Below are 110,663 nucleotides of genomic sequence, written 5' to 3' on the forward strand. Positions count from 1 at the left end.
CGACGTCGTCGACGAAACCCGCAGAAGGCAGGCGCGGGGCGAGATCCGGGCCGATCTGGATATCGGTGCGTTGACGCTGGCGTTCTTCACCGCGGCGATGGCGCCGGAGATCCTGCCGCAGCTCGCCGCGACCGTCACCGGCGCGGATCCGGCCTCCCCGGAGTTCATCGACCGCTACGCCGAACAGCTGGCACGCCTGGTCCACACACTCGCCGAGGCTCCCCAGGACGGACCGGGGAGCCGGACGGTCCCCCCGCAGGGCGCCGGCGAGACGACGGACGAGGATCACCCCGGCAACTGACGGCGCCCCAACTGCATATGGACCAGCTGCCACCCGGCCTCGTTGAGCACCCACACCCGCGTGGTGGCGTCCTGGACGGCGAACGGCGAACGGCGCGCGGTCGGGGAAGTAGGCGACGTGCATCTCCTGCAGACAGCTCACGATCGCCACCCCGTCGAACCGTCGCACAGTGACGTCGTATGTCTTGATCTCTTTGACCCGGCCCATGTCGGCCGTGTGCTGGAGGAAGGTCTCCGCGGCGTCGATATGCCCTGCTGCGGCGTGCACGACGACGCACTCGGGGTGCATCAGACGGCGCATCGCATGCGGCACAGCGGCGGTCACGGCCTCGAGCCACAAGGCTTCAGCCCGTTCGACGGTGGCGACATCCCCGTCCGGAGCGGTCGGCGGGATGGGTGATTCGGTCATAGGTCCAGTTCCAGGATGGGCGAGAGCGCCCGGGACGAGCAGGTCGCGAACATGCCTTCCGCATGCTCGCCGGCGGTGAGCACCTCGTCGCGATGGTCGGGGTCGCCCGCCAGTACCCGCACGACGCAGTCCCCGCAGATGCCCTGCTGGCATGAGTACGGCGCGTCCACGCCCTTCTCCAGCAGCACATCGAGCACGCTGCGCCCCTCGGGGACGAGGTACTCGGCCCCCGTGGAGGCCAGGCGTACGGTGAAGCCGCCCGAGCCGGCCGTACCGGGTTCCGCGACGGGCCGGGCGCTGCTGAACCGTTCCTTGTGCAGAACATGCGGTGGCCAGCCCAGCGCTTCGGCCTTGCCCAGCACGTAGTCCATGAACCCCGCGGGGCCACAGACGTAGGCCGCCGTGTCCAGGTACGGACCGCCGAGGTCGCGCTCCATGTCCAGCATCTGCTCCGGGTGCTCGTCATCGAAGTGAAAGGCGACGCGGGGGTTGCCTGTCAGCTCCGACACGAAGGCCGCGCGAGCGCGGCTGCGCGCACAGTAGTGCAGCGCGTAGTCGCCGCCCGCCTGCTCGAGGTGACGCACCATCGCCAGCAGCGGGGTGATACCGATGCCGCCTGCGATCAGCAGATGCCGCTGGGCCGTGACGAGGGGGAAGCGGTTGCGGGGCGCCGAGATCCGCAGCCGGTCGCCCACCCTGAGCGCGTGCATTGCCCGCGAACCGCCGCGGGACCGGGGCTCCTTCAGCACGGCCAGGCGGTACCGTCCGCTCCCGGGCGGCCCGCACAGCGAGTACTGGCGGACCAGTCCCGAGTCGGTCAGCACATCGATGTGCGCGCCGGCGGTGTAGGCCGGGAACTCGGCCCCCTCGCCCGGGGCGAGGTCGATCACCGCGACATCCGGGGTCGCGAGGAGGTGGGAGACCACCACCGCTTCCGTCCACGTCACAGCCGGTCTCTCCTCAGGCTCCGGCCGCGGGAACAGCCGCCGCGGTGTCTTCCACCGTCTCCGTGGACACCGTGTACACCCCGGAGTCGACATGGCGCGGCGGTTCCTCGGCCATGCTCACGTTCAACGGGTCCCGGCCGGCCTCCACGTCGTCGATCATGGACTTCAGCATCCTGCGGAGCATCACCACGCCGCGGTCGGTGGTCGCCAGGGTCTCCTCGGAGTGCATCGGGATCGCTCCCTGAGAGCCCTGTGCCTCACCGTCACCGGGGAAGCGCTGACGGTCCTCTTCTGTCAGTTCCCAGGGGTCCTTGCCGTTCTGCTTGAGGCCGAAGGCGAACCGGGCCAGGCGCTCGGGATCGCTGGCGCGGATGGAGAAGAACACCCGGTGGTGGGTGTCATCCATCGGGACGACCCACATGATGTGGTCGGGCCGCTTGTCGGTGGGCAGGTCCACGTAGTCCGGCAGCCCGAAGACGTTCGGCATGTGAAGTTCCACGCGGAAGGTCCGCACTCGCGGGTCGCCGTTCTCCGCCTTGTCGCGGATGAGCTCGTCGTACTTCGCTCCGAACTCGGTCCTGGTGTACGAGATGCTGTCCTGGAAGCCGTCGGGATCGTAGAAGTTCTCGGGGAGGCCGGTGGTGCCCGTGCCCAAGGCCTGGTAGCCGCTGTGCGTGGAGTGCAGCCAGCTGACGTGCGAGGGGTCGAGCGCGTTCTCGTACATGTTCAGCCAGCCGAAGTCCGAGACCAGGCCGGTCGGGGGCAGCCCGGGAATCGGCCACGCGGCGTAGTACCGGTCGCCCTCTTCCAGGGGTTCCAGGGCGGTGTAGCGGGGGAGGGCGGGCTTGCGCTCGGGCGGTCCCATGTAGACGAACACGAGGCCGTACCGCTCCTCGACCGGGTACCACGGCTGGCGCGCGGCGTCGCGGCGGCGGCCACGGTCGGGTTCGAGGGCCTGCTCCAGGCAGTTCCCCCGAACGTCGAACTTCCATCCGTGGTAGCAGCAGCGGATGCCGTCCTGCTCGACACGGCCGTAGAACAGGCTGCTGCCGCGGTGGGCACACCGCTCGAAGACGACGCCGGGCCGGCCCTGACCGTCACGGAAGACGACCAGGTTCTCGCCCAGGACACGCGTACGGTGCGGAACGTCGCTGGTGAGCGTCGCCGACGTCGCGATCGGGTGCCAGTACCGCCGCAGCAGCTCGCCCATCGGCGTGCCCGGGCCGACTTCGGCCAGCCGTGCGTCGTATGATGGTGTCTTGCGGCCGTAACCGGTACCGGTGTCCGCAGGGGTTGTTTCAGTCATGTCGATCTCCTCGACGTTGAGGGACAGCCAAATGCCGACGGAATGTCGTCACCGTCGCCTTCGAGCGCCACGGTGAGTGGTCCTCCGGCGAGTGGGAGGTTGTTCAGGTGTTCCGCCCGTCGGTGTGCCTGTAGGCGAGCCGGGTTCGGACGGGGATCGGTTGCCACGGTCGTGGGCCCGGTGACCCTGCCGGCACTTGCACGGCCGGCACTTGCACGGCCGGCGCGGCGACGCCGGCCGCCGGCATGATGCCCCCGCTCAGATGCATGCGGTTCGGTGAATGTCAGCCATACAAGTGCTCTTTGCGCTGGTGCCGGTCGAAGAACAGACCGGGAGTGAGGGCAACACCCCGTCTCCTGGTGCCCGTTGCGGCACGCGACGACCAAAGGTTCGCGGTGTCGACATGGCTCGGTCCGGTGCCGTCGGCACCGAGCACGACCTTCATGACACCACCGCGATGGACCACGACGCCGGCGACTCGTTCGCCCTCGGTGGCACTGGGCGCGATGTCGTAACTGAGCGGTTCCCTCATGGCGTTACCTCTCCTCGGCGGAGTCGCGGACTCCCGGCCGGGTCGCACTCGGGTGCTGCTGATCAGGTTCACTCGGGGTTTCGGACCTCGCGCGGCTCCACGCTGTGGAGCTCGCGACACCTGTGACGGTCAGGGGGGTGGACAGCCGACGACGCGGCGCTGTCGGGCGGGCCTTCGTCGACCGCCCTACCTCTGCTCGAACGGCAACGTAGCACCGCGAAGCCCCTTCGCTTAACACTTCTGACAAAAGTTTGTCAGAAAATTCGCGCGGGCCGACGGCTCTCCGGTGGCCGCCCGGTTCAGGACGCCCGTGCGGCCCTGCGCAGCGCCGCGCGCGGGATCACCTGTCGACCAGCGGTCTCTTCAGAGGTCATGTGCCTGCTCGGCTCCCCTGCCAGGACCAGGTGCCGGCGGCTTCGGCGAGCGGTTCTGATCCATGTCTCGAAGAGTGGTGACTAAACGTCCGGCACTCGTCCGCAGAGTGATGGGACGCCGCTGACGGCATCTCACGTGGAGGGTGGCTCATGCAGATTCGTCGTCGAAGGCATGGGGAGCGGACCGGGCCCGAACTCCCGCTTCAGCCGCTCCCAGGGGTCGGCCGCCTTCAGACGCGGGCGCTCCCGTGTCTCCTGCTCCTTGGACATCAGTCCGTCCCCGTGTGCAGACGGCTCGACGACGTCGTACCGCACGGATCAGGAACCGTCATTGCCTGACAGACTCCACGAGTTCAACTTCAGCGCGGACTCATGACGAAGCTCGTACCGGTCAGTTCCTCGGACAGTGCCCAGAGGCGCTTCGCCGCCGCCGGATCGTTCGCGGCCGCGGTCGGGCTGACCAGTTCCGGGCCGCCGCGCATCCCCGAGATGCCGCCCGGCCCGACGTAACTCGCACCGGGAAGATCCTCGGTCGCGGCGAAGAGCGTCGGCAGGGCACCGGCCTCGGCATCCTGCGCGACCACCCGGATGAACATGCGCAGCATCGGTTTCGGGGTGCGCAGCAGATCTGTCGCCGCGAGGCCGGGATGCGCGGCGAGCGCACGCACAGGTGATCCGATCTCGCTGAGCCGTCGCTGCAATTCCAGTGTGAAGAGCAGGTTTGCCAGTTTGGACTGGCCGTAGGCCTTCCGGGGGTTGTAGGCGCCTGTGAGGTGCGGGTTGTCGAAGTTGATTTCGTTCACCCAACGGTGCGCAGCGGCGGAAACCGTCACGACGCGGCCGGTGATGTGCGGCAGCAGAAGATTGGTGAGCGCGAAGTGGCCGAGGTGGTTGGTGCCGAAATGCGTCTCGAAGCCGTCCTGCGTGCGGCCTTCCGGCGCCATCATCACGCCCGCGTTGTTGATCAGCAGGTCCAGGTCGCCGTTCCAGGACGCGGCGAACTGACGCACTGAAGCAAGGTCGGCGAGGTCGAGGTGGCGGACCTCGTGGCTGCCTGGGACCGCGGCTGCGGCCTTCCTGCCCTTGTCGAGGTCGCGCACGGCGAGCACTACGTGCGCGCCGGCTTTGCCCAGTGCCTGGGCCGTGGGTAGGCCCAGGCCGCTGTTCGCGCCGGTGACGACCGCGGTGCGGCCGGTCAGGTCGGGCATGTGGCTGGTCTTCCAAGTGGCCGACATGGACTGCTTCTTTCGCTTCAGTGGTGGGGCTCGCGTTACTGACGCGAGCGAGCCTTTCGCTCATTGGAATCAGACTCGAGGAGAGCGTCAGGTGCTGGTGGGAAGGCGCCGTGAGATGGCGTCCGCGGCTCGGCGTACCGCGGGTGCCAGCCGGTTCATCTGCTCCGCTTCCGGTGCGAGAACGCCGAGTGCCGCGATGAACCGGCCCTCGGCGTCGAAGACCGGCGCGGCGACCGATGCTGTTCCGGCTGTGAGTTCACCTTGTGAGTATCCGATCCGTGCGTCCCGCACCTTGATCAGCTCGGCTTCCAGTCTGCCGTGGCCGGCGATCGTCCGCGGCGTGTACCGGCGCAGCGATGCGGACTGCAGGACGGCGCGGACGCCGGGGTCGTCGGAGTAGGCCAGGATCACCTTTCCCACGCCGGTCGCGTGCAGGGGGAGGCCGCCGGCCACCTCCGCCACGTTGGCGACCGCCCGGGGCCCGGTGACCTTGTCGACGCACACGGCCTGGTGGTGGCCGGCGACGGCGAGGTGAACGACGGCATGGGTACGGGCTGCGAGTGACTGCATGACTGGGTGTGCCGCGCGGCGCAGGCCACGCTGTCGTGGTGCGGCGGAGCCGAGTTCCCACAGTGCTGTTCCGATCTGGAGAGTGCCGTCGTCGTTCCGCTCCAGGGCGCCCTCGGCCATCAGTTCGCGTGTCAGCCGGTAGGCGGTCGCCACCGGGATCTGTGACCGGCGTGCGAGTTCCGTGAGAGTCACCGGGGCGGTGCCGTGCTGGCAGGCATGCAGAATCGCGAAGACACGGCTGGTGCTGCTACGGCCCGGCTCATTGGAGGTGGGCATTTCGTCGTTGGTGACGGCTCAGGCCGCCGGCAGGCGGAGCAGTCGGTGATCGGCCTTGCAGGACGCGGGCGCGACGGTGGCGCGGACACGCTTCTCAGCATCGCCGGCGTGCCAACCGGAGACCGCGATCCGCGCACCCATCCCGCGCATCCCGAACTCGGCGTCGGTGTCGAGGATCGCGGCGTGGACCTCGCCCGCGATCGTTCGGGGCCCTTGGATCTCACAGCAGGTTTCGCCCGGCATGTTCTGCCGCAGCGTCGTTTCAGTCATGTCCATCTCCTCGTCGTTGAGGGAGAGTGAATGCAGGCGGATGTCGCAGCCTTCGGAGTTCTTCGAAGAATCCCGTCAGCGGAGTCCGTCAGGAGCGCGGTCGGGGCGCTGCGGTGAACCTCAGAGCACGACGTCGAGTCGAGCCGGGCGGCGGGTCAGCAGGAGGCCCTCAGGCGGCTCGCGGTGGTAACCGGGGGCGAGCCGCAGTTCTGGGAAGCGTTCCAGCAGGTGTTCCAGGACGACGCGGGCCTGCAGCCGGGCCAGTGGCGCGCCGAGGCAGGTGTGGATGCCGTAGCCGAAGGCCATGGTGGTGGCCTGTCCCGGCTGGCGGTCGAGCGAGTAGTCCGCCGCGTCGGCGCCCCAGGCCCGTTCGTCCCAGTTGGCCGACTGGAGGCTGACGGCCAGGCGGTCGCCGGGTTTGACGGGGCAGCCGGAGATCTCCCGCTCCTGTGTCACGGTGCGCAGCACGTACTGCAGGGGCGCGTCGCGGCGCAGCGACTCCTCGACCGCCGCCGGGACGAGGGAGCGGTCGGCGAGCAGCCGTTCCCAGAGGCTGCGGTCGGCGAGCAGTTCGTGGAGAAGGTTGGTGATCAGACTGGCGGTGGTGTCGGTGCCGGCCACGATCAGCTGGAAGGCGTGGATGACGGCCTCGACCGGAGTGAGCGGCGGCTCGCCGTCGGCCGGGTGCGCGAGACCGTCCAGAACACCGTCTCCGGTGGCCGGGGCGGCGGCCCGGGCGGCGAACTGCTCTCCGAGGTAGCGGGTGAGTGCCACGAACTCCGGCATGTCGATCGGCATCCGCGGGAGGACGTCATCGATCGCGTCGGCCCACTGGTGCAGGCGCTCCCAGTCCTCCTCCGGCAGACCGAGGAAGGCATACACGACCCGGGTCGGTACCTGACGGGACAGGTCGTGGTGGAGCTCGGCCTTCTGGCCGGGCTGCCACGTGCCGAGGACGTCGGTCACGATGTCGCGGACGCGCGGTTCCTGCTTGCGGATCACGGCCGGAGCGAACCAACGCCTCAGACGGGCGCGCAGTGCCGTGTGGTCGGGCGGGTCCAACTGGGTGATCGTGGCCGCCGGCAGGTCGGCCGTCTTGGCGCCGCCTTCCAGGGAGAAGTTGTCGACGGACGAGTAGGTCTCGGGGTCGGTCAGGACATCGCGTACGTCGTCGTGGCGGGCGAGGAAGTGCACGCCGGGGCGTGGCTGGGACACCGGGCAGCGGTCGCGGGCTTCGGCGAGCCGGGCCGCGGGATCGGCGTGGTGGGCTGGGTCGAGCGGATCGTAGGGGGCGAGGTGCGGGAGAGTCATGGTCACGCCCTTACGTGTGGGCCTACTTACGGGCAGGTACTGGTGCTGGTACTCCGGCGCCGAGGCGCTTGAGTTTGATGACAGGGAGTCGGTGGTTCACGGCCACGGCGGTTGCCGTACCCCCGTCATGGCGCCATCTCAGCAGCGCACTGCGGTCGTCCACCGATCCGGCGACGACTTCGGGGGTTCCGGTGAGCGGCAGTTCGCCGCTGATCTTGATGTCGAGTCCGGACTGCTCGGTCCAGAAGTAGGGGTCCGGCCGGTACGGGCGCGCCGCCTCGCCGTGCAGCAGGCTTGCCGCGGCCATACGGCCTTGTTCGACGGCGTTGGTCCAGTGGGGAGTTCGGCGTCCCCCGCGCGATACGACGTCTCCGGCGGCGACGACGCCGGGGGCGACGCGGCAGCGCGCGTCGGCGACCAGGCCGCCGGCGGCGTCCAGATGGAGGCCGGAGTCCTTCAACCAGTCGGTGTTGGGTACGTCGCCCGCCGCGCAGACGATCACGTCGGCCTCCAGGACCGACTTCCCGCAGCGCACACGGTGCTCATCGAGTACGTCGACGCCGTCCGGTGCGACCCGGACCTGTATGCCGTGGTCACGGGCGGCCACGACGGCGAGATCGGCCAGCCACGGCCCGAGCAGCCTGAGCAGCGGCGGGAGGAGGTCGACGACGGTGACCTCCAGGCCGAGTGCGCGGCAGGTGCCGGCGACCTCCATGCCGAGGAAGCCGCCTCCCAGCACGATCGCGCTGCGGGCCGGGGCCAGCCGGGCGGCGAGGGTCGAGGCGTCGTCCAGCGTGCGCACCACCAGGTCGCGGTCGCCGGTGAGACGGCGTGCCCGGGCGCCAGTGGCGATCACCAGCCCGTCGTACGGTAGGTCGGTGCCGTCGGCCGTTGTCACCAGACGGCGGTGCGTGTCGAGCCGCGCTGCCCGTGATCCGGTGCGGAACTCGATGTCCTCGCTCGGGAGCGGCAGCAGGGCCGACTCCCCGGACTCCCGGCCTGCCAGCACGCCTTTCGAGAGTGGAACGCGCGAGTAGGGTGGATGAGGCTCCTCGGAGACAACGGTCACCTGGCCGTCGTATCCCTCGGTCCGCAGGCTCTGCGCCGCCGTGACCGCGGCGATGGACCCACCGACCACGACGATCCGCCTCACGGCTGGACCTTCAACGCCGCGACGGGACATACCCGAACGGCGGCCGCGACGACACTCTCGTGTTCCGCGACCACCTCGTCACTGGTCAGATGCAACTCGCCCTCATCGTCGAGCCGGAACACCTCGGGCGCGGTCTGCTCGCACAGCCCGTGGCCCTCGCAGCGGTCGAAGTCGACCACGATCCGGGTCATCTCACTGTCCTTCCATGCGTACGGTGACAGGAAGCGAAGCCGCGGCGGTCGCACCGCCGGGCTGGTCCCAGGCCTGCCGACCTCCGCCGACGAACCGCGGCCGAGGTGACCCCAGGGCTCTCCGCGAGGGTGTCGGTGGAAGATCCGCTCGATCAGACGAGGGTGAGGGCGACGTCTCTTCGGAAACCGTGGTCGGCGCCGTGGACCAGGAAGTGCTTCTCCGTGCTCGGGGTGACCAGCGCGTCGAACAGCCTGCGGCGCTGCGCGCGATGCCGCAACCAAGCGAACCCTTCATGACATTTGCCCTTTCGTGGGGCGGCATCGTGGATTCCCGGCCGGCGGGCACTCGCGTGCCGCTGACGAGGTCCGGCCGGGGATCTGCACACCTCGTGCACCTGCGTGGTGTGGTGTGCCCGATGCCACTCTGTCCGCAGGGGATGACAGCCGACCGTGCGGGTCTGTCGAGCGAGCCGTACCGGTCGCCCCACCTCTGCTTGACCGGCAACGTAGCACCGAGATGGCGCTTTGATTAATACCTTCGACAAAAGTTTGTCAGAGTTGTCCGCTGCGCGGGTCGAGGCTTGAGAGATCGCATCCGTACGGCACCGAACGGAGCCGAACCCCAAGGGCTGTGGCCCGGACCTCGTATTCGACACGTCCGGCGGAGCGGGACCTGCCGCCGCGTACTCGGCCTCGCCCATCGTCGGCCCCGCCCTGGTCGGTGGGTCGCTTGTGGGCCCGCCGGTGCGGCCGTCGAAATGGGCGGCCGTTCAGGACATACGGAACGTCAGGGTCGGCACGTGGAGGCCGGCCCTGACGTCGTGATCGAAACGGTCAGACGAGGTCGAACCGGTCGAGGTTCATGACCTTTTCCCACGCCGAGACGAAGTCCTTCACGAACTTCTCCTTCGCGTCATCGCTCGCGTAGACCTCCGCGAGCGCGCGCAGCTCCGAGTTGGACCCGAAGACCAGGTCGGCACGGGTTCCGGTCCACTTGACGGCATCCGAGGCGTTTCTGCCCTCGAAGCTCGTCCGGTCCTCGGAGGCGGACTTCCACGTCGTGCTCATGTCGAGCAGGTTGACGAAGAAGTCATTGGTCAACTTGCCCGGGGTGTCGGTGAAGACGCCGAGCTTCGAGCCACCGTAGTTGGCGCCGAGCACGCGCAGACCACCGACCAGGACCGTCATCTCGGGCGCGCTCAGGGTGAGCAGATTCGCCCTGTCGAGCAGCAGGTACTCGGCCGGCAGGCGGTTGCCCTTGCCGAGGTGGTTGCGGAACCCGTCGGCGGTCGGCTCGAGCGCGGCGAAGGACTCCGCGTCGGTGTGCTCCTCGGTCGCGTCGACGCGACCCGGGGTGAAGGGCACATCGATGTCGAAGCCCGCCTCCTCGGCGGCCTGCTCCACGGCCGCCGAGCCGCCGAGCACGATCAGGTCGGCCAGGGAGACCTTCTTGGCGCCGGTGTTGAACTCCTGCTGGATGTTCTCCAGGGTGTGCAGGACCGTCGCGAGCTGCTCTGGGTCGTTGACCTCCCAGCCGCGCTGCGGCTCCAGGCGGATACGCGCGCCGTTGGCGCCGCCGCGCTTGTCGCTGCCGCGGAACGTCGAGGCCGACGCCCACGCGGTGGAGACCAACTGTGCGACGGTCAGGCCCGAGTCGAGGAGCTTGGCCTTGAGGGCCGCGATGTCCGCGGCGCCGATGACCTCACCCTCGGGTTCCGGCAGCGGGTCCTGCCAGAGCAGGGTTGCTTCCGGGACCTCCGGGCCGAGGTACAGCGACTTCGGGCCCAGGTCGCGGTGGGTCAGCTTGTACCAGGCTCGGGCGAAGGCGTCCGCGAACTCGGCCGGGTTCTCGTGGAAGCGCTTGGAGATCTCACCGTAGATCGGGTCGAAGCGCAGCGACAGGTCGGTGGTGAGCATGTTGGGGGCGATCTTCTTCGAGGAGTCGTGGCTGTGCGGCACCGTGCCCTCGCCCGCGTCGTCCTTCGGCTTCCACTGCTTGGCGCCGGCCGGACTCTCGGTGAGCTCCCACTCGTAGCCGAAGAGGTTCTCGAAGAAGCTGTTGTCCCACTGCGTGGGCGTGCTGGTCCAGGTGACCTCCGGGCCGCCGGAGATGGTGTGCGCGCCCTTGCCGGTGCCGAAGCTGCTTTTCCAGCCGAGGCCCTGCTCCTCCATGGAGGCGGCCTCTGGGGAGGCGCCGACGTGGTGCGCGGGACCGGCACCGTGGGTCTTGCCGAAGGTGTGGCCGCCCGCGATCAGCGCGACGGTCTCCTCGTCGTTCATCGCCATCCGGCGGAAGGTCTCACGTATGTCGCGGGCCGCGGCCAGCGGGTCCGGGTTGCCGTTGGGGCCCTCCGGGTTGACGTAGATGAGCCCCATCTGGACGGCGCCGAGCGGGCTCTCGAGCCGGCGGTCGCCGGTGTAGCGCTGGTCGTCGAGCCAGGTGGTCTCGGGACCCCAGTACACATCGTCCTCCGGCTCCCAGACATCCGCACGGCCGCCGCCGAAGCCGAACGTCTCGAAGCCCATCTGCTCCAGCGCGACGTTGCCGGCGAGGATCAAGAGGTCGGCCCAGGAGAGGCTCTGCCCGTACTTCTTCTTCACCGGCCACAGCAGACGGCGGGCCTTGTCGAGGTTGGCGTTGTCCGGCCAGCTGTTCAGCGGGGCGAAACGCTGCTGGCCGGCGCCGGCACCGCCGCGGCCGTCGTTGATGCGGTAGGTGCCGGCGCTGTGCCAGGCCATGCGGATCATCAGCGGGCCGTAGTTGCCGAAGTCGGCGGGCCACCAGTCCTGCGAGGTGGTCAGCACCTCGGCGATGTCCTGCTTGGCGGCCGTTAGGTCGAGGGCGTTGAACGCCTCCGCATAGTCGAAGTCATCGTTGAGTGGGTTGGCCACGGCCGGGTTCTTCGCAAGGATCTTCAGGTTGAGCTGCTCCGGCCACCACTGACGGCTTCCGCCGCCCTGGGTCGGGTGCGGGGCGCGCCCGTGCGCCACCGGGCACTCGCCGGTGCCCTCCGTTTTGGCGTCGGTGACGATCGCATCGGGGTTCTCGGGCATGCAGAGTCCTTCCGGATATTCGGATCTCGGTGCTCAGATACTGCTGGCGGGGGAACAGTCGGGGCACAGGCCCCAGTAGATGACCTCGGCTTCGTCGATGGAGAAGCCGCGGTCATCGGACGCGGTCAGGCAGAGGGCATCGCCGACCGCGCAGTCGACGTCGGCGACGGCTCCGCACGAGCGGCACACGAGGTGGTGGTGGTTGTCCCCGACGCGGCCCTCGAACAGGGCCCGACTGCCGGCCGGTTTGACACGGCGTATGAGTCCCGCCGCGGTGAGCGCGTGGAGGGCTTCGTAGACGGCTTGAAGAGAGATGTGTCCCAGGCGATCACGAACCCCGGAGGCGATCGCCTCGACACCGAGGTGGTCACCAACCCGGACGGTCTCGAGCAACGCGACCCGGGCGGCCGTCACCCGCATGCCGGCGCGGCGCAACTCCTTTGCTGTGGCCGGATTCCGCGATGCGGTCATGACGCCGTGTCTACTTCCATAAGGTCAGTGAACGAATGGCCCAAGGTTGGTGCGCCGCGTCAGGCGACGTTCACTTCGGCGTGGCATCACGTGCCGCCTGCAATCGGCGGCTATCGGCCGCTCACTCCAGGGGGCAAGCCGTTTGCGCGACGACCTCATGCCACCCGAGGCCAGCGGTTGATCACTGACTGCGGGCCGCCCGCATGCGTTCACCGACAGGGCCTTGCCGCCCCCATAGGTCACCCGCAGGACGTCGTGGCCGTGTCCCCGGTGGTTGGCGCAGGGGAGGGGTGTCAGGGAGTTGACCGTGCCGACTGACGGGTTCGGGTTGGGGGGCAGCGAAGATCGGGGTGTTCTGGGCCGGCATCGCCTGCGGTCGAGCGGAGTAGGGACAGCAGGTTGGGCGTGTCCTCTACCCGGCCTGCGAAATGGATGGCTGGTGGCCACTCCCAACCGGTTCGACAACTGGCGTGCTCGACGGCTGCCGGAGTGTGAGTGCACGACCGGCAGGTCGGCGGTGCCCATCTTGGCCGGGCCGGCCCCCCGGCCGGCCCGGCGATCACCATCACTCGGCTCACGCGATGCGCCAGGGACTCATGATCGGAACGCAATGCTCCCACTCCTCGTCGCTCGCCGATGGTGCACTGACTCGTGGAGCGTCGGCGGCATGACGTCGAACAGCACACGGGGACGTTTGATGAGCGGCGGTGCCGCTTGTCGACCATCGCTCGCGGACCACCGACAGCAACCATAGCCTCCCTGACAAAAGTTTGTCAGAACTGTTCAGTGAAGCGAGTTGCGGTGCTACGTTGTTCGCGAAGCGGAAGCGGGGCCGTTGCTGATCCCCCGTCCGGCGGCGCCGAGTCCTTGGTACGTCGCCCTCTGAGAGAGCGTGACGATTGCGGAACCACGCCGTGAGCGGGGACACCACTACGCCTTGGCCGGTGCGGTAGCGGAAGGGTTGTGCTGCTACGCGACTTCCGGCCCGTTCCGGCCGTGGTCCTCTCGCCCGATGGGGGCCGGCCGAGCGACGCACCGATGTCCCGGTCGGTTCCGGCAGCCAACGACAACGTCTTCGTCATCGTTGGTGCCGGGAGGCATGCGGTCTTACCACTCTTGAGCCTACGAAACCGGTCGTGAGTCCGGTAACGCGCAGGGAAGGGAACGATATGAGGGAACCGTTGAGCTATGAGATCGCACGCCGGGCCGCGGAGGCGGTCCTCGAAGCGGCACGCGCCGAGGGTGAGCGAGTCTGCGTCTCTGTGACCAACCGGAGCGGTATCACGAAGGTCATACTCGCTGACGACGGCGCTGGACCGATCGCGGTCGAGACGTCTCGCCTCAAGGCCTACACAGCCGCGGTGATGGGCGTATCGACCGCCGAGTTCGCCAAGTTCGCAGCGGAGCCGGTACTGCAGGCGTGTCCGCCTCATCTGGTGGACAGTCAGCTGCACCCGGTGCCGGGGGGATACCCGATCGTCACGGACGACGGCGAAGTCATCGGCGGCATCGGAGTGGGCGGGGCCCATGGAGAGGTCGACGCTCGCGTCGTCGGCAAGGGGCTGAAGAGCGTCGCCGACCTACTGACCTGAGGGATGACCGCAGGTGGAGAAGAGGGCGATCGGGGACGTCCTCGTGGGCAGGGTATGGCACGCGATATGCCCAGAACGTGCCGGCAGAAGGGATGAATCACATTGACCGCCAAGGTGCACCGTCGCCTGCTGCGCCCAGCCGAGCTTCGTGAGCTGTTGCGCCCCGCTCCGGTCCAACTCACCGGCCTGGAACGACGGTTGGCGCGAGCGGCTTCCATCGCCGACCTTCGCGCGCTCGCGCGACGACGGGCGCCCAGGGCGGTCTTCGATTTCGCCGACGGCGGGGCCGGTGTGGGTGAACTCGCGCTGCGTCGAGCTCGTGAGACGTTCCGGCGCATCGAGTTCCATCCTTCGGCGCTGCGGGACGTCTCCCATGTGAGCGCGGAGACGATGATCCTCGGCAAGCCGTCCGCCCAGCCCTTCGCGTTCGCGCCCACCGGCCTGACCCGCATGATGCACACCGGAGGGGAACGAGCCGTCGTCGCCGTCGCGGAGCAGGCCGGGATCCCCTACGCCCTCTCCATGATGGGCAGCACCACGCTCGAGGAAACAGCGAGGGCGGGCCCTCAGGCGCGGAAGTGGTTCCAGCTGTTTCTGTGGCGGGATCGGGGCCGCGTCAAGGACCTGGTCGACCGTGCGGCCGCGGCCGGGTACGACACGTTGATACTCACCGTGGACACCCCGGTCGCCGGGACTCGGCTGCGCGATGTCCACAACGGGCTCACCGTGCCGCAGCAGCTCACGCTGCGCACCTTCGTCAACGGAGCCCTTCACCCTCGCTACTGGTTCGATCTGCTGACCACCGAGCCGCTCACCTTCGCCAACGTGGCTGCCTCCGAGGGCACGGTCGCCGACCAGATCGACCGCGTCTTCGATCCCGCGATCACCATCGCCGACCTCGAGTGGCTCCGCGGCCACTGGCAGGGCAGCCTTGTGGTCAAGGGCATCCAGTCGGTGTCCGATGCCCAGCGGGTGGTGGACGCCGGAGCGGACGGCGTCGTGCTCTCCAGCCACGGTGGGCGGCAGCTGGACCGCGCCCCCGTACCGGTCGAGTTGGTCCCGGCCGTGCGCGAGCGGCTGGACGGGCGAGCCGAAATCCTGGTCGACACGGGAATGACGACCGGTGCTGACATCGTGGCCGCCCTGGCGCTGGGCGCCGACGCCGCGCTGGTGGGTCGTGCCTTCCTGTATGGCCTGATGGCCGGCGGTCAGCGCGGGGTCGCTCGTGCCGTGGAGATCCTGGGCCGTGAGGTCGTCCAGACCATGGCACTGCTCGGGGTCAACAGCGTCACCGAGCTACGCCCGGAGCACGTCTCGATCCGCTTCCCCTGACCACTGGTGCGAGCGCGCGAGGCGCGTAAGGCGAGACGATCGAGCCCGATCCCGCGCCTCTCCCACGGTGCCCGCCACGTAGGGGCTGTGTCTGCCTGCCCCCTCGTCCGGTAGATCCCGGCTACCTGCGCCGGCCAACGCGACCGCCTCGTTCATACGCCCGGTCGGCCCGGAGCGTCACCGCCGGGCCCTGGCGGCCACCACACCGCGTGGCCCTCGGCGGAGGCCAGGTCGCCTGCGCCGTAACAGGGCGGCTGCCTTCGGGCCCCGAGGACGACCCACTTACTGACAACTGTCCATGAAGCTCGGTAGAGAGTAGTGAGAGTATGGCCGACGAGATCAGTACCCCCAGCGCTGCCGGCGTCCCGTTCGCCGGCGAGAACGTCACTGTGGCCGGGCTGAACGCGTACCAGTCCCGCCCCCTGGGAGACTCCACAGGCGGCATGTTGCTGCTGCCCAGTGTCAACGGGATCTCTCCGCAGTTGCGCGAGTTCGCCGACGGCCTGGCCGCCGGCGGAGTCACCGCGCTGTCCTGGGACCTCTGGCGCGGTCGGCCCGGCAGCGATGACCTGTCACAGCTGGAGACCCAGTTGCAGTGGGTGTCGGAGCTGAAAGACGAGTCCAGTCTGACCGAAATGGACCAGCTGCTCGACCATATGTTTGACGAGCTCGGCTGCCGACAGGTCGGAGTGATGGGCTGGTGCGTGGGCGGCCGGTTCGCGCTGCTGCTCGGTGGACGGGACAGCCGGTTGGCGAACGTGGTCGCCTATCACCCCACCGTGCCGGACACCCCGGCACCGAACCACACCCTGGATGCCACGGAGTACACCGCCCGGATCGCCGCGCCTACCATGATCCTCTATCCAGGGGCGGACGAGGTGGTGTCGGTGGAGAGCTTTCGCCGGCTGCAGGCCGCCCTGAACTCGCGGACCACCGGGCCGAGCATCGCGCATGTCTACCCCGGAGCCACGCACGGATTCACGGGCCGGGCACAGCAAGGAGACCCGATCAACAAGGCGGCCACCGACCTGTCCTGGCCCCAGGTCATCGCGTTCATCCGGGCCACCACCCTTGTCTGAACGGACTCGTTCCCGCGCCTCGTCGGTGTCTTGGGCAGGGATCACCCGGTCCTGAAGACGGTCGGTCTACCTGGGTGTTCGGCAACCGCGAACGCGGAACCGACGCAGCCGGGGGCAGGTCGTCCCCATCGCCAATTCGCCTTCGAGCGGGACATCCACGATCGTTCCGATGACCGAGCCCCCTTCCGCGGATCTGCGGAAGGGGGCTCGGTCCTGCGGTCAACGCCCCGTACAACTCGTGGCCGCACGGCGCGCGGGCGGCCTCGATGTCCGCTACCTGGATGCTCCCGGCGTCACGGTGACCGGGAGGCTTTCCAGACCCCGGATGACGTTGTTGAGGTGGCGCCGTGGCGGGCCGGCCAGCTGGATCGCCTCTACGTGATCCAGCAGCGCCGACAGGACCGCGTTGGCCTCCACCCGTGCCAGTCCCTGGCCGGCACAGGCGTGCACGCCGGAGCCGAACCCGACGTGGTCCATCGGCGCTCTGCCGATGTCGAACGTGTCCGGCTCCGGCCACTTGCGCGGATCCCGGTTCGCCGAACCGAACAACATCGCCACCTGAGCCCCGGCCGGGATCGTGACGCCGTCCATCTCGACCGCCCGCGTAGTGCGGCGGAAGAACGTCTGCACCGGTGACTCGAAACGCACGACCTCCTCGAAAGCGGAACGGAGCAGCGTCCGGTCGGCGCGCAGGGCCGTCCAGGCGGCCGGGTGCTCGGCGAACAACCACAGCGCGCTGCTGATCGCGTTGATCGTCGTGTCCATGCTCGCCACCAGGTACGCGCGCAACAGCCGTCCCACCTGGTGCTCCCCGATCACGCCCCGGTCGGCTGCCTGGTACAGCGCCTCGCCCCAGCCACCTGGCGTAAGGGTGTCGCGGTTCATCATCGACATGAGCTTGTCGAGCAGCCGGTCGGAGACCCGCACCGACGCCGTCGTCCGCTCGTTGAGAGGGCCGAAGGTGTTGAAGAACGCGTCGGCGAACGCGAGCACCTCGTCCCGCGCGCGCAGGGGCATCCCGATCAGATCCGCCACCACCGTCAGCGGGAAAACGCGCGCCAGGTCACCCACGACGTCGAACGAACCGCGGGCCACCACGGACTCGACCAGTTCGCTCGCGCGCCGGCCGATGTCGTCCTTCAGGCTCGCCAACGCACGCGGGGCCAGGCTCTCCGACAGCACCGAACGCAGCACGTCGTGTTCCGGCGGGTCCGTCGCCAGCACACCACCCCGGCGGCGTTCGTTCAGCGACGGCTCATAGCCCACGCTGTCCACGGAGGAGAACCGTTCGTAATCGCGCAGCGCCGCCCGCACCTCCTCGTACCGCGGCAGGGCCCAGCAGTCGTAGCGCTCCAGGTACACGGCGGCGCCCGTCTCCCGCAACACCGCGTAGGCGGGGTAGGGATCGGTCAGGACCTCGTCGGCGAAGATGTCCACATCGGACACCGGAGTAGCGGCCGTAGTCATCGTTGACTCCCCATCATTCATCTCGCTGAACCGCATTCGCTCGTGTGTGAAGCCTCATTCGGGCCGCCCACCCGCAAAGGTGACCCGGTCCGCGCCGCGACGTGTTCGGAGGTGACGCCGGGCGCCGTTTCGGCCAGGACGAGGCCGTCGGGAGTGACGTCGAGGACGCCGAGGTCGGTGATGATCCGGTGCACGCAGCGTTCGCCGGTGAGGGGCAGACCGCACTCCTTGACGATCTTGGGGCTGCCGTCCTTGGCGGTGTGCTCCATCAGGACGATGACGCGGCGGGCGCCGTGGACGAGGTCCATCGCGCCGCCCATGCCCTTGACCATCTTGCCGGGGATCATCCAATTGGCGAGGTCGCCGTGTTCGGAGACCTGCATGGCGCCGAGGACAGCGGTGTCGATGTGGCCGCCGCGGATCATGCCGAAGGACAGCGCCGAGTCGAAGTAGGAGGCGCCGGGCAGGGCGGTGACGGTCTCCTTGCCCGCGTTGATCAGGTCGGGGTCGACCTCGTCCTCGGTCGGGTAGCGGCCGGTGCCGAGGATGCCGTTCTCGGAGTGCAGGACGACGTGCACGTCCGGTGGCAGGTGGCCGGGGACCAGGGTGGGCAGGCCTATGCCGAGGTTGACGTAGGAGCCATCGGTGAGTTCGGCGGCGGCGCGGGCGGCCATCTGGTCGCGGGTCCAGGGCATCAGACGGCCACCGTCCCCCGGGTCGGAGACGCGGACGTCACCACGCGTTCGATCTGCTTGTCGGCGGCCTGCGCGGCCGTCAGTTCCACCACGCGCTGGACGAAGATGCCAGGTAGGTGGATGTCGTCCGGACTCAGCTCACCTGGCTCCACGAGTTCCTCCACCTCGGCGACGGTGATCCGGCCGGCCATCGCTGCCAGTGGGTTGAAGTTGGCGGCCGCCTTGCGGAAGACGAGGTTGCCGTGGCGGTCGCCGCGCCAGCCGCGTACGAGAGCGAAGCCGGTGGTGATCGCGTGCTCCAGGACGTACGTGCGGCCGTCGAAGTCCCGGGTCTCCTTGGGCGGGGAGGCCACGGTGACCGTGCCGTCGGCCGCGTACCGCCAGGGCAGTCCGCCCCGGGCGACCTGCGTGCCCACCCCGGCGGGAGTGTAGAAGGCGGGGACGCCCGCGCCGCCCGCGCGCAGGCGTTCCGCCAACGTGCCCTGCGGCACCAGCTCCACCTCCAGTTCGCCCGACAGGTACTGGCGGGCGAACTCCTTGTTCTCGCCGACGTAGGAGCCGGTCACGCGGGCGATGCGGCCGGCGGCCAGCAGCACGCCCAGGCCGTGGCCGTCCGTCCCGCAGTTGTTCGACACGACCTTCAGGCCGGTGGCGCCCCGGGTATGGAGGGCCTTGATGAGCACCGTGGGAACACCGCTGAGGCCGAAGCCGCCGACGGCGAGTGACGCCCCGTCCGGGATGTCGGCGATCGCCTCCGCGGCGCTGGTGCTGACTTTGTCCACGAGGAGTCCTTCTGGAAGCTTCGTTTCCGCCCAGGAGCGCCGGCCACACAATTGACCGGCCGTGTCGGTGACGTGGCAGGCCTGCGCGGTGCTGCTCCTGGTTACCGGGGATTCGACGCGCCTGTCTCAGGCGCCGATCATGTTGAAGCCGCCGTCGGCGTTGAGGTAGACGCCGGTCATGTGGGCGGCGTCGTCGGTGGCGAGGAAGAGCGCGGTGCCCGCGAGTTCGGCCGGCCCGGGGATGCGGCCCATCGGGGTCTTGGCGATCATGTCCTCGCGGCGGCCGGATTTCCAGTCCTCGCGGCCCAGGAGCGTCTCGGTCTCGATGAAGCCGGGCGCGAAGGTGTTGACCCGAACGACGGGGGCGAGCGCCTGGGCGTAGGACTTGGTGATGCCGAGGATGCCGTACTTGGCGGCGGCGTACTGCGGAGCCCGCGCGCTGCCGCGCACGATGACGGTGGAGCCGATGTTGACGATCGCGCCATGGCCCTGGTCCAGCATCCGGGAGCCGAACTCGTGTGTGCAGAGCATGGTTCCCTTGATGTCCACGGCGAGCACGTGGTCGATGGACTCCTCGGTGAGATCGTGCCAGGACATCTGGTCGCCCGCCACGTCACCGACGTTGTTGACCAGTACGTCCAGGCCGCCGAACTGGATGAAAACCTCCTCGGCCATGCGGACCACATCGGCGTGGACGGAGATGTCGGCCTGCACGGTGAACGCCTCGCCGCCGACCTCCTTGATGCGGGCGACGGTCTTGTCGGCTCCGGCGGCGGAACTGCGGTAGTGGACGGCGACGTTGGCGCCCTCCTGGGCGGCGCGGACCGCGATCTCGGCGCCGTAACCGGTGCCGGCGCCGGTGACCAGGACGGTGCGGCCTTCGAAGCGGCGGGGAATCGGCGTGCTGTGGGTGGGGATGCGCTCGGACATGGAGGTCCTTGTCTGCGATGGTCGGACGCGGGTTCCGGGGGCGGGGGGACAGTGAACAGTCGGCGCGCTGTCGCGGCTCTCAGCTCCCGGACGGCTGCCGGGCGGGGCCGGTGAACTGCTGGCAGATCTCGCCGATGCCCTCGATGCGGCTGACGAGTACGTCGCCGTCGGTGAGGTAGCGCGGCGGGTTCATGCGATTGCCGACGCCCGCCGGGGTGCCGGTGAAGACCAGGTCACCGGGGAAGAGCGGCAGCACGGCCGAGAGCCGGGCGATGAGCTCCGGCACCGGGAAGATCATGGACTTGGTGCGGTCCTGCTGGACGATCTCGCCGTTCAGCAGTCCGGTGATCTCCAGATCGTCGGGGTCGTCGAGTTCATCGGGGGTGACCAGGACGGGGCCGATGGGGCCGAAGCCGGGGAAGGACTTGCCCAGGCTGAACTGAGCGGGTTTTCCCTGGAGTTGGGTGACGCGTTCGGAGAGGTCCTGACCCACGGCCAGGGCGGCCACCGCCTCCCAGGCGTGGTCCTCGCCCACCCGGTAGGTCTCGCGGCCGATCACCGCGACCAGTTCGACCTCCCAGTCGACCTTGCCCCGGGGGAGGGCGACACTGGTGTGCGGACCGGTGACGCAGGCCGGGAACTTGGTGAAGACGAGCGGTTCCTCGGGCGGGGTGAAGCCGGCTTCCGCGGCGTGCGGTGGGTAGTTGAGGGCGACGGCGAACACCTGGCGGGGGCGGGGCACCGGCGCGCCGAGCGCGTTGGGGTCGACCGGGATGTCGTAGGCCTCCTCGGGCAGTCCGGCCGCCCAGTCGCGCAGGCGTGGCCAGTCCTCCAGCAGGGCCATCGGGTCGTTGGGCAGTCTGCCCTGCGAGGCCCAGCGGACGTTCGCGGCCCGGTCGCCGCTGACCACGACGGTGTGGCCGTCGAGGACGCCGAGCCTCACCAGTCCACCTTCTCGGGTACGGGGGTGCCGTGCCCCTCCTGCCAGCTGACGATGGGAGTGCGCAGGACGCCGAGCCGCTCGACCTCGGCCTCGATGACGTCGCCGGGCTTGAGGTACATGTCCGGGTCGCCGCTGAAGCCGGCCACGCCCTGGACGGTTCCGGTGGTGATGAGGTCGCCGGCGCTGTAGCCCTGCGGGGAGTGGTAGGCGACCAGGTGCGGAATGGAGACCGACATGCGGCCGGTGTTGGACTTCTGCCGGACCACGCCGTTGACCCGCAGTTCCATGTCGAGGCTCTGCGGGTCGGGGATCTCGTCGGCGGTGACGATGTACGGGCCGACCGGGCAGAAGGTGTCGATGGCCTTGCAGAAGGAGAAGACGCCGGACTCCATCTCGCGGCGCTGGATGTCGCGGGCGGTGATGTCGTTGAAGACGACGTACCCGGCGATGTGGTCGGGCGCGTCGTCGACGCCGAAGAACTTGCCCGGCTTGCCGATGACGACGGCGATCTCCAACTCGTAGTCCAGCTCGCTGGTCAGGTGCTCCGGGTAGATGACCGGCTCGTCGGGGCCGACGATCGCGTCGACGTTCTGGAAGAACACGATGCCCTTGTGCATGGGGTGCGACCAGTCGACGTTCTTCGACTCGGTCTCGTGCTCACGGAAGTTGCCGGAGGTGTGGAAGAACTTCTTCGGCACGATCGGCGCGCGCAGCTTCACGTCGTCCAGCGGCAACCGCTCACCCGTCTCCAGGACCTTGCCGTCGCGCTCGAAGTACCCGCGGGTGCTGTGGACTTCGAGTGGCAGCACGAGCCGTTCCTCGAGTTCCAGCCGGCCGACCCGCCCGTTGTCGAAGGTGATCAGCTTCACGATTCCCTGCTTTCTTTCGAAGAGTGAAAGCTAGATTCATTGTGTGAACTTGAGTTGAGTATTGAAGGGGCCCCGTGGGCTGTCAAGCCGTTGCCCAGGGGCTGAGAGCGGGGGGCACCGGAACCTGATGTGCTTCCCTCGCCCAGAAAAACCCGCAGCTGGAGGGCGAGCATCGAGTAGTAGCCGACCAGCGTCGTCAGCTCGAACACGCCTCGCTCCCCGGTCGCGGTCACGGCGTCGGCGTACTCGTCGTCGCTCAACGTGCCGTGCCGCAGCAGTGCTGTCGTCGCCCGCAGAGCAGCGCGCTCGGCCGGCTCGGTGAGCTCCGGCATCCGTCCGGCGCGCAGTGCCGCCATCTCCGATTCGGCCAGACCGCCGCTGGTGCGGCCGACGGCTTCGTGAGCTTCGCGCTCGAAGGCGCTGTCCCAGTGCGCGGCCACGGCAAGGATCGCCATTTCGCGCACGCGATCGCTCAACGAGGAGTTGTAGCGCACGGCCGCGCCAAGGGCCTGCGCCGCGAGACCCACCGGAGGGCTCAACAACATGGCGTTGAAGGGGCCGCGCAGTCGCCCCTCCTCGTCGGTCAGCGGGAACGCCCGCGGGCCCGAGGCCCGGGCGCCGCCGGTGATGGCCCGGTAGACCTCGGCCTGGTCCTCGTCCAGTTCACCGGGCAGCAGCCCACCCAGTCGCACTCCCATTTCGACCTCCTTGTCGCCCCATGGCGGGTGACTCTGATGCTGACTTCCATACAATGAAAGTGACAGTGCTCCTCGTAGCGCCCACCATGCCCAGCAGACAGAAAGCGAGCCCTTTCGTGCCGCCGCGTGAACAACCGACGAGCTCCCTGCCCGCCGACGGCTCCGCGGCGTCCAAACGCAGCTACCAGGTCGAGGCGCTGGCCAAGGGGCTGCGGTTGCTGGGCCGGTTCTCCGAACAGCGGTCTTCGATGAAGCTGACGGACATGGCCGCCGAGGCCGGTGTGCCGCTGCCGACCGCCTTCCGGATGGCCGCCACCCTGGTGACCGAGGGGTTCCTGGAGCAGCTGCCGGACGGCTCCTACCGCCCGGCTCCCAAAGTCCTCACGCTGGGTTTCGCGGCATTGCGTGGCATGGACGTCGTGGAACTCGCCGACGGTCCGCTGCGCCGGCTCGCGGCGGCGACGGGCCAGACGGTCAACCTGGGCACCCTGTCCGGCGACCAGGTGCTCTACCTGGTCCGGCTGCGCAACAACGACCTGGTGACGGCGAACATCCAGGTGGGGTCGCGACTTCCGGCGGTCAACACCTCCATCGGAAAGGTCCTGCTGAGCGGTCTGGACGACGACGAGCTGGACAAGCGCCTCACCGAGGAGTCCTTCACCGGGGCGACCGGCCCCAACGCGATCCGGTCGTTGGCACAGCTGCGGCCGGTGCTGGCTCATATTCGCGAGCGGGGCTGGGCGGTGCAGGACGAGGAACTCGCCTACGGGCTGCGCTCGGTGGCCGCGCCCCTGCGTGACGCCTCCGGTGCGGTGGTGGCCGCGGCCAACGTGGCCGTACCCGCGATGGGATTTCCTGTCACCCGCCTGCTCGACGAACTTCGCCCGAACTTGCTGAACACCTGTCAGGAGATCACGCGGCTGCTCGGCGGAAGCTGACGGACGTGGCAGCCTGCACCGCCGTCCTGTCCGGTCGGCTCCGGACTCAGACGAGTGTGCGGCCGCCGTCCACATACAGCACCTGCCCCGTGATGAATGACGCCCGCGCCGAGGCGAGGAACAGCACGGCGCCGACCACGTCCTGCGGGGTGCCCAGACGCCCGGCCGGGACCAGGCTGAGCATTTCCTCCCGCATCCCCGGCCTGTCCAGGTACTCGCGGGTCAGTTCGGTCTCCGTGTAGCCAGGGGCGACCGCGTTGACGGTGACACCGTCGGCGGCCCACTCCCGGGCCATCACCTTCACCAGCTGGTCCAGTCCGCCCTTGGTCGCCGCGTAGGGGGCATGGTGCGGATGGGCGAGCCGGGAGGAGACCGAGGAGAAGAACACCATGTTCCCGTGCCCTGCCCGGCACATCAGACGTCCCGCCGCCCGCCCGGCGTAGAAGGCGCTCGACAGGTTCAGCGTGAGGATCCGGTCCCACGTCTCGTCCGGTGTGTCGACCACCGCCCGGCGGTCGTTGGTTCCCACCGCGTGCACCAGCACGTCCAGCCCGCCGAGCGCATCCGCCGCCGCCCGGACGGCTTCCTCGCACGCCGTCGAGGTCGTGACATCGGCCGGAATCACGTGCACATCGACGTCCGCGAGCGCCGGATCGTCCCGCAGAGCCTTGAGCTTCGCCTCGTCCACGTCCACGACGGCCAGCTGTGCCCCGGCGTCCGCGAGCCCTTGGGCGCAGGCGGCACCCAGGCCGCCGGCCCCTATGACAAGCGCACGGCTGCCCTCCATGCCCAACCAGGCCATGGCACACTCCTTCGCTTCACTTTCTACTGACGAAAGTCACTTTCATACGGACGATAAGCCTGCGCTGGTGCGATGTCCATCACGCCTGCCACCCGCAGCCCTTGGCCTCCGCCAGATCGCGACGCTTTTGTTTGCGGCTGGTTGGCGGGCCGGCACGGAGGACCGATGCCGAAGGTGGGCGACAGGTGCGATTGGCGCCGCGGTGCGGCGAGCCGGTCAACGGGCGCCCAAGTCAGATGGTGTCTCGCCCAACAGGAACGACACGAAACGGCGGTCCGGATCCCACCGGTCACGCAGGGGTCCGAGACGGGACAGCGCGCCGGCGGAGAAGTAGGCGTCCGGTCCCAGTCCGCGGGACGCCATCGAGTCCGCGCCGATCTGGCTTCCGACGGACACCGGTTCCAGCCGCCGGGCATGGTCGGTGACCCACGCCTGCAACTGGGCGTCCTGGCTCGGATCGTCCCCCACCGCGACCACCTCGATCAGGGTGTCGCCGAGCAGCGAGAAGGCCATGTCCGGCAGTTCGGGCACCCCCGCGAGGTTCTGCCAGTTGATGTGTGACCGGGGCGTGGGGAGCGAGGTGAGAGCTGCTTCGAGGGCCGGCACCAGGGCGGATGCCGCCGCGCTCGACATGATGTTGTCGTGCGCGTACCGAAGACCGGCCGGGTACAGGTCATCGACGCCCGTGAGGTGCTGCACGCTCCCGACCGTGGTGCCGTCATCGCCCCAGATCGCCTTCTCCCGCAGAGGGCCGCTCGCGAAGAGCGCGAGCGCATCGTCGGCCTCGCGCTCGGAGTCGGCGAAGGCGACCGTGCCCAGCAGCATCGTCGGCCCGTCCGGCGAGTGGGTCACATGCTGGGTGACACAGAGGGCCTGGTCCACGATCGGTGACATCTCGTGACGGATCTCGTGCAGCCAACTGAGGAGTTCACCACGCGCCGCGAACGGGTAGTTGTGCGCGGCGGCCTTGATCACGGCCGGCTTCGGCTGCATCTCCAGGTGGAAAGCGGTCACGATGCCGAAGAAGCCGGGACCTGCGCCTCGGGCGGCCCAGTAGAGATCGCTGTTCTGCGACTCATCAGCCCGGACCACTTCACCGTCCGACGTGACCACGTCGACGGCCCGGACCAGACCACACCCGGGACCGTACGCACGCCAGTTCCATCCCAGGCCTCCGCCCAGTAGGAAGCCTCCTACCGCCACCGTCGAACAGTGGCCGTGGGGGAAGAACAGCCCCAGCGGATCCAGCGTCAGGTCGAGGTCCTGTCCGATGGCCCCGGGGCCGACGACCGCGGTCCTGGCCCGGACATCGACGTCGATGCTCGCAAGGCGGGACACGTCGACGAGGAGCGCGCCCTCACGGACACCCGCGGCGGCGGTGCTGTGCCCGCCGGCGCGGACGGAGACCTGGAGTCCCCGCTCCTGCGCCAGTCGTACGGCAGCCGCGACATCGGCGGCATCCTCGGCCAGCACGATTCCGGCCGGACGTCTTGGAGGCTTACGGCCGTTCCAGACGGCGTCGCGGCGAGCTTGCTCGTAGCCCTGATCCTCCGACCACAGCAGCTTCCGCTCCAGTTTTCCCGCGAGTGTCACATTCTTCCTTTCAATGTGGGGTGCAGGGCGCTCAGGCACCGGTGAAGTGATCGAGGACAGCGGAAACGGTTCAGGTGAACGCCTCATCCGGCGTCACGACAAAGGTGCGACAGCAGGTGCGAGACCGACGTCAGCGGCGCGTGATTCCTCCGTCGACGACGATGATCTGGCCGGTGATGAACGCGGCTTCACCGGAGGCAAGAAATGCCACGGTGTGGACGATGTCCTCCGGCCTCCCTCGCCGCTTCAGGTCCTGCATCCGCACGGGTCTGGTCGAAGAACTCCTCACTTAGGGGTTCTTTCCCTATGCCCGTCCGGGTCGCGCGGCCTGGCACCGCACCTCGCCGCGTTGCCGAAACGCCCACGTGGCTCCTCCCTCACGCTCGAACAACCTCGCGCGGGGGGACCCCCATCGAGGCCGCTCCGGCGCCTTGCGATGCACGGCACCAGACCACGCGACCTGATCGGACGCTCATAGTGAAAGGACCCCTTACTGCCTGGAGAGTCGTGGCTGTCTGGATCGGCTGCGGCCGGCCGGTCCGGGCACGCGCAATGCTGCGTGGCCCCGGCGCAGGGAGGAACCGCACCTTCCGATGATTGGAAACGAGGTGCGGCGCAGCCCGGGCAGCCGCCGCCGGCACCCGCGGGCAACGCACGAGCGGCGTACGACGAGACGGGCGGGGAGCATGCGCCCGACCCCACCGCCCGGGCACCACCCACGCGGCCGCAACGTCCTTCCGATACGGTTCCGGCATGTCCGATCTCGACGCTCAGCAGCCGTCGGCCTCCGGCTCCCCGGAACCCTCCGCCCAGAAGCTCGAAGCCCTGGGCGAGCGGCTCAAGGAACGGATCTACGCGGTGATCACCATGCTCGCCGTGATGGTCGGCCTGGCGCAGAACGCGCATACCCGGCACAGCACGGCGGCGCTGTACGTCACGGGCACCGCGGTGGGCCTGTGGCTGGCGACCTTGGTGGCCGACACGCAGGCCCACCGCGTCGTTCACCAACGGTTGGCCGACCGCCGCGAGGTACGGCACCTGCTGTTCGTCAGCAGCCCGCTGCTCAGCTGCGCCGCGGGCCCGCTCCTGATGATCGCCTTGTCCGCGGGCGGCGCCCTCGGTCTGTCCACCGCGCTGTGGATCGCGGTCGGCGTGGACGTCGCCTCGATGGCGGTCTGGGGTTTCGCGGGCGGGCGGCGGATGGGCGGTGGCGTACTGCTTTCCGGCGTGGCGGGGCTGATGGACGCGGCGATCGGCTCGGGCGTGGTGATGGTGAAAGTGATCACTGGGCACTGAGCGCGGCGGCAGGGATGTCCCTGGTCTGTGCGTCGGTTTCACCCCTCGATGGCGCGCCCCTGGGGGATGAGGCCGGACGCGGCTGTGAGGAGTCGGTGTGCCGGTCGACTGCTGCTCGAACCGTTCGGTATCGGACGGCGTGCGGCTGTCATGTGTGTGGGTGTCATGTGTGCGGCTGCCAGGCCGCCAGGGCGGCGTCGACCGTGTCGGCCACCGTCTCCCTGTCCGGCTGCGCGCCGAGCATGAGCCGCAGGAAGAGCAGAGGGCCGAGGATCCGGGAGGCCAGGTCCCGGGTGTGTTCTTCGACGCCGGAGCGCAGTTCACCGCGTGCGACAGCGGCGGCGAGCGCGTCGGTGAGGTGCTCGCCGACGCGGCCCGACATCTCGTCGCGCAGGCTGCGTACCGCCGGGTCCCGCTCCGCGCGCTCCATGATCGTAGCGATGACGGAGGCGGAAACCGGACGGCTGAGCCAGTCGGCCTGCCGCTGCAGGTACGTGACCAGCTCGTCGCGGACCGGGCCGTGGCCCAGGGTGAGCATGGGGTGGGCGGCGCTGGTCAGGGTGTCCAGGAGGAGGGCCTGCAGGTCGGGCCAGTGCCGGTAGACGGTGGCGCGGCCCACTTCGGCCCGTGCGGCGACGGCGGCGTGGGTGATGCGTCCCGGCCCTCCTTCGACGAGGAGTTCGGTAGCTGCGGCCAGGGCGGTGGCGCGGCTGCGGCGGGCTCGGGGGTCGTCGTTCGTACGAGGCATCGGGGGCACCTTTCTTTCCGAGCGACTTGTGAGACGATTTGACTCACAAGCTAGCTCTGATACATACTGTCTCACAGATGGCTCGGGGGCCGCGGCAGCGGGCCCCGCACGTCACCCACCCCTTGAGGCACCAAGGAGACAGCTCATGCCTGTGACCATGAACGAGAACGCCATCGCCCTCCGTTTCGCCGACCGCGCCACCGCCTACCAGGCACTCAGCGAGCTGAAGCACCTCGACTCCGCCACCACCGAGGTCCGCGGCGCCGTCCTGATCGAGCGCATGGAGGACGGCACCGTCCACTTCCCCGAGGGCATGGACACGGAGTCCGGACGCGGTACAGCGGTCGGCTCGCTCATCGGTTCGCTCGTCGGCATCCTCGGCGGTCCCCTCGGCCTGTTGATGGGCTGGGGCATCGGTGCGCTGATCGGCGGAGGCCACGACTACAAGCGGGCCACCGAAGCGACCGAGGCCGTCGGTGCCTTCACGCCGCACGTCCCGCCGGGCGGCACCGTCATCCTGGCCGGAGTCGAGGAGGCCGACACGGAGGCTATGGACCTGCTGGCCACGCGCTACGGTGCGACCCTCGAACGCCGCCCCGCCGACGAAGTGCGGGCCGAACTGAAGGCGATGGAGAAGGCGGCCGACGAGATCAGGAAGCAGGAGGCCAAGGACAAGCGCGACGGCAAGCGCGCCGAGCGCGAGCGCAAGGCCGGCGAGCGGAAGAGCAAGGACGGCGCCGACACGCCGGGGGCGAACCTTGCCACGGCCGGCACGTCCTCCACAGACGCGGGGTAACACCCCCCTGCCCCGCAAGGTGGGGGGGCGGGCCGGCCAGGTCCGCCCCCCCACCGTCTTCATTCGGCGCAGGCTTGAGGCCGCGTACAAGCCGGCCCGGTCGCTGTGTGAGATCGCTTCGCGGCTGCTCGGTCTTCGCCTTCCGGCCCGGCCACCTCCCACTCGCCCTCGGCGATCTGGGAGATGGGAGGATCCGTCCAGTCGACTGGGCTCCCGCTCCCGGTGCAGACGCCGGTGGTATGGAACCGGCTGCGGTAGCCACCGGGCGAGACTCCGCAGGACCAACCGCGCGCAGTGCAGTGTGCTCAGTGGGTCGTCGCTCGGAGTCCGTTCAGTACCCCGAGGGCAGCCAGCCTGAAGGCCCCGGTGTGGATGAGACCGATCCGCGGCGCCAGCTCGCGGGCCGCCGCCGGCGGCCCCGGGGACCGTGTCCGGGTCAGCTCCTCCGGTATGTCATGTGTGCCGGGGGCGAAGGTGTCGGCCGGTAACTATGCCCGCCGCCGGCGATCTCTCATTCCCAAAGCACGTGGTCAGCCCAAGAGTTGGATTCGCGAGCATGCCACTGGCGTACGACGAGCAGTCCGTTGTTCCACCTACCGGTATGGCGCATCCGCTTGCGGCACGGCCTGCAACGACTGAGCTTGTTCCCCCCCACCCCCACTTTTTACGGTTTTTGGAGATGACTGTTATGAGCAGCGAGTTGCTGGCGCTACGGGCAGGGCACGTCTTCGACGGCGTGGACGTCAGGCCATCCGGCATGGTGCTGATCGAGGACGGCGTGATCCGTGACGTGGACTTCACGGGAGCGGCACCTCCGGAGCATGCGACGGTGACGGACTTCGGGCCGGAGGCGTGGCTGCTTCCCGGGCTGATCGACGCGCACGTGCATCTGTGTTGGGACGGCACCGACGACGCCGTGGCGCATGTGATGTCCGACGCCCCCGAGGCCGTGCTGGAAACCGCACGCGCGGCCGCGGCGGCCACGCTGATGGCGGGTGTCACCACCGTCCGGGACCTCGGCGACCGCGACTACCTCACCCTCGCGCTGCGTGAGCAGGTGCCGCCCACGCAGCGCCCCGACATCGTTGCCGCCGGCCCGCCGATCACCACCCGCGGCGGCCACTGCTGGTTCCTCGGCGGCGAGACCGAGGGGGCCGACGCGCTGCGGGCCGCGGTACGCGAACGCGCCGAGCGCGGCTGCGACGTGGTGAAGGTGATGGCCGGCGGCGGCGCCATGACCCCCGGCTCCAACTCCCTTGACCAGCAGTACGACCGATCGGACCTGCGACTGATCGCCGATGAGGCGCACCGGCTCGGACTCACCGTGGCCGCCCATGCCCACGCCGTCCAGGCGATCGCGGACGTGGTCGACGCCGGGTTCGACACCATCGAGCACTTCTCCTTCTTCACCCCCGAAGGCGTCGGCCTTCGACAGGAAGTGCTGGACGAGGTCGTACGGCGAGGAACGTTCGTCAGCCTCACGGTGGGCATAAGGCCCGGCAAGGTACCGACTCCTCCGGCCGTGGTCGCTCGTTTCGCAGCCCTGATGGACATCGTGGCCAAGGTCATCGCCTCGGGCGCCCGGGTCGTTCCCGGAACCGACTCAGGCATCAGTCCCGGCAAACCGCACGGCGTCTACCCCTACGGGTTGATCCAGCTCGCCGAGCTGGGGATGTCGAACCGTGACGTGCTGCGCAGCGCGACCACCGAGGCGGCCAAAGCGGTGGGCCGGGCCGGACGCAAGGGCGTACTGATCCCCTGCGCGGACGCCGACCTCCTTGTGCTCGGCAGTTCCCCCATCGACGACATCTCGGCCGTCGCTGACATCCGCGCGGTGTACCGGGCAGGCCACCGGGTGCGCTGAGCCCTCAAGAAAACCATCCCCAGGACGGGGACGGTGCGATGAACGACCCGGCCGCGGAGGCCACGCTCCCTTCCCCTCGGGAGACCGCGGCCGGGTCCTTTCCCCTCCGGCATCGAACTCACCCCGCTGGATTGTGGCGTCCAGCAGGCCCTTGAGGGGCAGGGCAGGTCACCGATCTCCGTCGTCGTCCCCGTCGGAGAGGACACCGCGAACGCCCTGCGGGAGCGCATCGTCACGGCCCTCGCCGACCTGAAGGTCGGACCCGGCACCGACGAAGGCATTCAGATGGGCCCGCTGGTCACCAAGGTTCACCGGGACAAGGTGGCCGGATACCTCGACGTGGGCACCGAGGAAGGCGCCGAGCTGGTCGTCGACGGCCGCCGGACACCGCTCCCCGGGCATGAGGGCGGCTTCTTCCTCGGCGGCTCGCTCTTCGACCACGTCACCCCGGACATGCGGATCTACCGGGAGGAGATCTTCGGTCCGGTGTTGTCGGTGGTGGGGGCCGAGTCGTTCACCGAGGCGCTGAAGCTCGTCAACGACCACGAGTTCGGCAACGGTACGGCGATCTGCACCGCCGACGGCAACACCGCGCGCACCTTCCCGGCCAAGGTCAAGGCGGGCATGGTCGGCGTCAACGTGTCCATCCCGGTCCTCATGGCCTTCCACTCCTTCGGCGGCTGGAAGCGTTCCCTGTTCGGTGACCACCACATTCACGGTCCCGAAGGCGTGCGCTTCTACACCCGCTACAAGACCGCCACCACCCGCTGGCCCAACGACAGCCAAGTACGCGCGGACTTCGCGATCGGAGTTACAACGCCCATCAGTGGATGCCGATCGCGAAGGCTCGGCCTTCGTCCGGGCGGGCAAGAGAACGGTGTTGCGGCGGTGTTGCTGCGCCGGTGCGCAGAACGCACAGGGCTGACCGGGGCGTTGGGGCACTCGACGCAACGATCCTGTCCCGTCTCGGCCGAGAGGTTCCCGTTGATGCTGTTGTCAGTGAGGGCGGCAAGCGAACGTCTCTGTCACGGCCTGCGATCGGGGCGACATCACTCCACCGACTCCAGAATGCGGTGCAGTGTCCGGCGCCCCATTCTGCTCATCGTCGGATTGCTCTCGACGTAGTACCAGACAACACCCATCGCCTGTTCGAACGCCCAGGCCTTGCCGCGCTCCCACTCCAGATCGTCACAGGCCAGTGTCCGTCGGAGCACTTCCCGCGGGCCTGGCTGCAGCAGGTGCCAGGCACCGACCAGGTCCAGCGCGGGGTCGGCCGGGCCGAAGCCGCCGGTGTCGAGTACGCCGCTGAGCCGGTCTCCCGCGACCAGTACATTGCCGGGAATCAAGTCACCATGGCTCATCACGTCGGCACCCGTGCGTGGCAACTCCCGAAAGCGGCTCCACACCCGGCGCAGGCGGGGCACGTCGAGCAGCCCTTCACTCTCCTCGAAGCACTTCGCCATCCAATCGTCGTGGTGAGCGAGAATCCCGCCACGATTGTCGCCGCTGAAAAGCCGGCCCCGCGTCTCGGCGTCCCGCAGGGCGGCGATGAAGGCCGCGAGGTCCTCGGCGAAAGCGTCCGACCCACTCGGGTCGGCATCAGAGGCGACCGTTCCCGGCAGCCATGTCTGGACCGACCACGGCATGGGGTAATCCGCTCCGGGCTTTCCCAGGGCGACGGGCGCCGGGGTGGGGAACCGAGACACCTGCGCCAACTCCGCGCTCGCCTGGGCTTCCTGTTCCAGAACCGCCAGCGCCTCGGCGGCATCGGCCAGACGCAGGGGGAAACGCGCAGAGAGGTCGTTCCCGATGCGGAAAATGGCGTTGACCGTCCCGGTCGACGACAGGGGTTGGATGGCCCTGCCGCTCCACTGAGGGAACTGTTCTCGGATCAGGGTCGCAACGATTTCGGTGGTCACGTCCACTTGGTCATCGTGCATGTTCATTCTCGCAGGCCCTTCCGCTGGTCCACTTCGCCGGGGGCGGACCGGATCGACGGAGACGACAGCCAGTATTCCTGCGCCAGGTTCTGGATCAACTGAGATTTCGGGCCACCCAGGTGTGGCCGCCCCAGTCGCCGTGACTGCGAGGACGGCTGCCTCAGCCAGGACGGGGAGTTCACGCAACTGCCGGTCGGCAGCGCGGGCGTGTGGCGGATCGGGTCGCCGTACCTTCCCTCCGAACCCGCGTCCTCGTCCTCGGGGGCGGGCGGCTGCCCGCGCTTCAGCGGGGCGCCGGTCCGCTGCTGCGCCGGACGACCAGGTCGACCGGGACGAGCGACTCGGGCTGCGCGGGCCCGGCCGGGCCGTCGATGCGGTCGAGCAGGAGCCGCAGGGAGCGGGTGCCGATCTCCGCGAAGTCGGTGCGCACGGTGGTCAGCGGCGGCAGCAGATGCGCGGCCTCCGGGATGTCGTCGTAGCCGACGACGCTGACGTCGCCCGGCACGGAGCGGCCGGCCTCGTGAAGGGCGTGCAGGACGCCGAGGGCCATCTGGTCGTTGGAGACGAACACCGCCGTGACGTCCGGGCGCGCCGCGAGGCGCAGGCCCAGGTCGTATCCGGAGTCGGCGCTCCAGTCGCCGACCAGCGGCTCGGGGATCTTGGCGCCGGCCGCCTTCAGGGTCGACCGCCAGCTGTCCAGCCGGTGGTCGGCGGAGGTCCAGCCGGTCGGCCCGGCGAGGTGCCACACCGTCGCGTGGCCGAGCCCGAGCAGGTGCTCGGTGGCCTTGCGGGCGCCGGTCCGCGAGTCGCCGGTGACCAGCTCGGTGGCGTCGTCGAGGCCGTTCTCCAGCACCACCAGCGGTGTGTCGAGGTGGGTGTCGGCCAGGGCGCGGCCCACCCACAGCTGCGGGGCGATGGCGATCACGCCGTCCGCGCCCTCGGCGGACAGCCGGTTCACGGCCTCGACGACCGTGTCGTGGTCGGCCGTGTCGAGGGCGATGGAGCTGACCAGGTATCCGGCCTCCTGGGCCGCGGTGTTGATCGCGGTGAGGATGGAGGCGGGCCCGTAGCGGGCGGCGTCGAAGGAGATGACCCCGAGCATCCGGGTCCGGCCGCTGGCGAGGGACCTGGCGCTGCGGCTTGGCCGGTAGCCGAGTGTGCGCATGGCCACCAGGACGCCCTCGCGCGTCTCCGGGCGGACGGAGGGGTGGTCGTTGAGCACGCGGGAGACGGTCTGCTTGGAGACACCGGCCAGCCGGGCCACGTCGTCCATCACGGGACGCGAGCCCGCGAAGTTCCGTCTGCTGCGCCCCTTCGGGACGGCCCCCTCGGCGGCGCTTGGGGTCATGGTGGCGGTTTCCTCGACGTCGTTGCGGCGGTGTGGTCCCGCCCGGCAGGACCACAGCATAGGCGGGGGGAGTCCCGGGGGCCCGGCGGCGCCGGACCCCCGGCCGGTACGGCCCGGCGGTCAGCCGGCCCGGACGGTCCAGGTGCGGGCGGTGACCCACTCGGCGCGCACCACGGCAGCCGTCTCCCCTGCGCCGCTCGCCTGCTCGGGCACGTACACCGGGGCCTCCGGGTGCAGGGGCAGCAGCCTCAGCCGCAGACCGTCCGCGCGCAGGGCGTCGGCGGGCAGCCGGTCGAGGCCGATGTCCCAGACCCGACCGGAGAAGAACTGGTCGGCGACGAGCACGTCCCCCGCGTACGCCCGCCCCACGTCACCGGTCCAGTGCAGGCGCAGCAGGGTCCCCGGCGGCAGGTCGTCCGGCACGTCGACGCGGTACTCGGCGGCGAGGGTGTCGACGTACTTGTCCGCGGGCGCGCTCGCCCGGCCCTGCACGCCGGTCGTGGTCTCGGGCGCCGGACCGGCGGGCCGGAGCAGGGTGACCTGGGGAGTGGCTTCTCCGCGTTCGCCGGACCGGACCGAGTACCGGGTGAACACCCCGTCCGCCTCCGGGCTCCCTGCCACCCCGTCCACCACCGGGGCCCGCTCCGGCGCGGGCAGCACCGCGAACGAGACGGCCGCCCGTGACCCGTGCAGCCGTACCTCGTCGTGGTCGAAGACGACGCCGTCCCCGCACAGCACCAGGCGCTCGGCACCCCAGGCCTCACCCCGGTAGGCGGTACGAGCCGTCGCCGCGTCCAGGACCAGCAGGCCGACCCGGCCCCCGTCCGCCGTCTCCACCTCGACCAGCGCGTCGGTGCCGGGGCGCAGCCCGGTCACCAGCAGCCGATCGCCGACCGGTGTGATGTCCCCGGTCGGCGAGCCGACCGAGGCCACTGTCGCCGCGTCCAGGGCGAGTTCGGGAGCGATGCCGTCGGCCGCGGCCAGCACCAGGACCGTACGACCGTCCACGTCGACCGTGCACACCGGCTGGGCGGTGGCCCACTCCAGCCTGAGCCCGGCCACGTCGAGCCGCAGCGGCCAGCAGAAGTAGGCGCCGCGCGGGACGGTGACGGGGACGCTCGGCAGCGTCAACTCGTCGGCGCCGTTCGGGAATTCGACCGTGAACGACGTGTCCGGGTGGTCCGGCAGCGGCTCGTGCGGCTGGTGGTTGTTGACGAACAGGAACCCCGAGCCGTCGTCCCCGCGCACGGCCCAGCGCAGGGTGTCCCGGTCGCCCTGCCCGTCCGGCTGCCGCTCGGGCAGCGTGGACCGCATGGGCGCGATCCGGTCGCCGAAGTCCGCCAGCAGCAGGTGCTGCAGGCGCAGTTCGTGGTACGTCCGCCGGTACTGGCCGTACTCGCCGAGCGGGGCCTGGAAGTCGTACGTCAGGACGGGCAGGTCGTTGGGGTAGCCGGTGGCGTGGGACTCCTGCAGGGTGGTCAGCTCACCCGCCGGGTTGGTGCCGCCGTGGAACATGTAGAAGCCCTGCCAGACCGAACCGCAGCCGATCTTGGTGAGGCCGAGCGCGCCGATGTCGTCGGCGTCGACGCGGGGCCGGCGGTGGTACGACACGGCCATGCCGCCGCCCAGCTCGCAGGTGGCCCAGGGGAACCGGTCGGCGAAGGCGTCCGGCTCGCCGCCGCGCACGGTGGTGGGCCTGAGGTCGGCGCCGATGCCCTCGTCGTCGCGGTGGTGGGTGAAGAAGAAGTGCTTGCGGCAGGTGTCGGGCCAGCCGCCGTCCGCCTCGGTCCAGAAGGTCTCGGTGTAGCCGCCGTAGAGCGGAAGCAGCTCGTCGGGCGGGAGCTGGACGCCGCCCCAGGCGGTCGACGTCCACAGCGGAGCGCTCATTCCGGCCTCTTGGGCCATGCGCTTCAGGGTGAGGAGGTGGCCGGGCTGGTCGTAGAGCTCGTTCTCGATCTGGATGGCCACGATCGGGCCGCCGTGCGCCCGGTCGAGGCCGCGCAGTTGCTCGGCGATCGCCGTGAACCAGGCGCGTACCGGCTCCAGGTAGGCGGGGTCGTCGCTGCGCGGGGCGCAGTCGCGGGCCAGCAGCCAGTCGGGCAGGCCTCCGTTACGGACCTCGGCGTGGGACCAGGGGCCGATGCGGGGAATGAAGTCCAGCCCGTGGCGGGCGCACAGTTCGGCGAAACGGCGCAGGTCGCGGTCGCCGTCGAAGCGGACGCGGCCCTCGGTCTCCTCGTGGTGGATCCAGATGAGGTAACTGGCGACGGCGGTCACTCCGCCCGCCTTCATCTTCAGCAGCTCCTCCTCCCACTCCCCGGCGGGGTAGCGCGAGTAGTGGAACTCGCCGGAGACCGGGAACCAGGGGCGGCCGCCGCGGGTGAGCCAACGGCTGGTGACCGCGATCGGGTCGGGCACACCCGGGGCGTCGGCGAAGGGCAGGTGTCCGACCAGCGGTGGGTCTGCGGGGGAGGAGAGGCGCAGGCGGTGCGGGCGGGTCATCAGTCGTTCTCCGGTCCGAGATCGGCGGTGCCGGTGAGCTGGGCGCGCGTGCCGGTGGTGGCGTGCAGCTCAAGCAGGACGAGTTCGTTGGCGCCCGGACGCAGGACCGGGCCGGGGACGTACAGGGTGCGCTGGGGGCCGCGGTTCCAGTAGCGGCCGAGGTGGAAGCCGTTGACCCAGGCCTGGCCCTTGGTCCACCCGGGCAGGGCGAGGAAGGTGTCGGCCGGGGTGCCCACCTCGAACGTCCCCTGGTGGAAGGCCGGTACCGCGTCCGTGGCGGCGTCGGACGGCACGAACGGCACCGCACCCAGGTCGCCCAGCGGCACGGGCCGGCACTCCCAGCCGTGCAGGACCGCGCCCTGGAAGGACACCGGACCGAGCAGGCCCTTCGGGGCACCGATGCGCGGCCCGTAGTTGACCCCGCCCTGGTTCTCCACGAGCACTTCCAGGACGGCGCCGGGCGTCGGCACCCGCACGGGCAGCGTCTCGTCGTGACGCTCGCGTTCCAGCACGCCCACGGGGGCGCCGTCCAGGAAGACCTGGGCGCGGTCGCCCACCCCGCCCGAGAAGTGCAGCAGACCGTCGCCCGAACCGGGAACGGTGGTGCGGTACAGGACGTGACCGGTGTCCACCCCGAGGTCGTTCGCCGTCACCGGGTCCTCGCTGCGCACGACGCCGTCCAGTGTGCGCAGATACGGCAGCAGCGGGGCCCGGCGGTGCAACTCGACGGTCGTCTCCGGGAGTTTGGGGCCCGGCGCCGGGGCGGGCTCGTCCGGGACCGGAGCGTGCCGGGCGATGACCTCGCGGAACGCGTGATATTTGGGGCCGGGGTCGCCGCTCTCGGTGAGCGGGGCGTCGTAGTCGTACGACGTGACGGTGGGCTCGTAGGCGTGCTTGTGGTTGGCGCCGCTGGTGAAGCCGAAGTTGGTACCGCCGTGGAACATGTAGATGTTCACGGAGGCACCGGCGGACAGCAGCCGGTCCAGGTCGGCCGCCGCGTCGGACGCCGACCGCGTGTGGTGGGGCCCGCCCCAGTGGTCGAACCAGCCGATCCAGAACTCCGCGCACATCAGCGGGCCTTCGGGCCGGTGGGCGCGCAGCGCGGCCAGGTGCTCCTCGACCCGGCTGCCGAAGGTCACGGTGGCGAGCGTGCCCGGCAGGGTGCCCGCGCCCAGGTGCTCGGCGTTGGCCTGGTCGCAGGTGAACAGCAGCTCGTCGACGCCCCGGGACCGCAGGGCCTGTTCCACGTGCTTGAGGTAGGCGGTGTCGTCGCCGTACGCGCCGTACTCGTTCTCCACCTGTACGGCGATCACCGGGCCGCCGTTCGCGGCGAGGTGCGGCAGCAGCGGGGGCAGCAGCTGGTCCAGGTAGCGGTCGAAGGCGTCCGTGAAGCGGGGGTCGCTGGTCCGCAGCCGGATGTCGGGGTCCGAGATCAGCCATGCGGGCAGCCCGCCGTCGTCCCACTCGGCGCAGATGTACGGCCCGGGGCGCAGCAGCACGTGCAGACCCTCCGCCTGTGCGAGCCGCAGGAACCGGGGCAGGTCGAGCAGGCCGTCGAGGACGAGGGTGCCGGGTGCGGGCTCGTGGAGGTTCCACGGCAGGTACGTCTCGACGGTGTTGAGGCCCATCAGGCGTGCCTTGCGCAGCCGGTCGGTCCACTGGTCGGGATGGACGCGGAAGTAGTGCAGTGCCCCGGAGATGATCCGGAACGGTTCGCCGTGCAGGAGGAAACCGTCGGACGAGGTCGTCAGAGCAGGCATGCGGGTGCTTCCTTTCGGTTCGCTTCGGTTCAAAACCTCGACAACGCCGGTGCCGGTGCCGGGTTCATCGGGCTCGGGTGCTGCGGACGAGCCAGAGTGTGGCGACCAGGCACAGTGCCGAGACACCGCCCAGCAGGAGCGGTACGGCCCGGACGTCGGATGCCTCGATGGCCTTGCCGAGCGCCGGTCCCGCCGCGACCCCTCCGGCCATGGACGCGGCGATGACCAGGGCGCCGGCCCGCCGGGCGCGGGGGGCCGACCGGTGCAGCCAGGGCAGGCCGGTGGGGAAGATCGGGGCGATGAACAGGCCGACACCGGCGTAGGCGTACGGCGCGAGCGCAGGGACCGACGCCAGCAGCAGACACGCCGTCATGCCCGCGCAGGAGACGGTGATGATGGTCTGGGCGGAGAAGCGCAGCGCGAGGGGAGCGACCAGGAACCGGCCGACGGTCATCATCAGCCAGTACACGGAGGTCGCGGTCGCGGCGATCCCGGCGCTGTATCCCACGGTCTCCAGGTGGGTCGGCTCCCAGCCGCCGACGCCCGCCTCGACACCCACGTGCAGCACGTAGAGCGCGACGAACACGGCGAGCACCGAGCCCAGACTGCGGCCGAGGGCCCGTCCGTCGTCGGCCCCGGCGCCGGCGGCCGGTTCGGGCGCCTGGTCGCGTACGCCCTTCAGACACAGCAGCAACGGCAGGTTGGCGAGCGCGAAGCCGAGGAAGATCGCCGGGTAGTGCGCGGAGCCGATCATGCCGACCAGCGCCGGGCCGAGGATCGCGCCGATGCCGAAGTGCGCGTTGAGGATGTTCAGCATCGCGGTCGAACGGTGACCGAACCCGACCGCGAACAGCTGGTTGAGGCCGTAGTCGATACCGCCGAAGCCGAGCCCCGCCAGCAGCGCCGCGGCCAGTGCGGCCGGCCAGGTCGGTGCCAGTGCGAAGCCCGCCGCGCCGACCGCCATGAGCAGGTACGAGGCGCCGAGGATCTGCCGGTTGCCGAGCCGCCCGTAGAGCCGGTCGAACAGCAGTACACCGGCCACTCCGCCGACGAAGTGGGCGCTCAGCCCCAGCCCCGCGGCGGAGGGGGACAGTCCGAACTCCTCGCGGAACGCCGGAATGGCCGGTCCGTACAGCGCCTGGAGTGCGCCGATGAGGACGAAGCCCACGCACGAGGCGGCCACGGCTGCGGGGCTGAAGACCGGGGTGTCCGGTCGTACGTGAGCGGGTGGCCTCGTGCGGCTGTCGACTGCTTGTTCGTCCCCCGGCACAGCACACCTCTCGTTGGCTCCGACCGCAGTGATGTTACCGGTAACATCACGGCCGTCAAGATTCCGGACGGAGATGGGTGCGAAGGGGGATTGGACTTTCAGTCCAAGCAATGGACGTGTAGTCTAGGATCTCCGGTTGCGGGAAGGGTGTGCGTGTCGGTGGGCGAGGCAAGTGTGGAGGCGGAGCGGGACGCGGTCATCGCCGCGCTGGTTCCGGTGATCGAGGGGATCGCGGCGACGTTCGGTCCGGTGTGCGAGGTGGTCCTGCACGACTACCGGCGGCCGGAGGAGTCGGTGGTCGCCATCGCCGGATCGGTGACGGGGCGCGCGGTGGGCGGCGCGATGAGTGAGATCGGCATGCGGATCGTCGCCCGGGGCGAGGAGGCGGCCGACGAGCTGAACTACGTCACCCGGACCGGCACCGGCCAGACCGTCAAGTCGTCCACGATGGTGCTGCGGGACTCCACGGGCGCGGTGTTCGGCGCGGTGTGCGTGAACCTCGACGTCACCGCGCTCACCGGCGCCCACACCCTGCTCGAAGCGCTGGCCGGCACAGCACGGCCGCCGATCGAACTCCCGGTCACCACCTTCGGCAACGACATCGACTCCGTCGTCGAGGTCATCCTCGACGACCACCACCCGAAACAGGACCGGGCATGGGCGGCCCTCGACCGGGACGCCCGCCTGGAGCTGTTCCGCAGCCTCGACGAGCGCGGGGTGTTCGCGGTGCGCCGCTCGGTCGAGCAGGTGGCCGCCCGGCTCGGCATCTCCCGCGCCTCCGCGTACAGCTACCTCTCCCAGGCCCGGGCCGCGACGGACGCGACGCCCGGCGGCACCGACACCACTGGAGGACACGCGTGACGACCACCACCCCGCCGGTCACCCTCGCCGACGTCCGTGACGCGGCCGCCCGGCTCAAGGGCGTCGTCCACCGCACGCCCGTGCTGCGCTCGCGCACCCTCGACGCTCTCGTCGGCGCCGAGGTCTTCCTCAAGTGCGAGAACTTCCAGCGCGTCGGCGCCTTCAAGTTCCGCGGCGCCTACCACGCGGCCTCGCGGCTGAGCCCGCAGCAGCTCGCCCGGGGCATCGCCACCTACTCCTCCGGGAACCACGCCCAGGCCGTCGCCCTCGCCGCCCGCGAGCTCGGCAGCACCGCGGTGATCGTCATGCCGCACGACGCCCCGGCCTCGAAGCGGGCCGCCACCGCCGGTTACGGCGCCGAGATCGTGACGTACGACCGCTACACCGGCGACCGCGTCGCCCTCGCCGAGGCTCTGGCGGCCGAACGCGGTCTCGCGGTCATCCCGCCCTACGAACACCCGCACGTCATCGCCGGGCAGGGCACGGCCGCCCTCGAACTCCTCGAAGAGGTGGGGGAGTTGGACATGCTGATGACTCCGGTCGGCGGCGGCGGACTGATCGCCGGAAGTGCCACGGCGGCCAAGGGGCAGTACGCGGACCTGCGGGTGATCGGCGTCGAGCCGGAGGCCGGGGACGACACCAAGCGGTCCCTGGAGGCGGGCCGGCGCGTCGAGATCCCCGTGCCGCACACCATCGCCGACGGACAGGCCCTGCACACCCCCGGCGAACTGACCTTCTCCGTCAACCGGTTGCTCGTCGACGCGATCGCCCTGGTCTCCGACGACGAGATCCGGGAGGCGATGCGGTTCGCGTTCGAGCGCCTGAAGATCGTGGTCGAGCCGAGCGGCGCGACCCCGCTGGCCGCCCTGCTCTCCGGCCGGGCGGGCCGCCTGCCGAGCCGGATCGGGGTGATCATCTCCGGGGGGAACGTCGACGCGGAGCGGTTCGCCCGGCTGTGCGGGGGCGCGGCCTGACGCCGGTGCCGTCCTCACTCGAATGGCGTTCCCGGGTGGACGGGCGGACGATGGAGAAGTGGGGCACGGCCCCCGCCGGTGCCGCTCGCGGTGGGCGGGAGGCGGGACCGGCCCCGGCCGAGCACTGCCCGGCCGGAAGGGAGAGCCGTCATGATCGAGGTGAAGACGCTCGACAAGCCGGACGAGCGCCGTGATTTCCCCCGGGGTCATCTGGAAGCCGTCCACATGAGTGGACTCGACTTCGCCGTGGCCACCTTCGAACCGGGCTGGCGCTGGTCCGAGTCCGTGGCCCCGATCGCGGGCACGGAAAGCTGCCAGATCCACCACAACGGCTACGTCGTCCAAGGACGCATGCGCATCCGCATGGACGACGGCGGCGAGGCCGAAGTGGGCCCCCACGACACCTTCGTATGCCCGCCCGGACACGACGCCTGGGTCGTGGGCGACGAACAGGTCGTGGTGTACGACTTCGCCGGAGGCATGGCGCAGTCGTACGCGAAGGCCGACTGACCCCGTCGAGGGCGCGCGCCTCACACGGTGACGACCACCTTGGCGCGCGCGTGCTCGACCTCCAGATACCGCATCGCCTCGGGCACCTCGTTCAGGGGGTACGTGCGGTCGACGACCGGGGCGATCTTCCCGGAGTCGACGAGTTCCCGCAGGGTCGCGAGGTTGGCCCTGCTCGGTCTGGCGGGGAGTTCGAGCAGGCGCTGGCGGACGAAGGGCGACACCAGACGCCGTTTGAGGAAGAGCCCCATCGGGCCGACCAGGCTGCCGCCCTCGAACACGCCCCCGCCGGACAGGACGAGCGTCCCCGTGGGGGTCACGGCGCGCCGGAACGCGCCCAGGGAGTGATTGCCCACCAGGTCCAGGACGACGTCGTACCGACGTCCGGCACGGGTGAAGTCCTGGCGGGTGTAGTCGATGACGTGGTCCGCGCCGAGTGACCGGACGAGATCGACGTTGCGCGTGCTGCACACGCCGGTCACCTCCGCGCCGAACGCCTTCGCGAGCTGCACCGCGAACGTGCCGACCCCGCCCGACGCCCCGTTCACCAACACCGTGCGGCCCGCCCCGACCCCGGCCACGTCACGCAGGCCGATGAGGGCGGTGTTCGCGGCCAGGGGGATCGCCGCCGCCTCCTCGAAACTCAGGCCGGCCGGTTTCGGGCCCACCGCGTCGCCGGCGGCGCACACGAACTCCGCGAACGCGCCGTCGGCCTCGCCGTACACCTCGTCGCCGGGGCGCAGTCCCTCGACCCCGGCGCCCACGGCCTCCACCAGCCCCGCGAAGTCCCGGCCCCGGATCCTCGCCTTCGGCGCGCGCAGCCCCATCACCAGGCGGGCGATCTTCGGATCGCCGCGCAGGAAATGCCAGTCGTAGGCGTTGAGCGCCGCCGCGTGCACCCGCACCAGCACCTCGCCGGCGGCGGGCACGGGCGGGTCGACCTCCCTGACCTCAAGGATGTCCGCCGAGCCGTATCTGTCCTGGATCACTGCCCTCATGGGCTCCCCCTCCGTTGCTGCGGAGCGTAAGGGCGGGAAGGCGGCAGGGACATCGGGGACAAGCCCTACGTCTGCGGGATGAGCCGACCGCTCACCGGGGCCGACCGTGGCCGGCCCGGCGTCAGACCGGCAGCAGACGCCCCACCAGGGCGCTGAGCTGGCGGGCGTTGCGGCACTCATGCATCTCGACGACCTCGGCGTAGTCGGGGGCGGCGGAGTCGCCCGTGCCCCACTGGGGGCGTGCCTCCGGGTTCAGCCAGTAGACCCGGCGGGCCCGTCCGGTGATCCGCCGTACGGCGGGCAGGTTCGGGTCGCTCATGTTCGTCCGGGCGTCACCGAGGACGAACACCGTGGTGCGCGGGCCGACCGCGTCGCCGTACCGCTCCGCGAACTCGCCCAGCGCGACACCGTAGTCGCTGCTGCCGTGCCACCCCGTGAGGACCGCCTCGGCGCGGATGCGGGCGCCGAGGCCCTCCGGGTCGGCGGCGCCGTGCACGAGCAGCCGGGTCACCTCGTCGATCCGGTTGACGAAGGCGAACACCCGCACCTTGCTGAACTGGTCGTGCAGCGCCTGCACGAGCAGCATCGTGAAGTCCGAGAACCCGGACACGGAGCCCGACACATCGCACAGCAGCACCAGTTCGGGCCGGGCGGGACGCCGTCGGCGCAGCACGGGCCGCATGGGCACCCCGCCCGTCGACAGCGATCCGCGCAGGGTGCGCCGCAGGTCGATGCTGCCGCGCGCTGCACGCCGCCGACGCGCGGCGAGCCGGGTGGCGAGCTTGCGGGCCAGCGGCTGCACGGTCCTGCGCAGTTCGGCCAGCCGGTCCTTCCCGGCGAACAGGAAGTCGACCCGGTCGGCTGTCGGGGCCACCGCCCGCCGCGCGAGCTCGTCCCGGCCCCGCCGCTCGGCGACCCGACGCCGCGCCTCCACACCCACCAGGGCGCGGAACGCCTCGATGCGCCGCCGGATCTCGTCCTCCAGCAGCCGGTCCGTGAACCCCGGACCACCGCCGCCCCGCGCCCGCACGTCGTCGCGCACGCGGGCCAGCAGCGTCTGCGGGCGCAGCCGGTCCAGCGCCTGGTACGACGACCAGCCGTCCGACGCGGGCGAGGAACCGTATCCGCCGAAGCCGTCGACCGCCTCGGCCGCCAGCCGGGCCATCAGTGCCCGGTCGTTCGCGGCCAGCGCGGCCGCCAGCCGGTCGCGCAGGCCGTCCCGGTCCGCGGCCTCGGTCTCCGGCGCCCCCACGGCCCGCGGAAAGTACAGGTCGAAGACCGGGTCGAACACGGGCCGTTGAGCCGTGCCGTGCAGCAGCGTCGCGGCCAGCCCCTCCCGCAGCAGCTCCCGGTCCGCGAGCCCCAGGGCCACCACCGCACGCGCCGCGTCCACGGTCTCCCCGGTGCCGACGTGGATGCCGTGCGCGCGCAGCGCCCCGACCAGGGACGTCAGCCGGTCCGCGACCCCGGCCGGCGTGCTCACAGAGCCCCCAGGTCCAGCTTGGCCCCGGCCTTCAGGACGTCGTCCTGGTGCTTCAGCAACACACCCAGGGTGTCGCGTACAAGGGCCTCGTCGAGCGTGTCCGCGCCCAGTGCGAGGAGCGTGCGCGCCCAGTCGATGGTCTCGGCGACGGAGGGCACCTTCCGCAGGTCCATGGCCCTGAGCGCGCCGACCACCCGGACCACCGACTCGGCCAGCACCTCGTCCAGGGCGGGCACCCTCAGCCGGACGATCCGCCGCTCCAGCTCCTCCTCCGGGAACCCGATGTGGAGGAACAGGCAGCGGCGGCGCAGCGCCTCGGACAGCTCACGGCTCGCGTTCGAGGTGAGGACGACGAAGGGGCGGCGGGTGGCGGTGATCGTGCCCAGTTCGGGCACGGTGACCTGGAAGTCGCTGAGCACCTCCAGGAGCAGGCCCTCGACCTCGACGTCCGCCTTGTCGGTCTCGTCGATCAGGAGCACCTTCGGCTCGTCGCCGCGGATCGCGGTCAGCAGGGGACGGGCCAGCAGGAACTCCTCGCTGAAGATGTCCGTACGTGCCTCGTCCCACGTCTCGTCCCGGCCCGCGCTGATGCGCAGCAACTGCTTGGCGTGGTTCCACTCGTACAGCGCCCGGGACTCGTCGACGCCCTCGTAGCACTGCAACCGCACCAGCCTCGCCCCCGCGACCTGCGCGACGGCCTTCGCGAGTTCCGTCTTGCCGACCCCGGCGGGGCCCTCCACGAGGAGCGGCTTGCCGAGGCGGTCGGCGAGGAAGACGGTCGTGGCGACGGCCGGCGAGGCGAGATAGCCGGTTTCGGCAAGACGCGCGGAGACGTCGTCGACGGAAGTGAACAACGGGGGCCTCCAGCACGGCGGCGTTACCTGGACGGTCACTATCTAAGCGCTTGTTCAGCGCCTGTGTCATCAGAAATCCGGTGATCCGACAGCAGCGGGGGCCGTCTCTCGACGGCCCCCGCTGAACGCCCGGCTGAACGGCCCGCTGAACGAACGCCTCACGCGGCCACCGCGACCGCCCTCACGGCCGGAGTGCGCAGCACCCGCCGGGCCGTCGCCAGGCTCGTCCCCAGTGTGGCCGCCGCCGCGACCGCGACGACCGCGAGCCAGATGCCGAGTCCCTGGTCGGGCAGCACCGAGTCGGTGCGCACGACGGTGAACGGAATGATCCCGGCGAGCGCGGCCACCGTGCCGAAGCACAGCCCCGTGACCGTCAGGATCAGCCCCTCCGTGCCCACCGTGCCCAGCACCTGCCCCGCAGTCGCTCCCGCCAGGCGCTGTTGCCCGAACTCCCGGCCGCGGTAAGTGGTCGCCGCGTACAGCGAGTTGACCAGCATCACGCAGACGAACACCGCGATGATGCCGACGACCGTGAGGTTCAGTGTCTCCAGGTTCTCGGCGTCGACCGACTTGGCCAGGCCCGAGGCCTCGACGGCGTCGCTCTCCACCGCCTGCATGTACAGCGTGGCCGTGGCGACCGCCGTGAACAGGATCAGCGACATCAGGATTCCGGAGAGGTGGTCCGCCCGGCGGCGCAGGTTGCGCACCGCCAGCCAGCCGCTCGCAGCCGTCAGCGGCAGCCGGTCCAGCACGCCCTTCAGCAGTCGCGGCGACAGCAGCGCGAAGCCCACCGACAGCAGGATCGCCCCGTACGCGGGCGCCGCCATCAGCGCCGCGTCCGTCGCCGACACGGCGAAGGTGGTGCACACCGCCGCGGCACCGGCGACCAGCGCGGCGTACGCGAAGAACGTCCGCCCCCGGCCCCGCCGTTCCCGCCTGCGCGTCGCCCGCCGTACGGCGAGGAACGCGGCGCCCGCCGCCGCGAGCAGCGTGATGTCGACGCCCGACAGGAGCGCGACCGGACCGAAGGAGTGGTCGACGGAACGCGCGACCTGCCCGCTGTCCTGGAACACGCCCAGCAGCGCCTGCCCGCCGAGCATCGCCGGACCGATCGCCAGCGCCGCGCCCACCAGGGCCACGGCCACCGCCTCACCGACCACCATCCGCTTGATCTGCGCCGGAGTCGCGCCCGAGCAGCGCAGCAACTCCAACTCGGCGGCCCGCTGACGGACGTTGACCGTGAGGGTCGAGGCGACGGCGAAGAACACCAGGAGGGTGCCGTAGCCGCCGACCACGCTCGCGGCGGTGGTCAGGGTCTCCGAACTCACCGGGTCGACGCCGCTCTGCGCCGCCGTGTCGTGCATCGAGTTGAACGTCATGATGATCGCCGCGCCCAGGAAGGCGGACAGCAGCGTCGCGAGGAACCGCCCGGGCCGCTGCCTGATCGACCGCATCGCCAGCGGGAACATCGCTCACACCCCCGCCATCAGGTCGTCGCCCAGGTGCGCCAGCCGCTCGGCGACGGCGTCCGCCGTCGGAGCGTCCATCCGCCCCGCCAGCCGGCCGTCGGCGAGGAACAGCACGGAGTCGGCGTAGGAGGCGGCGACCGGGTCGTGCGTCACCATCACCACGGTCCGCCCGTGCACCCGTACCGCCTGCTGGAGGAGCCGCAGCACGTCCCGCGCGCTGCGCGTGTCCAGGGCGCCCGTCGGCTCGTCCGCGAAGATCACCCGGGGTTCGGTGACCAGCGCGCGGGCGATCGCCACACGCTGCCGCTGCCCGCCGGACAACTGGTCCGGGCGGTGGCCCAGGCGGTCGCCGAGACCGACGGACGTCAGCACCTCGCGGGCCCGGTCACGGTCCACCCGCCGCCCGGCGAGCCTGAGCGGCAGCACCGTGTTCTGGGCGACGGTCAGCGTGTCCAGCAGGTTGTACTGCTGGAACACGAACCCGATCCGGCCGCGCCGGAACCTCGTCAGCTCGGCCTCGCCGCCCCCGGTCAGCTCCGTGCCGTCCACCCGCACGATGCCGCTGTCCGGCACGTCGAGCCCGGCCGCGCACTGCAGCAGAGTCGACTTGCCGGAACCCGACGGCCCCATCACCGCGGTGAAGGTGCCGCGGCCGAGAGTGAGGGTGACCCCGTCCAGCGCGGTCACGGCGCTGTCGTCCGTCCCGTAGGTCTTGCTGACCTTGACCAGCCGCAGTGCTTCGGCGGCGGGTCCCGTGTCGTGCGTACGTCGCGAACCTGCGCGAAACATCGTCATCACTCTCCGTCCGGCACGCCGTGTGCCTCCCTGACGAAGCTACGGAGCGGCCGGGCGGAGCACATGGGGCGCAGAACCCGTATCCGAGGGTGTACTCAGTGACCCCCGACGGCCCGGTGCGCCAAGGTGATCTCCATGACTGACGGAATAGCCTGGCTCGCCGAGCCCCGGTCCATCGCGTGGGGCGGCTACGGCATCGTGATCGCCCGCGACCTCGCCTCGGAGACCCTCGCCTCGCGCGTCGCCGACACCGTGCACCGGCCCCGGGAGATGCGGTCCATCGGGGAACTCACCGGCCGACAGGTGCAGGACGTGCTGGAAGGCCTCTTCGGCGACGCCTGCAACGGCATCGCCCTGCGCCACGGAGAGATCGGCGAGTGGGCGTACGTGGTCAAGTACGGTGGCTGGTGGGCCGAGTTCGGGGGCACGCCCCCGGTCTCGCGCGGTGGTGCGGAGGTCTTCCTGCTGGAGTTCGAGGAGGAGAACGGCAAGCCGGTGCCGCCGACCTTCGCGTACCTCCACGACGAGCGTCTGATGTGCGAGTTCAACCTGCACCTGGACGGGTCCTGGGGATACGACGGCGTTCAGGGGGACCCCGAGGTGGCGTCCGCCGTGCAGGATCGCCTGACCGCCGCCGGACTGCCCGACCACGAGCTGGAGCGGCGCGTCGTCCACCGGACCTCGCTGGAGGTCGTCGAGCGGCACTTCGGCCTCACCCTGCCCCGGCGGAGCATCCTGGACGAGACGCTCCCCACGATGCTCCTGCGGTAGACGTGCGGAGCGGTAGCCGCGACGACGACGCCCATGACGCCGCTCAGGCCGTCACCAGCACCACCTCCAGCGTGCGCGGTCCGTGCACCCCCTCCACGCGGTCGAGTTCGATGTCACTGGTGGCGGACGGCCCGGAGATCCACGTCAGCGGGCGGGTCGGATCGAGCCGGTCGAGGGCCTGCGGCACCGACGACACGACCTGATCGGGGACCCGTACGACACAGACGTGGTGGTCGGGGACGAGCGTGATACGGCGGCGGCCCTGGTCCGGGCTCCCGTCCAGCACGATCGTGCCGGTCTCGGCGACGGCCACCGCGCACGCGGTCACCACGCCGTCGACCCGGTCGAGTTCGTGCGGGGTGCTCTCCGCCCGGTCCGGGACCTGCTCGGCCTCGGCCGCGGACAACCACTGCGCGTCCAGGCCCGCCGGTACCAGCACGGTCTTCGAGCCCCGCGCGGCCAGCATCCCGGCCAGGGTCGCCGGCAGGTCGGCGGCGGTGCAGCGGTGCACGACCGCCCGGTAGTCCGCCAGGTTCTCGGCCAGCAGCTCCACCGTCTGCTCGACGCTCCGGGCGCCGTGCTCGCGCACATAGTCCCGGGAGAACGCCTGCTCGTACGGCGTGTCGTCCTCGGGGACGTCCGTCAGCGCGCGCCGCACCCGGCCCAGGATCCGCTCCCTGCTGCTCACTTCGCGGCCCCCTTGTCGCCGTTCCCGCCCTGCGTCCGCTGCCACCAGTCGCGGAACGGCTCCGCCGGTACCGGTGGCAGATCCCGTGTCCCGCTCCACGCGCTGCCGGGGCCCGGCAGGGTCCGCGGATGGAAGCGACGGGTCCGGGAGGCGAGCCGCTGGCCGGCGCGCAGTGCCCCCGGACGTCCGAAGGCCCAGCGTGCCGCGCGCATCGCCGCCCGCTCGGCCGCATGCCCCTTGGCGGGCTTCAGCACCACCTTGTTGCCCTCCCGCGTCACCGGACCGCCCTCGACGACCCGCTCCCGCAGATGCACCAGCACCTCGGGGATGTCGATGGCGACCGGGCACACCTCGTAACAGGCCCCGCACAGCGACGAGGCGTACGGCAGCGAGGCGTCGATCTCGCTCGCCGTGCCCCGGAGTTGGGGGCTGAGGATGGCGCCGATCGGCCCCGGGTAGACCGAGCCGTACGCGTGCCCGCCGGCCCGCTCGTACACCGGGCAGACGTTCAGGCAGGCCGAGCAGCGGATGCAGCGCAGGGCCTGCCGGCCGACCTCGTCGGCGAGGGTGTCGGTGCGGCCGTTGTCGAGGAGGACCAGGTGGAAGTTTTGCGGCCCGTCCTCATCCGTCGTGCCGGTCCACATCGAGGTGTACGGGTTCATGCGCTCGGCCGTCGAGGAGCGGGGGAGGGTCTGGAGGAAGACCTCCAGGTCCCGCCAGGTCGGCACGATCTTCTCGATGCCGACGACCGAGATGAGGGTGTCGGGCAGGGTCAGGCACATCCGCCCGTTGCCCTCGGACTCCACGACCACCAGCGTGCCGGTCTCGGCGACCACGAAGTTGGCGCCGGAGATCCCGACCTTGGCGCGCAGGAACTTCTCCCGCAGATGCAGCCGGGCGGCGTCGGCGAGTTCGGCGGGCGTGTCGGTGAGACCGTCGGGGGCCGGGCGGCCCCACTCACCCATCTCGCGCGCGAAGATGTCCCGGATCTCACCCCGGTTGCGATGGATGGCCGGGACGAGGATGTGTGAGGGGCGGTCCTTGCCCAACTGCACGATCAGCTCGGCGAGATCGGTCTCGTAGGCGTGGATGCCCTCGGCTTCGAGCGCCTCGTTGAGTCCGATCTCCTGCGTCGCCATCGACTTGACCTTGACGACCTCCGACTCGCCCGTCTCCTTGACCAGTTCGGCGACGATCCGGTTGGCCTCGTCGGCGTCGGCCGCCCAGTGGACGATGCCGCCGGCCGCCGTGACCGACTCCTCCACCTGTTCGAGGTACCGGTCGAGGTGGCGCAGTGTGTGGTCCTTGATCTGCTTGCCGGCCTCCCGCAGTTCGGCCCAGTCGGACACCTCCGCCACGGCGTTGGCCCGCTTGGTGCGGATGGTGTGCGTGGCATGGCGCAGATTGCCCCGGAGGGTCTTGTTCCGCACCGCCTCGTGCGCGGCCTCGGGAAAGGCCGGCATCCCTACGAACGTGCCGCTCATACCGCCGGCTCCTCCTCCGTGCTCGCCAGGATCTCCGCGATGTGCACCGGACGCATGCCCGTGCGGAGCCGGGTCATCGTCCCGCCGATGTGCATCAGACAGGAGTTGTCCGCCGCGCACAGCACCTCGGCGCCCGTCGACTCGGCGTTGCGCACCTTGTCGGCACCCATGGCCGCCGAGACGTCGGCGTTCTTCAGCGCGAAGGTGCCGCCGAAGCCGCAGCACTCGTCGGCGCCCGGCAGCTCGATCAGTTCCAGCCCCTTCACGGCCTGGAGCAGCCGCTGGGGCCGCTCGCCCAGTCCGAGGCTGCGCAGCCCGTGACAGGTCGGGTGGTAGGTCACCGTGTGCGGGTAGTACGCCCCGACGTCGGTCACCCCCAGCACGTCCACCAGGAACTCGGTGAGCTCGTACGTCTTCGGGATCACCGGGGCCAGGGTGGCGGAGAGCGTGTCCCCGCGCCCCTCGGCCCGGGCCCGCTCACCCATCCGCGGATACAGCTCCCGCACCATCGCCCCGCAGGACCCGGAGGGCGTCACGATCGCCTCGTAGTCCCGGAAGACATCGGAGAAATGCCGGGCCAGCGGTTCCGCCTCATGCCGGTACCCGGTGTTGTAGTGCGCCTGCCCGCAGCAGGTCTGCGCCATCGGGAAGTCGACCTCGACGCCCAGCCTGGTCAGCAGTTTCACCACGGCGCGCCCAGTGTCCGGATAGAGCGTGTCGTTGACACAGGTCAGGAACAGGGCGACACGCATCGCGGCTCCTTGTGGTGGTCGGTCATCGGATGAGTGGAAGGGTAGTCCGGGGCGCGGGGCCCGGGGAGTCCCCTCACCCCACGGCGAGCCGGGCCTGCGCCTCACGCCACCGTGCGGTGTCGCCCCGTGGTTCGTACCGCGTCAGCGGCTGGGTACGGACGAGCAGCCCGCGCATTCCCGCCAGGTCGCCGACGAGCCCGTGGGCCCGCGCCTGCACCAGGACGTTCCCGAGGGCCGCCGCCTCGGTCGGGCCGGCCACCACCGGCAGCCCGCAGGCGTCGGCGGTCAGCTGGCACAGCAGGGCGTTGCGGGTGCCGCCGCCGACGACGTACACGACGTCGACCGGGTGGTCGGCCAGCCGCTGCGCGTCCTCGACGGCCCGGCGATGGGCCAGGGCGAGGGAGTCGAGGATGCAGCGCGTGATCTCGGCGGGGGAGGCGGGCACCGGCTGCCCCGAGACGCGGCACGCCTCGGCGATCCGTTCCGGCATCCGGCCCGGCGCCAGGAACGCCGCGTCCCCCGCGTCCACCACCGACCGCAGCGCCGGCACCTTGGCCGCGTCCAGGAGCAGCGCCCCCAGATCGGGGTCGCCCCAGGCCCGTACGCACTCCTGGAGCAGCCACAGCCCCATGATGTTGCGCAGGTAGCGGACCGTGCCGTCCAGTCCCAGCTCGTTGGTGAAGTTGGCGGCGCGACTCTCCTCGGTCAGCACCGGCGCGTCCAGTTCCAGGCCGGCCAGGGACCAGGTGCCGGTGCAGATGTAGGCGAACCGCTCGCCCCCGGCCGGCACGGCCGCCACCGCGGACGCCGTGTCGTGCGACCCGACCGCCGTCACCGGCACCGGCCCGCTCAGCCCGGTCTCCTCCAGTACGTCCGGCCGCAGCACGCCCGCCGCGTCACCGGGCTGCCGCAGCGGCGCGAACAGGGAGAGGTCGATCCCGAGCCGGGAGGCGATGCCGTACGACCACTCGCGCGTGCGAGGGTCGATCAGCTGGGTGGTGGACGCGTTGGTCAGCTCGGTGCCCTGCTCGCCGGTCAGCCAGTAGGAGAGCAGGTCGGGGATGAGCAACAGGCGTCTGGCGTGGGCCAGTTGGGCGGAGGAGCGGGCCGCGGTCAACTGGTAGAGGGTGTTGAAGGGCGCGTACTGGAGTCCGGTCGCCGCGTACAGGTCCTCGGCGGGCACGCTCGCCCACACCTTCTCCGCGACGCCCTCGGTCCGCGTGTCCCGGTAGTGCACGGGGTTGCCGAGCAGCGCCCCGTCGGCGTCGAGGAGACCGTAGTCCACGGCCCAGCTGTCGATGCCGACGGAGTCGACCTGTCCTGCCGCCCGCAGCCCGTCGAGGACACCCCGGTACAGCCCGAGGATGTCCCAGCGCAGCCCTTCGGGCACCCGGACCGGCCGGTTCGGGAAGCGGTGCGCCTCGGCCAGCTCCAGGCTGTCGGGGCCGACGCGGCCGACCATCACGCGCCCGCTGGACGCGCCGAGGTCGACCGCGGCGTACGACTTCACGTGCGGGCTCATCGCAGGAAGGCGGCCGCGACGCCGGCGTCGACCGGGACGTGCAGTCCCGTGGTGTGGGTCAGCTCGCCGCCGGTCAGCGCGAACACCGCGTTGGCGACGTGCTCGGGCAGGACCTCCCGCTTGAGGATGGTCCGCTGGGCGTAGAACTCGCCCAGCTTCTCCTCCGGCACGCCGTACACGGCCGCCCGCTTCGCGCCCCAGCCGCCCGCGAAGATGCCCGAGCCGCGCACCACCCCGTCCGGATTGACCCCGTTGACGCGGATACCGTGCTCACCCAGCTCGGCGGCCAGCAGCCTTACCTGGTGGGCCTGGTCGGCCTTGGTCGCGGAGTAGGCGATGTTGTTGGGTCCGGCGAACACGGCGTTCTTCGACGCGATGTAGACGATGTCGCCGCCCAGCTCCTGCGCGATCATCACCCGGGCCGCCTCGCGTGAGACGAGGAAGGAACCGCGGGCCATGATGTCGTGCTGGAGGTCCCAGTCCTTCGCCGAGGTCTCCAGCAGCGGCTTGGAGATGGAGATGCCGGCGTTGTTGACCACCAGGTCGACCCCTCCGAAGGCCAGCGCCGCCGCCTTGAAGGCCTCGGCGATCTGCTCCTCGGACGTCACGTCCACCGTCACGGCGACGGCCTTGTCCGGACCGCCCAGCTCCTCGGCGACCTCGGAGGCGTTCTCGGCGTTGAGATCGGCGATCACGACACAGGCGCCCTCGGCGACCAGCCGCTCGGCGATCGCCTTCCCGATCCCGCTGCCGGCGCCCGTGACGAGCGCGACGCGCGTCGCGAGCGGCTTGGGCTTCGGCATCCGCTGCAGCTTGGCCTCCTCCAGCGCCCAGTACTCGATGCGGAACTTCTCCGACTCCTCGATCGGCGCGTACGTCGAGACCGCCTCGGCCCCGCGCATCACGTTGATCGCGTTGACGTAGAACTCGCCGGCCACCCGCGCGGTCTGCTTGTCCTTGCCGAAGGAGAACATGCCCACGCCCGGGACCAGCACGATCGCCGGGTCGGCGCCGCGCATCGCGGGGGAGTCGGGCTCGGCGTGCCGCTGGTAGTAGGCGGCGTACTCCTCGCGGTACTCGGCGTGCAGCTCCTTGAGCCGGGCGATCGCCTCGTCGAGGGGAGCCGTCGGCGGCAGGTCGAGGACCAGCGGCCGGACCTTGGTCCGCAGGAAGTGGTCGGGGCAGGAGGTGCCCAGCGCGGCGAGCCGCGGGTGCTCGGCCGCGGCGAGGAAGTCGAGGACGACGTCGGCGTCGGTGAAGTGCCCGACCTGCGGCCGGTCCTGGGAGGCGACGGCACGGACGTACGGTGCCAGGGCCGCGGCCCGCTCCCGCCGCTCGCCCTCGGGCAGTGCCCCGTACCCGTCGAGCGCCGGGCCGAACGGCTCGGGCCTGCCCCGCTCGGCGAGGAACGACTCCGCGGTCCGGATGATGTGCAGCGAGTTGCGCTCGCACTCCTCGGAGGTGTCGCCCCAGGCCGTGATCCCGTGTCCGCCGAGGACGCAGCCGATCGCCTGCGGGTTGGCCTCCTTCACCGCCGCGATGTCCAGCCCGAGCTGGAAACCGGGCCGCCGCCACGGCACCCACACCACGGTGTCGCCGAAACACTCGGCCGTCAGCTTCTCGCCGTCCGCCGCACAGGCCAGCGCGATTCCGGAGTCCGGGTGCAGGTGGTCCACGTGCGCGGCCTCGACGAGCCCGTGCATGGCGGTGTCGATGGAGGGGGCGGCGCCGCCTTTGCCGTGCAGGCAGTAGTCGAACGCGGCGACCATCTCGTCCTCGCGCTCGACGCCCGGATAGACGCCGGTGAGCGCGCGCAGCCGGTCCAGCCGCAGCACGGCCAGCCCGCCCTCGGTCAGCGTGCCGAGGTCACCACCGGACCCCTTCACCCACATCAGCTCGACATCCCCGCCGGTCACGGGATCGGTGTCGGTGCCCTTGGCGGACGTGTTGCCGCCGGCGTAGTTGGTGTTGCGGGGATCGGCACCGAGTCGGTGAGACCGGGCGAGGAGAGCGTCAGCTTCGGGGTGCGGAGCCATGAACTTCCAGTCCTTACGTGAAAGAGGGTGAGTACGTTTCCCCAGGGGCGCGGGGCACTGCGCGACCGGCCACATACGGCCCGCAGACTGCAACCGGCATTACCCGGCAGACGCCATGCAGCCGTTCACGCCCCCCAACCCGCCTGTTGTCCACCGACCCGCTCCGCCACGATCGTCGCGGCCCACCCGGACCGCCGATACGCGGCCATCGGGTCGGGGTCGAGCCCCATCTCCTCGCGCATCTCGCGAAGCAACGGCCGCACGTCCGTGTTGTACGCGTCCATGATCACCGCGTTCGCCTCCAGCACGTCCCCCGACCGCTGCGCCACGTCCAGCGCCTCCCGGTCCACGAGCAGCGCCTTCGCCGTGGCCTCCTGGACGTTCATCACCGACCGGATGATCGCGGGGATCTTCGCCTCGATGTTGTGGCACTGGTCGAGCATGAACGCGACCTCGGGCGTGAACCCGCCCCCGCGGATCACCTCGTACATGATCCGGAACAGCTGGAAGGGATCCGCGGACCCCACCATCAGGTCGTCGTCCGCGTAGAACCGCGAGTTGAAGTCGAACGCGCCGAGCTTCCCCTCCCGCAGCAGCGTGGCGACGATGAACTCGATGTTGGTCCCCGGGGCGTGGTGCCCGGTGTCGACGACCACCTGGGCCTTCTCGCCGAGCTTGAGGCAGTGGGCGTAGGCGGTACCCCAGTCCGGTACGTCGGTGTGGTAGAAGGCCGGCTCGAAGAACTTGTACTCCAGCAGCATCCGCTGGTCGTCGCCCAGCCGCCGGTACACCTCCGCCAGACCTTCCGCGAGCCGGTCCTGCCGCTCCCGGATGTCGTCCTGACCGGGGTAGTTCGTCCCGTCCGCGAACCACAGCTTCAGGTCCCGCGAACCGGTGGCGTCCATGATGTCGACGCACTCCAGCAGGTGATCGAGCGCCTTGCGCCGCACCGCCGGGTCCGCGTGGCAGATGCTGCCCAACTTGTAGGCGTCGTCCTGGAACGTGTTCGAGTTGATGGCGCCGAGCTTCACACCTCGCTCCTCGGCGAACTTCGCCAGCGCCGCGTAGTCCTCGACCTTGTCCCAAGGGATGTGCAGAGCGACCGTCGGTGCCACGCCCGTGAACTCGTGCACCTTCGCGGCGTCGGCGAGCTTCTCCCATGGATCGCGGGGGACACCCGGTTGCGCGAACACCTTGAAACGCGTCCCCGAGTTCCCGTACGCCCACGACGGCGTCTCCACTGCCTGGGTCTTGAGAGCGGCCTTCACGGCGGCGAGTTCGGTCACTTCGGGGCTCCTGTGACGTCGGGTCGGAAAGCCTTCTGAAAAGGGCTTCATGATGAAACGATTCAAAAGGCGAAGCTATGAGCCCCCCGAAGGGGTGTCAAGCCCTGTGACCCAGACTTTTGCTCGTGACCACGCCGTGACTTACCCGTATCGAAATGTTTTCGACACGGAACCATTGACGCGACATGCGCTGCATGCCTAACGTCCCGGCAACCGAGTTGAAACCTTTCATGACGCTGAGACGGCCTCCGCCGGCGTTGTCGAGGAGCCCCCATGACCCACCCGTCCGAAGCGGGTCCGGCCCCTGTGCTGTCGCTCAAGGACGTTTCCAAGTCCTTCGGAGCGGTGCGCGCACTGCGGGACGTTTCCCTGGAGCTGTTCCCCGGCGAGGTACATGCCCTCGCTGGTGAGAACGGCGCGGGCAAGTCCACCCTCATCAAGACGCTCGCCGGGGTCCACCGACCGGACGCCGGCCAGGTGCTGCTCGATGGCGAGCCCGTCCTCTTCCACGGCCCCGGCGACGCACGCGACGCCGGTATCGCCGTGATCTATCAGGAGCCCACGCTCTTTCCCGACCTGTCGATCGCCGAGAACATCTTCATGGGCCGCCAGCCACGGCGCGCTCTCGGCCGGATCGACCACAAGGCCACGCACGCCGCGACCCTGGCCCTGATGCAGCGGCTCGGCGTCGAACTCGACCCCGACCGCCCCGCCCGCGGCCTGTCCATCGCCGACCAGCAGATCGTCGAGATCGCCAAGGCGCTCTCCTTCGACGCCCGGGTCCTGATCATGGACGAGCCCACGGCGGCTCTCACCGGCAGTGAGGTGGCCCGGCTCTTCGGCGTCGTCCGCACCCTGCGCGAGCAGGGCTCGGCCGTCCTCTTCATCTCCCACCGCCTGGAGGAGATCTTCCAGATCTGCCGGCGGGTCACCACGCTGCGCGACGGCGCCTGGATATCCAGCGAACTCATCGACGGGATGACCGAGGACGACCTGGTCCGCCGCATGGTCGGCCGCGACCTCGACGAGCTCTACCCCAAGCAGGAGGTCGAGCCGGGCGACGTCGCGCTCAGCGTGCGCCGGCTGACCCGCGAGGGCGTCTTCACCGACGTCTCCTTCGACGTCCGCCGCGGCGAGATCGTCGGCCTGGCCGGCCTCGTCGGAGCCGGGCGTACGGAGGTCGCCCGCGCCGTCTTCGGCATCGACCGCTGGGACGCGGGCGAGGTCGACATCGACGGCAAGGCGCTCACCAACGGAGCCCCCTCCACCGCCATGTCCGCCGGGCTCGCCCTGGTGCCCGAGGACCGCCGCGCCCAGGGCCTGGTGATGGACATGTCCATCGAGCGGAACATCGGGCTCACCGGACTCCGTACGACGGTGAAGGCCGGCCTCGTCGACCGCGGCGCCGAGCGCAGCCGCTCCCTCGACTGGGCCGTCAAGCTCCAGGTGAAGTACGCCCGGATCGCCGACACCGTCAACACCCTGTCCGGCGGCAACCAGCAGAAGGTCGTCCTCGCCAAGTGGCTCGCCACCGGCCCGAAGGTGCTGATCGTCGACGAGCCCACCCGGGGCATCGACGTCGGTACGAAGGCCGAGGTGCACCGCCTCCTCGGCCGGCTCGCCGCAGACGGGGTGGCCGTGCTGATGATCTCCTCCGACCTGCCCGAGATCCTCGGTATGGCCGACCGCGTGCTCGTGATGCACGAGGGCCGACTCACCGCCGAGATCCCTCGCTCCGAAGCCACCGAGGAATCCGTGATGGCCGCAGCCACCGGGAGGGCCGCCGCATGACGGTGACCACCCCTGAGAACACCCCCGTCACCGAGGTGCCCAAGTCCAGTGGCACCCGGCTGGTGGACCGCGTCTTCAAGATGCGTGAACTCGCCATCCTGGCCGTCTTCCTGGTGATGATCGTCATCACCCAGTTGGGCAACAGCGAGTTCCTGACCGAGCAGGGCATCAAGGACCTGCTGCTCAACGCGACCATCCTGGTGCTGGTCGCCATCGGCCAGTCGCTGGTCGTGATCACGCGGAACGTCGATCTGTCGGTCGGCTCCACCCTCGGCATCAGCGCCTTCGCCGCCGGTACGTATCTCCAGGGCGGCGGGAACGCGGTCGTGGCCGTGGTCCTGGCGGTCCTGCTGGGTATCGGCTTCGGCCTGCTCAACGGCCTTCTCGTGAGCCTCGGCCAGGTACCCGCACTCGTCGTGACCCTCGGCACGCTCTACATCATCCGGGGCATCGACTCGATCTGGGTCGGCTCCCGGCAGATCACCGCGGCCGACCTGCCCGACGGCTTTGTGGACTTCGGCTCCGGCGGACTCTCCGCGGTGCCGTACCTGGCGCTGATCGCCGTGGTGGTGCTGGTGGCGACGGCGTACTACCTGAAGCACTTCGGCAGCGGCCGCGAGCTGTACGCGCTCGGCTCCAACCCGGAGGCCGCCCGTCTCGCCGGCATCCCGGTGCGCAAGCGGATCCTGATCGCGTACACCTTCTGCGGCGCCCTCGCCGGACTCGCGGGCGCGCTGTACCTGGCCCGGTTCGGCAACGTCGACTCCGGCACGGGCAACGGCTACGAACTGACCGTCGTCAGCGCGGTCGTGGTCGGTGGCGTCGTCTTCACCGGCGGATCCGGCAGCGTCTACGGGGCGGCCCTGGGGGCCTTGCTGCTGACCTCCATCAACAGTGTGCTGCCCGCCCTCGGCGTCAGCTCGGTCTGGGTGCTCGCGATCAACGGCATCCTGCTCATCCTCGCCATCGCCGTGGACCGTGTGGTCGCGCTGCGGGTGGCGGCCGCTCTGAAGAAGAGGAACGCCCGCCATGGCTGACTCCACCCTGTCGCGCGCGAGTCGCTGGTCCGCCTTGAAAAGGTGGGATTCAGCCGTCGGCGCGCTCCTGATCGTGGTGCTCCTGCTGTCCTTCACCACCGTCGACGGCTTCGGGAACGCGCTCAACCTGTCCTTCCTCATCGGCAACACCCTGCCGATCGCGCTGATCGCCCTCCCGATGACGCTGCTCGTGGTCGCCGGCGAGATCGATCTGTCGGTCGCCTCCACCGCCGGTCTGTCCGGCGCGGTGATGGGCGCCCTGTGGAACCAGGGCATGACCATCGAGGCGATCATCCCGATCTGCCTCCTCCTCGGCGTGGTCTGCGGACTGATCAACGGCCTGCTGGTCACCCGCCTCGGCCTGTCCTCCCTCGCCGTCACCATCGGTACCCTCGCCGCCTACCGGGGCATCGCACAGATCGTGCTCGGCTCCGACTCGGTGACCGACTTCCCCACGCAGTACCTGGACTTCGCGGCCGGCCGGATCGGCGAGAGCTTCGTCCCGCAGGCCTTCATCCCCTTCCTGGTGCTGCTCGTCATCGCCGTGGTCGCCCTGCACCTCACCCCCTTCGGGCGCTCCCTCTACGCGATCGGCGCCAGCGAGGAGGCCGCGCGCTTCTCCGGCATCCGCGTCAAGCGGCAGAAGCTGCTCCTGTTCACGGTGACCGGCCTGATGGCCTCCCTCACCGGCATCTTCTGGGCCCTGCACTACGCCAGTGCCCGCTTCGACAACGCGACGGGCCTCGAACTCTCGGTCGTCGCGGCCGTGTTGCTCGGTGGCATCGACTTCGACGGCGGCAAGGGCACGCTCGGCGGCGCGATCGCGGGAGTCTTCCTGCTGGGCGCCCTGCAGAACGTGATGAGCCTCTCGGATGTCTCCGCCCAGTCGCAGATCGTCGTCACCGGCGTCCTGCTCGTCCTCTCCGTGCTCGGCCCCCGGGTCGCACGTCAGATCTCCGTCGCGAGGGCCGGCCGTAGAGCCGCCTCAGCGCCGGTGCCAAAGGCGCCCACTCCAGTCTCCTGAACGGCTGGCCCCCCACCGCCGACCTCGCACACGCCCACCCGCCCGCCCCTCAGCGACAAAGGAACCCTCATGCGCAAGTCGACCCTCCGCCGCTCCTGTGCGGTCCTCGCCACCGTCACCTCCCTCGCCCTGGCATCCACCGCCTGCGGCGGCACCACCAAGGAGGACGTGAAGAGCGAGAGCACCGCCTCCGCGGCCTCCGCCGGCAAGGCCGACCCGAACGCCGCCCTCAAGAAGGGCCTGACCGTCGGCTTCCTGCCCAAGCAGGTCAACAACCCGTACTTCACCTCCGCCGACAAGGGCGGCGAGGCGGCCCTGAAGGAGCTGGGCTCCAGCTACAAGGAGGTCGGCCCGTCCAGCGCCACGGACACCTCCGGCCAGGTCTCCTACGTCAACACGCTCACCCAGCAGCAGGTCGACGCGATGGCCGTCTCCGCGCAGGACCCGGGCGCCCTGTGCACCGCGCTCAAGCAGGCCATGAGCAACGACATCAAGGTCGTCACCTACGACTCCGACACCAAGCCGGAGTGCCGCAACGCCTTCGTCTCGCAGGCCAGCGCCGAGGACCTGGGCCGCACCGAGGTCCAGCTGCTCGCCGAGCAGATCGGCTACAAGGGCGAGATCGCGATCCTGTCGGCCGCGCAGACCGCGACGAACCAGAACGTCTGGATCGACTTCATGAAGGACGAGCTCAAGGACCCGAAGTACAAGGACATCAAGCTCGTCAAGGTCGTCTACGGTGACGACGACGCCCAGAAGTCCTTCCAGCAGACCCAGGGCCTGCTCCAGGAGTACCCGAACCTGAAGGGGATCATCTCCCCGACCACCGTCGGCATCAAGGCCGCCGCTCAGTACCTGTCGGGCTCCAAGTACAAGGGCAAGGTCAAGCTGACCGGCCTCGGCACCCCGAACGACATGCGCAAGTACGTCAAGAACGGCACCGTCGAGGGCTTCGAGCTGTGGGACCCGTCGAAGCTCGGCGAGCTGGCCGCCCGTACCTCGGTGGCGCTGGTCTCCGGCCAGATCACCGGTCAGGAGGGCGAGACCTTCACCGCCGGTGACATGGGCGAGTTCACCATCGGCAAGGACGGCGTGATCAGCCTCGGCAAGCCGACCGTCTTCACCAAGGACAACATCGACCAGTTCAACTTCTAGTCGTCAGTCCTCTTCCACACCCCGCTAAGGAGCGGTACCTCATGCAGCGCGTCTGTTTCCTGCTCAAAGTCCGACAGGACCGGATCGACGAGTACCGCGAACGGCACGCCGCCGTGTGGCCGGAGATGCTCGAAGCTCTCTCGGCCACCGGCTGGCACAACTACTCGCTCTTCCTGCGCGACGACGGACTGCTCGTCGGCTACCTGGAGACCGAGGACTTCGAGGCCGCCAAGGCAGGCATGGAGGCCGCCGAGGTCAACGCCCGCTGGCAGAAGGAGATGGCGCCGTTCTTCGAGTCCCTCGACGGCGCCCGGCCCGACGAGGCCATGAAACCGCTCACCGAGGTGTTCCACCTCGCCTGACCCCGCCCGCTCGCCCCCCTGCCTGATCCCCGCGCTCACCTCGCCGACAACGGAGTCCCCCCGAGATGAACAGACGTACGCTGTTGGGCGCCGCCCTCGCCGGAGCCGTGATGACCCCCGTATTCGCCGCAGGCACCGCACGGGCCGCCGACCCCGGCCCCTCGGTCACCCAGACCGGTACCACCACGCTCGACACCCAGGCCCTCTTCTTCGTGTCGTACAACGGCCTGGTCAACAACAACGCGTTCCAGAAGAACGCGATGCTGACCTACAAGGGCTACCAGTACGCCGTCTGGTACACCGCGGACCGCAACGCCGTCGTCGGCCGCCGCGTGTTCGGTTCGAACACCTGGTCCACCGTCAAGGTCGGTCACACCCTCCGGTACGACGACTCCCACAATGTCATCTCCATGGGCATCTCCAAGGTCGACGGCCGGCTGCACCTCAACATGGACTCCCACAGCGACGGCTTCACCTACGTCAAGTCGGTGGCCGGGCTCATGGACAACCCCGGCGGACTGAGCTGGACCACGAGCCGCTTCGGCGCTCCCCAGTCCACCCTCGACGGCCTCGCCCTCACCTCGCAGTTCACCTACCCGCAGTTCATCTCGACGCCCGAGGGCAAGCTCCAGCTGAGCTACCGCGTCGCCGTCTCCGGCAACGGCCGCAACGCGATCGCCGAGTACGACGGCACGTCCTGGACCAACCTCGGCGAGTGGAGCAGCTCCACCGGCACCTACACCAGCGAGCACGGCTCGAGCACGGCCCGCAACATGTACCTGCACGGCATCGACTACGACACGAACGGGCGCCTGCACTCCTTCTTCACCTGGCGCGAGCAGAACGGCGCCGTGATGTGCAGCAGCGGCGGCATCACCAACCACGACACCGGCTACGTCTACTCGGACGACCGCGGCCGCACCTGGCGCAACAACGCGGGCGCTGTCGTCGGCACCACCGGAAGCTCCGACAAGGTCGCCGTCACCGACAGCGGACTGGTGATCGACTCGCTGAACCCGGACCACTCCCTGATGAACCAGGAGAGCCAGTGGACCGACTCGGCGGGACGCCCCCACGCCGTCATCAGCTACGTCCCCGGCCGTTTCGGGCAGTGCACGACGAACTACGTCACCAACCGCACCAACAGCGGCCGTGCCTTCCACGTCCGCAAGAACGCCTCCGGCACCTGGCAGAAGACCGAGATACCGGTGCCGCTGAACTCCAGCCAGCGCACCAAGCTGTTTCTCGACAAGTACGACAACGCCTACGCGATCTTCCCCTTCCTCCGGATCGCCGCCGCGTCCGCTGCCTCGGGGTACACCGACTGGACGATGCTCTACGACGGCGTCGGCGCCGGCCTGAACGCCTTCGGCGAGGTCGTGTTCGACGAGTCACGGATCGGCGCGGACCACTACCTGTCGGTCATGTACCAGGAGAAGTCCAGCGGCACGACACCCTCGGCGCTCCGCTCGATCAACTTCAGCCTGCCCGCCTGATCCGTACCGTCGGGACCGGGAAACCGTGACCGACGCAGTGGCGGGTGCGTGACAACCACGAAGGTAGTGTGAACGCACACCCGCCGCTCCTCATCTCCTGGAGGTCTCCGCCCGATGGCCCAGTCGGTGGGTATCAAGGACGTCGCCCGTGCCGCCGGAGTCTCCGTCGGCACCGTCTCGAACGTCATCAACCGTCCGGACACGGTCGCCACCGAGACCCGGGCACGGGTCCTGTCCGCGATAGACCGCCTCGGTTACGTCCGCAGCGAGTCCGCGCGCCAGCTCCGCGCGGGCCGCAGCCGGATCATGGGCCTGCTCGTCCTCGACATGGGCAACCCCTTCTTCGTCGACGTCGCGCGCGGTGCCGAACGGGCCGCCCGCGCGGCCGGCCTGGGCGTGATGGTCTGCAACAGTGCCCAGAACCCGGGGGAGGAGGCGGACTACCTCTCGCTCTTCGCCGAGCAGCGGGTGCGGGGCGTCCTGCTGACCCCCGCCGACGCGACCGGTCGCAACATCGGCTCCTTCCGGCGCCACGGCATCCCCTTCGTCCTCGTCGACCGGGTCGCCGAGGGCACCACCGAGTGCTCGGTGTCCGTCGACGACGTGGCGGGCGGCGCGCTCGCCGTACGCCACCTCGTCGACGCCGGACACCGCTCCCTCGCGTACGTCAGCGGCCCGCCCGGCCTCAACCAGGTCCGCGACCGCCGTACCGGCGCGCTCAACGCGCTGGCCGAGGCCGGACTCGGCCCCGAAGCCCTGCGGGAACTGCCCACCGAACGCCTCGACGTGGCCGCCGGCCGGGACGCCGGCGCCCGCCTGCTCGGCCTCGCCGACCGCCCGACCGCCGTGTTCTGCGCCAACGACCTGCTCGCCCTGGGCGTCCTGCAGGCCATGTACGCGGCCGGTGTCGGCGTCCCCGACGACCTGGCGATCGTCGGCTACGACGACATCGAGTTCGCCGCCGCCGCGGCCGTCCCGCTCACCTCGGTCCGCCAGCCCGCCGTCACCATGGGCGCCCTGGCCGCCGAGCTCCTGCTGGAGGAGACGGAGGAGGAGACCTCGCCGCGGGGGCACGAACACCGGCGGGTCGTGCTCCAGCCGGAACTCGTGGTGCGTCGCTCCAGCCTCTCCGCGCGCTGACCACGCGTTCAGTAGGATTTCATGATCCCGGGGGTCGGTGGCCGGACGAACATGTGCTGAACTGGGACGCGGCCCGCAGTCCGTCCGTCCCGGGAGCACCGTTGACCCTCACCTACCGTCAGCCCGGCGTCGTCCTCACCGACCGCCACTTCACCGTGCCCCTCGACCACGACGACCCGGCGGGGGAGAGCATCGAGCTCTACGCCCGCGAGGTCGTCGCGAGCGACAAGACGGACCAGGACCTGCCGTGGCTGGTCTACCTCCAGGGCGGCCCCGGCTTCGGTGCGACCCGCTTCGTCGGCAAGCCGGCCTGGCTCGGACGCGCCCTGAAGGAGTTCCGCGTCCTGCTCCTCGACCAGCGCGGCACCGGCCGCTCCACCCCCGCCAACCGCCAGACGCTCCCGCTGCGCGGCGGCCCCGCCGAACAGGCCGACTACCTCACACGCTTCCGGGCCGACTCGATCGTCCGGGACTGCGAGGCGATCCGCCCCTCCGTCACCGGCGGCGCCCCCTGGACCGTCCTCGGCCAGAGCTTCGGCGGCTTCTGCGCGGTGACCTACCTGTCCACCGCCCCCGAAGCACTGAGCGCCGTCGTCATCACCGGCGGTCTGCCCTCGCTCGACGCGCACGCCGACGACGTCTACCGGGCCGCGTTCCCGCGCATCGAACGCAAGGTCACCGCGCACTACGAGCGCTACCCGCAGGACGTCGACCGCGCCCGCCGGATCGCCGAGTACGTCCTGCGGCACGAGCCGGTCCTGCCGGGCGGCTACCGGCTCACCGCCGAGGCCTTCCAGTCCCTCGGCATCCTCCTCGGCGGCGGCGAGGGCAGCCACCGCCTGCACTTCCTCCTGGAAGGCGCCTTCGTCCGCACCCCGCAGGGCCCCGTCCTGTCCGACGCGTTCCAGGAAGAGGTCCAGTCCCTCCTGTCGTACGCGAGCCACCCCCTGTACGCCCTGGTCCACGAGGCCATCTACGGCCAGGACCGGCGCCCCACCGCCTGGGCGGCCGAACGCGTCCGCGCCGAGTTCCCCGGCTTCGACGCCGCCAAGACCCTCGCGGGCGACGGACCGCTGCTGTTCACCGGCGAGTCCGTGCACCCCTGGATGTTCGACTGCGACCCGGCGCTGCGCCCCCTGCGCGAGACCGCCGGACTCCTCGCCGCCCGCACCGACTGGACCCCGCTGTACGACCGGGCCCGCCTCGCGGCCAACGAGGTGCCGGTCGCGGCCGCCGTCTACCACGACGACATGTACGTCGACGCGACCCACTCCCTGGAGACGGCCCGGGCCATCCGCGGTCTGCGCACCTGGGTCACCGACGAGTTCGAACACGACGGTGTGCGGGCGGGCGGCCCACGCGTGCTGGACCGGCTGCTGGCACTCACCCGCGACGAGGCCTGACACCCGGACGAGGTCTGACACCCGGACGAGGTCTGACACCCGCGACGAGGCCCGAGGCCGGGCCGAGCCGACATGCCGGGCCGGAAATTCCGGCATAAGGTGCGTTTCGTTGGCTCGGCGGCTCAGGAGGCTCGGATGCCCGAACCCATCGTCACTCTCGTCCGGTCCCGGTCGGCCGGTGTCGCACTGGCGGTGGCCGCCGCGCTCGCCCTGGTGTCGTGCGGCACGGACAACGACAGTGCCGACGAGCCGGCCACCGCACGGCCGACCGCCCCCGACACGGCCTCCTTCTCGGGCACGCCGCCGACCCCGCTCAAGTCGGCGGCCTCCTCCGCCGTCGAGTCGGCGCGTGCGGCGGCCTCCGCGGCGGCGTCCTCCGCCTCGGCCGCCGCGGCCTCCTTCGAGGCCTCGGTGTCGGCCGAGGTGGAGCGTGCCAACCGGGCCGCCGAGACCGAGCTCGAGGACGTCGAGGGGCAGGGCAACGCCCTGTCCGACGTCTCCATGACCGGCATGCCGCGCTCGGAGACCGGCGGCCTGCTCGCCGTCGTCGTCACCATCACCAACAAGACCGACACGACCGCGTCGTACGCCGCCCAGGTCGACTTCCTCGACGACTCCGGCAAGGCCGTCGAGACCCGGTACGTCGGCGCCGAGGACCTCGAACCCGGCGAGAAGGCCCAGCCGCTCGCCATCAGCCGCAAGCCGGCCGAACCGGTCCTGACGCCGAAACTGGCCAAGGCGCAGCGGTATTGAGGAGAAGACGTTCACACTCCGGCGAGCGTGTGATGGGATCATCATGCCGTCACACGGCACCGGGATCGTCTTGGGGGGACGGCATGAACGGCACGGAGCTGCTCGCGGACCGCTTCGAAGAACACCGTGGGCGTCTGCGGGCGGTGGCCTACCGCATGCTCGGCTCACTGGCCGAGGCGGAGGACGCCGTCCAGGAGACCTGGCTCAAGCTGAGCCGCACCGACGCGGCCGACATCCACAACCTCGGCGGCTGGCTGACCACCGTCGTCGGCCGGGTCTGTCTCGACCTGCTGCGCTCGCGCACCGTGCGCCGCGAGGACCCCCTCGACGACACCTTCGTTCCCGACCCGGTGATCCGGCCCTTGACGCCGACCGACCCGGAACAGGAGGCACTCCAGGCCGACTCGGTCGGTCTCGCCCTCCTGGTGGTCCTGGAGACCCTGGAGCCCGCGGAGCGCCTCGCGTTCGTGCTGCACGACATGTTCGCGGTGCCGTTCGACGACATCGCGTCGATCCTGGAGCGCAGTCCCGCCGCGACCCGCCAGCTGGCCAGCCGGGCCCGGCGCCGCGTGCAGGGGGCCGCGCCCTCCGCCGAACCCGACCTCGGCAGGCAACGCCAGGTCGTCGAGGCCTTCCTGGCCGCCAGCCGCACCGGAGACTTCGAGGCGCTGCTCGCGGTCCTCCACCCCGACATCGTGCTGCGGGTCGACTCCGGGGTGCTGGCCGGCGGTGCGGCCGCCTCGAAGCTGGTGCGGGGCGCGAAGGCCGTGGCCGGACAGGCGATGATGTTCCGTCAGTTCGCCCCGTTCGCCCAACTGGCGCTCGTCAACGGCGAGATCGGCCTGCTCCACGCCCACGACGGGCAGCTGCAGTCGGTCATGGGCGTCACCGTCGTGGACGGCCGCATCGTGAGGATGCAGATCCTGGCCGACCCCGAGCGTCTGGCCGGCCTCGACGTGCCGGGCGCGACCGGCTGAGTCAGGCGGCCAGGGCCGGTGTGCCCGGCGTGCGGTGCGGGCTCACGACCCGTCCGTCGGGCAGGAGTTCACCGGTGTCGTCGAAGACGATGGTGCCGTTGCACAGCAGGCTCCAGCCCTGTTCGGGGTGGGCCGACACGATCACGGCGGACTGGTGGTCGGGGCTTTCGGCGGAAGGGCACGGCGACTGGTGGCTGCACATGACGTCTCTCCTCGGTCCGGGTACGGCTCCTGCCGCGTTCGGCTCGTATCCCAGTGGTAGCCGAGCTTGTTTTCCGTTGGATGAGAAGGCCCCCACAAGGCCGGAATACCGTCGGTGAGATTTCCGGCCCACGCGCCTCGGCCCGGCGCCGGACGGACGCCGGCCGGGGCATGACCTGCGGGAAAGTACTCTGGAGGTCATGTCAGACCATAAGACCGACCGGGCCGGGCTGCGCGGCGACTGCGAGCAGTGCTTCGGTCTGTGCTGCGTCGCCCTGCCCTTCGCCGCGTCGGCGGACTTCGCCATCGACAAGGAGGCCGGGAAACCCTGCCCGAACCTCCGGGGCGACCACCGCTGCGGCATCCACGCCAGGCTGCGCACCGAGGGCTTCACCGGCTGTACGGTCTACGACTGTTTCGGCGCCGGCCAGAAGGTCTCGCAGGTCACCTTCGGCGGCCGGGACTGGCGGACGGGCTCGCGCGAGGACGCCCGGCGCATGGCCGACGTCTTCCCGGTCGTCCGTCAGCTCCACGAACTGCTCTGGTACCTCACCGAGGCGCGTGCCCTGCCCGCCGCCCGCCCGGTCCACGCCGACCTCGGCCGGGCGCTGGAGCGGACCGAGGCGCTCACCCGGCAAACCCCCGAGGAACTCGGCCGGTTGGACGTCGGCGCACACCGGCAGGAGGTCAACGTGCTCCTGCTCAGGACCAGCGAGCTGGTCCGGGCGGGCATACCCGGCAAGAAGAAGAACCGCCGCGGCGCGGACCTGATGGGCGCCCGCCTGGGGGGCGCCGACCTGCGGGGCGCCAACCTGCGCGGCACCTACCTCATCGCCGCCGACCTCACCGGCGCCGACCTGCGCGGCGCGGACCTGATCGGCGCCGATTTGCGTGACGCCGACCTGACCGACGCGGACCTGACCGACGCCTTCTTCCTCACCCAGCCACAGCTGAACGCGGCCCGGGGCAGCGCGGGCACCCGGCTGCCGCAGTCAGTCACCCGCCCCGTGCACTGGACAGCGCGGCTCTGAGGAGGCCGCCTCGCCGGCGGTCGTGGCAACCGGGTCCGTGGTGGTGACTGCCCGCCGCTCCAGGTGCAGCCGCAGCCCCTCCGGCATCAGCGTGAGCCGTTCGGTCACCCGCAGCCGGTAGTCCGGGTCGGGCCGCAGCTCGTAGCGGCGCAGCAGCAGGCCGAGGACCAGCGTGGCCTCGTGCAGCGCGAACTGCCGCCCGATGCACGCCCGCGCCCCCGTCCCGAACGGTTTGAAGGTGTGCGGGGGACGCGACCGTACGGCCTTCGCCTCGAAGCGGTCCGGGTCGAACTCCTCGGCGTCGGCTCCCCAGACCGCCCGGTCGCGGTGCAGCATCGGCGTGATCACCAGCGTCCAGGCGCCCCGCCGCATGGGGTGCGCTCCGGCCAGCACCGTGTCCTGCCGGGCCTCCCGGGCGAAGGCGGGCGCCGTCGGCCACAGCCGCAGTGTCTCGTCCAGCACCCGGCGCAGGTACCGCAGTTTCGCCACCTGGTCGTAGCCGGGCCGTTCCGTGTCGCCCCAGACCCGGTCGACCTCGGTGCGGGCCCGGGCGGCGACGTCCGGGTGCCGGGCGAGGTAGTGCAGGGCGAAGGAGAGCGCGCCCGACGTGGTCTCGTGGCCGGCGACCAGGAAGGTGATGACCTGACGGCGCACGTTCGTCGCGGACAGCCGCTCGCCGGTCTCGGGGTGTGCCGTGTCCAGCATCCGGTCCAGCAGGTCCGAGCCGCCGTCCCCGCCCGCCGTACGCCGGGCGCGGACCAGGTCGTCGACCGTGCGGTTGAGGTACGCGATGTCGGCCTCGTTGCGACGCGCGGCCCGGCGCAGCAACCGCGGGAAGGGCACGCTGTTCAGCTGCTGCGCGTAGGTGAGCGTGCCGATCATCGCGGTCACGAAGGGGTGCGGCCGGACGCGTTCGAAGGAGCCGAAGTCGTGCCCGAAGCCGGTCCGCGCGATCGTCTCCAGGGTCAGCTTGGTCATGTCGCCGGACACGTCCACCGCCCGGCCCGCCACCAGCTCGCGGTCCCAGTGGCCGGTGAGCCGGCCGGCCACCGCCAGCATCAGCGCGTGGTAGCCCTCCATGGCGTCCCGGCTGAAGCCCGGGGCCAGGACGTCGTGCGCCAGCTGCCAGTTGGGCTCGTGGTTGTACGCCGTGAACAGTCCGTCCCCGGCGACCGGCCGCAGGTTGGCGACCCCGAGACCCACGTGCTTGGCGAACCGGGACTCGTCCGCCAGGTCGGCCACGAGGCCGGCGCCCCAGGTGAACACGAACTCCCGGCCGAACGCCCTGCGCCGGAAGATCGGCCCCAGCTGCCGGGCGTACCGCAAGGTGTCCTGGAGGGGGGTGCGCCTGTCGACGCCGATCACGTCACCGAGCAGGGGGATCCGGCGCGGCGGGTGGGGGATGCGGTGCAGCTCCGGCCAGCCCTGTTCCGCGCCGCGGAATCCGGCGGGCAGCCCGGCCTCGGTCGTGGTCTGTGCCATGGCCCCATCTCCCTTGACGCAGCGGCCGGTTGGACTGTTGTACGTCGGTTCAACAGCGCGTTCCAGTCTGGTCCCGCTGTTGAACCGACGTCAAGTAAAGTGCGGGCATGGCCGCGAACCAGGGCGCACGCGCACGCCGCCGGCTCAGCACCGAGGAGCGCCGGGAACAGCTTTTGTCGGTGGGGGAGCGGCTGTTCTCGGAGAGCCCGTACGACGAGGTGTGGATCGAGCAGGTCGCCGAGATCGCCGGTGTCTCGCGTGGGCTGCTCTACCACTACTTCCCGACCAAGCGGGACTTCTTCGCGGCGGTGGTGGAGCGCGAGAGCGAGCGGATGCTGCGGATGTCGGCGGCCGTGCCCGGGGTGCCGGTGCGCGAGCAGCTCGCCGCCGGACTCGACGCGTACCTGGAGTACGTCCGGACCCACGCGCACGGCTACCGCGCCTTCCACCGCGCCGACGCTTCGGGCGACCAGTCCGTGCGCAGGGTCTACCGGCGGGCGCTGGCCGCGCAGGAGCGGCAGATTCTCGCGACCCTGGCCGCCGATCCCGAGTTCGGCCCGCTCGCGCGGACGCGGCCCGACCTGCAGCTGGCCGTCCGGGGGTGGCTGGGGTTCATCACCGCAGTGAGTCTGGAGTGGCTTCGCGGCTCGGACCTCTCCCGGGAACAGGTGCGGGACCTGTGCGCCCGGGCGCTGCTGGGCGTCATCTGATCCGACGGCCCGGCCGTTCGGCCCGTCCCGGGACATTCGTCGCCGACCGTGGTTGGCTTCCGCCCCGATCTTCGATAGGTTAGGCAAGGCTTACCTAAGGAGGTTTTGGGATGGGTGACAGCCAAACCTGGACGGCCGCGCCTTCCGCGGCGGAACGGGCCCGGTCGGTGCTCGCCGCCGCGTGGTCCTGCGCGGTGACCGCGGAGGGCGGACGCGAGGAGTTCGTCGGCGCGCACACCGTGACCGAGGACGGGCGGGTGCTCCTGCACGTGCCCGAGGACAGCACCCTGCTCACGGCCGCGATCTGCGCGCCCCGCGGGGAGCCGTCCGCCGTCCTGGAGTTCGCCGACGTCGCGCCCGTCCCCGTGGGCAGCCGGATCCGCGCCCGGCTGTGGATGGCGGGATGGTTCGTCCCCGACGACGGCCACCTGGCCTTCCAGGCCACCCGGGTGGTGCTGCGCCTGGCGTCCGGCGCGGTGGTCGTGGCCCTCGACGAGTTCGCCGCCGCCGCACCCGACCCACTGGCCACGGCCGAGGCCCGGCTGCTCACGCACCTCGCCGACTGCCACGCCGACGCCGTCGAGCGGCTCACCCGCCTCGTCGACTCCGACAGCCTGCACGGCGCGGTCCGCGTCCAGCCCTTGGCGGTCGACCGGCGCGGGCTGACGCTGCGCATCGAACGCGCCCGGGCCCACGGCGACGTAAGGCTGGCCTTCCACCGGCCGGCCGACGACGTCGCCCAGCTCACCGAGCGGATGCACGTCCTGCTCGCCCAGGCCGGCACCGCCACCTGCCCACGAGCGCTACAGCGGCAGCGCACAGACGGCGACGGGTGACGCGAACGGCTCGCCCGCGAGCCGCAGTTCACCACTGCCCTCGTCCACGTGGAAGACGCTCACCGTGCCGGACTTCTGATTCGCCGCGAACAGCAGCGTCCCGTCCGGCGAGAAGGCGATCTGCCGCGGGAAGTCACCCGACACCGCGACCGTGTCGAGCAGCCGGAGCCGGGCGCCGTCCGCCTCCACCGCGTACCGCGTGAGGCTGTTGTGGCCCCGGTTGGCGAGATAGGCGTACGCGCCGTTCGACGTCACCAGGATCTGCGCCGGATAGTTCGTGCCCGACCCCGTGCCCGTCGACTGGGCCTCGCCGACGGTCAGCCGGCCGCCGTCCGGATCGTACGCGCAGACCGCGACCGTGTTGTCGACCTCGTTGGCCAGATACGCGTGCCGCCCCCCGGGGTGGAAGGTGAGGTGCCGCGGCCCGGCACCCGGCCGGGTGTGCGCCTGCGCGACCTCGGCGAGCCGGCCGGACTTCTCGTCCAGGCGGTAGGTGTACACGGTGTCCGTGCCCAGGTCGACGGCGAGCACATGACCGCCGTCCGGACTCGTCACGAACTGGTGGGCGTGCGGCCCCTCCTGACCCGGTCCGGGCGCCGGACTGGAGTGCGTGACCAGGTCGGCGCGTTCACCGAGGGCGCCCGAGGCGTCGATCGGGTGCACGGCCACACTGCCGGACCCGTAGTTGGCGCTGAGAAGCCAGCGCCCGCCCGGATGCACGGACAGATGACAGGGGCCCGCGCCGCCGGTGCCGCGGCTCCCCAGAACCCTGCGGTCGGCGAGCCGGACAGCGGTCACCGCGCCCGCCTCGCGCTCGCTGACCGCGTACAGCGTGCCCCCGTCCGGATGCACCGCGAGGTACGACGGGTCGCCCACGCCGGTGAGCGTGCCGGTTTTGCTGATACGGCCGCTCGTGGCGTCGTAGGTGGCCAGGCCGATGCCGGTGCCGCCGCCCTCCACCGAGGTGTACGTGCCGACGTAGAGCGGGCGGGGGCCGGAGGGCGTGCGGCTTTGCGCCGGAGCGCTCGGACTCGCCTCGGCGGCTCCCGTCCGCGTCCCGGCGGCCGTCGGGTCGGTGGGCGGCGGCGCGTCGTCGCACCCGGGCAGTACGGCCGCGGCACCCGCCCCTGCCAGGGCGCCGACGAATCGGCGCCTGCTCCAGCCCTCACTGCCCATGTGCACACCTCAGGTCGTCGTTCCCTCGCGACAGCCACCTTGACGTGGATCACCCGACACGTGCAACAACGGCATCGCGCGTTGCGTATGACGCAACAACCCGCCGGCCCCGTCGCCTACCAGTCGCCGTCCTCGACCGGCTTTCCCGGCGCGTCCTTCAGCGGCTGCACCTGCTGCGGCGAAGGCGCCTGCCAGGGCTCGTGGTCGTCCCCCAGCCAGTCGCCGACCGGCTTGACGCCCTGGAGGGTGTCCGTGGCCGTGAGGTCCTCGGCGTCCTGGTCGTAGTAGTCGAACCAGGGCAGCCCGGCACGGGTGTACGCGGCACGGTCCACGGGCGACGCCGGGGGCGCCTCGCCGGTGATGCGGCGCCACTCGGGAGGTGTCACCAGGTGCACGAACACCCGCCCCGCGGGCTGCTCCGCCCAGTCCGTGAGCGGCCGGTCGTCCCGGTAGACCTCCTGGCGCATCGAACCGCCCACGCCGAGGCCCATCGCGGCCGCTGCCCGCGGCGGGCCCGCGGTCGCGGCGGGAGCCGCCGGCGCCATCGCCATGGGCATGGCCGCTCCGTAGCTCTTGCCCGGCGCCGGCATCGCCCGAGCCCGCTCGGCCCGCAGCCGCTCCTCCTCGCGCCACCGGGCCAGCGGCCTGTCGTCCAGCGGGAACGACTGCAGCTGCACGCCGCCCCACACCTCCTCGCCCGTGACCTGGCCCTCGACGGTCGCGCCGAGACCCAGCGGCACCGCCACGAACTGGCGGACCGTGCCCTTCCCGGAGTTGATGCCGTCCAGCCACGGCTGGCGCGGCAGCACGACGTAGTTCTGCGGATCACGCGCGAGCCGGTCGCTCCAGGGCCTGCCGGAGACGGCGCACACCTTGCCCACCCCGACCTGCAACGCGGCCGGTTCCCTCGTGCCCGAGAAGCTGAGCCACATCGCCTCCCGCAGGTACACCGGCAGCATCACGCCGCCGCGCGCCCGCCACTGCTCGGGGACGGTGTCCGGGTAGTCGGAGACCCGCCGGACGGGGAACTCGCCGAGCCCCGGCGGCAGCGGATGCGTGCCCGTCTCGGGCAGCCGCAGCGTGCGCACGAACCGCACCGCCGCACCGCCCGGCAGCCGCAGTGTGTTCCCGTCGATCCGCACGGTGGTGTCGGTCATCGACACGCCCCCTTCGTCCCGGCCCCTCAGGCACGCCGCCTCAAGGTGACTTCTTCACCTTGAACGCCGCTCGGCGTCCGTCCGGTTCCGGCGCAGCTGCTCGGGCACGTGCAGACTTTCCCGCAGCCGGGTCAGCCGCGGCATGCGTTCGCGCTGCTCGCGGGAGACGCGGTCCAGTTCCTCCAGGAGGCGACGCGAGCGGTGCTCGGTGTCGAGCTCGTCGAGGATCCGGTTCACCTCGGTGAGGACGGCACCGAGCAGCTGCCACTGCCGGGCGTCGCGCTGGACCTCCTCCAGCAGCAGCTGGGCCAGCTTGTCGCGGGTGGCCGCGGCCTGTCGCAACTCGGCGGTCAGCCGGGACTCCGCCGCATCGGCGTTCAGGCTCACCGGGGTGGTGACCAGGACCGCGAAGCTGACCACGGCATCCGCGATCTCCGACAGCAGCCGCTCCACGGCGGCGCCCGTCTCCGGCGCGAAGGATCGTGGACGGGGCTCGGACTCGCGCTCCTTGGCGAGATCGGTGAAGGTGCGCGCGAGAACACGCAGCACGACCGTGCAGATCTCCAGCGTGTCCAGGCCGGTGCGCAGCACCACCCGGTGCAGCAGGCCCTCCTTCACACGCGGATTGAGCCGCAGGCTGTCCTCGGCCTGCCGCAGCGCCGCGTCCACCTCGACGATGTCGTGGTCGAGCCGGCGCGCCTCGTGCAGGTGGGCCGTCGCGTGCTCGACGGGCGTCCGGCCCGCGGCCTCCTCGCCCATGCTCAGCATCAACTGCCGCACCCGGCGGGCCAGCCCCTCGATCGACTCCCCGGCCTCGCCCACCCACACCGGCGGGGCGAACAGCAGATTGCAGCCCAGGCCGACGACCGCGCCGATCAGGGTCTCCAGCACCCGCGCCCACGCCGTGTCCCCGACGGTCGTGACCCCGAGCACCAGCATCGCGCTGATCGCCACCTCGGGCACGAACTCGTCGACCCGCACCAGATGCCCGACGGCCAGCGCCGCCACGATCAACAGCCCGAGGCTCCACCAGGTCAGACCCACCAGCAGACTGAAGGCGATGGCGACGAAGACCCCCGCCACCACGGAGTTCACCCGTCGGATACCGGTGGTGAGCGTGGAGTAGAGGGTGACCTGGACGACCAGCAGCGCGGTCAGCGGAGCGGTGAGCGGAGCCGCCTCGGGACTGAGGCGCAGCGCGATGACATACGCGATCGTCGCCGCGGCCGACGACCGCAGCGCCTGTACGACGACGGGATCCCGGTGCCGCTTCAAAAAGCGCACCAGGGTTGTCGTCCACTCCCGTACGTCTCGCATCCTCGGGCTGTCCCCTTCCACGGATGTACCGAAGGTACTCATTGAGGACGGAAACTGTCCGCAAGGAAACGTAGTTTGTCATTCCGCTCCGACGTCGGGTGCGTCAGGTGCGCGAGGCTGCGGTACGGCTGCCAGGTCAGGCGTGCAGTTTGTCCAGGAAGGCGATCAGATGGCCCCTCGTCCGGACGATCTGTTCCTCCAGGGTCAGGCTCTCCTCGAAGCGGGACCCGGCTTCCAGGGCCTTCTTGCCGCGCAGGTAGAGGGAGCATGCCAGATCGGTGCACATGTACAGGCCCACCGAGTTTCCCTCGCGGCCCGCCGGGCCGGCCTTGCGGGCGGTCATCAGGGAGACGTCGCCGCCCGGGTGGGTGGTCAGGCACAGCGAGCACATGCTGCGGTGCAGGAAGCCGCGCTGGGAGGAGGGAAAGCGCAGGGTGACGCCGACCGCTCGGCCCTCCCGCTCGGTGACCAGATAACTGCGGTCGGGTGCCCCGGGATCCCGCCAGCCCAGGAAGTCCAGGTCGTCCCACGGGCGTTGGCCGAGGTCCCGGGGGAGGGGCAGGCGTTTGGCCTCTCCCTTCGAGCAGTTGACGAACGAGGTGCGGATGTCGTGTTCGGTGAGTGATCTCATGGGGGAGTCTCCTGGGTGCTCGTGCTCGTGCTCGTGCTCGTGCTCGTGCAGTGAAACCTAGGGGTATTAGGTTGATGGTCAGGGTAGGCAGGCACGAGCGGGAGAGGCCAGTGGATTTCCCGGACGTGGTGGCGCCGCGGGCGCGGGCCGCGCTGTTGCACATGACGCGGGGAGGGGTGGGTGCGAGTGGGGGAATCGACGCAGATCTGGGAACGGGCCCGACGTGTGCTGGCGGAGGCGGGCCTGCCCGCCGACCGCCTCACTCGCGTCCGCCCGCTGACCGGGGGCACCTACAACACCGTCGAGGAACTTCTCCTCACCGACGGCAGCCGTTACGTGCTGAAGGTCGCCCCCGCGCCGACCGTGCCGGGCCTGCGGTACGAGAGCCGCCTTCTGGTCTCCGAGGCGGAGTTCTACCGGGCGGCCGCCGAGGCCGGCGTATCCGCGCCGCACGTCGTGGCGGCCGGCGTCGACACCGCCGTACCGCATCTGCTGATGACGGCCTGCCCCGGCGAACCCTGGAACAGGTCCCTCGCCGGACCCGGACCCGGACCCGGACCCGAACGCGCGCTGCTGCGCGCCGAGTTGGGCCGCCAGGTGGCTCGGCTGCACACGGTGACCGGGCCCGGCTTCGGCTATCCGTCGGGCGCCCTGGGACCGCTCGCATCCGAGTGGCGGACGGCCTTCGGGGGCATGGTCGAGGCGATTCTGGACGACGCCCGCCGCTACCGGGCCCCACTGCCCCGGACCGCCGACGAGGTGGCACGTACACTCCGGGCCGCCCTCCCCGCGCTCGACGAGGTCACCACTGCCTGCCTGGTCCACTTCGACCTGTGGGAGGGGAACATCCTCCTGGACCGCCCGGCGGGGGAGGAGCCCCGCATCGGCGGGCTCATCGACGGCGAGCGCATGTTCTGGGGCGACCCCCTCGCCGACTTCGTCTCCCTGGCACTGCTGGGCGACATCAGGAAGGACGAGGCCTTCCTCGCGGGCTACCGGGAAGCCGGCGGGCGGGCCGATTTCGACACTCCGGCCCAGGTCCGCCTCGCCCTCTACCGCGCCTACCTGTACCTGATCATGCTCAGCGAGACGATTCCGCGGGCAGCCGACTCCGACCAGCAGCGCTGGGTCCGGGAGGCGGTCGCCCCGGAACTCGTCGCGGCCCTGGAGGAGATCGAGGACCTGGCCCCTCGCTGAATGTCGCCTCTTGTGCCACCCTGCTGCGCCGACCTGGCGGACGCCCTGGAGGAGCCGACGCCCCGCTGACGTTTCGCTGGTCATCGCGGAGGTACTCGCGTGGCGCCCGAACCGCGTGAAGGGAGGACACCGTGGCCGAGCACCGCGACGAAGGCCCCGGCGAGAACGGGGTGCCCGTGCCCCGGGACCTGCCGGACCAGCAGGCGCACGACGGCGAGGACCCCTGGGAGGTCGGCGCCGGTCGCGCCCGGGGCGACACCCTCGACACCGACGAGGCCGCGGACGCTGCGGAGTCCGACGAGCCCACCGCCGACGTCCCCGACACGGACGAGTCGGGAACGGGCCGGCGAGGCGCCCCGCAATCGGGCGCCGTCCACCCCGAACAGCCGGTACCGGACGAACCCTCCGCCTGACCGCGCGCCATACGCCCTGCGCCCGGCGACTGCCGCCGGACGCAGGGCGTAAATCCACGGTCAGCCGACCTTGTGGCCCTGCAGGGGCGCCGTCCTCGCGCCCGCCCCCTGCTGCATGCCCAGCAGGAACTCCTCCAGCACCTCCGGGGCCGTGTGGTCCGGCCGCCAGCCGAGTTCCGTGCGGGCGCGGGTGCAGTCCATCAGGGGGAGCCTGAGGACCGCGTCGAACAGGTGCGGGGAGGCGGGCAGCAGGTGCAGGCCCCAGGCGGCGGCGATCGCCGAGCGTGCCGCCGGGCGCGGCAGCCGTACGGGTCGGGCGCCGAGCATCTCGCCCAGCAGCTCCGCGTCGACGGGGGGTTCGCCCGCCAGGTTGAAGGGCCCGTTGACGTTCATGCCCAGGGCCAGCCGGTACGCCTTGGCCGCGTCGTCGGTGTGCAGGGCCTGGACGCGCAGACCCGGGATGTCGGGGAGGAAGGGCAGCAGATCGGGCCGTGCCAGCTGGCCGGGCAGGAAACGCCCGCCGAAGATGCGGCGCTGCTCGCTCGCCGACTCCCGCTTGAAGAGGAAGGCGGGCCGCATCCGCACCACCCGGATGCCGGGGTGGTCGCGCTCGAACGTGTCCAGGGCCCGCTCCAGATAGGCCTTCTCCCGGCAGTACGCGGCGTCCGGCCAGCCGTGCGTCGGCCAGGTCTCGTCCACCGCGTGATCCTTCGGTCCCGGCGAGTACGCGCCGACGGACGAGGCGTGCACCAGGGTCGGTACGGCGGCCGTCGCCACCGCGTCGAACACCCGGATGGAACCGAGCACGTTCGTGCGCCAGGTCGTCGCCGGGTCGTGCGTCGGCTGGAACGCCCACGCGAGATGGACCACTGCGTCGGCGCCTTCGAACTCCCTGATCAGGTCGGACTGGTCGGACGCCAGGTCGACCGCCGACCACTCCGTCTTCGGGGCCTCCCAGTCGGGGAGCCGGCGGGCCAGCCCCCGCACGGATCCGACCTTCTCGTCCTCGGAGAGGAGGCGCACCAGACTGGTGCCGACATTGCCGGTGGCGCCCGTGACCACGATCCTGCTGCCCGTTGTGCTGCTCACCTTCGGCTCCTCTCGGCCGCGGGTCCGACGGGACCGCCCGAGTACCCGGCCGTCGGCGATGCACGCGGCCCACGGACCCGCCGAGCAGAAAGGGGGAAGCCCCGACCGGACGGGGGAATCACGGTCGGGGCTGGTTCAGGTGTGGGCGCGGATGGCGGTCGCCTCTCGGCGAAAGGCTCCACAGGGCTTCAGCCGGACGATCGGCCCTGTGGGCAAAAGGTGAGGCCCGGGGACACTGTCCCATCCGCACCCACGGTCTGTTCAACGGGCAACCACCCGTGGATGTTCCATGCTCCCGCGCCCTGCGCGGTGATCCGTGTCACGGTCACCGGGCGGCGTCTCCGGCAGAGCCTCGTTCCACAGGTTGTCCGCCTGCAGCAGCAGCGTCCCCAGAACGGCCGTCCTGCCCGCGTCGTGGGCGGCGTGCTCCCCCAGCTCGCCCTGCAGTTCCTCGTGCAGCTTCCGCATCCTTGCCTCGGCCTCGCTGTCCGGGCGGGTGTCCTCGTCGGCGCCCAGCAGCCGCCGGTGCTCCGCGTGGCACACGTCCCCGATCAGCTCCAGGAGACGGGCGTACGAACGCAGCGCGGGACCGTCGGGCGGAGTGGGTGAGCGGTCGCCGTCGGCCGCCACCGCCAGAGTCCGGGTCAGCGCTCCCACATGGCCGGTGATACGGCTCCAGCGCTCGTCCTCCTCGACGGGCGGTGCGGTCGGCGGCACCCGGTGCAGGGCCCGCAGCGGGCCGGAGGTGAAGCGCAGGCTCTCCCGGCTCCAGCCGCGGGCCGACCTCAGCGCCCCCAGCCGCCGCTCCAGCCGTGACGAGGCGCTCGACCAGTCCGCGGCGGACTGCGGGCCCCAGTCGGTGTCCCGCAGATCGCAGGCGAGGCTGTGCAGCAGGTCGCCCGTCTCCCCGGCGAGTGCTGCCAGGTTCTCCCGTACGTCCCGCAGATGGATCGGCGGCAGGACGAGCGCGTTGACGGCGATCCCGATGACCGCGCCCAGCGCCGCCTGCCCCACCCGGTGTCCCACCGCCGACGCCGTGACCGTGCCGGTGGCGAGGGTGAACACGGCGGTGGTCGCACCGTAGATGCCCTGGTCGCCGAAGCGGTGCCAGTTCGAGAGCAGCATCAGCACCGGCGCGCACAGGGCCAGCGCACCCAGTGTGTCGCCGGTGAGCCACTGTGCTCCCGACGCCAGCAGTGCCCCGACGCAGATCGCCGCGAACTGCTGCGCGGCCTGCATGAGCGAGCTGTAGACCGTCGCCTGCACCAGCACCAGCGCCACCCAGGGCGCCATCAGCGCCATCGGGTCGCCCATCCAGTCGCTCGCCACGTACCAGGCGAGCAGTGCCGCCGCCGCTGCCTTCAGCGACTGGACGACCAGATCGCGTTCCCGCCCGGGTCCTCGCCAGACCGCCCGTACCGCCTGCCCCACGACGTGTGCCTCTCGCCGCAGGGCGTCGGCCGGGCGGGCGGAGCGCACGCGTACCCCATCTGTCACTCGGATCATTCCGGGTGGGTATCCGAGTGGCGCCGCCCCTCACCTCCGGGCGGCTCAGCTCAGAGGGCTGTCGTCCAACGACGCCAACAGGTCGGCGGGGTCGGCGTAGATCGCCGTCGCGCCCGCCTCCTCCAGGTCCGCGCGGGGGATGCCGCCGCACAGGACGCCCACGCAACGCACCCCGGCCCGGGTGCCCGCGCGCATGTCCCAGACCGTGTCGCCGACGAACACGGCACTCTCGGCGGGCACTTCGGCCAGTTCCAGGGCGTGTTCGACGGGCTCCGGGGCGGGCTTGCCCTCCGCGACGTCGTCGGCGCTCGCGGTGGCGGCGATCGCGTCGTCCGCGCCGATCGCGCGCCGCAGGGCGTCGAGTTCCGTGCCGCTCGCGGACGTCGCCAGGACGACCCTCCAGCCCCGCTGGTCCAGTCGCCGCAGCAGCCGCCCGGCGTCCTGCAGCGCGGGCAGCCGGTCGAAGTACTGGCCGTACAGGGCCTTGTGGGCGGCGCTCAGTTCCGCGTCCCGGTCCTTGTCCCGGTCGTCACCCAGCAGATGGGCGATGAGGTCGGTGGAGCCGAGTCCCACGGCCCGGTGGACGGCGTGCGTCGGCACCCGGTGGCCCGCTTGGCGGAAGGCCTCCCACCAGGTGGTGACATGGAGGTGATTGGTGTCGACGAGGGTCCCGTCGACGTCGAACACGGCCGCCCGTTCCATTCGTCCGTCCCTTCCTGTGCTCTGTCGCCGCACGAGTACCACGTCAGCCGGTCGCCACTCGGTCCGGAACCCGGCCCTCCCGGCTCCAGGCCAGCAGCTCCTCCAGGGCCCAGGTGGTGACCACGCGCTCGGCGGGCACCCCGCACTCCTCCGCCCGCGCACACCCGTGGATCTGCCAGTCCAGCTGGCCGGGCGCGTGCGCGTCGGTGTCGACGGAGAACAGCACGCCCGCGGCCATGGCCCGGCCGACCAGCCGCCGCGGCGGATCGAGCCGCTCGGGCCGGCTGTTGATCTCCACGGCGGTACCGGACTCGGCGCACGCGGCGAACACCTCGTCCGCGTCGAACTGCGACTCCGGCCGCCCCCGTCCCGTCACCAGCCGTCCCGTGCAGTGCCCGAGGACGTCCGCGTGCGGATCGCGTACGGCGGCCACCATGCGGCGGGTCATCGAGCGGGCGTCCATGCGCAGCTTGGAGTGCACGGACACCACCACGACGTCCAACTGTTCCAGCAGCTCCGGCTCCTGGTCGAGCGAGCCGTCGTCGAGGATGTCGCACTCGACGCCGGTGAGGAGGCGGAACGGCGCCCACGTCTCGTTGAGTTCCGCCACCACCTCCAGCTGCCGGCGCAGTCGCTCGGGCGACAGCCCGCGTGCCACGGTCAGCCGCGGCGAGTGGTCGGTCAGCACCGCCCACTCGTGGCCCAGTTCCGCCGCCGCCCGGCCCATCTCCTCGATCGGGCTGCCGCCGTCCGACCAGTCGGAGTGCAGATGGCAGTCCCCGCGCAGCAGCGCCCGCAGCCGCTCCCCGCCCGAGGCCAGCGGGGACGCGGCCTCGCCCTCCAGGTTCTCCAGGTAGCCGGGCACCCGGCCGTCCAGCGCCTCACGCACCACCTGTGCCGTCTTCGGGCCGACGCCCTTCAGCGACTCCAGAGTCCCGGCGTCCGCCCGCTCGCGCACCTCGTCCTCGGGCAGCGCGGCCAGCACCCGGGCCGCCGTCCGGAAGGCGCGCACCCGGTACGTCGGCTCGCGGGACCGCTCCAGCAGGAAGCCGATCCGCTCCAGGGCCTCCACGGGATCCATCGCCACCTCCTCCTCAAGGGTTCCCCAGGCCGACGCGGGCCGCACCAGGAGACGGGCGGCCCCCCGACCGGCGGGCGGTTTGTCCGGTACCTGGCCGGGTACTGCGATGCCTCATCACCTCGACCGCGTTCACGAGGAGGCCTGTCATGTCCGCCCCCACCGCACCCCGCAGCAAGGTGGCCGTGATCACCGGCGCCGACTCCGGCATCGGCAAGGCCACCGCCGTCCGCCTGGCCGACGCGGGGATGGACGTCGGCATCACCTGGCACAGCGACCACGAGGGCGCCGAGGAGACCGCCGAGGATGTCCGCGCCCACGGGCAGCGGGCCGCCGTCGCCCGGATGGACCTGACCCGGCTGCCCACCGCCGCCGACACCGTCGACGAGCTCCGCGACCGCCTCGGCCGCCTCGACGTCCTGGTCAACAACGCCGGTACGGGCACCATGACGCCCTTCCTCGACCTGGAACTCGACGACGTCCGCGAGGTCATCGACGTCGACCTGCTCGGCCCGTTCCTGTGCGGTCAGAAAGCGGCCCGGCACATGATCCAGCAGGGCGGCGGCGGCCGGATCGTCAACGTGACGTCCGTCCACGAACACCAGCCGCGCGTCGGCGCCGCCCCCTACTGCGCCGCCAAGGGCGGCCTCGGCCTGCTCACCCAGGTCATGGCCCTGGAGCTCGCCGAGCACGGCATCACCGTCAACGCGGTGGCACCCGGCGAGATCGCCACCCCCATGACCGGCCAGGAGGACACCGACCCGCACACCGAGGACCGCCCCGGCGTCCCGCTCGGCCGCCCCGGCGACGCCCGCGAGGTCGCGGCCGTGATCGCCTTCCTCGCCGGCCCCGACGCCTCGTACGTCACCGGCGCCTCCTGGAGCGTGGACGGCGGCATGCTCCGGATGGGGCCGCAGGCCGGCTCGCACCTGGGCAGCGACGACTGGCGGCGTCCTTGAAACGGCGCCGCCCGTGAGCTGCGCACCAACTCCCGTGACCGTCCCGGCTTCACCGGTGTCCGCAGCGGTCGCGGCTTCCGCCACCGGGACACCACCGGCGAGCCGCTCACCGATCCCCGGGCGCCGGCCCGTCTTCGACCCGGAGCAGATGCTCGAGTCCCGCGAGACCTGGGTGCACGACGCCCACTGGGAGGAACTCACCCAGGTGGAGTGTCCCGCCCTGGTCGTGCGCGGCGCGACGGCGAACTGGGCCGCGCGGATCCGCGCCCAGCAGGAGCGGGAGCAGGCCAGGCACGAGCACGTACGCGAAGGTCGCTCGCGCCCTGCCCCACACGGCCTGCGCGGTGCGCCTGCTCTGGCCGGGCTTCTTCCGCGTCGGCAGCGACCGGGCCGCCCACGGCAGCGAGACCAACGGCCTGACGGCGATGCCGCGCGAGCACGTCACCCGCGGCCGCGGTGAGATGCCTCCGGTTGTCCGGGCATGGGCGGCACCGAGGCCGCCCGGACGCTCGCGGACGACCAGGCCCTGAGCGTCGTACGAGCGCTGCGGTGGGGCCACGTGGCGAGGACCGGCTGCCCGCGTACGGGGGAAAAGGGCGCCCAGGCACGAGCCGCACGGCGGGGATCTCGACGAGGCGCCGCGCCGGCTGTCCGGCACCGGCAGCACGGCGAAGGATTTCCGTACCTGGCACGCGACCTCCCTGGCCGCCGTCGCGCTCGCGTCACCACCGTCACCGCCGACGCCGCCCGCGCCACGCCGACCGCCCGGCGGCGGCACGCCGACCTCGCGCACCGCCCGGCCCGTCTCGGGAGGGGACCACGATGGCCCCCGCGCTCACCCGGCTGGGCGAACACGAAGACTTCGGGCGGCCGGCCACCCGAGGAGCGGTCGAGGCGGCGGTTCTCGACCCGCTGGGCGGCTGACTCGGACCCCGCCCTGACGCGCCTTGCGCTCTACGCTCTATACATGACCGAAAGCGAGAGCCCCTACATCGCTCACCCGCGGATCCTGGTGCTCGGGGTGCAGCCGACCACGCCGCCTTTCCGGATCGTGGAGATCGACGGCCAGGTCGTCGGTGAGGCGAGGGCCGTCACCGACGTCCTGGAGGCCGCCGCCGCGTTCGGCATCACCGTCCACGACCTGGACGACCCGGACGTGGTCCGCTGGGTGGGCGGCGACAAATTCACCTGGACCCGCCACTGACCGACCGGCTCAGCCGACCGTCCGCTTCCGCCCGGCGTCCCCGGTGCCGCTCCACAGCCGGCCGGTCGAGCCGTCCGTGCACTGCCGGGGGCCCGCGGCCTCAGCTGTGCACGGCCCGGCTCATCCGCCTGCCGAGCAGGAGGTAGCCCACCAGCGCCCCGGTCGTGTTGAGGATGACGTCGTCGATGTCGAAGGCCCGGCCGGTGATCAGCGCGCCCTGGGCGAACTCCACCAGCAGCATGACGGTCGCCGTCAGCAGGAGCACGCGCAGCACCCCGCGGGTCCTCGGGGCGACGATCGGCACCAGCACGCCGAACGGGACGCCCAGCAGCAGGTTCCCGCCGATCTGCTTGACCGCGTCCCGCAGCGCGGGCTGGTCCAGGTAGGCCCGCAGAGAGCGCCCCGGCCGCATGTTGGTGTGCGTCAGCGCCTCCGACGCGGGGGAGGGCTCCAGGGTCAGCCGGGCCAGGACGACGGCGAACGCCACCATCACCGCGAAAGCGCACAGCATCGCCAGCAGGCGGAGGGGAAAGGGCACGGAATGCCGCTCACGCCGGGCCGAGCGCGATCCACGCTCGGCCTTGGCGGTCCTGCTGCCTCTCTCCGCCTTGCCGAGCTTGCCGCCCTTGCCGCCCTTGGCTGCCTTGGGGGGCTTGGCGGGCTCCTCCGGCTTCGTGGCTTTGCCGGACCTGGCGTAGCGCAGGCGAAAAGCGGTACGTGGACTTGAAGCGGTACGGGCCATGCGGTCCTCCGGTCTTCAACTTGCCTGCGTCCCAGGGCGATTACCCGCGAACCGGCCGAGAATGCGGCCGGGCCGCCTCGGGCCGGCCGGCCCGGCTTCGTGCCGTCGGGGCACTCCGGCCGAGACCGGCGCGCGTCGCCACCCGCGCGCCGCGCCCGGCCTCCTGTCCTGGCCGGCCCGGCTCGCCACGCAGCCGGCCCGCCGGGGATCCTCGGCGCCTGCTCAGGCGCCGTAGCTGACCTCCACCTTCGTGAAGCCGAGGGAGCCCAGCAGGCCCTTCAGCATGGTCGTGGTGTTCGTCTCGGCGCGCTTGGTCAGCTCACTGTCCTTCGCCGCCTCGTTGATGTGCCGTACCGCCAGCTTCTGCACGGCCTGCTCGCTGTTCGGGTTGTCGGAGAAGAGGTCGCCGAGGCGGTCGAGGAGACCGCGCTGTTTGGAGACCGCGTAGGAACGGTCGGCGTCGAGGGCCGCCTTGCCGAGTTGCGCGTGCGGCAGCCGCAGGGTGGCGGACGTACGGTCGGCGTTGACCGTCACGTCGTTCTTGCCGACCTTGCCGAGGTCGACGTAGGCGTCGACGGTGCCCGCCCCGACGTACAGGGTGCGGGAGCCGCGGATCGCGTCGGGCAGGTATTTGGTGTCCTTCTCCAGGTCGACGACGATCTGGAAGTTGCCGGAGGCGGCGTCGTAACGGCTGATGTCCTGGATGGACTCGAGAAGTGCGGGGCCCGAACGGTCGTGCGTCTCCGTGCCGAACAGGTCCTTGAGACCCGGCAGCACGCTCAGCCGGATCCCGGCGAAGAACACGACGAGCACCAGCACCACGGCGCTCACCGCCTTCGCCCAGCCCGGCATACGTGTGGACACGCGCCTGATGGGAGTCGTCATGGCGACGGCCCTCCTTCCTAATGTTCGAATTCCCCTGAAAAACCTTGGCAGACCGTGTCGTTGGCCGATTCATACCGCTGATGGAGGCAAGCGGGGCGCACTGGCGTGCGGAACCCGTCCGGCCGGCGCGTCCGGAGGCCCGCGCAGACAGCATCTCCAGGACTCCTCGCTCCATGCACCACAGGGCCCGAGTGCCGGCGGGCCACGAGCTCACTCCGGCACCGAAACGATCGGCGGGAGGGGCGGCCGACCCGCGAGCCCGCGCCGGCTGCGGTGTCCTGGCAGCGACTCGTTCAGTGCGGCTTGACTTCGCGGTCGCCCGACGGCCGCGACCACCACACCCCCTCGCCGTGCGTCAGCCCGGGCAGCCGCAGCTCGACCTCGCGCACCCGCCGGGCCGGGAGCTCACCGGTGATCAGCCACGCGGTGTCGCCGCCCGCGGTCCCCGTGAACTCGGCTCCGAAAGCGCCCAGTTGGGCGGTGACCGGCGCCAGCGCGTCCAGCGGGACCTCCGCCTCGAAGGCGTGGTACGGCTCGTACAGCCTGGTCCCCGCCTGCTCCAGGGCCCGGCGCAGCCCGATCGGCGTGAGCCCGCGGAAGTCGGCGGCGGTGCTGACCGGCGCGCAGAAGCCGGACCGGGTCAGGGTGACCCGGTAGTCCGTGACCAACGTGCCGCGCGGCCCGGCGGCCATGGTCGCGTGGACCGTCTCCTCGATGGCCTGGTGAAAGGCGCGGGGGAGCGCGCCGAGTTCCGTCTCGTACGCGAACATCCCGCCGAAACCAGGCGGTCCCGGCTCCACGCGCAGCCCGACCGTCGCCCAGTAGCGGGTGCGGTCGTGCCACGGCAGCTCGTCCCAGGCCTCGCCGACACCGGCCGGGCGCTCCAGGAACCGGATCCTGCCCGGCTCGAAGTCGGCCTCGATCCCGAAGCCGTCGGCCAGTGTCGCCGCGATGACCTCCATCTGGACCTCGCCGTACAGAAGCAGTGCCGTGGCGCCCGAGGCGGCCGGGCGGGCGTGCATCAGCGGGTCCTGGTCGGCGAGGGCGAGCAGGGCGGAGCGCAGGGCGGCCGCCTGTTCGGGGCGGCGGGCCCTGACCAGGGTCTCGAGCGTCGGCGGCGCGAACTGCGGGGCGCGGTCGCCGCCGGCATCACCGAGCCGGTCGCCCACCCGGATGCCCGCGACGCCGGTCAGGGCCGCGATGTTCCCGGCGGTGAGCTGCTCCGCCCCGCCGACGACGTCCAGGCGCGTCACCCGTCCGGAGACCTCCGTGGTCCGGCCGTCGGCCTCGCGCCGAAGGAACGTGAGGCGCCGGCGCCGGGTCACCTCACCGTCGTAGAGGCGCAGGTACGCCGTCCGCTCGCCGCCGGGGCCGGGCCGTACCGCGAACACGGTGCCGCGTGGGGCGCGGCCCGTCGCCGCGGGGGCCGGGGGGATCAGCCGGGTCACACTCTCGACCAGCTCGGTGACGCCCTGGCCGCCGAGGGCCGAGCCGAAGAGGACGGAGTGGAAGGAGCCGTCGGCGGTGCGCGCGGCGAGTGCCTTGCGCAGGTCGTCCGGGGTCGGCTCGGGGCCGTCCACGACCGCCGCCAGGACGCCGGGGTCGACCTCGGCGAGCGCCTCGGCCAGCTGCCGGCCGGCCGGCAGCGGCACCGCACGGGCCTGGGCCGTACCGATGCCCGTCACGTCCGTGAGCGGCGCGATGTGCGGGGTCAGCCCGCGGCGGATGTCGTCGAGCAGGGCGTGGGAGCGGGCGCCCGCCCGGTCGATCTTGTTGACGAAGACCAGCGTGGGCAGCCGCAGCCGCCGCAGGGTCCGCATCAGGACCCGGGTCTGCGCCTGTACGCCCTCCACGGCGGACAGCAGCAGCACCGCGCCGTCGAGGACCTCCAGGGCGCGCTCGACCTCGGCGATGAAGTCCGAGTGCCCCGGGGTGTCGATGAGGTTCACCTGTGTGTCGCCGACGGTGAACGCGGCGACGGCGGAGCGGATGGTGATGCCGCGCTGCCGCTCGATCGTCCCGTCGTCCGTGCGGGTGTCACCCGCGTCGACGCTGCCGAGCCGCTCGATGGTGCCGTGGTCGAACAGCAGCCGCTCGGTCAGACTGGTCTTACCGGCGTCGACGTGGGCCAGAATTCCGATGTTCAGGGTGTGCATGCGTGGTCGTGTCCTCGAGAACCGTCGTCCAGTAGGGGCGCTGGGGGTTGTCGAGGAGTCGGCGCATGCGAAGGGTCCTGACGTGAGGGAACACGGACGCGCCCATCATGGCCCGCGCCCATGGACGCTCCGCAACCGGTTTTCGCCCGGCCCGTAGCATGTGCCCCGGCAGCCGGAATGATCATGCGAGGAGCAGGTCGTGCGAGACATCGCGGTATTCAGCGGGAGTGCCCATCCCGAGCTGGCCCAGGAGGTCTGCGCGCATCTCGGAGTGCCGCTCAGTCCCACCCGCGTCAGCCGGTTCGCGAACGACTGTCTGGAGGTGCAGCTCCAGGCGAACTGCCGGGAACGGGACGTCTACCTCATCCAGCCGCTGGTCAGGCCGGTGCAGGAGCACCTCGTGGAGCTGCTGCTGATGTGCGACGCGGCGCGCGGGGCGTCGGCCGGGCGGATCACCGTCGTCATGCCGCACTACTCCTACGCCCGCTCCGACAAGAAGGACGCTCCCCGGATCTCGCTGGGCGGGCGGCTGGTCGCGGACCTGATGGTGGCGGCCGGCGCGAGCCGCGTCCTGGCGATGACCCTGCACTCGCCGCAGGTGCACGGCTTCTTCTCGGTCCCGGTCGACCACCTGCACGCGCTGCGCGAGCTGGCCGTGCACTTCCGGCAGTACGACCTGTCCCGCACCACCGTCGTCTCGCCGGACCTCGGCAACGCCAAGGAGGCCGCCGCGTTCGCCCGGCTGATCGGCGCCCAGGTGGCGGCGGGCGCCAAGCAGCGGTTCGCGGACGACCGGGTCAGCATCAACTCGGTCATCGGCGAGGTCGCCGGGCGGGACGTCATCGTGCTGGACGACGAGATCGCCAAGGGGAGTACGGTCCTCGAACTCCTGGAGCGGCTGCGGGAGCTGGGACCGCGCTCCATCCGGGTCGCCTGCACGCACGGGCTGTTCGCGGACGGCGCGCTCAAGCGGATCGGTGAGCAGCCCGACGTGCTGGAGATCGTGTGCACCAACACCGTGCCGGTTCCGCAGCAGGAGCGCACGGACAAGCTGCGGATCCTGACCGTCGCCCCCGCGCTCGCCGAGGCCGTACGCCGTATTCACAACGGCGAGTCCGTCAGTGCCCTGTTCGACGCGCCGCGCACCGAATAGACACGTTCGCGACCGTGCGAGCGGCCGGACGGCCGGCGCGGGTCAGGGCCACGCCTGTCCTGGTCGCGGTCACACGGAGCCGGACGTGGCCTCGGGCTGCGCCAGGGCCGCGTCCAGGGTCGGCATCGGCGGCAGCAGCCGGGCCAGGCCGGTGACCCGCAGGACCCGCAGGGTGAGCGGATGCGTGCAGACCAGGAGCAGCCGGCCGCCGTGGTCCAGCACCCGGCTGCGGGCCCGGTACAGCAGCCGCAGCCCGGAGCAGTCGAAGAACTCGACCCCGCTGAGGTCGAGCACCAGTCGGACGTCGGGTTGCCCGGTCACCCGGTCCAGGTACGGGATGATCTCCATCGCCGCGGCGATGTCGATCTCCCCGCGGAACTCCAGCACCGTGTGCCCCTGGCTCTGGTGGACGCGCAGATGCCGGGTGAGCGGTGCGGGTACCTGCTCCACGACGACGTCGCCTCCAACCGGCTCCTCAAGTGGCAGGGGTGCGTGCAAATCCGTTCCCCGCTCTGCAAGTTACCCCTGATGGAATGAATTTGAGCATGTTCGATTGACATATGTCTTCGAATTGCGACGGAGCCTCAGGACAGGGCGTGCCAGGCCTTGGTGAGTGCCTGGCGCAGCTGCTCGGACTGATGTGCCGTGAGGTCCCGGACCATCCGCTCCTCCAGCTCCCGCACGGGCCCTTCGTGCAGCGCGAGCACGTCGCGGCCGGCGTCGGTCAGCAGGATGAGCAGCTCGCGGCGGTTGCGGGGATTGCGCTCCCGGCGCACGAGTCCGCGGTTCTCCAGTGACCGTACGAGATCGGCGATGGACTGGGCGGTGACGAAGGAGTCACGGGCCAGCTGGGCCGCCGAGAGTCCGTCGTGTCGCTCCAGCACGGTGAGCGCGGTGTACTGCAGCGCCGTGATCCCGGAGGGTTTGACCAGGTCATCGAGGTGGGAGCGCACGACCAGCTCCACCTGCTTCACCATGTAGAGGAGAGACGGAGGTGTCTTGGCTGCCTGGGTGTCGAGCATGACTTCAGGTTAGAGCATTGACAGGAAACCTGTCTGTAATGAGACTGCGAACCAACAGGAATCCTGTTGGTTGAAATCTTGGCGATGAGGCTGAGGAGTGGCGATGACCACCATCGAGATCGAACCCGGACAGCTGTTCATCGGGGGGCAGTGGCGGGAAGCCGCCGACGGCGCGCGCACCGACGTGGTCGACCCGTCCCGGGGCGTGGTCGTCACCACCGTCGCCGAGGCGGGTGCCGCCGACGTGGACGCGGCCGTACGCGCCGCCCGCGAGGCCTTCGACAGCGGCAAGTGGTCGGGAATGAGCGGCCGCGAGCGGGGCCGGATCCTGCACCGGGTCGCCCAGCTGATCCGCGAGAACGCCGACGAGCTCGCCGCACTGGAGAGCCTGGACGTGGGCAAGCCGATCAGCCTGTGCCAGGCCGTCGACGTGACGAACGCGGCCAACGACTACGAGCACTTCGCCGCCCTGGCGTACTCCCTGGACGGCGCGGTCCGCGACACCCCCATGAACGCCCTCGCGTACACCCGGCGCGAACCCCTCGGCGTGGTCGCGGCGATCACGCCCTTCAACTTCCCGCTCATCCTGGCCGGCTCCAAGATCGCCCCGGCCCTCGCGGCCGGGAACACGGTGGTCCACAAGCCGGCCGACGAGACCCCGCTCAGCGCCCTGTACATGGCCGCGCTGCTGCAGAAGGCGGGCGTCCCGGACGGCGTGGTCAACGTCGTCACCGGCGCCGGCCCGGTGGCCGGCGAGGCACTGCTGCGGCACAGCGGCATCGACAAGATCGCCTTCACCGGCTCCACCGCCGTCGGCCGGCACGCCGCGGGCATCGCCGGCGAGAACCTCAAGCCCGTCACCATGGAGCTCGGCGGCAACGCGGCGCACATCGTCTTCGAGGACGCCGACCTGGAGAAGGCGGTCGGCTCCGTCATCAAGGGCTTCGTCTTCAACACCGGACAGTTCTGCATGGGCGGCCCACGGCTGCTCGTGTCCCGCCCGGTGTACAGCACCCTGCTCGGCATCCTCGCCGAGGCCGTCCCCGGCGTACCGGTCGGCGACCCCCGGCAGCCCGAGACCGTCGTGGGCCCGATGGCGGGGGAGAAGCACCTCAAGAAGGTCGAGGAGTACGTCGAGCTCGCCCGCAAGGAGGGCGCCCGCATCGTCTGCGGCGGCGAACGCCTCGACCTCGACGGCGGCTACTACTACCTGCCCACCGTGATCGCCGACCTGCCCAACGACTCCCGGGTCATCCAGGAGGAGATCTTCGGACCGGTCCTCACCGTGCAGCCCTTCGACTCCGAGGAGGAGGCCGTCCAGCTCGCCAACTCCACGCCGTACGGCCTGGCTTCGGGCGTCCAGACGACGAACCTCGCCCGCGCCCACCGGGTCGCCGAACGGCTCCAGGCGGGCATCGTCTGGATCAACGACTGGGCGATGCTCGACCCGGCCGTCCCGTTCGGCGGGGTCAAGGACTCCGGCTACGGCCGCGAGTACGGAACCGAGGCGCTCGCCGCCTACACCAGGGTCAAGTCCGTCGTCGTCTCGCTCGACTGAGCGCGTCCTCCAGGGAGTTCCACGATGTCCATCACCACCCGCGCCGCCGTCGTCGAGTCCGGCGGAGCGCCCTTCACGCTCAGCGACGTCCAGCTCGACGAGCCCGGCCCGCACGAGGCGGTCGTCCGCATGGTGGCGACCGGCCTGTGCCACACCGACCTCGGCGTGGCGAGCGGCGGCCTGCCCTTCCCGCTGCCCGGCGTACTGGGTCACGAGGGCGCCGGTGTCGTCGAGGCCGTCGGCTCGGACGTCACCGGTGTCGCCCCCGGCGACCATGTCGTGCTGTCCTTCACCTCCTGCGGCGAGTGCCGCAACTGCCGGGGCGGCCACCCCGCGTACTGCGCCACCTGGCTGCCGCTGAACCTCATCGGCGGCCGCCGGGCCGACGGCAGCAGCACCCTCAGCCGTGACGGGCAGGCCCTCGGCGGGCACTTCTTCGGCCAGTCCTCGTTCGCCGAGCGGGCCCTGGTGGACGAGCGCAGCCTGGTCAAGGTCGACCCGGACGTACCGCTGGAGTCGATCGCCCCGCTGGGCTGCGGTGTCCAGACCGGCGTCGGCGCCGTGTGGAACGTGCTGAAGCCGGCCACCGGCTCCACCGTCGTCGTCCTCGGCGCCGGAGCCGTCGGCCTCTCGGCCGTGATGGCCGCCGCCCTCACCCCCGCCACCAACATCGTCGCCGTCGACCGGGTCGGCGAACGCCTGGTGCTGGCGAGGGAGTTGGGGGCCACCCACACCGTCGACGCGGGCGAGACGGACCTCGGTGAGGCCCTCGCCGAGATCACCGGCGGTCAGGGAGCGGACGGCATCGTCGAGACCACCGGCAACGTCGCCGTCCTGCGTCAGGGCGTCGACGCGCTCGCCGCCCGCGGCACCCTGGTCATCGTCGGCGCCCCGGCGTTCGGCACCGAGGTCGCCCTGGACGTCAACGGGATGCTCGGCGGCAAGCAGGTCGTCGGCCTCACCCTCGGCGACGCCGAGACGCAGACCTTCATCCCCGCCCTGGTCCGGCTGGTGAAGGAGGGGCGGCTCCCGCTGCACCGCCTGATCAGCACCTATCCGTTCGCGGACATCGACCAGGCCGTGCAGGACATGCGCGCGGGCAAGGCGATCAAGCCCGTGCTCACGTTCTGACCCGCCGGATCAGTCGACCGTGAGGACCAGCTTCCCCGTGGTCCGGCCGGTTTCGCCCAGCGCATGCGCCTCGGCGGCATCGGCCAGCGTGTAGGTGCGCGCGATCGTGGGCCTCAGCTTCCCCTGCTCCACGAGGTCCGCGATCGCGCGCATTCCGGCCCGGTCGGCGTCCACGAGCATCCTCAGCGCGCGTACGCCCAGCCGCTCTGCCTCCTCGTGGAAGTCGTCCGACCCGACCGGCAGGATCGACACCACGATCCCGCCCGGCCGCAGCACGCGCAGCGACTTCAGGGAGGTCTCACCGCCGAGTGTGTCCAGGACGACGTCGACGTCCTTCACGGCCTCGGCGAAGTCCGTCGACCGGTAGTCGAGCGCCTCGTCCACGCCGATCTCGCGCAGGAAGTCGTGCTTGCCCGCGCTCGCCGTGCCGATCACGTACGCGCCCCGAGCCTTGGCGATCTGCACGGCCACGTGACCGACCCCGCCGGCCGCCGCATGGATCAGCACCCGCTGACCCGGCTGGAGATCCGCGTTCTCGACCAGCGCCTGCCACGCGGTCAGGGACACCAGCGGCAGCGCGCCCGCCTGCGTGTGGTCGATGACGGACGGCTTGTGCGTGAGGGCGCGGACCGGCGCGATGACGTACTCGGCGTGCGAACCGCTGCCGAAGGGGTACGGCAGCATGCCGAACACCTCGTCGCCGGGCCGGAACGTGGCCACGCCGATGCCGACCGCCTCGACCACGCCGGAGACGTCCCAGCCGAGCACGAAGGGCGGCTCGCCCAGGAAGCCGCCGGTCGACCGGTGCTTCCAGTCGGTGGGGTTGAGGCCGGCGGCGCGGACCCGGACCACCACCTGGTTCGGGCGCGGCCGCGGGCGCTCCAGCTCCACTTCCTTCAGGACCCCGGGACCGCCGAGGACGTCCTGGCTGATGGCTCGCATCGTCTTCGCAGTGCTCACAGTGCTCATGGTGAACCAGCCTGCCGGGAGCTGCCCACCCGGGAAATGGCACGATTGCCAACCTTCGATAGAATCTTGCCATGAAGCCTGTGGAGCGGATCGAGCGAATCGAGCGGATCAAGGGAGCCGAGCGGGTCGTGGTGCTGGCCCTCGACGGTGTGTACCCCTTCGAACTGGGCATCCCCAGCCGGATCCTCGGCGCGGCCGACGGCCGGTACGAGGTGCTGACCTGCACCGTCGACGGCCGCCCGGTGCGCAGCGACGCGGACTTCACCATCGGCGTCGAACACGGCCCCGAGATCATCGCCACGGCGGACACCGTGGTGATCGCCCCCGTCTCGCCCTCCCGGGTGACCGCCGACCTCCCCCACGAGGTCGCCGCCGCCCTCGCATGCATCCGCCCCGACGCGCGGATCGTCTCCATCTGCACGGGCGCGTTCGTCCTCGCCGCGGCCGGGCTGCTCGACGGCCGCAGGGCCACGACCCACTGGCAGCTCGCCGACCTGTTCCGGCGCATGTACCCGCACATCGCCCTCGACCCCGACGTCCTCTTCGTCGACGACGGCCGCATCCTCACCTCGGCCGGAGCCGCCTCCGGCGTGGACGTCTGCCTGCACGTGGTCCGCCAGGACCACGGCAGCGAACTGGCCAACACGGTCGCCCGCCGCTGCGTGGTCCCGCCGTTCCGGGACGGCGGCCAGGCCCAGTACATCGAACAGCCGGTCCCGGAACAGGGCGCCGCGAGCACCGCCGCGACCCGCGCCTGGGCCCTGGAACGCCTCGGCGAGCCCCTCACCCTGGCCGACCTCGCCGGCCACGCCCGGATGAGCCCGCGCACCTTCGCCCGCCGCTTCAACGAGGAGGTCGGCCTCAGCCCCGGCCGCTGGCTGATCCAGCAGCGCGTGGCCCGTGCCCGGCACCTGCTGGAGGCCAGCGACCTGTCCGTGGACCAGATCGCCGGACGGGTCGGCTTCGCCACGGGCGCCTCCCTGCGCCAGCACCTGCACGCCTCCATCGGGGTCTCGCCCCAGGCGTACCGGCGGACGTTCCAGACGGCGGCCCGCTGAACGTTCCGTACGGCCGCCGCGTCGGAAGATCAGAGCAACGGCGGACGAAGACAGGGGCGGCATGCGCAGACGGCTTGTGGCGGTGGCTGTGTCGGTGCTGGCGACGACGGCGGCCGTGGGGTGCGGTGCCGGGGAGGACGTGGGCCCGGTCGTCGCGGGGACGGCCCCGGCCACGCCCTACAGCGGACCGCTGTACCTGCCCACGAAGGACCTGGACGAGAGCACCGAGCAAGCCGCGCTCATCGAGTCGGGCGCCGCGGGGCGGGCGCTGGAGTGCGACGGGGAGGTCTACTCGGGCGGCCAGGGCGAGACGTGGAGCAAGGGGGACGGCGGTTCGACCCCCGAGGAGGGGCTGAAGCTGTACTTCGACATCGAGCAGCCGGAGGTCCCCCGGTCCGGCTACCGCGCGGAGCGCGAGGAGGACGGCCGCGTCCTCTACTCCTACGACGTGGCGGGCAGGACCAAGGTGGCCGTCGTCGTCGCCAAGGACCGCAAGGGCGGGCCGGGTTGGGGCCCGGAGGTCAACGCCTCCTGCGATCCGGCCGAACTCCCGGCGCGTTTCACCGACTCCCGGGGGTTCGAGATCTGGACCGACCGGAGCGGGAAGCGCCTGCCCACCACCACCGTGAGCAGCGGCCCCGGCCCGGAACACTGCGACTGGCAGAGCGCGCACTTCCTTCAGCTGGGCCGCGGGGAGGACGGCCGGCAGTACGTCCGCGATCCCGGCGAAGTGTTCGACAGGGACCTGCTCGCCGCCCCGTACGACGGGGACGTCCCCCTGCCTGAAGGCGCCCGGGACACCGGATACCGCCTGGACGAGCGGGAGTTGTGGCTGACGGACGATCCGTCCAGGGCGTACGTCCGCACCCCCGACGGCGTGGAGGCCTGGCCCCTGGCCGAACGGGGAGTGGCCTGCAAGTGAGCTCTCAGCGGCTCGCGTGCAGGGCGACCAGCAACTGCCAGACCTGGTCGGCGATCCCGTGGGCGTCGGCTTCGAGAAGGCCGTGCAGCCAGTCGGCCAGGACCCCGGCGAAGGTGGCGGCGACGGCCGAGGCGAGCAGCGGGGCGTCCGCCGCGCCCGCGAGTTCCCGCTCGCGCAGGCTGTAGGCGCGCAGATCCCGGTGCAGCACCCGGCCCAGCGGGCCGCCGCCGCCCGGGGTCATCAGCACCCGGTACAGCGCGGCCCGCGGGGCGAGCGAGTCGAAGAACTCCGTCAGGGCGGGCGGCGCGTGCACCGGGTCGGGCCGGCCGCGCCAGGCGTGCAGCGCGTCCACGGCCTCGCGTACGACGTCCGCGCAGGCGTCGACCGCCAGCGCCTCCAGGCCGTCGTAGTGGACGTAGAACGTGGCCCGTCCCACCCCGGCGCGGCGCACCAGCGCGGCCACGCCGACCTCCGCGAGAGGCCGCTCGGCACACTCGTCGAGCAGGGCCTGCCGCAGCCGCGCCCGGGTGCGCGCGGCCCGCGGGTCCTGCGGGGCGTCGCCGCTCACCGGGCCAGCAGGACGGCAGCCAGGGCGAGCGCGCCCGGCAGGGCCTGGGCGAACAGGATGCGGCGGTTCGCGGTGACGGAGCCGAAGACGCCGGCGACGACGACACAGACGAGGAAGAACACCTGCACGCGGAAGCCGGTGGGATCCGCGGCGACCAGCCCCCACACCAGCCCCGCCGCGAGAAACCCGTTGTACAGCCCCTGGTTGGCGGCCATCGGGGCGGTCGCCGCGGCCATCTCCCGATCGAACCCGTGCAGCGCCCTGCCGGGCTTCTTCTGCCACAGGAACACTTCCATCACCAGGATGTAGCCGTGCAGGGCGGCCACCAGACCGACCAGCACATTCGCCAGGATCTCCATGAGTCGCTTCCTCTGTTTCTTGGACGGATGTCCACTATAGCTGGACAGCTGTCCAAGAAGACGACTGTGACGGGTGGCGCGGGGTCAAGCCCGTAGATACGTAAAGGGATTTGTCGATGTGTGGGTTCTTGTTCGGAGAGTGACGGAACCCTCACCTCCGCCAGGCGGATGCATTTGATCCTTTCAGCATCAAACCCGATAAGCTCCGGTTCGGCGCTGCGAGTTGACGCGATTTCGATCGGTCGTCGCGTGGTGCGTACTCATGAGTGCGGTCCCCCCTTGAACACCCCCCTTGTTGGATCGTGTCGCTTCGAAGGATGCAGATGGAACTCGCCACTCCGCCCCCGGCGGCGCGGGCCCCTGTCGCCTGGTACAGCTGGTGGCTGATGCCGCTGGCCTTAGGAGGCGGAACGGTTGCCGCCACGTTCATGAGCTCGGAGCGAATAACCGCCGCCGTCGCCGGCGTCGCCGCGACGGCAGCCAGTGCGGTGTGCGTTCGCCTCCTGCTCCGTGCCCGGACCGAACTGCGCCGTGTGGAGGGCTCCTTCCGCACCTCGCAGGCCGAGCACTCCCAGCAGTGGCAGCAGCATGTCGCCGGCCTGGAACGGAAGTTCTCGGCCGAACGCGCCGCCCAGGAGGCGCAGTTCGCCGACCAGGCGGGCGCCTACGAGGTGCAGCTGGTCGAGCAGTCACGGACGTTCGAGGCACGGCTCGCCGAGCAGACCTCCGCGTACGAGGCACGGCTCGCCGACCAGGCCACGACCTACGAGTCGCAGCTCGCCGACCAGGCCGAGGTCTGGAAGGAGCAGCTGACGCACCAGCAGGACGCGGTCGCCCGCCTCGCCGGCGAACAACTGCCGGACGCGCTGGGGCGCCTGCGTGACGGCGAGGCCGTCGACGACCTGCTGCCCAGCACCAACCAGTGCGCCAAGGTCAGTGCCGACCTCCAGGCCGAACTCCGCAAGATCCTCAGGACCGCGCTGATCGGTGTCGAGGAGGAGTTCAACCGGTCGACCTCCGCCGAGCAGGCCGTCATCAGCATCGGCAACCGCATCCACGTGCTGACCAGCAAGCTCCGCGGTCGCCTGCACGAGATGCAGGGCGAGCACGGCCGGCTGCCGGCCGTCGCCCGCGGCCTGATGGAGCTCGACCAGGAGATCGGCCCCGCCGACTGTCTCGCCGCCAGCATCGGCGTGCTCGGCGGCTCGGACCGGCCCGGCCGGCAGTGGCAGGAGGCGCAGCGTCTGCTCAGCGTGGTGCGCGGCGGCATCGGCCGGATCAAGGACTTCCACCGTGTCCAGGTGCGCCACCTGCCCGAACTCGGCGTCGACGGCGGTCTGGTCGACCACCTCACGCTGATCTTCGCCCACCTGCTGGACAACGCGGCCCGCTACTCGCCGCCCACCGAGCCGGTGGTCGTCTCCGGCAAGGAGGTCCCCAACGGCGTCGGCATCGAGATCCAGGACTCCGGCAAGGGCCTGAGCGAGGAGAAGAAGCGCGAAGCGGAGAACGCCCTCGCGGGCACCGGGGCCGGACCGGGCCTCGGCGGCGTCTCGGAGGACGCCAACCTCGGCCTGCGGGTCGTGGGCGCCCTCGCGCGCCGCTATGGAATCCGCGTCACCTTCGCGGACTCCCCCTGGCTCGGCACCTCGGTGGTGGTCGTGGTCCCGCACAAGTACTTCAGCCAGCTGCCCGCGGTCACCCCCGCGGCCACGGCACCGGTGGCCGCGGCCACACCGGCGCAGGTCCCGGCCGCCGTCGAGTCCGCGGCGGAGGAGACCGATGCCGTGGACACCACGCCCGGCGGACTGCCCAAGCGCAGGAGCAAGCGGAACGAGGCGGAGCGGCACCAGCCGGCCGAGCGTGTCGAGCGGACCGAGGAGACCGGCGTCCTGGCCGTCCCGCCCGATGCCTCCTTCACCGGCCTGGCCGCCTTCGCCACCGCCGGACGCGAGTCCGCCGAGGCGACGGGGACGGCCGACGGCCGCGAGTCCGCAGAGCACCGCACTGAAGAGAGCGACTAGTCCCATGACGCAACAGGGAACCGACGTGAGCTGGGCGCTGCGCGATCTGGTGGAATCCATCCCGGAGATCCGCTTCGCCCTCGTGGCCTCGAGCGACGGCAAGGCAATCACCTCCTTTGGTGCCGAAGACCCCGACGACGTGGACCGATTCGCGGCCGTGGTGGCCGGCCTGCAGGCGCTGGCCCAGCCGGTCGCCGAGCAGTTCCCCAAGTACGCGGGGCAGCTCAGGCTGGCGATGATCGAGGTCGACGGCGGCCATCTCTTCGTCGTACGCGCCGGGGTGGAGACGTACCTCGGCGTCCTCGCCAGGGAAGGCCTCGACCAAGGGCTGCTCGGACACCAGATGAGGGATCTGGCCCGCCGGATGGGTGAGCTCCTCGGCACCACTCCGCGCCTGGAGGAGCACTCTGGATGAGTGCTCCCCGTCGGCCCACGGACCCGTCCGGTCTCGAGCGCTACTACGTCCTGACCGGAGGACGTAGCGGACCGGGCGGTTCGGCGTCGAGTCTCGACGTGGCGACCCTCATCGTCTCCCGCACCGCCCCCGTACCGGGTATGCAGCACGAGCACGAGGAGATCCTTCGGCGCTGCCGCGATCCGCTGTCGGTGGCCGAACTCGGCGCCCATCTCGGATTGCCCTTCAACATTCTCGCGGTGCTGCTGGCGGATCTGCTCGAGGCAGGCCACGTCGAAGCCCGCGACCCCATTCCGGCGCACGACGCCGGTCGCGGGCCAGACCTCGCGCTCCTTGAGGAGGTACTCAGTGGACTTCAAAGGCTTTGACCATCCCGGCGGGCCGGATGCCGGGGGCACCCGCTCGGTGAAGGTGATGATCGCCGGCGGCTTCGGGACCGGGAAGACCACGATGGTCCGTTCGGTCAGCGACATCAAGCCGCTGACCACCGAGGAGACCCTCACCCAGGCCAGCGCCGACGTCGACCACCTCATCGGCGTCGCCGACAAGACCGAGACCACGGTCAGTCTGGACTTCGGCAAGATCGGCATCAACGAGAAGCTGGTGCTCTACCTGTTCGGCACGCCCGGCCAGGAGCGCTTCTGGTTCCTGTGGAACGGCCTGTTCAAGGGCGCGCTCGGCGCGGTCGTCCTGGTGGACACCCGCCGGCTCGCCTCCAGCTTCCGGGCGATCGAGGAGATGGAGCGGCAGAACGTCCCCTTCGTGATCGCCCTGAACGTCTTCCCCGACTCCACGAACCACCCGGTCGAAGAGATCCGGGACGCCCTGGACATCTCCCCGCACACCCCGATCGTGGCCTGCGACGCCCGCGACCGGGCCTCCAGCCGTGACGTACTCGTGGCCCTGATACGTCACTTGAAGGAACGCTCCGCCGTCGCACTGGAGCCCCGATGAACGATCAGACCTTAGACGGCCCCGACGCCCCGCGCGGGTGCCCCGTCGCCCACGGCGGGGCCGATCCCGCCCGGCTGTACGGACCGGAGGCGGCGACCGACCCGCACGGCATCTACGAGCGGCTGCGCAAGGAACACGGCTCCGTCGCGCCCGTCCTGCTCGAAGGAGACATCGCCGCCTGGCTGGTCCTCGGCTACCGCGACAACCGGCGGGTGCTGGACAACCCCCGCCAGTTCAGCCGGGACGCGCGGATCTGGCGGGACTGGCAGGACGGCCGGGTCGAGGAGACCTCACCGCTGATCCCGATGGTCGGCTGGCGCCCCGACTGTGTCTCCCAGGACGGCGAACCGCACCGCAGGCTGCGCGGTGCCGTCACCGACGGCCTGCAGGCCGCGACCAGCCGCGGGATCCGGCGGCACGTCACGCACTTCGCGAACAAGCAGATCGACGCGTTCGCGGCCACCGGGCGGGCCGACCTGGTGGCGGAGTACGCCGAGCACCTGCCGATGCTGGTCCTCACCCGCATCCTCGGCCTCCCCGCGGCGGAGGGCCGCAGCCTGGTCGAGTCCTGCGCCCAGGTCCTCAAGGGCGGCGAGGGGGCACTCGCCCACAACGACCGCATCATCGAGATCCTCGGCGAACTCGCCGAACGCAAGAAGGCCGAACCGGGCTCGGACTTCACGACGGCCCTGCTCGAGCACCACGCGGATCTCGACCTGGAGGAGGTCGTCAGCCATCTGCGTCTGGTGCTGATCGCCGGGCACACCACGACCAGCAACCTGCTGGCCCGGGTGCTGCAACTGGTCCTCACCGACGCCTCCCGGCTCTCCGGCCTGGTCAGTGGTCAGCTGAACATCTCCGGGGTGGTGGAGGAGGTCATGTGGAACACGCCGCCGCTGGCGGTCATGCCGGGCCGTTTCGCCGCCACCGACCTCGAACTCGGCGGACACCACATCCAGGAGGGCGACCTGCTCGTCCTCGGGCTCGCACCGGGCAACCTCGACCCGGAGGTCCGGCCCGATCCGGGCGTCTCCGTCCAGGGCAACCAGTCGCATCTCGCGTTCAGCGCGGGCCCGCACGAGTGCCCCGGGCAGAGCATCGGCCAGTCCATCATCGAGATCGGCGTGGACGTCCTGCTGCACCGGCTGCCGGGCCTGCGGCTGGCCGTACCGCCGGAGGAGCTCGGCTCGACCGCCTCCACGTGGGAGTTCCGGCTGGACAGCCTGCCGGTCGAGTTCCCCGTGTAGCGCGCGTGGCGCGCACTCCCGCTGCCCGGTCGGACCACCGACCGGGCAGCGCTGTCTCGTCACACGGCCAGCAGGTCGTCCACCGAGCCGTGTCCGGCCAGTTCGGCGGCGGCCGCCGGACCGTCCTTGACCGCCGCATAGCGGCCCGACACCAGCGCCCACTCGTAGTTGCCGTTGATCCAGTGCTGGATGGCCTCCACTCCCATCCGCACGCGGGCCCGCTCGTCCTCTTCGAGGCCGAGCTCGTCGCACATACCGGGGACGCGGGCCTCGAGTTCCAGGTACTCGTCGAGGCAGGCGGTCGTCATGCGGTACGCCTCGGCGGCCGCCTCCTTCCACGAGAAGGTCCGCTCCCGGTGCAGCACGGCGATCAGGTTGTGGCCGTCACCCCGGCGTTTCTCGCGCTCGAAGGAGTGGATGTCGTTCATGAAGCCGATGGTGTCCGCGGCCAGATCGCGCATCCTCTCCATCACCGGATGCGCCATCGCCTGCGGCGGCACCTCGAAGCCACGGCTGCGCTCTCCCGCGTCGATGCTGTGGTGGATGCCGACCGTACGGCGACGGAACTCGGTGTACTCGTCGACGCCCAGGGTCCCCGCGAGGCCGCGGGCCGCCAGGTCGACCTCCTCGCAGTGGGCCACGAGGAAGCGCCCCCAGGAGGCGGCGAACCGGGTCCGCCAGGTCAGGGACATGCCGTCGGAGAGACGGTTCCAGACCTCCGCCCAGGCCAGCGTGATGGGGCAGACCACCCGGGGGCGGATTCCCGGCGGCCGCAGCGGGGTGGCGATGAGCTCGCGCGCGACCTCCGCTATGCGGTCCGCGCGGTCCGGCTGATTCGCGTCGAACTGGTCGTCGAAGAGGAAGGCCAGCGAGAACCAGTTCATCAGGACGACCATGTCGTCCGCCGAGGCGTGGGGGTAGGTTCGGGCGGCGGCCTGCGGCAGGTCCCAGGACTTGTACTCCTCGAACCCGGCCAGGCTGCGTACCAGGCCCATGTCCCAGATCCAGCGCAGATGGCGCGCCCGGGCGTACTCCAGATGTTCGCTGACGGGGGTGTCGAAGGGGAGGTCGAACCGGACGTCCTGAGGCATGTGCTTCCTTTCGGGAGACGTGACGCAGAGCCCCCCGCCCCTGCGAGCGGGCAGTCACGACGACCGCCCGTGCACTCGAACTGGGCTTCTATGGCCGAAAGTTGAACCGAGAAGCGCTACGAGGCTGCCCAGAGCGTAAATGATCTATACCGTGACCTGGCCGTGATGTCCGTTACTGCACAGGCCAGTTGAGCTCCGTATACTCCCTCGCCACCCACACGTGTCAACGCGCCCTCGACCGGGGGCGCTTGACCCGGGCGGTCGACTGAATCGGCCAGGTCGGGATATCCGCTAGGTACAGGGCGGCGGGGCACCACCGTTCCGCGCCCCGGACCTTCGGAGGAGACATGGCACTGGTCAAAGCGGGCGTGGTCGTGCTCGACTGCGCCGAGCCCGAGAAGCTCGCCGTGTTCTACAAGGAGCTGCTGGGCGCCGAGCAGACGCACGAGAGTGCCAACCGGGTCGAGATCAAGGGTGCCGGCGGGATGTCCATGGCCTTCCGCCGCGACGTGAACGCCACGCCGCCGAGCTGGCCCCGGCCGGAGAACGCCCTCCAGGCTCACATCGACTTCGTGGTGGAGGACCTGGACGAGGCGGAGCGCAAGGTGATCGGGCTCGGCGGGCGCCCCCTGGAGACCAAGGACGTCGCCGGACCGTACGAGGAACGCGGTTACGCCGATCCGGCCGGCCACTCCTTCACGTTGCGCCTGATCCCGTCGACGGCGCCCAAACAGGGCTGAGGCCCTGACGAACAGGCTGAGCCGCAGGGCTGAGCCGCAGGGCTGAGCCGCTGACCGGCAGACGGAGCCGCCCGGGCGGGGCTCAGCCCCGCCCGGTCGTACCTGTGGGCCGTCGTCAGTCCCGGCCGCCCTTGTCGTCGGCCGGCCAGACGCCGGTCGAGCGTTCGATGGCCTTGGCGCCGGTGCGGTCCACCGCGCTGCGCACCACGGCGAAGATGGCGCCCTGGATGGCGGCGGCCAGCAGGATCTCTCCCCAGCCGCGGTCCCGGTCCAGGGCGTCGGGCGCGTCGTCCTCGTGCCGGATCGCCTTCCAGGTCTTCTGGAAGGCGAGCCCCGCCAGGGTTCCGCTCGTCCAGCCCAGCACGAAGCCGATGGGCTTGTAGGCGATGGGCAGCTTCTTCTTCTTGGCCACGTGAATCTCCTTGGTCAGCGGATGGGCTGGTGGCTTTCCGGGACCTTCTCGTCCTCGGGTACCGGGCCGGGCGGCGTCCCGTCGCCGAACGGCCGGCCGCCCAGTTCCTCCCGGTGATGGGGGGTCTGCCAGCCGGACAGGTCCGGCCCGAGGGGGACGATGCCGGTCGGGTTGATGCCGGTGTGCACCTGGTGGTAGTGCCGCTTGATGTGGTCGAAGTCGACGGTGTCGCCGAAGCCCGGTGTCTGGTAGAGGTCGCGGGCGTACGCCCACAGGACCTCGTTCTCGGCCAGCTTCCAGCGGTTGCACTTGAAGTGGCCGTGGTAGACGGCGTCGAAGCGGACCAGGGTGGTGAACAGCCGGATGTCCGCCTCGGTGAGGGTGTCGCCGACCAGGTACCGCTGCCGGGCGAGCCGGGGTGTCAGCAGGTCCAGCCGGCGGAAGACGCCCGCGCAGGCGGCCTCGTACTCCTCCTGGCCGGTGGCGAAGCCCGCCCGGTACACGCCGTTGTTGACGTCCCTGTAGACGTCCGCCATCACGGTGTCGATCTCGTCGCGCAGGGCCTGCGGGTACAGGTCGGGCGCGCCGTCGCGGTGCAGGGCCGTCCATTCGGTGGCGAGGTCCAGGGTGATGCGCTGGTAGTCGTTGGTGACCAGCTTCCCGCTCGGCACGTCCACGATCGCGGGCACGCTCACGCCGCCGGGGTAGTCGCTCTCCCGCCGGTCATAGGCCTCGCTGAGGTAGCGGATGCCGAGGACCGGGTCGCGGCCGTCGGGATCGAGCGTGAAGCGCCAGCTGCGGTCGTCCTGGATCGGGTCGGCGACGGCGAGCGACAGGGCGTCCTCCAGGCCGAGGAGACGCCGGGAGACCAGCGAGCGGCTCGCCCACGGGCAGGCGCGGCTCACCACCAGCCGGTAGCGGCCCGCCTCCACCGGCCAGCCGTCCCGGCCGTCCGCGGTGATCCGGTCCGCGAAGTGGCTCTTGGACCGCGTGAAGGTCTTCTTGCCGTACTCGCTGTTGCCGTCGTCCCCGGCACCCATGCTTCCTCCCTGCTGTGCGGCTGCCCGCTGTCGGACCGCCCTGGTGAACGCGTTCCCCGTTTTGCGCCGACGGCACGGTGTGAGCCGTATCGACCGGGGCAGTCGGCGGAGGTGACAGGTACATCTTCAGAAGAGACGGCAGATCGGAAGACACGCGTCACCGTGCTCGTGGCGCTCACGGCCAACCTCGTGATCGCGGTGGCCAAGGCCGTCGGCGGGCTCCTCGCGGCCTCGCCGGCACTGCTGTCGGAGGCCGCGCACTCCGTCGCCGACAGCATGAACGAGGTCTTCCTGCTCGCCGCGCTGCGCCGCAGCCGCCGCCCCGCCGACCGGCGTCACCCCTTCGGCTACGGCAAGGAACGCTTCTTCTGGTCGCTCCTCGCAGCCGTCGGAATCTTCGTGATGGGCGGCTGCTTCTCCTTCTTCCAGGGGATCGAGGCCCTCAGAAACGGCGCCCAGGAGACGCTCGGCGGGTATGTGGCGGGCCTGGTCGTGCTGGGCGTGGCCCTCATCGCGGAAGGACTCTCGCTGCTCAGGGCCCTGTACCAGGTACGCCGGCAGGGCCGGGGCATGGACGGCCTGCGCGATCCGGCGCTGCGCACGGTCGTCGCCGAGGACGGCACGGCGGTGCTCGGCGTCACCCTCGCGATGGTCGGCATGGCACTGCACATGGTCACCGGGCAGGTCGTGTGGGAGGCGTCCGCGTCACTGGCGATCGGCGCCCTGCTCGTCTACGTGGCCTACCGCCTCGGCCGCGAGGCACGGGACCAGCTGATCGGGGAGGCCGCCGACCCGGAGTCCAGCGGCAGGATACGGGTGCTGCTGGCGGCCCAGCCCGAGATCGACAGCGTGGAGGAGCTGTTCACGATGAAGATGGGGCTGGACTCGCTCCTGGTGGCCGCCCGTGTCGACCTGGTGCCCGGACTGGACAGTGAGCGGGTCGAGGAGGTCGCGGTACGGATCAAGCGGTCCGTCGCCAGTACCGTCCCGGAGGCCGGCCAGATCTTCCTCGACGTGACCGACCGGCCGACCGCCGAGGCAGCGGAAAGCCCCGCCGCGACGGGGGAACGCGGCGGGGCCTGAGGCTCGGGTGCCCGGCGGACGCGGCGCCATGCCTCCCGAGCCGAGAATTCTTTCCGGGAGGTTCAGTTCCCGTCCGAGGGCTCCAGCACGAAGACCGGTATCTCCCGCTCTGTCTTCTTCTGGTAGTCGGCGTAGGGCGGGTACGCGGCGACCGCGCGCTCCCACCACTCGGCCTTCTCCGCGCCGGTGACCTCACGGGCCGTCATGTCCTGCTTCACCGGGCCGTCCTGGAGTTCCACCCGGGGGTCGGACTTGACGTTGTGGTACCAGACCGGGTGCTTGGGCGCCCCGCCCAGGGAGGCGACCGCGGCGTAACGCCCCTCGTGCTCGACGCGCATCAGCGGCGTCTTGCGCAGCTTGCCGCTCTTCGCGCCGAGGGTCGTGAGCAGGATGACGGGCATCCCCATCATGGTGGTGCCCTTCGTGCCGCCGGAGCTCTCGTACTCCTCGACCTGCTTGCGCACCCATTCCGTGGGGCTGGGTTCGTACTGGCCCTCGAGAGGCATGGCATCCGTCCCATCGTCGTCGACTACGGCTCGTCCGTACCGCGGTTGAACACCGGTACGAACGGTTTTCATCCGTACAGCGTTCCCCAACAGCCCCGAAGGGTGCCGCCCGGCCACTGCGTCGCCGGTGACCGCACCCTCCGAGCGCGTCCGGCACCGTCGGGACCGCACCGCGGGACGGGCCGGGCCGTTCACGACGGAGCCACGAGCATCCGCACGGCCAGCGCCGTCATCACCCCGCTCGACAGGAGTGCCGTCACAAGCCGCCCCCGGTGGCCGGTCAGAGCCCGGCCCAGCAGGGCGCCGCCCCCGGCGAGCAGCAGCTGCCAGCTCGCCGACGCGGCGAAGGCCGCAAGCACGAACACCCCTTGTTCCAGAGGTTGTACGGCCTCCTCGGCACGGGTGCCGAGCACCAGGGCGGCGAAGTAGATCACGGTGGTGGGGTTGAGCAAGGTGATCCCGAGCAGGGCCAGGAAGGCCCTCGCGGGGCTCGGCGGTGGCGGGTCGGCGCGGGTGGTGAGCCGGTGGCCGCGGTACTGCCGTACTGCCGTGACCACGCCCAGGACCGCCAGCGCCACCAGGACCAGGGCGGAGGCCCAGCGCAGCGGCCCGAGCACCGGCCGCAGCGTGCCGGCGAGTGCGGAGCCGCCGAGGGTGGCCACGAGGGCGTACAGCCCGTCGGCGGCCGCGACGCCGAGCGCGGCGCAGGCGCCGGTCCGCAGGGACGTACGAGCGGTGAGGGAGACCAGGTAGGCGCCGACCGCGCCGACAGGGACGGCGATGCCGTACCCCGCGAGCAGGCCCGCGACGAGCGCGGCGGTCATGAGCGCGCGAGCGTGGGCCTCCATGGACGGCCGGGCTGCTGCTGGACGCGCACCGGACGAACGGCGGTGGCGGTCGGCGGCAGCGGGGCATCGGTTTTCAGCATGGCCAGATCCTGGGGGTGGCGGCGGTGCGGGGACAACCCATTTTCCCTGGTGCGGCGTCCGCCCCCGGCCGGAACCTCCTGCCCGGCCGGGAGGACGGCGGTGGCGATCCCATGGTCCGGGAGGCCACCCGGGCCTGCCCCGTCAGCGCCGTCACGGTGTCCGAGAGGGTGTCCGAGACGGTGGGCTGAGGCGCCCTCCGGCCTCCGCGATGCGCCGCCAGGCGGCTTCAGTAGGGTTCCGGGATGACCGAACCGGCCGGGAAACCCTTCCTCTACGTCGTCGTCTGTGCTGCCGGGATCGCGGCGGACGTCAGCAGGCTGATCACCGCCGCCCGGGAACGCGACTGGGAGGTCGGGGTGATCGCGACGCCCGTCGCGCTGAACGGCTTCTTCGACACCGCCGCCGTCGAGGCGCAGACCGGGCGGCCGATCCGCTCGGCCTGGCGCAGCCCCGGCGACCCGCGCCCCTTCCCGCCGCCGGACGCCGTCGTGGTCGCTCCCGCCACCTTCAACACTCTCAACAAGTGGGCGGCCGGACTCGCCGACACCCTCGCCGTGGCGACCCTGTGCGAGACGTACGGCCTGGGCGTCCCGGTCGCCGTCCTGCCGTGCGTGGCCGACGCCCTCGCCGCCCACCCCGCCTACCGGGACAGTCTCGCGCGGCTGCGCGCCATGGGGGTCAGGTTCGGCGAACCGTACTCCGGCGACCCGGGGGAGGACGGCACGCGCCCGGAGTTCCTGTGGGAGCGGGCGCTGGACCTGCTGGGGTGAGCCGGACGGTGCCGGTCGGCGGGAAGCCGACGGCAGCCGAAGCCGCCGCTGGACTTCGAGCGTGGGCGAAGTCGTACGCTCCCCTTCGTACCCATCCCGAAGGCAGGAGCGGCAACGATGCAGTACGTGAAGCTCGGTTCGACGGGCCTGGACGTCTCGCGGATCTGTCTGGGCTGCATGACCTACGGCCTGCCCGACCGCGGCGCGCACGAGTGGACCCTCGACGAGGAGGCGTCCCGTCCGCTGATCCGGCAGGCGCTGGAGGCCGGGATCACCTTCTTCGACACCGCCAACGTGTACTCCGACGGCACCAGTGAGGAGATCGTCGGCCGGGCCCTCGCCGACTTCGCCCGCCGCGACGAGATCGTCCTCGCGACCAAGGTGAACGGCCGGATGCGGCCCGGACCCAACGGCGCGGGACTGTCCCGCAAGGCGATCATGACCGAGATCGACCACAGCCTCGGCCGCCTCGGCACCGACTACGTCGACCTCTACCAGATCCACCGCTACGACCCGCACACCCCGGTCGAGGAGACGATGGAGGCCCTGCACGACCTGGTGAAGGCGGGCAAGGTGCGCTACATCGGGGCCAGTTCGATGTTCGCGTGGCAGTTCTCGAAGATGCAGTACACGGCCGAACGCCACGGCTGGACCAGGTTCGTCTCCATGCAGAACCACTACAACCTCCTCTACCGCGAGGAGGAGCGGGAGATGCTGCCGCTCTGCGCGGACCAGGGCGTCGGCGTCCTGCCGTGGAGCCCGCTCGCCCGCGGCCGGCTCACCCGGGACTGGGGCACCGTCACCGAGCGCAGCGCCAACGACGACTTCGGCAGCCGCCTCTACCCGGAGGGCGACCGCACCATCGTCGAGGCGGTCACCCGCATCGCGGAGGACCGGGGTGTCCCGCGCGCCCAGGTGGCCCTCGCCTGGCTGCTGCGCCAGGACACGGTGGCCGCACCGATCGTCGGCGCCTCCCGGGCGCGGCACCTCGAGGACGCGGTGGCGGCCGTCGACCTCGAACTCGGCGACAAGGAGACCGAGGAGCTGGAGCGGCCCTACTCTCCGCACCCGGTCCAGGGTCACTCCTGAGCTTCGCTTCGCTCAGTGCGGTCCGAGCGGTGCGAACTCCGTGCCGCACGGACCGGCGCCCGCGCTCTGCGGCAGCGGCACCCGGTCGCCGCTCATCGACAGCGTGCGGTAGTAGTGCCCGATGCGCTCGGTGGAACGGCCGACGTAGTGGCCGATGAACGAGCGGCGGAACCGGTCGGCGGTGCGGTTGGGCTGCGAGCCGTGCACCAGGCTGCCGTTGAAGAACAGGACGTCCCCCGGCTCCATGTCGACGGGTACGGGCGACAGGCCCGGCGGCGGGGGCACGTACTCCCGCGCGAAGGACGACTCGCGGTCCGCCTCCTCCGGGCAGAACAGTCCCATCCGGTGCGTACCGGGGACGACCTCCAGGCCGCCGTTGTCCCGGTCGATGACGTCGCAGGCGATCCAGGCCGCCACACACGTGCCCGGCTCCGCCCGCAGATAGAAGTTGTCCTGGTGCAACGCCTGGCCCCGCGCCCCGGGCGGCTTGAAGTAGAACATGCTCTGCGCGGCCAGCACCTCCTCGCCGAGCAGGGTCTCCAGCACCTCGCGCAGCCGCGCGTCCAGCAGCAGGTCCCTCGAGAGCCCGTCGATCTCGTGCGGGTGCAGCACCCGCGGATACCGCTGCAGCGGATCGGCCGACGCGCGCGGCTCGAAGTGCCCGGGCACCGGCCCGGCCGCGTGCAGCGCCGCGAACGCGGCACACACCCGGTCGGTCTCGTCGTTCCGGAACAGCCCCCGCACCACGGTGAAACCGTCCTCCGTGAACTGGCGCAGCCCGTCCTCGGGCAGGATGGGAGCGCCGGTGGCGCCGATGTCCGTGGCTGTCATACATCCGCTCCTCGGTCCGGTGTCTTCGGCAGACACGCTAGGCCGCCGCGTCCCCGAGGAGGATGCCCGTGACCGCTGACGGATTGCCCGAGACCGCTGCGCCCGGTGATCCGGGCCCGCCGCCGGGCCTGGTCGTCGTCGGACACTTCGACCAGGTGCCGGGGTACGGCGTGAACCGGCCCCGCGGCGCCGACAGCTGGCTGTTCACCTGGACGACCGCCGGCCGGGGCCGGCTTCGCCAGGGGGCGGCGCAGGCGCGGGCCGGCCTGGGGGACCTGGTCGTGCTCGCCCCGGGCGTCCGGCACGAGTACGACGTCGAACCGGGCGCCCCGCACTGGCGGTTCTGGTGGGTGCACTGCCAGGCCAGACCGTCCTGGCGCGCCTGGCTGCGCCCGTACGACGTCGGCGACGGCATGTACGTCGTCACCCCGGCCCCGGCCGGCGCGTCCGCCCGGATCGAGGCGGCCTTCCACCGCATGCTCTCCGACGCCCGCTGGACGGGCGCCGGGGAGCCGCCCCCTTCCGACGCCGACCGGGAGCAGGTCGCCGTGGCGCACGGCACCGCGGCCCGCGAACTCGCCCTGTGCGCGTTGGAGGAGGTCGTCCTGCTCACCGCGGGAGCCGCGCGCACCACGGCACCACTGCCGGGTGTCGACCCGCGGGTGCGCCGGGCCCAGGAGATGCTCGCGGCCGACCCGGGGGCGCCGCACACCGTCGAATCGCTCGCCGGGAGCGTCCGGTTGTCCCCCTCCCGGTTCGCCCACCTGTTCACCCAGCAGCTCGGCCGGTCACCGATGCGGGCGCTGCGCGAGGCGCGGCTGCACCACGCCGCCCGGCTGCTGGAAAGCACCGATCTGTCGGTGGAACGCGTTGCCGCGGCTTCCGGCTTCGCCAGCCCCTTCCACTTCAACCGGGTCTTCCGCGAGCGCTACGGCATGCCGCCCGGCGCCTACCGGAGCGGCGGCCCAATGGTTGGCGGGTGAGCAGGAAGGCAGGCCCGATCCGCGGTGGGGTGGGCCTTCAATGGTTGGCGCGAAGTCGACGCTGTACCAAGTGAAT

At 71.0% G+C, this 110,663-nt stretch carries 108 protein-coding genes and 3 pseudogenes; 46 read left to right on the top strand and 65 right to left on the bottom strand.

All coding sequences use genetic code 11. From position 1 onward, the window contains the following. Nucleotides 1–301, top strand: a pseudogene (locus ACZ5XS_RS07235) (TetR/AcrR family transcriptional regulator); the annotation flags it as partial. 168 nt (nt 302–469) lie between these two features. Here the strand turns inward: ACZ5XS_RS07235 and ACZ5XS_RS07240 are convergent. The 14 genes and pseudogenes from ACZ5XS_RS07240 to ACZ5XS_RS07305 form a co-directional block, all read right to left on the bottom strand. After that, nucleotides 470–709: pseudogene (locus ACZ5XS_RS07240) on the bottom strand (nuclear transport factor 2 family protein); the annotation flags it as partial. Then, nucleotides 706–1,656: a PDR/VanB family oxidoreductase gene (locus ACZ5XS_RS07245; RefSeq protein ID WP_468648621.1), complete on the bottom strand. Its 951-nt coding sequence runs from the start codon at nt 1,654–1,656 to the stop codon at nt 706–708. The gene ACZ5XS_RS07245 and the pseudogene ACZ5XS_RS07240, both read right to left, overlap by 4 nt. Before the next feature lie 13 nt (nt 1,657–1,669). Beyond that, nucleotides 1,670–2,962: a Rieske 2Fe-2S domain-containing protein gene (locus tag ACZ5XS_RS07250; protein ID WP_468648623.1), complete on the bottom strand. Its 1,293-nt coding sequence runs from the start codon at nt 2,960–2,962 to the stop codon at nt 1,670–1,672. 283 nt (nt 2,963–3,245) lie between these two features. Then, complete coding sequence (locus ACZ5XS_RS07255) at nt 3,246–3,494, bottom strand: hypothetical protein (RefSeq protein WP_468648625.1); 249 nt, start codon at nt 3,492–3,494, stop codon at nt 3,246–3,248. A 506-nt stretch (nt 3,495–4,000) separates the two neighbouring features. Continuing rightward, nucleotides 4,001–4,138 carry a hypothetical protein gene (locus ACZ5XS_RS07260; protein ID WP_468648627.1) on the bottom strand — a complete coding sequence of 46 codons (138 nt, stop codon included), beginning with the start codon at nt 4,136–4,138 and terminating at the stop codon, nt 4,001–4,003. 89 nt (nt 4,139–4,227) lie between these two features. Then, entirely contained in the window at nt 4,228–5,103 is an 876-nt protein-coding gene (locus ACZ5XS_RS07265) for an oxidoreductase (protein ID WP_468648629.1), read from the bottom strand. Nucleotides 5,104–5,190: 87 nt separating this feature from the next. Beyond that, nucleotides 5,191–5,949, bottom strand: a complete 759-nt coding sequence (locus tag ACZ5XS_RS07270; protein ID WP_468648631.1) for an IclR family transcriptional regulator — start codon at nt 5,947–5,949, stop codon at nt 5,191–5,193. An 18-nt stretch (nt 5,950–5,967) separates the two neighbouring features. After that, nucleotides 5,968–6,219 carry a hypothetical protein gene (locus ACZ5XS_RS07275; RefSeq protein WP_468648633.1) on the bottom strand — a complete coding sequence of 84 codons (252 nt, stop codon included), beginning with the start codon at nt 6,217–6,219 and terminating at the stop codon, nt 5,968–5,970. A 120-nt stretch (nt 6,220–6,339) separates the two neighbouring features. Beyond that, a complete protein-coding gene (locus tag ACZ5XS_RS07280; protein ID WP_468649130.1) occupies nt 6,340–7,530 on the bottom strand; it encodes a cytochrome P450 in 1,191 nt (396 codons plus the stop codon). Nucleotides 7,531–7,552: 22 nt separating this feature from the next. Beyond that, entirely contained in the window at nt 7,553–8,683 is a 1,131-nt protein-coding gene (locus ACZ5XS_RS07285) for an NAD(P)/FAD-dependent oxidoreductase (protein WP_468648635.1), read from the bottom strand. Further along, nucleotides 8,680–8,874 (bottom strand): ferredoxin, encoded by a 195-nt coding sequence (locus tag ACZ5XS_RS07290; protein WP_069758255.1) that lies wholly within the window; start codon nt 8,872–8,874, stop codon nt 8,680–8,682. The genes ACZ5XS_RS07285 and ACZ5XS_RS07290 overlap by 4 nt, the downstream gene beginning before the upstream one ends. Nucleotides 8,875–9,026: 152 nt before the next feature. Continuing rightward, on the bottom strand, nt 9,027–9,152 hold the full coding sequence (locus ACZ5XS_RS07295; RefSeq protein ID WP_468648637.1) for a hypothetical protein: 126 nt from the start codon (nt 9,150–9,152) through the stop codon (nt 9,027–9,029). A 556-nt stretch (nt 9,153–9,708) separates the two neighbouring features. Further along, on the bottom strand, nt 9,709–11,928 hold the full coding sequence (gene katG / locus ACZ5XS_RS07300) for a catalase/peroxidase HPI (protein ID WP_468648639.1): 2,220 nt from the start codon (nt 11,926–11,928) through the stop codon (nt 9,709–9,711). A 33-nt stretch (nt 11,929–11,961) separates the two neighbouring features. Next, complete coding sequence (locus ACZ5XS_RS07305) at nt 11,962–12,399, bottom strand: Fur family transcriptional regulator (protein ID WP_468648641.1); 438 nt, start codon at nt 12,397–12,399, stop codon at nt 11,962–11,964. Between the two features lie 1,169 nt (nt 12,400–13,568). Between ACZ5XS_RS07305 and ACZ5XS_RS07310 the strand changes: the two genes are divergently transcribed. From ACZ5XS_RS07310 to ACZ5XS_RS07320, 3 genes are all read left to right on the top strand, one after another. Continuing rightward, on the top strand, nt 13,569–13,991 hold the full coding sequence (locus ACZ5XS_RS07310; protein ID WP_266452390.1) for a GlcG/HbpS family heme-binding protein: 423 nt from the start codon (nt 13,569–13,571) through the stop codon (nt 13,989–13,991). A 102-nt stretch (nt 13,992–14,093) separates the two neighbouring features. Next, nucleotides 14,094–15,323: an alpha-hydroxy acid oxidase gene (locus ACZ5XS_RS07315; protein WP_468648643.1), complete on the top strand. Its 1,230-nt coding sequence runs from the start codon at nt 14,094–14,096 to the stop codon at nt 15,321–15,323. Between the two features lie 326 nt (nt 15,324–15,649). Next, entirely contained in the window at nt 15,650–16,402 is a 753-nt protein-coding gene (locus ACZ5XS_RS07320) for a dienelactone hydrolase family protein (protein WP_468648645.1), read from the top strand. A gap of 273 nt (nt 16,403–16,675) precedes the next feature. Here ACZ5XS_RS07320 and ACZ5XS_RS07325 read toward each other — a convergent pair whose 3' ends face one another. The 7 genes from ACZ5XS_RS07325 to ACZ5XS_RS07355 all read right to left on the bottom strand — a co-directional run bounded on the left by ACZ5XS_RS07325 (nt 16,676) and on the right by ACZ5XS_RS07355 (nt 22,786). Next, on the bottom strand, nt 16,676–17,869 hold the full coding sequence (locus tag ACZ5XS_RS07325; RefSeq protein WP_468648647.1) for a cytochrome P450: 1,194 nt from the start codon (nt 17,867–17,869) through the stop codon (nt 16,676–16,678). Nucleotides 17,870–17,886: 17 nt separating this feature from the next. Then, nucleotides 17,887–18,564 (bottom strand): CoA transferase subunit B, encoded by a 678-nt coding sequence (locus ACZ5XS_RS07330; protein ID WP_468648649.1) that lies wholly within the window; start codon nt 18,562–18,564, stop codon nt 17,887–17,889. Then, nucleotides 18,564–19,346: a CoA transferase subunit A gene (locus tag ACZ5XS_RS07335; RefSeq protein WP_468648651.1), complete on the bottom strand. Its 783-nt coding sequence runs from the start codon at nt 19,344–19,346 to the stop codon at nt 18,564–18,566. The genes ACZ5XS_RS07330 and ACZ5XS_RS07335 overlap by 1 nt, the downstream gene beginning before the upstream one ends. Before the next feature lie 126 nt (nt 19,347–19,472). Then, nucleotides 19,473–20,276 carry an SDR family NAD(P)-dependent oxidoreductase gene (locus tag ACZ5XS_RS07340; RefSeq protein ID WP_468648653.1) on the bottom strand — a complete coding sequence of 268 codons (804 nt, stop codon included), beginning with the start codon at nt 20,274–20,276 and terminating at the stop codon, nt 19,473–19,475. Nucleotides 20,277–20,355: 79 nt separating this feature from the next. Continuing rightward, nucleotides 20,356–21,219 (bottom strand): fumarylacetoacetate hydrolase family protein, encoded by an 864-nt coding sequence (locus ACZ5XS_RS07345; RefSeq protein WP_468648655.1) that lies wholly within the window; start codon nt 21,217–21,219, stop codon nt 20,356–20,358. Continuing rightward, entirely contained in the window at nt 21,216–22,088 is an 873-nt protein-coding gene (locus ACZ5XS_RS07350; protein ID WP_468648657.1) for a fumarylacetoacetate hydrolase family protein, read from the bottom strand. The genes ACZ5XS_RS07345 and ACZ5XS_RS07350 overlap by 4 nt, the downstream gene beginning before the upstream one ends. Beyond that, nucleotides 22,085–22,786 carry a carboxymuconolactone decarboxylase family protein gene (locus tag ACZ5XS_RS07355; protein WP_468648659.1) on the bottom strand — a complete coding sequence of 234 codons (702 nt, stop codon included), beginning with the start codon at nt 22,784–22,786 and terminating at the stop codon, nt 22,085–22,087. Before ACZ5XS_RS07355 ends, ACZ5XS_RS07350 begins: the two co-directional genes overlap by 4 nt. An 86-nt stretch (nt 22,787–22,872) precedes the next feature. Here ACZ5XS_RS07355 and ACZ5XS_RS07360 point away from each other — a divergent pair, with 86 nt between their 5' ends. Then, the gene (locus ACZ5XS_RS07360) at nt 22,873–23,724 is read left to right on the top strand and encodes an IclR family transcriptional regulator (protein ID WP_468648661.1); all 852 of its coding nucleotides are present in this window, start codon (nt 22,873–22,875) and stop codon (nt 23,722–23,724) included. A 46-nt stretch (nt 23,725–23,770) separates the two neighbouring features. On the opposite strand, the gene ACZ5XS_RS07365 is transcribed toward ACZ5XS_RS07360, so the two are convergent. The 3 genes from ACZ5XS_RS07365 to ACZ5XS_RS07375 form a co-directional block, all read right to left on the bottom strand. After that, on the bottom strand, nt 23,771–24,526 hold the full coding sequence (locus tag ACZ5XS_RS07365) for an SDR family NAD(P)-dependent oxidoreductase (protein WP_468648663.1): 756 nt from the start codon (nt 24,524–24,526) through the stop codon (nt 23,771–23,773). A gap of 216 nt (nt 24,527–24,742) precedes the next feature. Beyond that, nucleotides 24,743–26,119 carry an FAD-binding oxidoreductase gene (locus ACZ5XS_RS07370; RefSeq protein ID WP_468648665.1) on the bottom strand — a complete coding sequence of 459 codons (1,377 nt, stop codon included), beginning with the start codon at nt 26,117–26,119 and terminating at the stop codon, nt 24,743–24,745. 130 nt (nt 26,120–26,249) lie between these two features. Further along, nucleotides 26,250–26,378: an SDR family oxidoreductase gene (locus ACZ5XS_RS07375; protein ID WP_468648667.1), complete on the bottom strand. Its 129-nt coding sequence runs from the start codon at nt 26,376–26,378 to the stop codon at nt 26,250–26,252. A gap of 494 nt (nt 26,379–26,872) precedes the next feature. Here ACZ5XS_RS07375 and ACZ5XS_RS07380 point away from each other — a divergent pair, with 494 nt between their 5' ends. Continuing rightward, nucleotides 26,873–27,415 carry a hypothetical protein gene (locus ACZ5XS_RS07380; protein WP_468648669.1) on the top strand — a complete coding sequence of 181 codons (543 nt, stop codon included), beginning with the start codon at nt 26,873–26,875 and terminating at the stop codon, nt 27,413–27,415. Between the two features lie 163 nt (nt 27,416–27,578). Here the strand turns inward: ACZ5XS_RS07380 and ACZ5XS_RS07385 are convergent, their stop codons facing one another. Next, nucleotides 27,579–28,163, bottom strand: coding sequence for a TetR/AcrR family transcriptional regulator (locus tag ACZ5XS_RS07385; protein ID WP_468648671.1), 585 nt, complete (start codon nt 28,161–28,163; stop codon nt 27,579–27,581). A gap of 145 nt (nt 28,164–28,308) precedes the next feature. Here ACZ5XS_RS07385 and ACZ5XS_RS07390 point away from each other — a divergent pair, with 145 nt between their 5' ends. The 3 genes from ACZ5XS_RS07390 to ACZ5XS_RS07400 all read left to right on the top strand — a co-directional run bounded on the left by ACZ5XS_RS07390 (nt 28,309) and on the right by ACZ5XS_RS07400 (nt 31,948). Next, nucleotides 28,309–28,959: a histidine kinase gene (locus tag ACZ5XS_RS07390; RefSeq protein WP_468648673.1), complete on the top strand. Its 651-nt coding sequence runs from the start codon at nt 28,309–28,311 to the stop codon at nt 28,957–28,959. A gap of 679 nt (nt 28,960–29,638) precedes the next feature. Next, nucleotides 29,639–30,823 carry an amidohydrolase family protein gene (locus ACZ5XS_RS07395; protein ID WP_468648675.1) on the top strand — a complete coding sequence of 395 codons (1,185 nt, stop codon included), beginning with the start codon at nt 29,639–29,641 and terminating at the stop codon, nt 30,821–30,823. A 174-nt stretch (nt 30,824–30,997) separates the two neighbouring features. Next, nucleotides 30,998–31,948, top strand: a complete 951-nt coding sequence (locus tag ACZ5XS_RS07400; RefSeq protein WP_468649132.1) for an aldehyde dehydrogenase family protein — start codon at nt 30,998–31,000, stop codon at nt 31,946–31,948. Here the strand turns inward: ACZ5XS_RS07400 and ACZ5XS_RS07405 are convergent. The 5 genes from ACZ5XS_RS07405 to ACZ5XS_RS07425 form a co-directional block, all read right to left on the bottom strand. Continuing rightward, the gene (locus ACZ5XS_RS07405) at nt 31,873–32,769 is read right to left on the bottom strand and encodes an aminoglycoside phosphotransferase family protein (protein ID WP_468648677.1); all 897 of its coding nucleotides are present in this window, start codon (nt 32,767–32,769) and stop codon (nt 31,873–31,875) included. The two genes, ACZ5XS_RS07400 and ACZ5XS_RS07405, sit on opposite strands and share 76 nt — an antisense overlap. A 277-nt stretch (nt 32,770–33,046) precedes the next feature. Next, a complete protein-coding gene (locus ACZ5XS_RS07410; protein ID WP_468648679.1) occupies nt 33,047–34,111 on the bottom strand; it encodes a LacI family DNA-binding transcriptional regulator in 1,065 nt (354 codons plus the stop codon). Nucleotides 34,112–34,231: 120 nt separating this feature from the next. Then, complete coding sequence (locus tag ACZ5XS_RS07415) at nt 34,232–36,613, bottom strand: beta-galactosidase (protein ID WP_468648681.1); 2,382 nt, start codon at nt 36,611–36,613, stop codon at nt 34,232–34,234. Beyond that, complete coding sequence (locus ACZ5XS_RS07420) at nt 36,613–38,373, bottom strand: glycoside hydrolase family 35 protein (RefSeq protein WP_468648683.1); 1,761 nt, start codon at nt 38,371–38,373, stop codon at nt 36,613–36,615. Before ACZ5XS_RS07420 ends, ACZ5XS_RS07415 begins: the two co-directional genes overlap by 1 nt. Nucleotides 38,374–38,437: 64 nt before the next feature. Then, nucleotides 38,438–39,556 carry an MFS transporter gene (locus tag ACZ5XS_RS07425; RefSeq protein WP_468648685.1) on the bottom strand — a complete coding sequence of 373 codons (1,119 nt, stop codon included), beginning with the start codon at nt 39,554–39,556 and terminating at the stop codon, nt 38,438–38,440. A 246-nt stretch (nt 39,557–39,802) separates the two neighbouring features. Here ACZ5XS_RS07425 and ACZ5XS_RS07430 point away from each other — a divergent pair, with 246 nt between their 5' ends. The 3 genes from ACZ5XS_RS07430 (at nt 39,803) to ACZ5XS_RS07440 (ending at nt 41,988) form a co-directional block, all read left to right on the top strand. Continuing rightward, entirely contained in the window at nt 39,803–40,504 is a 702-nt protein-coding gene (locus ACZ5XS_RS07430; protein ID WP_468648687.1) for a helix-turn-helix transcriptional regulator, read from the top strand. Further along, nucleotides 40,501–41,478, top strand: coding sequence for a pyridoxal-phosphate dependent enzyme (locus ACZ5XS_RS07435; protein WP_468648689.1), 978 nt, complete (start codon nt 40,501–40,503; stop codon nt 41,476–41,478). The genes ACZ5XS_RS07430 and ACZ5XS_RS07435 overlap by 4 nt, the downstream gene beginning before the upstream one ends. A gap of 150 nt (nt 41,479–41,628) precedes the next feature. Then, complete coding sequence (locus ACZ5XS_RS07440) at nt 41,629–41,988, top strand: cupin domain-containing protein (RefSeq protein ID WP_468648691.1); 360 nt, start codon at nt 41,629–41,631, stop codon at nt 41,986–41,988. 20 nt (nt 41,989–42,008) lie between these two features. Here ACZ5XS_RS07440 and ACZ5XS_RS07445 read toward each other — a convergent pair whose 3' ends face one another. The 5 genes from ACZ5XS_RS07445 to ACZ5XS_RS07465 form a co-directional block, all read right to left on the bottom strand. Beyond that, nucleotides 42,009–42,983 (bottom strand): NAD(P)-dependent alcohol dehydrogenase, encoded by a 975-nt coding sequence (locus tag ACZ5XS_RS07445; protein WP_468648693.1) that lies wholly within the window; start codon nt 42,981–42,983, stop codon nt 42,009–42,011. A gap of 121 nt (nt 42,984–43,104) precedes the next feature. After that, nucleotides 43,105–44,466 (bottom strand): vWA domain-containing protein, encoded by a 1,362-nt coding sequence (locus ACZ5XS_RS07450; protein ID WP_468648695.1) that lies wholly within the window; start codon nt 44,464–44,466, stop codon nt 43,105–43,107. Next, the gene (locus ACZ5XS_RS07455) at nt 44,463–45,320 is read right to left on the bottom strand and encodes an AAA family ATPase (protein WP_468648697.1); all 858 of its coding nucleotides are present in this window, start codon (nt 45,318–45,320) and stop codon (nt 44,463–44,465) included. The genes ACZ5XS_RS07450 and ACZ5XS_RS07455 overlap by 4 nt, the downstream gene beginning before the upstream one ends. A 158-nt stretch (nt 45,321–45,478) precedes the next feature. Then, complete coding sequence (locus ACZ5XS_RS07460) at nt 45,479–46,789, bottom strand: FtsX-like permease family protein (protein ID WP_468648699.1); 1,311 nt, start codon at nt 46,787–46,789, stop codon at nt 45,479–45,481. A 3-nt stretch (nt 46,790–46,792) separates the two neighbouring features. Further along, a complete protein-coding gene (locus ACZ5XS_RS07465; protein ID WP_468648701.1) occupies nt 46,793–47,584 on the bottom strand; it encodes an ABC transporter ATP-binding protein in 792 nt (263 codons plus the stop codon). Nucleotides 47,585–47,719: 135 nt separating this feature from the next. Between ACZ5XS_RS07465 and ACZ5XS_RS07470 the strand changes: the two genes are divergently transcribed. Next, nucleotides 47,720–48,355 (top strand): hypothetical protein, encoded by a 636-nt coding sequence (locus ACZ5XS_RS07470; protein WP_468648703.1) that lies wholly within the window; start codon nt 47,720–47,722, stop codon nt 48,353–48,355. 43 nt (nt 48,356–48,398) lie between these two features. Here ACZ5XS_RS07470 and ACZ5XS_RS07475 read toward each other — a convergent pair whose 3' ends face one another. The 6 genes from ACZ5XS_RS07475 to rhaI form a co-directional block, all read right to left on the bottom strand. Next, entirely contained in the window at nt 48,399–49,043 is a 645-nt protein-coding gene (locus ACZ5XS_RS07475; RefSeq protein WP_468648705.1) for a LutC/YkgG family protein, read from the bottom strand. Then, complete coding sequence (locus tag ACZ5XS_RS07480) at nt 49,040–50,527, bottom strand: LutB/LldF family L-lactate oxidation iron-sulfur protein (protein ID WP_468648707.1); 1,488 nt, start codon at nt 50,525–50,527, stop codon at nt 49,040–49,042. The genes ACZ5XS_RS07475 and ACZ5XS_RS07480 overlap by 4 nt, the downstream gene beginning before the upstream one ends. Then, nucleotides 50,524–51,279, bottom strand: coding sequence for a (Fe-S)-binding protein (locus tag ACZ5XS_RS07485; RefSeq protein ID WP_468648709.1), 756 nt, complete (start codon nt 51,277–51,279; stop codon nt 50,524–50,526). Before ACZ5XS_RS07485 ends, ACZ5XS_RS07480 begins: the two co-directional genes overlap by 4 nt. Nucleotides 51,280–51,352: 73 nt before the next feature. Further along, complete coding sequence (locus ACZ5XS_RS07490) at nt 51,353–52,801, bottom strand: rhamnulokinase (RefSeq protein WP_468648711.1); 1,449 nt, start codon at nt 52,799–52,801, stop codon at nt 51,353–51,355. Next, on the bottom strand, nt 52,798–54,837 hold the full coding sequence (locus tag ACZ5XS_RS07495) for a bifunctional aldolase/short-chain dehydrogenase (RefSeq protein ID WP_468648713.1): 2,040 nt from the start codon (nt 54,835–54,837) through the stop codon (nt 52,798–52,800). The genes ACZ5XS_RS07490 and ACZ5XS_RS07495 overlap by 4 nt, the downstream gene beginning before the upstream one ends. A gap of 125 nt (nt 54,838–54,962) precedes the next feature. Beyond that, entirely contained in the window at nt 54,963–56,123 is a 1,161-nt protein-coding gene (rhaI, locus tag ACZ5XS_RS07500) for an L-rhamnose isomerase (RefSeq protein ID WP_468648715.1), read from the bottom strand. A 273-nt stretch (nt 56,124–56,396) separates the two neighbouring features. Here rhaI and ACZ5XS_RS07505 point away from each other — a divergent pair, with 273 nt between their 5' ends. The 10 genes from ACZ5XS_RS07505 (at nt 56,397) to sigJ (ending at nt 67,261) form a co-directional block, all read left to right on the top strand. Beyond that, nucleotides 56,397–57,914, top strand: a complete 1,518-nt coding sequence (locus ACZ5XS_RS07505) for a sugar ABC transporter ATP-binding protein (RefSeq protein ID WP_468648717.1) — start codon at nt 56,397–56,399, stop codon at nt 57,912–57,914. Next, nucleotides 57,911–58,951, top strand: a complete 1,041-nt coding sequence (locus ACZ5XS_RS07510) for an ABC transporter permease (RefSeq protein ID WP_468648719.1) — start codon at nt 57,911–57,913, stop codon at nt 58,949–58,951. Before ACZ5XS_RS07505 ends, ACZ5XS_RS07510 begins: the two co-directional genes overlap by 4 nt. Next, nucleotides 58,944–59,975 (top strand): ABC transporter permease, encoded by a 1,032-nt coding sequence (locus tag ACZ5XS_RS07515; protein ID WP_468648721.1) that lies wholly within the window; start codon nt 58,944–58,946, stop codon nt 59,973–59,975. Before ACZ5XS_RS07510 ends, ACZ5XS_RS07515 begins: the two co-directional genes overlap by 8 nt. A 69-nt stretch (nt 59,976–60,044) precedes the next feature. Beyond that, nucleotides 60,045–61,130, top strand: a complete 1,086-nt coding sequence (gene rhaS, locus ACZ5XS_RS07520; protein ID WP_468648723.1) for a rhamnose ABC transporter substrate-binding protein — start codon at nt 60,045–60,047, stop codon at nt 61,128–61,130. Between the two features lie 41 nt (nt 61,131–61,171). Next, complete coding sequence (locus tag ACZ5XS_RS07525) at nt 61,172–61,492, top strand: L-rhamnose mutarotase (RefSeq protein WP_468648725.1); 321 nt, start codon at nt 61,172–61,174, stop codon at nt 61,490–61,492. A 65-nt stretch (nt 61,493–61,557) separates the two neighbouring features. Next, a complete protein-coding gene (locus ACZ5XS_RS07530; RefSeq protein WP_468648727.1) occupies nt 61,558–62,988 on the top strand; it encodes a BNR repeat-containing protein in 1,431 nt (476 codons plus the stop codon). Nucleotides 62,989–63,102: 114 nt separating this feature from the next. Next, nucleotides 63,103–64,128, top strand: coding sequence for a LacI family DNA-binding transcriptional regulator (locus tag ACZ5XS_RS07535; RefSeq protein ID WP_468648729.1), 1,026 nt, complete (start codon nt 63,103–63,105; stop codon nt 64,126–64,128). A gap of 101 nt (nt 64,129–64,229) precedes the next feature. Beyond that, complete coding sequence (locus ACZ5XS_RS07540; RefSeq protein ID WP_468648731.1) at nt 64,230–65,531, top strand: alpha/beta fold hydrolase; 1,302 nt, start codon at nt 64,230–64,232, stop codon at nt 65,529–65,531. A gap of 135 nt (nt 65,532–65,666) precedes the next feature. Further along, nucleotides 65,667–66,284 (top strand): FxLYD domain-containing protein, encoded by a 618-nt coding sequence (locus ACZ5XS_RS07545; RefSeq protein ID WP_468648733.1) that lies wholly within the window; start codon nt 65,667–65,669, stop codon nt 66,282–66,284. Nucleotides 66,285–66,367: 83 nt separating this feature from the next. Then, entirely contained in the window at nt 66,368–67,261 is an 894-nt protein-coding gene (gene sigJ, locus ACZ5XS_RS07550) for an RNA polymerase sigma factor SigJ (protein ID WP_468648735.1), read from the top strand. Between the two features lies 1 nt (nt 67,262). Here the strand turns inward: sigJ and ACZ5XS_RS07555 are convergent, their stop codons facing one another. Then, nucleotides 67,263–67,463 (bottom strand): DUF5999 family protein, encoded by a 201-nt coding sequence (locus ACZ5XS_RS07555; RefSeq protein WP_468648737.1) that lies wholly within the window; start codon nt 67,461–67,463, stop codon nt 67,263–67,265. 199 nt (nt 67,464–67,662) lie between these two features. Here ACZ5XS_RS07555 and ACZ5XS_RS07560 point away from each other — a divergent pair, with 199 nt between their 5' ends. Further along, nucleotides 67,663–68,493, top strand: a complete 831-nt coding sequence (locus ACZ5XS_RS07560; RefSeq protein ID WP_468648739.1) for a pentapeptide repeat-containing protein — start codon at nt 67,663–67,665, stop codon at nt 68,491–68,493. Here the strand turns inward: ACZ5XS_RS07560 and ACZ5XS_RS07565 are convergent. Further along, the gene (locus ACZ5XS_RS07565; protein ID WP_468648741.1) at nt 68,455–69,975 is read right to left on the bottom strand and encodes a cytochrome P450; all 1,521 of its coding nucleotides are present in this window, start codon (nt 69,973–69,975) and stop codon (nt 68,455–68,457) included. The two genes, ACZ5XS_RS07560 and ACZ5XS_RS07565, sit on opposite strands and share 39 nt — an antisense overlap. A 107-nt stretch (nt 69,976–70,082) precedes the next feature. Between ACZ5XS_RS07565 and ACZ5XS_RS07570 the strand changes: the two genes are divergently transcribed. Continuing rightward, entirely contained in the window at nt 70,083–70,685 is a 603-nt protein-coding gene (locus tag ACZ5XS_RS07570) for a TetR/AcrR family transcriptional regulator (protein ID WP_468648743.1), read from the top strand. A 110-nt stretch (nt 70,686–70,795) separates the two neighbouring features. Further along, nucleotides 70,796–71,521, top strand: a complete 726-nt coding sequence (locus ACZ5XS_RS07575; RefSeq protein ID WP_468648745.1) for a DUF2470 domain-containing protein — start codon at nt 70,796–70,798, stop codon at nt 71,519–71,521. Here ACZ5XS_RS07575 and ACZ5XS_RS07580 read toward each other — a convergent pair. The 4 genes from ACZ5XS_RS07580 to ACZ5XS_RS07595 form a co-directional block, all read right to left on the bottom strand. Beyond that, nucleotides 71,489–72,697, bottom strand: coding sequence for a lactonase family protein (locus tag ACZ5XS_RS07580; protein WP_468648747.1), 1,209 nt, complete (start codon nt 72,695–72,697; stop codon nt 71,489–71,491). The two genes, ACZ5XS_RS07575 and ACZ5XS_RS07580, sit on opposite strands and share 33 nt — an antisense overlap. 116 nt (nt 72,698–72,813) lie before the next feature. Further along, a complete protein-coding gene (locus tag ACZ5XS_RS07585) occupies nt 72,814–73,854 on the bottom strand; it encodes a hypothetical protein (RefSeq protein WP_468648749.1) in 1,041 nt (346 codons plus the stop codon). A 54-nt stretch (nt 73,855–73,908) separates the two neighbouring features. Next, nucleotides 73,909–75,171, bottom strand: coding sequence for an FUSC family protein (locus ACZ5XS_RS07590; RefSeq protein ID WP_468648751.1), 1,263 nt, complete (start codon nt 75,169–75,171; stop codon nt 73,909–73,911). 136 nt (nt 75,172–75,307) lie between these two features. After that, the gene (locus tag ACZ5XS_RS07595; RefSeq protein ID WP_468648752.1) at nt 75,308–75,802 is read right to left on the bottom strand and encodes an FBP domain-containing protein; all 495 of its coding nucleotides are present in this window, start codon (nt 75,800–75,802) and stop codon (nt 75,308–75,310) included. 186 nt (nt 75,803–75,988) lie between these two features. On the opposite strand from ACZ5XS_RS07595, the gene ACZ5XS_RS07600 reads away from it, so the two are divergent. Both ACZ5XS_RS07600 and ACZ5XS_RS07605 read left to right on the top strand, forming a co-directional pair. Further along, nucleotides 75,989–76,999, top strand: coding sequence for a phosphotransferase family protein (locus ACZ5XS_RS07600; protein WP_468648754.1), 1,011 nt, complete (start codon nt 75,989–75,991; stop codon nt 76,997–76,999). 131 nt (nt 77,000–77,130) lie between these two features. Then, on the top strand, nt 77,131–77,412 hold the full coding sequence (locus ACZ5XS_RS07605; protein WP_468648756.1) for a hypothetical protein: 282 nt from the start codon (nt 77,131–77,133) through the stop codon (nt 77,410–77,412). A gap of 60 nt (nt 77,413–77,472) precedes the next feature. Here ACZ5XS_RS07605 and ACZ5XS_RS07610 read toward each other — a convergent pair whose 3' ends face one another. From ACZ5XS_RS07610 to ACZ5XS_RS07625, 4 genes are all read right to left on the bottom strand, one after another. After that, nucleotides 77,473–78,501 (bottom strand): SDR family oxidoreductase, encoded by a 1,029-nt coding sequence (locus tag ACZ5XS_RS07610; RefSeq protein ID WP_468648758.1) that lies wholly within the window; start codon nt 78,499–78,501, stop codon nt 77,473–77,475. A gap of 261 nt (nt 78,502–78,762) precedes the next feature. After that, nucleotides 78,763–80,007: an FUSC family protein gene (locus tag ACZ5XS_RS07615; protein ID WP_468648760.1), complete on the bottom strand. Its 1,245-nt coding sequence runs from the start codon at nt 80,005–80,007 to the stop codon at nt 78,763–78,765. A 45-nt stretch (nt 80,008–80,052) separates the two neighbouring features. After that, nucleotides 80,053–80,709: an HAD family hydrolase gene (locus tag ACZ5XS_RS07620; RefSeq protein WP_468648762.1), complete on the bottom strand. Its 657-nt coding sequence runs from the start codon at nt 80,707–80,709 to the stop codon at nt 80,053–80,055. Nucleotides 80,710–80,752: 43 nt separating this feature from the next. Then, nucleotides 80,753–81,790 carry a PHP domain-containing protein gene (locus tag ACZ5XS_RS07625; RefSeq protein WP_468648764.1) on the bottom strand — a complete coding sequence of 346 codons (1,038 nt, stop codon included), beginning with the start codon at nt 81,788–81,790 and terminating at the stop codon, nt 80,753–80,755. 146 nt (nt 81,791–81,936) lie between these two features. Here ACZ5XS_RS07625 and ACZ5XS_RS07630 point away from each other — a divergent pair, with 146 nt between their 5' ends. From ACZ5XS_RS07630 to ACZ5XS_RS07640, 3 genes and pseudogenes are all read left to right on the top strand, one after another. Continuing rightward, nucleotides 81,937–82,746: an SDR family oxidoreductase gene (locus ACZ5XS_RS07630; protein WP_468648766.1), complete on the top strand. Its 810-nt coding sequence runs from the start codon at nt 81,937–81,939 to the stop codon at nt 82,744–82,746. Nucleotides 82,747–82,864: 118 nt separating this feature from the next. After that, nucleotides 82,865–83,007: pseudogene (locus tag ACZ5XS_RS07635) on the top strand (alpha/beta fold hydrolase); the annotation flags it as partial. Nucleotides 83,008–83,713: 706 nt separating this feature from the next. Continuing rightward, nucleotides 83,714–83,950 (top strand): hypothetical protein, encoded by a 237-nt coding sequence (locus ACZ5XS_RS07640; RefSeq protein ID WP_217237807.1) that lies wholly within the window; start codon nt 83,714–83,716, stop codon nt 83,948–83,950. 100 nt (nt 83,951–84,050) lie between these two features. Here ACZ5XS_RS07640 and ACZ5XS_RS07645 read toward each other — a convergent pair whose 3' ends face one another. From ACZ5XS_RS07645 to otr(A), 3 genes are all read right to left on the bottom strand, one after another. Continuing rightward, on the bottom strand, nt 84,051–84,692 hold the full coding sequence (locus ACZ5XS_RS07645) for a VanZ family protein (protein WP_468648768.1): 642 nt from the start codon (nt 84,690–84,692) through the stop codon (nt 84,051–84,053). A 222-nt stretch (nt 84,693–84,914) separates the two neighbouring features. Continuing rightward, complete coding sequence (locus ACZ5XS_RS07650) at nt 84,915–85,577, bottom strand: DUF4230 domain-containing protein (RefSeq protein WP_468648770.1); 663 nt, start codon at nt 85,575–85,577, stop codon at nt 84,915–84,917. A 293-nt stretch (nt 85,578–85,870) separates the two neighbouring features. Beyond that, complete coding sequence (otr(A), locus tag ACZ5XS_RS07655; RefSeq protein ID WP_468648772.1) at nt 85,871–87,733, bottom strand: tetracycline resistance ribosomal protection protein Otr(A); 1,863 nt, start codon at nt 87,731–87,733, stop codon at nt 85,871–85,873. Between the two features lie 199 nt (nt 87,734–87,932). Here otr(A) and ACZ5XS_RS07660 point away from each other — a divergent pair, with 199 nt between their 5' ends. After that, the gene (locus tag ACZ5XS_RS07660; protein WP_468648774.1) at nt 87,933–88,886 is read left to right on the top strand and encodes a ribose-phosphate diphosphokinase; all 954 of its coding nucleotides are present in this window, start codon (nt 87,933–87,935) and stop codon (nt 88,884–88,886) included. Nucleotides 88,887–88,955: 69 nt separating this feature from the next. Here ACZ5XS_RS07660 and ACZ5XS_RS07665 read toward each other — a convergent pair whose 3' ends face one another. Together ACZ5XS_RS07665 and ACZ5XS_RS07670 are read right to left on the bottom strand one after the other, a co-directional pair. Then, complete coding sequence (locus ACZ5XS_RS07665) at nt 88,956–89,336, bottom strand: anti-sigma factor antagonist (protein WP_468648776.1); 381 nt, start codon at nt 89,334–89,336, stop codon at nt 88,956–88,958. A gap of 134 nt (nt 89,337–89,470) precedes the next feature. Then, complete coding sequence (locus ACZ5XS_RS07670; RefSeq protein WP_468648777.1) at nt 89,471–89,908, bottom strand: MarR family winged helix-turn-helix transcriptional regulator; 438 nt, start codon at nt 89,906–89,908, stop codon at nt 89,471–89,473. A 103-nt stretch (nt 89,909–90,011) separates the two neighbouring features. Here ACZ5XS_RS07670 and ACZ5XS_RS07675 point away from each other — a divergent pair, with 103 nt between their 5' ends. Further along, nucleotides 90,012–91,466 (top strand): aldehyde dehydrogenase family protein, encoded by a 1,455-nt coding sequence (locus ACZ5XS_RS07675; protein WP_468648779.1) that lies wholly within the window; start codon nt 90,012–90,014, stop codon nt 91,464–91,466. A gap of 24 nt (nt 91,467–91,490) precedes the next feature. After that, a complete protein-coding gene (locus ACZ5XS_RS07680) occupies nt 91,491–92,597 on the top strand; it encodes an NAD(P)-dependent alcohol dehydrogenase (RefSeq protein ID WP_468648781.1) in 1,107 nt (368 codons plus the stop codon). A gap of 9 nt (nt 92,598–92,606) precedes the next feature. Here the strand turns inward: ACZ5XS_RS07680 and ACZ5XS_RS07685 are convergent, their stop codons facing one another. Further along, nucleotides 92,607–93,566 carry an NADP-dependent oxidoreductase gene (locus ACZ5XS_RS07685; RefSeq protein WP_468648782.1) on the bottom strand — a complete coding sequence of 320 codons (960 nt, stop codon included), beginning with the start codon at nt 93,564–93,566 and terminating at the stop codon, nt 92,607–92,609. A 71-nt stretch (nt 93,567–93,637) separates the two neighbouring features. Here ACZ5XS_RS07685 and ACZ5XS_RS07690 point away from each other — a divergent pair, with 71 nt between their 5' ends. Continuing rightward, on the top strand, nt 93,638–94,624 hold the full coding sequence (locus ACZ5XS_RS07690; protein WP_468648784.1) for a GlxA family transcriptional regulator: 987 nt from the start codon (nt 93,638–93,640) through the stop codon (nt 94,622–94,624). Nucleotides 94,625–94,685: 61 nt separating this feature from the next. After that, nucleotides 94,686–95,546: a hypothetical protein gene (locus ACZ5XS_RS07695; RefSeq protein WP_468648786.1), complete on the top strand. Its 861-nt coding sequence runs from the start codon at nt 94,686–94,688 to the stop codon at nt 95,544–95,546. A gap of 4 nt (nt 95,547–95,550) precedes the next feature. Here the strand turns inward: ACZ5XS_RS07695 and ACZ5XS_RS07700 are convergent, their stop codons facing one another. Together ACZ5XS_RS07700 and ACZ5XS_RS07705 are read right to left on the bottom strand one after the other, a co-directional pair. Next, the gene (locus ACZ5XS_RS07700) at nt 95,551–96,114 is read right to left on the bottom strand and encodes a TetR/AcrR family transcriptional regulator (RefSeq protein WP_468648788.1); all 564 of its coding nucleotides are present in this window, start codon (nt 96,112–96,114) and stop codon (nt 95,551–95,553) included. Next, nucleotides 96,111–96,473, bottom strand: coding sequence for a DUF1304 domain-containing protein (locus tag ACZ5XS_RS07705; RefSeq protein ID WP_468648789.1), 363 nt, complete (start codon nt 96,471–96,473; stop codon nt 96,111–96,113). The genes ACZ5XS_RS07700 and ACZ5XS_RS07705 overlap by 4 nt, the downstream gene beginning before the upstream one ends. A gap of 323 nt (nt 96,474–96,796) precedes the next feature. On the opposite strand from ACZ5XS_RS07705, the gene ACZ5XS_RS07710 reads away from it, so the two are divergent. From ACZ5XS_RS07710 to ACZ5XS_RS07730, 5 genes are read left to right on the top strand one after another with little or no spacing between them, the layout of a single operon-like run. Further along, the gene (locus ACZ5XS_RS07710; protein WP_468648791.1) at nt 96,797–98,497 is read left to right on the top strand and encodes an ATP-binding protein; all 1,701 of its coding nucleotides are present in this window, start codon (nt 96,797–96,799) and stop codon (nt 98,495–98,497) included. A gap of 4 nt (nt 98,498–98,501) precedes the next feature. Beyond that, a complete protein-coding gene (locus ACZ5XS_RS07715; RefSeq protein ID WP_030043913.1) occupies nt 98,502–98,912 on the top strand; it encodes a roadblock/LC7 domain-containing protein in 411 nt (136 codons plus the stop codon). After that, nucleotides 98,909–99,280 carry a DUF742 domain-containing protein gene (locus ACZ5XS_RS07720; RefSeq protein ID WP_468648792.1) on the top strand — a complete coding sequence of 124 codons (372 nt, stop codon included), beginning with the start codon at nt 98,909–98,911 and terminating at the stop codon, nt 99,278–99,280. Before ACZ5XS_RS07715 ends, ACZ5XS_RS07720 begins: the two co-directional genes overlap by 4 nt. Further along, nucleotides 99,261–99,866, top strand: a complete 606-nt coding sequence (locus ACZ5XS_RS07725) for a GTP-binding protein (RefSeq protein WP_217237822.1) — start codon at nt 99,261–99,263, stop codon at nt 99,864–99,866. Before ACZ5XS_RS07720 ends, ACZ5XS_RS07725 begins: the two co-directional genes overlap by 20 nt. Further along, complete coding sequence (locus tag ACZ5XS_RS07730) at nt 99,863–101,113, top strand: cytochrome P450 (RefSeq protein WP_468648795.1); 1,251 nt, start codon at nt 99,863–99,865, stop codon at nt 101,111–101,113. The genes ACZ5XS_RS07725 and ACZ5XS_RS07730 overlap by 4 nt, the downstream gene beginning before the upstream one ends. Nucleotides 101,114–101,172: 59 nt before the next feature. Here ACZ5XS_RS07730 and ACZ5XS_RS07735 read toward each other — a convergent pair whose 3' ends face one another. After that, nucleotides 101,173–102,204 carry a 7-epi-alpha-eudesmol synthase gene (locus ACZ5XS_RS07735; RefSeq protein ID WP_468648797.1) on the bottom strand — a complete coding sequence of 344 codons (1,032 nt, stop codon included), beginning with the start codon at nt 102,202–102,204 and terminating at the stop codon, nt 101,173–101,175. A gap of 347 nt (nt 102,205–102,551) precedes the next feature. Here ACZ5XS_RS07735 and ACZ5XS_RS07740 point away from each other — a divergent pair, with 347 nt between their 5' ends. After that, nucleotides 102,552–102,944 carry a VOC family protein gene (locus ACZ5XS_RS07740; RefSeq protein WP_468648799.1) on the top strand — a complete coding sequence of 131 codons (393 nt, stop codon included), beginning with the start codon at nt 102,552–102,554 and terminating at the stop codon, nt 102,942–102,944. 115 nt (nt 102,945–103,059) lie between these two features. Here the strand turns inward: ACZ5XS_RS07740 and ACZ5XS_RS07745 are convergent, their stop codons facing one another. Together ACZ5XS_RS07745 and ACZ5XS_RS07750 are read right to left on the bottom strand one after the other, a co-directional pair. Continuing rightward, nucleotides 103,060–103,356 (bottom strand): DUF4235 domain-containing protein, encoded by a 297-nt coding sequence (locus ACZ5XS_RS07745; RefSeq protein ID WP_468648801.1) that lies wholly within the window; start codon nt 103,354–103,356, stop codon nt 103,060–103,062. 14 nt (nt 103,357–103,370) lie between these two features. Beyond that, entirely contained in the window at nt 103,371–104,396 is a 1,026-nt protein-coding gene (locus ACZ5XS_RS07750) for a glutathione S-transferase family protein (RefSeq protein WP_468648803.1), read from the bottom strand. A gap of 111 nt (nt 104,397–104,507) precedes the next feature. On the opposite strand from ACZ5XS_RS07750, the gene ACZ5XS_RS07755 reads away from it, so the two are divergent. Beyond that, complete coding sequence (locus tag ACZ5XS_RS07755; RefSeq protein ID WP_468648805.1) at nt 104,508–105,479, top strand: cation diffusion facilitator family transporter; 972 nt, start codon at nt 104,508–104,510, stop codon at nt 105,477–105,479. 62 nt (nt 105,480–105,541) lie between these two features. Here ACZ5XS_RS07755 and ACZ5XS_RS07760 read toward each other — a convergent pair whose 3' ends face one another. Further along, on the bottom strand, nt 105,542–105,985 hold the full coding sequence (locus ACZ5XS_RS07760; RefSeq protein ID WP_468648807.1) for a nitroreductase family deazaflavin-dependent oxidoreductase: 444 nt from the start codon (nt 105,983–105,985) through the stop codon (nt 105,542–105,544). Nucleotides 105,986–106,176: 191 nt separating this feature from the next. Next, nucleotides 106,177–106,809 carry a LysE family transporter gene (locus ACZ5XS_RS07765; RefSeq protein WP_468648809.1) on the bottom strand — a complete coding sequence of 211 codons (633 nt, stop codon included), beginning with the start codon at nt 106,807–106,809 and terminating at the stop codon, nt 106,177–106,179. A 347-nt stretch (nt 106,810–107,156) separates the two neighbouring features. Here ACZ5XS_RS07765 and ACZ5XS_RS07770 point away from each other — a divergent pair, with 347 nt between their 5' ends. Continuing rightward, complete coding sequence (locus ACZ5XS_RS07770) at nt 107,157–107,684, top strand: flavoprotein (protein ID WP_468648811.1); 528 nt, start codon at nt 107,157–107,159, stop codon at nt 107,682–107,684. Between the two features lie 117 nt (nt 107,685–107,801). Further along, nucleotides 107,802–108,773, top strand: a complete 972-nt coding sequence (locus ACZ5XS_RS07775; protein WP_468648813.1) for an aldo/keto reductase — start codon at nt 107,802–107,804, stop codon at nt 108,771–108,773. Nucleotides 108,774–108,785: 12 nt separating this feature from the next. Here ACZ5XS_RS07775 and ACZ5XS_RS07780 read toward each other — a convergent pair whose 3' ends face one another. After that, on the bottom strand, nt 108,786–109,604 hold the full coding sequence (locus tag ACZ5XS_RS07780) for a phytanoyl-CoA dioxygenase family protein (protein WP_468648814.1): 819 nt from the start codon (nt 109,602–109,604) through the stop codon (nt 108,786–108,788). A 62-nt stretch (nt 109,605–109,666) separates the two neighbouring features. Between ACZ5XS_RS07780 and ACZ5XS_RS07785 the strand changes: the two genes are divergently transcribed. Then, the gene (locus tag ACZ5XS_RS07785) at nt 109,667–110,587 is read left to right on the top strand and encodes a helix-turn-helix domain-containing protein (RefSeq protein ID WP_468648816.1); all 921 of its coding nucleotides are present in this window, start codon (nt 109,667–109,669) and stop codon (nt 110,585–110,587) included. Nucleotides 110,588–110,663: the final 76 nt, after the last annotated feature.

The organism is Streptomyces sp. NPDC033131 (assembly GCF_055578365.1).

Excerpts from the sequence above, each read along its gene's own strand:
- ACZ5XS_RS07250 (WP_468648623.1), bottom strand. The coding sequence starts at position 2,962 with ATGACTGAAACAACCCCTGCGGACACCGGTACCGGTTACGGCCGCAAG.
- ACZ5XS_RS07255 (WP_468648625.1), bottom strand. The coding sequence starts at position 3,494 with ATGAGGGAACCGCTCAGTTACGACATCGCGCCCAGTGCCACCGAGGGC.
- ACZ5XS_RS07260 (WP_468648627.1), bottom strand. The coding sequence starts at position 4,138 with ATGTCCAAGGAGCAGGAGACACGGGAGCGCCCGCGTCTGAAGGCGGCC.
- ACZ5XS_RS07265 (WP_468648629.1), bottom strand. The coding sequence starts at position 5,103 with ATGTCGGCCACTTGGAAGACCAGCCACATGCCCGACCTGACCGGCCGC.
- ACZ5XS_RS07270 (WP_468648631.1), bottom strand. The coding sequence starts at position 5,949 with ATGCCCACCTCCAATGAGCCGGGCCGTAGCAGCACCAGCCGTGTCTTC.
- ACZ5XS_RS07275 (WP_468648633.1), bottom strand. The coding sequence starts at position 6,219 with ATGACTGAAACGACGCTGCGGCAGAACATGCCGGGCGAAACCTGCTGT.
- ACZ5XS_RS07280 (WP_468649130.1), bottom strand. The coding sequence starts at position 7,530 with ATGACTCTCCCGCACCTCGCCCCCTACGATCCGCTCGACCCAGCCCAC.
- ACZ5XS_RS07290 (WP_069758255.1), bottom strand. The coding sequence starts at position 8,874 with ATGACCCGGATCGTGGTCGACTTCGACCGCTGCGAGGGCCACGGGCTG.
- katG (WP_468648639.1), bottom strand. The coding sequence starts at position 11,928 with ATGCCCGAGAACCCCGATGCGATCGTCACCGACGCCAAAACGGAGGGC.
- ACZ5XS_RS07305 (WP_468648641.1), bottom strand. The coding sequence starts at position 12,399 with ATGACCGCATCGCGGAATCCGGCCACAGCAAAGGAGTTGCGCCGCGCC.
- ACZ5XS_RS07310 (WP_266452390.1), top strand. The coding sequence starts at position 13,569 with ATGAGGGAACCGTTGAGCTATGAGATCGCACGCCGGGCCGCGGAGGCG.
- ACZ5XS_RS07320 (WP_468648645.1), top strand. The coding sequence starts at position 15,650 with ATGGCCGACGAGATCAGTACCCCCAGCGCTGCCGGCGTCCCGTTCGCC.
- ACZ5XS_RS07325 (WP_468648647.1), bottom strand. The coding sequence starts at position 17,869 with ATGACTACGGCCGCTACTCCGGTGTCCGATGTGGACATCTTCGCCGAC.
- ACZ5XS_RS07330 (WP_468648649.1), bottom strand. The coding sequence starts at position 18,564 with ATGCCCTGGACCCGCGACCAGATGGCCGCCCGCGCCGCCGCCGAACTC.
- ACZ5XS_RS07340 (WP_468648653.1), bottom strand. The coding sequence starts at position 20,276 with ATGTCCGAGCGCATCCCCACCCACAGCACGCCGATTCCCCGCCGCTTC.
- ACZ5XS_RS07355 (WP_468648659.1), bottom strand. The coding sequence starts at position 22,786 with ATGGGAGTGCGACTGGGTGGGCTGCTGCCCGGTGAACTGGACGAGGAC.
- ACZ5XS_RS07360 (WP_468648661.1), top strand. The coding sequence starts at position 22,873 with ATGCCCAGCAGACAGAAAGCGAGCCCTTTCGTGCCGCCGCGTGAACAA.
- ACZ5XS_RS07365 (WP_468648663.1), bottom strand. The coding sequence starts at position 24,526 with ATGGCCTGGTTGGGCATGGAGGGCAGCCGTGCGCTTGTCATAGGGGCC.
- ACZ5XS_RS07375 (WP_468648667.1), bottom strand. The coding sequence starts at position 26,378 with ATGCAGGACCTGAAGCGGCGAGGGAGGCCGGAGGACATCGTCCACACC.
- ACZ5XS_RS07380 (WP_468648669.1), top strand. The coding sequence starts at position 26,873 with ATGTCCGATCTCGACGCTCAGCAGCCGTCGGCCTCCGGCTCCCCGGAA.
- ACZ5XS_RS07385 (WP_468648671.1), bottom strand. The coding sequence starts at position 28,163 with ATGCCTCGTACGAACGACGACCCCCGAGCCCGCCGCAGCCGCGCCACC.
- ACZ5XS_RS07390 (WP_468648673.1), top strand. The coding sequence starts at position 28,309 with ATGCCTGTGACCATGAACGAGAACGCCATCGCCCTCCGTTTCGCCGAC.
- ACZ5XS_RS07395 (WP_468648675.1), top strand. The coding sequence starts at position 29,639 with ATGACTGTTATGAGCAGCGAGTTGCTGGCGCTACGGGCAGGGCACGTC.
- ACZ5XS_RS07405 (WP_468648677.1), bottom strand. The coding sequence starts at position 32,769 with ATGAACATGCACGATGACCAAGTGGACGTGACCACCGAAATCGTTGCG.
- ACZ5XS_RS07410 (WP_468648679.1), bottom strand. The coding sequence starts at position 34,111 with ATGACCCCAAGCGCCGCCGAGGGGGCCGTCCCGAAGGGGCGCAGCAGA.
- ACZ5XS_RS07415 (WP_468648681.1), bottom strand. The coding sequence starts at position 36,613 with ATGACCCGCCCGCACCGCCTGCGCCTCTCCTCCCCCGCAGACCCACCG.
- ACZ5XS_RS07420 (WP_468648683.1), bottom strand. The coding sequence starts at position 38,373 with ATGCCTGCTCTGACGACCTCGTCCGACGGTTTCCTCCTGCACGGCGAA.
- ACZ5XS_RS07440 (WP_468648691.1), top strand. The coding sequence starts at position 41,629 with ATGATCGAGGTGAAGACGCTCGACAAGCCGGACGAGCGCCGTGATTTC.
- ACZ5XS_RS07445 (WP_468648693.1), bottom strand. The coding sequence starts at position 42,983 with ATGAGGGCAGTGATCCAGGACAGATACGGCTCGGCGGACATCCTTGAG.
- ACZ5XS_RS07460 (WP_468648699.1), bottom strand. The coding sequence starts at position 46,789 with ATGTTCCCGCTGGCGATGCGGTCGATCAGGCAGCGGCCCGGGCGGTTC.
- ACZ5XS_RS07465 (WP_468648701.1), bottom strand. The coding sequence starts at position 47,584 with ATGACGATGTTTCGCGCAGGTTCGCGACGTACGCACGACACGGGACCC.
- ACZ5XS_RS07470 (WP_468648703.1), top strand. The coding sequence starts at position 47,720 with ATGACTGACGGAATAGCCTGGCTCGCCGAGCCCCGGTCCATCGCGTGG.
- ACZ5XS_RS07480 (WP_468648707.1), bottom strand. The coding sequence starts at position 50,527 with ATGAGCGGCACGTTCGTAGGGATGCCGGCCTTTCCCGAGGCCGCGCAC.
- ACZ5XS_RS07485 (WP_468648709.1), bottom strand. The coding sequence starts at position 51,279 with ATGCGTGTCGCCCTGTTCCTGACCTGTGTCAACGACACGCTCTATCCG.
- ACZ5XS_RS07490 (WP_468648711.1), bottom strand. The coding sequence starts at position 52,801 with ATGAGCCCGCACGTGAAGTCGTACGCCGCGGTCGACCTCGGCGCGTCC.
- ACZ5XS_RS07495 (WP_468648713.1), bottom strand. The coding sequence starts at position 54,837 with ATGGCTCCGCACCCCGAAGCTGACGCTCTCCTCGCCCGGTCTCACCGA.
- ACZ5XS_RS07505 (WP_468648717.1), top strand. The coding sequence starts at position 56,397 with ATGACCCACCCGTCCGAAGCGGGTCCGGCCCCTGTGCTGTCGCTCAAG.
- ACZ5XS_RS07510 (WP_468648719.1), top strand. The coding sequence starts at position 57,911 with ATGACGGTGACCACCCCTGAGAACACCCCCGTCACCGAGGTGCCCAAG.
- ACZ5XS_RS07515 (WP_468648721.1), top strand. The coding sequence starts at position 58,944 with ATGGCTGACTCCACCCTGTCGCGCGCGAGTCGCTGGTCCGCCTTGAAA.
- rhaS (WP_468648723.1), top strand. The coding sequence starts at position 60,045 with ATGCGCAAGTCGACCCTCCGCCGCTCCTGTGCGGTCCTCGCCACCGTC.
- ACZ5XS_RS07525 (WP_468648725.1), top strand. The coding sequence starts at position 61,172 with ATGCAGCGCGTCTGTTTCCTGCTCAAAGTCCGACAGGACCGGATCGAC.
- ACZ5XS_RS07530 (WP_468648727.1), top strand. The coding sequence starts at position 61,558 with ATGAACAGACGTACGCTGTTGGGCGCCGCCCTCGCCGGAGCCGTGATG.
- ACZ5XS_RS07535 (WP_468648729.1), top strand. The coding sequence starts at position 63,103 with ATGGCCCAGTCGGTGGGTATCAAGGACGTCGCCCGTGCCGCCGGAGTC.
- ACZ5XS_RS07545 (WP_468648733.1), top strand. The coding sequence starts at position 65,667 with ATGCCCGAACCCATCGTCACTCTCGTCCGGTCCCGGTCGGCCGGTGTC.
- sigJ (WP_468648735.1), top strand. The coding sequence starts at position 66,368 with ATGAACGGCACGGAGCTGCTCGCGGACCGCTTCGAAGAACACCGTGGG.
- ACZ5XS_RS07555 (WP_468648737.1), bottom strand. The coding sequence starts at position 67,463 with ATGTGCAGCCACCAGTCGCCGTGCCCTTCCGCCGAAAGCCCCGACCAC.
- ACZ5XS_RS07560 (WP_468648739.1), top strand. The coding sequence starts at position 67,663 with ATGTCAGACCATAAGACCGACCGGGCCGGGCTGCGCGGCGACTGCGAG.
- ACZ5XS_RS07565 (WP_468648741.1), bottom strand. The coding sequence starts at position 69,975 with ATGGCACAGACCACGACCGAGGCCGGGCTGCCCGCCGGATTCCGCGGC.
- ACZ5XS_RS07570 (WP_468648743.1), top strand. The coding sequence starts at position 70,083 with ATGGCCGCGAACCAGGGCGCACGCGCACGCCGCCGGCTCAGCACCGAG.
- ACZ5XS_RS07575 (WP_468648745.1), top strand. The coding sequence starts at position 70,796 with ATGGGTGACAGCCAAACCTGGACGGCCGCGCCTTCCGCGGCGGAACGG.
- ACZ5XS_RS07580 (WP_468648747.1), bottom strand. The coding sequence starts at position 72,697 with ATGGGCAGTGAGGGCTGGAGCAGGCGCCGATTCGTCGGCGCCCTGGCA.
- ACZ5XS_RS07585 (WP_468648749.1), bottom strand. The coding sequence starts at position 73,854 with ATGACCGACACCACCGTGCGGATCGACGGGAACACACTGCGGCTGCCG.
- ACZ5XS_RS07590 (WP_468648751.1), bottom strand. The coding sequence starts at position 75,171 with ATGCGAGACGTACGGGAGTGGACGACAACCCTGGTGCGCTTTTTGAAG.
- ACZ5XS_RS07595 (WP_468648752.1), bottom strand. The coding sequence starts at position 75,802 with ATGAGATCACTCACCGAACACGACATCCGCACCTCGTTCGTCAACTGC.
- ACZ5XS_RS07615 (WP_468648760.1), bottom strand. The coding sequence starts at position 80,007 with ATGATCCGAGTGACAGATGGGGTACGCGTGCGCTCCGCCCGCCCGGCC.
- ACZ5XS_RS07620 (WP_468648762.1), bottom strand. The coding sequence starts at position 80,709 with ATGGAACGGGCGGCCGTGTTCGACGTCGACGGGACCCTCGTCGACACC.
- ACZ5XS_RS07625 (WP_468648764.1), bottom strand. The coding sequence starts at position 81,790 with ATGGATCCCGTGGAGGCCCTGGAGCGGATCGGCTTCCTGCTGGAGCGG.
- ACZ5XS_RS07630 (WP_468648766.1), top strand. The coding sequence starts at position 81,937 with ATGTCCGCCCCCACCGCACCCCGCAGCAAGGTGGCCGTGATCACCGGC.
- ACZ5XS_RS07640 (WP_217237807.1), top strand. The coding sequence starts at position 83,714 with ATGACCGAAAGCGAGAGCCCCTACATCGCTCACCCGCGGATCCTGGTG.
- ACZ5XS_RS07645 (WP_468648768.1), bottom strand. The coding sequence starts at position 84,692 with ATGGCCCGTACCGCTTCAAGTCCACGTACCGCTTTTCGCCTGCGCTAC.
- ACZ5XS_RS07650 (WP_468648770.1), bottom strand. The coding sequence starts at position 85,577 with ATGACGACTCCCATCAGGCGCGTGTCCACACGTATGCCGGGCTGGGCG.
- ACZ5XS_RS07670 (WP_468648777.1), bottom strand. The coding sequence starts at position 89,908 with ATGCTCGACACCCAGGCAGCCAAGACACCTCCGTCTCTCCTCTACATG.
- ACZ5XS_RS07675 (WP_468648779.1), top strand. The coding sequence starts at position 90,012 with ATGACCACCATCGAGATCGAACCCGGACAGCTGTTCATCGGGGGGCAG.
- ACZ5XS_RS07680 (WP_468648781.1), top strand. The coding sequence starts at position 91,491 with ATGTCCATCACCACCCGCGCCGCCGTCGTCGAGTCCGGCGGAGCGCCC.
- ACZ5XS_RS07685 (WP_468648782.1), bottom strand. The coding sequence starts at position 93,566 with ATGAGCACTGTGAGCACTGCGAAGACGATGCGAGCCATCAGCCAGGAC.
- ACZ5XS_RS07690 (WP_468648784.1), top strand. The coding sequence starts at position 93,638 with ATGAAGCCTGTGGAGCGGATCGAGCGAATCGAGCGGATCAAGGGAGCC.
- ACZ5XS_RS07695 (WP_468648786.1), top strand. The coding sequence starts at position 94,686 with ATGCGCAGACGGCTTGTGGCGGTGGCTGTGTCGGTGCTGGCGACGACG.
- ACZ5XS_RS07705 (WP_468648789.1), bottom strand. The coding sequence starts at position 96,473 with ATGGAGATCCTGGCGAATGTGCTGGTCGGTCTGGTGGCCGCCCTGCAC.
- ACZ5XS_RS07710 (WP_468648791.1), top strand. The coding sequence starts at position 96,797 with ATGGAACTCGCCACTCCGCCCCCGGCGGCGCGGGCCCCTGTCGCCTGG.
- ACZ5XS_RS07715 (WP_030043913.1), top strand. The coding sequence starts at position 98,502 with ATGACGCAACAGGGAACCGACGTGAGCTGGGCGCTGCGCGATCTGGTG.
- ACZ5XS_RS07720 (WP_468648792.1), top strand. The coding sequence starts at position 98,909 with ATGAGTGCTCCCCGTCGGCCCACGGACCCGTCCGGTCTCGAGCGCTAC.
- ACZ5XS_RS07730 (WP_468648795.1), top strand. The coding sequence starts at position 99,863 with ATGAACGATCAGACCTTAGACGGCCCCGACGCCCCGCGCGGGTGCCCC.
- ACZ5XS_RS07735 (WP_468648797.1), bottom strand. The coding sequence starts at position 102,204 with ATGCCTCAGGACGTCCGGTTCGACCTCCCCTTCGACACCCCCGTCAGC.
- ACZ5XS_RS07740 (WP_468648799.1), top strand. The coding sequence starts at position 102,552 with ATGGCACTGGTCAAAGCGGGCGTGGTCGTGCTCGACTGCGCCGAGCCC.
- ACZ5XS_RS07750 (WP_468648803.1), bottom strand. The coding sequence starts at position 104,396 with ATGGGTGCCGGGGACGACGGCAACAGCGAGTACGGCAAGAAGACCTTC.
- ACZ5XS_RS07760 (WP_468648807.1), bottom strand. The coding sequence starts at position 105,985 with ATGCCTCTCGAGGGCCAGTACGAACCCAGCCCCACGGAATGGGTGCGC.
- ACZ5XS_RS07765 (WP_468648809.1), bottom strand. The coding sequence starts at position 106,809 with ATGACCGCCGCGCTCGTCGCGGGCCTGCTCGCGGGGTACGGCATCGCC.
- ACZ5XS_RS07770 (WP_468648811.1), top strand. The coding sequence starts at position 107,157 with ATGACCGAACCGGCCGGGAAACCCTTCCTCTACGTCGTCGTCTGTGCT.
- ACZ5XS_RS07775 (WP_468648813.1), top strand. The coding sequence starts at position 107,802 with ATGCAGTACGTGAAGCTCGGTTCGACGGGCCTGGACGTCTCGCGGATC.
- ACZ5XS_RS07780 (WP_468648814.1), bottom strand. The coding sequence starts at position 109,604 with ATGACAGCCACGGACATCGGCGCCACCGGCGCTCCCATCCTGCCCGAG.
- ACZ5XS_RS07785 (WP_468648816.1), top strand. The coding sequence starts at position 109,667 with ATGCCCGTGACCGCTGACGGATTGCCCGAGACCGCTGCGCCCGGTGAT.